Genomic DNA, 112,998 nt, shown 5'->3' on the forward strand with positions numbered 1-112,998 from the left:
TTCATACTGGCCGGGGTGCCGCCGACGCCATAGGCGTGAATGCCGACGACGATCGGCCGGCTCGTCTCGTCCGGGTAGATGTAGGCCGGTCCGCCGCTTTGGCCGCCGGACGTGTCGACATCGTAGTAGATCCGCCGCAGCTCGACCGCACGGATGCGGTTCTTTGCCCAGTACAATTCGGTTCCGCCGCCGGGCGAGGCCGGATAGCCGCTGACATTGATGAGATAGTCGCGCAATTCCGCATCGGGCAGCGCACCGACCCGGAACACCTCCTCGGCCGCGAAGACGTCCCGGTCCAGGTGAATCGCGGCGACGTCGTAGTCCGGATCTTGACGCTCGATCCACGCGTTGATGCTGGAGAAGCGTTCGGACGTAAAGCTGTTAAAGGGCTTGCGCTCGCGGTCACGTCCGGGCGTAAGCGTGATCTTGTCTGCCCATCCGCCCATCTGCTTCTTGTCAAACACGCAATGGCCGGCGGTGATGACCGTGCGCGGTCCGGCAAACCAGCCGGTGCCGACGAACTGGCCCCAGGGCGCGTCGATCTCTAGCGCGCAGATCAGCTTCCAGGGCTGCTGATCGGTCGACACGATGCGCGTGCGCTCGTCGGCAAACAGCACCGTCTCGAGTCCAGAATCAGGTGGAGGAACGATCGGGGTCTGGCTCTTGCCGATTACCAGCCGGCGCTTGGCGGCGTCCGACAGCGTAGCGCCTTTGGCATCGCCCTCGTCCGCTAGTACCCGCTCGGTGACAGCAGGTGCCGGCTTGCTGGCCACGGCGACAGCGCCAGTTTCCGTGTTCTTGGGGGCGACAGGCTTTGATACGGATGCAATCTGCACGTAAACATCCTCCTGCTGAAATCGACTTCTCATTATGCGTGCATTTGATCACGAGATCGCGTTGGCAACAACGAGAAGTTTTCGCAATTGCGTCGCAGCATCGCGCATCGGTGTCCGCGGTTGACTAGATCACCGGCCGCAAATGTCCGATTCGGCGCCCCACAACTTCAGCTTGCATATCGATCCGCATTGAGGTTTACTGACTTGCGAAGCTGTCCGCGTACCGATTGCTGCGGATCCGGCATCTCGATCAGACGCACGTTCGACGCGGCGGCTGACTTTGCGTACTGCCTGTTTGTTTTTACGGAGTAATTTCTCAGAGCTGACTGATACAGGCTCAAGATTGTTACGAGCTTGCGACAACCTAAAGACAACTGGAAGTTCAACTGCGGCCCGAGCGGTGGGCAGGCGAGCATGGTGATGTTCGCCTGGCGATTTGCCGGCGCCAGGATCGCAGACCTAACGAAGCGAACGGCATTTGAAGTCGTTTGCACGTGAAGTCGTTGGGACTTCAGGTGAGTGGCACTTTGCGACAAGCGTAGGGGCTGAAGGAGGACGGTCATGGCTCGTTGTCCCTTTGCGGTCTGGATGGAGATCAGCGGGAGCTCAGGCTCTTACACATCTGGTCCATTCAAAATCGTTCACCACACCACGGAGGGCAGTTCGGCAGAGGGAGCGTTTGGGGCATTCCGCGCCAACCGTTCCGATCCGCATTTTACCGTCGACAGCAGCAAGATCTATCAGCACATCAATACCGGCAAGGCGGCCCGTGCCTTGCGCAACGCGGCCGGCGGCGTCCAGACCAACCGCGATTCCGCCATCCAGATCGAGGTCGTCGGCTTCGCCCATCGGCCGAAAGTGATGGCTACGCTGAAGAACGTGCAGAAGCTGTGCAACTGGCTCGAAGCCGAGCACGGCATTCCCAAGGTTTGGCCGAACGGTCTGCCGAAACCGGCGGTGAATGGCCGCGATCCAGGCGGCCACAATCGCAACGCCGCGAACTGGGACAACAAAGGCGGCCATTACGGCCACAGCCAGGTGCCGGAAAACACGCATTGGGATCCCGGCTACACTGCGACCGAAGCGGCGTTTGTAATCGCCGATGCCGCCACCGAATCCATCGACATCGAAGCGCTTGAAACGATTCCGCTGGAAGAGGGCCCGGGCTTCGCGACAGAAGTCTCGACCATGCCAGACCATTGCGGCGGACACGGCGCAGCCCCGGCCGCAGGCGAGGCCGGGCCCCGCGCGAAGTCGAAAGTCTCAGCCAGACGGACCTCTACGCCGGCGCGAGGCAGCGGAAGGACCGCAGCAAAGGCCGGCCGATCATTCGCGCGCAAATCGTCGGCGTCCAAATCCAAGTCCGGATCCAAGTCCAACTCGACTAGGTCCCAATCGTCTGCCGGCAACTCGTCTGGCCGCAAGCAGTCAGCAGTCAAGAGGCCGGCGACAAAGACATCGAAGAAGACGCGCAAGATAGCTGTACGCAAGAGCGGCGCAAAGGGCGCGACGAAGCGCGCGGCGGCGCGAGCGTCCAACACGACCAAATCGTCACGGAGAAAATCGCAACGCAGATAGCACGCCGTAATTGTTCTCGAATTGGATTGAACGTCGTTCTGTCCTGGACGGACACATTGCATGGCTCGCGGCCGACCGATCAGGCGTGGTGCCGCGCGCCCGATCAATCATGTTGGTATCGGCAAGCCGTTCGCTGCTTGCATAATTCGTTGTGGGGAGAACGCGCATGGCGGACAAGCTCGATCATTCCGCATTTCTGCGTCATCTGGCGCGCGGGCAGGATCTTACCGGTCTCATCGATGACAGGATGCTGGAGCGCGAGGAAGGTGTTCGCGCCGCGACCGCCGACACCGAGTCAGCCGCGACGCCGCCGGACGTGCGCGGCGCCTTCGAGGCCGCGGCCAGGGGCGAGCCGCTGTCACCAGCCCAGCAATTTGCGACCGAGGCGATCATCCTGCCGGAGCTGAGGCCCGCGATTGACGTCATCAACGACAGTTACGGCCAGGTCACGCATCCGCTCTGGACCAAGCTCAGTAACAATGCCGGGATCAAGGCGCGACTCGAGACCGCGATCAAATCGGTGGGGCGCATCGAGCTGCCCAACGGGCCGTTGCCCTACGCCGGCACCGGCTTCGTTGTCGGTCAGCGCCAGATCATGACTAATCGCCACGTGGCCGAGATCTTCACCCGCGGCCTCGGCGACAGGTCGCTGGTGTTCAAGCCTGGACTGAGCGCCGGCTTCGACCTGAAACGCGAGCGCGGCGGCGGCCAGGGTGTCATGCTGACGGCGACGCGGGTGCTGATGATTCATCCCTTCTGGGATTGTGCGGTGATCGAGGTCGACGGGCTGCCGGCGACGGCCCAGCCGCTGACGCTGTCCGCCATTCCCGCACCGGAGCTCAGCGACCGCGAGGTCGCCGTGATCGGCTATCCTGCGTTCGATCCGCGCAATCCTGCGGCCGTGCAGGACGATCTGTTCGGCGGCGTCTTTCGCGTCAAGCGCCTGCAGCCGGGGTTGCTGAGCAGGGTTTCCGACACCGCGAGCTTCGGCAAGATGGTGCCGGCGGTTGTGCACGACGCCTCCACGCTTGGCGGCAATTCCGGTTCGTGCCTGGTCGAGCTGACGACCGGCCAAGTGCTCGGCCTGCATTTCGGCGGCGCCTATCGCGATCGCAACTACGCCGTGCCGGCCTCGGCGCTCGGCGCGGACCCGCGGGTGCGCGCGTTCGGGCTGAAGTTCGACGGGCCACCGCCAACCACCGATCCGGCCTGGGCGTCCTGGTGGCAGCGCGCCGAAGACAGCGAGGCGATTGCGCCCGATCGGCTGGCGCCCGCGCCCCAGGCGAAGCCGAAGCCAGTCACCGTGGCGGTGAGCAACAATCAAGGCCGCCAGGGCGGCGCCGTCGTCTCCACGGCGGCCGACGGCAGCGTCAACCTGACCATCCCGCTGCACGTCACGGTCCGGCTCGGCGGCTCGCCGCCGATCGCGGCCGAAACGGTGAGCACCGAAGCTGCGACGGCAGAGATCACCGAGAAGATGGTGATGCCGTTCCGCGACGAGGATTTCTCCCACCGGCCGGGCTATGATGAGACGTTCCTCAAACAGGACGGCGACCGCGACCCCATCCTGGTGCCGATGCCGACGGTCAAGGACGCCTCGGTGGTGGCCAAGACCAAGCAAGGCAATGACCGGCTGAACTACCAGAATTTCTCAATAAAGATTCATGGGGAGCGGCGGCTGGCGCTGTTCACGGCGAGCAATGTGACGGCCGAAGGCGCGCTCAAGCGGCCGGACAAGCGCAAGAAATACACCCGCGCCGCATTGTCCGGCCTCGGCGAGAACGATCAGGAGCAATGGTTCCTTGACCCGCGGCTCGACGACGAGCTGCAGATCCCCGATTATTTCTACACCCGCGACGACGGCGCCTTCGACAAGGGCCATATCGTGCGGCGCGACGACGTCGCCTGGGGCGAAACCTATGACGACCTGCGGCGCGCCAACGGCGACACCTACCACGTCACCAATTGTTCGCCGCAGGTGGCGCCGTTCAACCGTTCGGCCATGGGCGTCGACAATTGGGGCGATTTCGAAAACACCGTGCTGACGCAGGCGGCGAGCGAACGGCTCTGCGTCTTCGCAGGGCCGGTGCTCGATCCGAACGACGACACGTTTCTGGGTCGCGATGCGCCGCGCTCGCGAATCCGCGTCAAGATTCCGTCCCGGTTCTGGAAAGTGGTGGTCGCGCGTGTCGAGGACGGGCTCGCCGCCTTCGCGGTGATGCTGGAGCAGAACCTGTCGAAGATGCCGAAGGCGCCGCCCGAGGGGGGCGAGGAATTCGTCATGCCGGACGAATTCCTGAAATCGGTGGTGCCGCTGAAGGACATCGAGGACTGGACCGGGCTGACCTTCGCACCGGCGCTCCATCAGGTAGATCAATACGACACCATCCGCGGCGGCGAGGCCGCCGCCCGCTCAGGCGCACGCCGCGGCCGCGTGCGCAAGCTTTAGCGAAAACGGCGCGCACAGTGGGCGATCTGATGCTGTGACGCCGAACGGGCCGTCGGTACGGCAGAAAGAGACGCGACTCCGCGCACCTCGCCCGGAGGCGCCGGGAAGAGTGAAATGTCAAGCCAAGCTGCAGCAGGAGAAGCAAATGAACGATACCACCAACACCCAAGGACAGACTTTCGATTTGAACAGCCGGCCATCGGAAGAACTCGCGCAAGAGATCGTAAAGGACGCCGGTGATCTTCATGTCGATCCAGACGCCCCGCCGGAGGTGACGCTGGAAGCGGCCGTCCGACAGTGGCGGGTGGCGAAGTCTCTCGAACATCTGCGTGCGCAAATCAATGCCGCATTCCCACAGCGCAGCAAAGGAAGCGACGGCACGATCGGCGACGCCAGGCATGCCAGCCGCTCGTCGGATCACAATCCCTGGGTCGTGGACAACGGGACGGGCGTCGTTACCGCCTTCGACGTCACACATGACCCCGGCCACGGCTGCGACGCCGGTCGGATCGCCGAAGCAATCCGCGCCAGCGACGACCGCCGTGTGAAATACATCATCTGGAACCGCAAGATTGCCAACTCGCAGCCAATCGGCGCCGCGCCGGCATGGGCATGGCGCGCCTACACAGGTCAAAATCCGCACAATCATCACTGCCACATCTCGGTTCGGTCGGAAAAAGCCGCTTATGACGACCCTCGCGACTGGAGTTTCCGAACGCAGGGCGACCCCGAAGCTGCCGCGGCCGTGATAGACACGGAAGCAGCTCAGAGCGCGCTTGGCGCCGCACTCGATGCGCTCCCGGGCAACGCCGACCGACCCCTTCTGCAACGGCTGGTCGATGCACAGGACGAGATTTCCGCGCTATTGGCAACGTATGCGCGTGAGGCGCGACCGGTGCGGGCCGAGGACGCTGATGGCGTAGAGGCAACGCGCCCGAGCTTTGAGGAGCTCAAGGCGGAATACAAACAGCTGTGGGAACGCTGCGAGATACGTCCCGAGCGCGCCAACAGCGTCGCATGGCACCGCGCAAAGCTATTGCAGAACAAATCCCGCTACGAACAGGTGAGCGCCGCCACTGGAGCAAAGTGGTGGTTCGTTGGCATCGTCCATGCGTTGGAGGCAAGTTTCAATTTTCAGGGCCATCTGCACAATGGCGATCCGCTCGGCAGGCGTACGGTAAACGTTCCAGCCAACCGGCCGCCGCGCTGGGATCCGCCGAACGACTGGCTCTCCAGCGCCATCGATGCCATCACCTTCGAAGGCTTTGCCGGACAGAGTGATTGGAGCCTTGCTCGCACGCTGTACCGGTTTGAGAGCTACAACGGCTTCAGCTATCACGCCAAGGGCATTAACTCGCCATACCTGTGGAGCTTCTCCACAAATTACACGCGAGGAAAATTCATTCGGGACCACGTCTACGATCCCAACGCGGTATCCGCTCAATGCGGCGCAGCCGTGATGCTGAAGGCGCTTCAGATGGCGGGAGAAGCATTGAGTTGATGTTCGATTGTTGCCCACCGGCACGCGCCGGCCACGGTCAGCGAGCCTCATCGATAAACGCCAATGCTACGAGCCGCGGCTCACGAGCGAAGGGCAAGTCGACGTAGAGATTGCCCTTGTGCTCGTGGAGCGCGAGGACGTTCTTCAAGCCATTCTCGAGCTTGAGGTCGCTGATCTCGGAGGCGATCGATCCGCCATCCTTCTTCGTCCGACCTCTCTTGTTGAGCTGCGAATGGTCTCGCTGACCGATCTCGCGTGTCGTTTTGGCTGGATGCGCTTGTCGCCTCTGGGAGCACCCTGTGAAGCTTGGCGCAACCTGGGCAACGTGTCCCCAGTGCTCGTTCTCGGGGAAAAAGGAAACAACGCGCCTCGTCGACTCTCGTCCCATGCTCCGGGCGTGCGACGACGGCTAGCGCGCTCTCATATAATGCTGTGATATATATTGCGGTTTTGGTGAGCGCGCTGGGGCTCAAACCCAGGACCCCCTTGATTAAAGGTCATGTTTCACCCCTGACATGTTAATCTTGGCTCGCCCAATCATCACTAATGGGTCCAACTTGGGTTCAAGTTCGCGTTGCGGTCGCTCTCAACCTCGGCTAAGTGGCTGATCTCCATGCAAGGGAAGGGTGGCCGAGTGGTTTAAGGCACCGGTCTTGAAATACAGTAAGCCTCCTTCGCGGGGTCCCGTTGAATACCTGAACGTCCTGTTTCATGGGGCGGTTCGACCGCCATGCGATCAAGCAGTCCTCGGTCATCCTAATCAGTTTGAGCGAGTTGGGTGCCAATCTCGGTGCCAAACGCTAGGAGCCTTTTCGGGATCGGCCTGGATCGTGCGTAACTGCGAGCAGGTTTTTCCAGGCCGAGTGGATCCCAGGCCGAATGACAGACCGACGAACATAAAGAAGCAAAGCCATGAAGCGTCTCGTGGTTGCAACGAACTGCACCAGCAAGAAGTGCTATCTGACGGGGATGCCGGTGATCCGGCCTAGACTCGACATTATCTTGGCGGCTGCGACCACCCTGGTCCATGTGAAGCCGTCCGCCTCGATCTCTGGCCTGCGGTACCGGAAGGAAATCATGATGACGGGCACTCGGCGGCTGCTTCGCCTTGGCGCGGGACCTCGAGGGTAGGATCGGGTGGCCGAAGCAAAGGTCCGACGGCAAGCGAAGGCCGGCCGAGATCCTCCAGGCCGAGCCACTGCTATCCATGCTCCGGGAACGAGAGGACGACCTAGAGAACGATGCCGTGTTCGATGCTGATCCCACCGCGCTGGTTGGCGCCCTCGAACAATACGGGGCTTGCGTGCGAGCGAGTTTCGGTCGGTACTCGCGGCCAGCGATCGCTGTAGTCACGCAGCGCTCAGCAACACGAATTGCGAGCCCAGCGAACCGCCGAGCCAACTGCACCTGCTGCGGAAGCCCGTCGCCGATCTAGCTGGCCGTACAGGCTCTCGCTCCCGAACGGCTATTCCCCCGGATTGTTTTGATTTCTTTGATTTGTTGCGCCCTGCATTAGATCGTGCGCCGCCGCGCTTTACCTCTAGTTTTTCGATGTTTTCGCCACTTTGCTCTTCGTCACTTTTGATTTCCTCAGTGGAATTCAAGTTTTCATACACCAAAAAAAATCTCCGCGAATGCGACCCCGAGCGGTAGGCGGCCCTTATTTCTCGGGAAATTGGGGGGGGTGCCGCAGGGATGCCGGGGCTAGACGCGGCGGGCGATGAGGGTACGGTTTAGCCGCTTGGCCGAGGCATGGGTGGCCATGCCAAAGGCTGTGGGCGTCCGGATGTCCCGGCAGGCCTGGGCTCCCCTCGAACAAACCGGCCATGCACTCCGGACCTTAAGCCATGAACGGGGGTCGAGTAGGGGCGCCGGCGGACCGGACCTGGCCGTATCGCAGTAAGGTCGAGGGTGACAGACGTGGCGAAGAAGCGATGGGGCGGACAGGCGTTAGGAGCTCTGTTTGCTTGCTGTAAGCGGCGCGATTGGAAAGGGGGTGGTAGCACTCGGAAGGCAGTTGGAAGCTGGGTCGGCATGGGGTTGGAAAGGTCCCAATTGAGTGCGAAGGGCGTTGGTAGGTCATTCGGCCATCTCTTCGCGAGGTACTGCCGACGCCTGCTGTTGGATCCCGTCTCGACGACTTCGATCTTCCGAACTGACAGAGGCGCTCCATCGAGGCCCGGAAACGATCGGCTTGACGCCGCCGGTGTCTGGGTCCAACTCGAATTCGGTCGGCGCACTTCCCTTGGCGTTCTGGCGTGTACTGGCCAGCCTTGGGCAATGCGCTGGTCGAGTAACCGCCGGAGCAGGTCATCGATATCGCGATCAGCCGCGGCGCGGTTCGGCGAGGACTCGCGGGCCATCGAAGTGGTGAAAGTCAGGCCTCCCCAGCGGAGCGTTCACCTTCGCGCCCACGCGGCCATCGTTCGTTTGGTGACGGTCAGTATCCTCGCATCCGGATCATCTTTCTCGGGGTCTGATAGGTGCATGCAGATGATGTCGGTCGGACCGATCATGGCGTCGGTGGTGCCTGACCTTGGTGGTGCCGGTGGCGATGACCTCGCTGAGTGGAGTAGGCGTTCACGCGGGGTTACGCGCCAGAACTCACGCGCAGCAGATCGCGAAGTGGGAAACTAGGCCGCGATCCGATCGACTTCACAGCTCGATCCCGAGCAGACATAGTTCGCCTTTCCGCTAGTTTCTCCCTCCCTCAAGAGGCACGCTACGGCAAGAGGAACCGTAGCTCGAGAAAGCCATCTTCCTTACTCGATATAACCGCCCTGCCGGTTACGCCGGCCAGTCGTCTCCCTTCGCGGATGTCTCGCGAGGCAAAAATAGTCTGGGCATTACCGGGCAGTGCCCGGTGGGGCGGTTTCCGCTTCGGCATGGCGTCCTAAGCGCGGTCGGAAAGTCCGTTTTCTTTCGATGCGACCTGCACCGAAATCCCGGCGAAAAATCCCGTCGAGTAATATCGCCTCGGTATCCTCGCCCCGAGGCCAGACTATTCGGAGAAAAGGGCTCCGACTCCCGCGGTCATTCATCAGCGGCGATTGCCGGCAACGGGATCATGGCCGATCTCGACCCGTTGCTGGCGTTCGATCGATTGAAAGCGGAGATATGGCGGGACCACCGAGCACCACATCAAGCGCGCGCAGCCGACCGAACGCGTGGGTTCGATCAGCCGTGCGCCAGTTTGAGGTGCGTTTGCTGAGGTTGAGGCGTCTCCGTTTCCGGCGTGACGCCGTGACTGTCACGGTCCGTCAGTTGATGTCACGCTTTGGGGCGAGACTGTCACGGGCCCTGTCGCAGTGTCACGGTTGGCTCGCCGGTGCCGGCGCTGGCGTTCGGCAGCACCGGGATCCTTCGGCGCTTTGGCGGCGGGACGCGCCGGTCGTGTAAAGACCTTCGAGCCTTCCTCGTCCCGCGCCTCCTCGGTGATACGATCGAGTTTCGCGAGATCTTCCTCCAGAATCATCATCTCGTTCCCGTCACGCCCGACGATGACCATCCGGGATGCATGAACGATGTCGTAGGAATGCAGGCCGGCCTCGGCCAGCAGCTTTCGACAGAGTGCCAGGACGTGTTCTGGCTGGACCTCAATGTATTGATCTTCGCTGATGTAGAGCTGGCCCTCTTGGCGAATCAGCACTGCGCCGTCCTCGGTGCGACAGATCGCGATCGCTGCCTGCGGCTTGATTGCCACCGAGGAGTCAGTGTTCCAGTCGAAGTGCTCGCTCATGCGTGCACCTCGTTGATAATCGCGGCCCAGGTCCTTGTGTGCAATTCACCAGGGTAGTATTTTGAATGTTCAGACGCCGCTAAGCTCTGAACAATGCGATTGGCCCTGCCATCTTGCCCGGTGGCGGGGCTTCGCGTTTTAGACGGGTCTGGAAGGTTGTCCAGAACGGCCAGCGCGGCGGCGCATTCTCGCGTTGGGATTGGGCCGGCACCAGTTGGGGAGGCGGTTTTCCTTGCTGCATTCATCTGCTCCTCGCAAAGCTTGTGTGCGGCGTCACGGGATGACGCGTCGCTGTTGTCGTCGTGAGCGCCGCCAGATCCGCTGTCCGGTGCCATGACGCGGTACATCGCCATCGCGGCGCGGACGATCTCGGCCTCAAGCTCGAGGTCGGAGAAGATCGCGGGGCGCTTGGACCCTCGACTATCATCCTGGATCTTCGATGTAGAGATTTTGAAGACGCCCGTGCGAGCCTGCAAAAGCGCCAGGCGATTCACGCGAATCCCCCTCACTTCAAGATCCAAAAATCCGAGTACGAAGTGATCGCCTTGGGGCGGTTCTTTCCGCTCCATCAAAGCGGAGACGATACGAAAATCCGCCATTACGCCACCACCGTGCGTGCATTCCGGGCGGCGACCAGCGCTTCGACGTGCGCGTCGATCTCAGATTCAAGATAAGCATAACGTCCCGGTCCGACCGGAACACGTTTTGGAAATTTTCCTGCCTTCTCCAGGCGCCACAAATGCGGCTTTGAGTACGCGATACCTTTCGAACGAAGGTCATCATGATGAATGAGGCGAGTAGCCATGTGGCGATCTCCGGTTGCGGGATCGCTGGAGCCCAAAAATAGGCATGCCAAGGCAAATCCCATGGTTTCCATGAAATCTGCCCGGGCTCCCTGAGGATGTTCCGGCTCGCTTCCATCAATCGGGCGGTGGGCGCTCACCCCGGAGGGCAAAGGGGGAATCACCCCCGAGCCCGGGATCCAGTCCCGGTGACCGCAGGCTTCCCCAGTCCGAAGACAACTGGGACCCCTCTGCGGTATTGGCCTTCGCGTTCTCACCGAACGCGCCGAAAACAGGTCGCTACATTGCAAACGAATCTAGTGTGCGCGGCTCTGCCTCGTCAAGCCCTCACAAGAAGTCTCACGACGTTGTCCCGACTAGGCCGTACGATCTGACTAAGGCGCACGTGCCAGAGCTCTAACGCCTCGCGCTTCTCCTCGAAATAGTCGTGCAAGTCATACGTGCCCTTGATGCCGGGTCGGGCATGCGCCAGCACGGCCTCACGGGCTTCTTCGGTCACCCTGAGCCGCGACAACTGGGAGCGCACGGTCCGGCGGATATCGTGATTTACGAACGGCGGCAACGTGACCACCGTGGGATCTTCGCCCCGATGACGAGCGAGCGCGCGGAGCGTGCGCAACATGCGGCGATCGAGACGCTGCTTGATCTTCGAGCCTATCCACGTCGGGCCTTCGCCTTCGCTGGTCGAGAACAGGAAGCGGCCGGTGTGCCGCGGCAGGCTGTCCAATACCGCGAGGATTTCGGGCGTCAGCGGTACCGCATGAGCGCGCGCCTGCTTCTTGCCGGAGTCCTTGCCCTTCATCCGCTCGGCAGGAATAATCCAGATCTTTTCCCGCATGTTGAACTCGCTCCATGATGCATCAACGGCTTCGTTGAGGCGCAGAGCGGTCAGGCAGAGCAGCTGATAGGCCGGCCCGACGGGGTAGGGCATTCGCTTTGCGGCGCGCCATAAGGCGAACAATTCGTCGTTGGTGAGGATCCTCGCCGCCGACCGCGGCATCTCGCCCAGGATATCAGTGGCCCGGATGTTGGCACAAGGTGACGCCGACAAACCGAACTCCGGCTGTGCCGTTACCCATCGGAAAAACCGCTTGATCAGGGCGAGCAGGTTTCTGGCACCGACCTTGCCGTCCCGGCCCTTGGTCTTGATCAGGGTTGTTACGTGTAAGTCAGTCACCTCGGTAATGGCCAAGTCACACCATTTCGGCAGAAGATCCCGGCGGATTTCCCGCTCGGCGTCCTTGCCCTTGCGCTCGCCGGGCAATTTGTCGCGGATGAAGACCTCGGCCACGGCTCCGAACGTGGTCTGGCGCCTCTGTAGAGCCGCTGTGCGCGCTCGCTGGGCCTCTTCGACCGGATCGATGCCTTGCCGTACCAGATCGCGCCACAGGCGCGCCCTGTCGCGCGCTTCCGTCAGCGTCATGTCGGCGCATTTTCCGATCTCCCGGCGGCTGGGACTGTTGGCGCCTGGAAAACGGGTCCTGAGAATGTAGGTTCGGTTCCCGCTATCGGTGACCCGCACACCAAATCCCGGCACGAGCGCGTCCATGACCTGGTAGCGCTGGCCGGCCGCCGCAGGTTTGAGTCCGCTGACCTTGGTGGCCGTCAGCATTACGCGGTGATCAGTCTTTGGCATCCGGGGCCTCTTGGGAGCCACAAGAACGCGTAATGCGGTGTGAAGCCACGAAAGGCAGTGTTTGGTTCGGATCAAAGAAAGTCAATGAAATTGGGCACTTGCCGAGCAAATGAGAGGCGGCGAAATGGTATGAAAAGATTGGTCAATCATCTGTTAATCGGATGGTCGCTGGTTCGAATCCAGCCCGGGGAGCCAAATTCAGCTTCATCTTCAATAGCTTGCGTCAAGACTCTGATCTGGCGTGCGATCTCGTTGCGGCAAATTCTCAATTAGATGTGTACCGTGGCGAGCTCGTGTTCTCCGCGGCGACGCCAAAACGACTCAATTGAAATCGAGCTTCCAGGCGCCGGTCCTTTACGGAGCTGATTCCCATGCGAGACATCCAGGTCGACCGTTCCCCGCTGGCTCCCTCCATTCTGCCGGCGGACATCCCCGAACTCAGCGACGACGAATGCCTCGCCTGTCTGGCGCGCGCGGTCGAGACCCACGATTCGGCACGGCTGGATGAAGTCGCCGCATTGATCGGCCGCCTCGCCGTCACGATCGAATAGGCCGGCTCACCCTGGACGTTGCGAGTTGCGGAAAGGCCCGGTTCGCTGGGCCAAAGCCATGTTGCGTTTTTGCAGGGCCTGCTCCAAAGATGCCGCCAACTTTCGTCCGCGGCATCGTCCGCCTTGCAGGGTCCGCAAATGTCCGTTTTCTCGACGGCGCGCCTAAAAATGGTCGATGGCCAGGTGCGCACCAGTGACGTCACCGACCGTCGTGTTCTCGACGCCATGCTCACGGTTCCGCGCGAGGCCTTTGTGCCGGCCAGCCGGCAGGCAGTGGCGTATCTCGACCTCGATCTCGACGTCAGCGAGGGCGGCGTCAAGCGGTTCCTGATCAAGCCGCAGCTGACCGGCAAGCTGCTCCAGGCTGCCGAGATGGGCGAGGACGACAACGTGCTGGTCGTCGGCTGCGCCACCGGTTATCTCGCTGCGCTGGCCGCCAAGCTCGCACGCCAGGTCACCGCGACGGAATGCGATTCGGCGCTGGCCAAGAAGGCCAATGACGCCTTCGCCGCCCTCGGGCTTGCCAACGTGGCCTGCAAGGCCGCGGCCTGCACCGAGGGTGATACTGCTGCTGCTCCCTATGATGTGATCGTCCTCAACGGCGCCACCGAGGTGACGCCGGCAGGGCTGCTCGGGCAGCTCAAGGAGGGTGGGCGCCTGTTGGGGGTTTCGGCCGAATCCAGGCCGCCGCGCGCCATGATCGTGACCCATACCCACGGCGAATTCGGCCATCGGGCGCTGTTCGATGCCGCGGCCCCGGTCCTTCCCGGGCTGGAACGGGCCGCCGCCTTCGTATTCTGACGGCCCGATAGCGGCTTTAGCCCGTTAAAATCCCGTTCTGAATCAGAAGTGTGGCCGGGATGCTGCACGTGAAGAGTTTCCACTGAGAACCACCCTCAGGTAGTTCCGTCGCGCTTGACCGCGTCCTATGTTGCGGCGGGGCAACGACTCCACTCGTAGACGGTAACCCAGCTCGCGGGCACGAGCCGGGCGTTAGAATGAACGGAATTTTTGGATGCATGGGGTGAAGCTCTTCACCGGAGCAGCGGTTTCGGTCCTGCTGCTGGCGCTTGTCGCGCCGACGCCTGCCTTGGCGGATACGATCGAGGCTGCGCTGGTGCGCGCCTATCAGAACAATCCGCAGCTTAACGCGCAGCGCGCCCAGGTGCGCTCGACTGACGAAAACGTGCCACAGGCGCTGTCGGGCTATCGCCCCAAGGTCGGAGTCAACCTCAGCACCGGCTATCAATATCAGGACATTCAGCAGCAGCAGAAGGGTCTGCCGATCCATAGCGACCCGCCCCTTCAGCCCAATAGCGCCAGCCTGACCATCAACCAGACGCTCTACAACGGCAATCAGACCGCCAACAGGACGCGCGCGGCGGAGAGCCAGGTCTCGGGATCCCGCGAGGCGTTGCGCGTGCTCGAGCAGACGGTCCTGTTGCAGGCTGCCACCAGCTACATGGATTATCTTCGTGACTCCGCCACCCTCGAAGTTCAGCGCAGCAACGTGCGCGTGCTCGAACAGACGCTCAAGCAGACCCGCGATCGCTTCAATGTCGGCGAAGTGACGCGCACGGACGTGGCGCAATCCGAAGCGCAGCTCGCGGCCGGCAGGACCCAGGCACTGACTGCCGAATCGAATCTCACGACGACGCGCGCGAATTTCCGCCGCATCATCGGCAATGAGCCGACGAACCTTGCGCCGGGCTCGCCCGTCGATCGTTTCCTGCCCGGGACGCTCGCCTCCGCCGTCGGTCTCAGCCTGGTGGAGAACCCCAACGTCACGGCCTCGATGTTCGGCATCGATGTCAATTATCTTCAGGTCAAGATCAACGAAGGCGCGCTGCTGCCGACCCTCACGGTTCAGGCTGGCATCACCCAGTCGTACCAGCAGACCCTGACGGTCTTCCGAACGACGACCGCTTCCGCCATCGCGACCGCCTCCGTGCCGATCTATCAGGGCGGCGCTGAATATGCGCTCATCCGCCAATCGAAAGAGAACCTGGCGCAGCAGCGCCTGAATCTCGAAACCACCCGCGACCAGACCCGTGCCAACGTCGTGCAGGCCTGGGGGCAGTTGGAAGCCGGCAAGGCGCAGGTACAATCTGCGCAGGCGCAGGTCACGGCTTCCGAGATCGCGCTGAACGGCGTGCGCGAAGAAGCCAAGGCTGGCCAGCGTACCACGCTGGACGTGCTCAACGCGCAGCAGGCGCTGGTGAACGCACGCGTTGCGCTCGTCACTGCCCAGCATGACCGCGTGGTGGCGTCCTATTCGGTGCTCAATGCGGTCGGCCGTCTCGCGCCGCAAGTCCTCGGCCTCAACACCACGGTCTACGATCCCAGCGTTCACTACCAACAGGTTCGCGACAGCTGGGCCGGCGTGCGCACGCCTGACGGACGCTAGAGTCCCGTAATCGTCCGGTCGGCCTCGCGAATAGTCGAAGCCGACCGGTGCTTTGCTTGCAATCAGCAAAATCCCTGACATAGCCTTGCCAAGAAGATGCGGGCCGATTCGCTCTGCATCCGATGCCGTGTGCGTAAAGCATGAGTGCCGAGGGCAGGGGCGCACCGCTGCACGTTGAGCCGTCATCTGGGGACAAGTCGGGCTGCCGTGACGAAAATGTCGGGCCACCCATCCGGAACCGGCCAATCCTGTCGTGCTTGGTGTAAAACAACGCATGCGAGGGCGTTGATGATGTGGAGTCGGAGATGACGCAGCCTGCAAAGGTCACAGAACCCTCGATGGAGGAGATTCTGGCCTCGATCCGGCGCATCATTGCCGACGATGAGGCCAAGCCGCCGCCGGCGGATGCTGCCAAGCCCGAGAAAGCTGCCGCCCCCGCCGCGCCACCGAAGCCGCAGGTGATCAACGATATTCCGCCATCCAAGGTCGCGCCGCCCAAAGCAGCCGCCGAGAAGCCCGCACCGGCTCCGGCTGCAAAGCCGGCAGCGCCGCCAGCCCCGGCACCCGAGGCGGATGCATCCAACAATCAGGACGATATCGACGCACTGCTAGCGGGCCTCGACACGGCCACCGCTGCGCCGGAAATCCGTGCTCCCGAGCCGGAGCCCGAACCTGAGCCCGACGTGCTGGAATTGACCGACGATATGGCGCTGGCGATGGAGCCAACGCCGTCTCCGCCGCCGCCGAGCTTCCGCAAGGTCGAGCCGCGCGACGATCTCGAATTCGCCGAATCGCCGCCGCCGCGCCCGACGCCGGCATCCTATGCGCCGGTGGACTTCGATGCGCCGCCACTGCCGCCCCAACAGCCGATCCTGGCGCAATCGACGGTCTCCGCGGTCGAATCCGCCTTCAATTCCCTGGCCCACACGGTGCTCAGCAGCAATGCGCGAACGCTGGAGGATCTGGTCAAGGAGATGCTGCGTCCAATGCTGAAATCCTGGCTGGACGACAATTTGCCGGGCCTCGTTGAACGCATCGTGAAGGCGGAAATCGAGCGGGTATCGCGCGGCGGCAGGTAGATCGGGCCGCAGAGCCCTCAAAAACCCTGCTTGTGCGATATATTTTGTCCCCTGACCGGACCGGAAAGCCCTGTTGCCGCCTGGCTTTCCGTTGACTTGTCCGTTGACTTGGACCCCGTGCGCGGCTTTCTAACAGCGCCATGATCGAGAAAAATTACCAACCCGCCGATATAGAAGCCCGCATGTCCGTCGTGTGGGAGGACAGCCTTGCCTTCAAGGCCGGCCGCCCGGACCGTCGCGACGCAGTGCCCTTTACCATCGTGATCCCGCCGCCGAACGTGACGGGCTCGCTCCACATGGGCCACGCCCTCAACAACACGCTCCAGGACATCCTGTGCCGGTTCGAGCGCATGCGCGGCCGCGACGTGCTGTGGCAGCCCGGCACCGACCATGCCGGCATCGCCACCCAGATGGTGGTGGAGCGGCAGCTGATGGAGCGCCAGCAGCCCAGCCGTCGCGAGATGGGCCGCGAGAAGTTTCTGGAACGGGTCTGGCAGTGGAAGGCCGAGAGCGGCGACACCATCATCAACCAGCTCAAGCGGCTCGGCGCCTCCTGCGACTGGTCGCGCGAACGCTTCACCATGGACGAGGGCCTGTCCAAGGCCGTGGTCAAGGTCTTCGTCGAGCTGCACCGCGACGGCCTGATCTACAAGGACAAGCGGCTGGTGAACTGGGACACCAAGTTGCTCACCGCGATCTCCGATCTCGAAGTGCAGCAGGCCGAGGTCAAGGGCAGCCTCTGGTACCTGCGCTATCCGATCGAGGGCAAGACTTTCAGCCCCGAGGATCCCTCGAGCTTCATCGTCGTTGCCACCACGCGCCCGGAGACCATGCTCGGCGATACCGGCGTCGCCGTGCATCCCGATGACGAGCGCTATCAGAAGCTGGTCGGCAAGAACGTGATTCTGCCGCTGGTCGGCCGCAAGATCCGGATCGTCGCCGACGATTATTCCGATCCGGAGAAGGGCTCGGGCGCGGTCAAGGTGACACCGGCGCACGACTTCAACGACTTCGAGGTCGGCAATCGCCATGGCCTCGCCCGGATCAGCGTCATCGACAAGGAGGGTTGCCTCGATCTCCTCGACAACGAAGATTATCTGCGCGACCTGCCGGCAGGTGCCGCGCAGTTCGCCGAGGAGTTCAACAAGCTCGATCGCTTTGCAGCGCGCAAGCGCATCGTCGAGCGGCTGGAATCGTTCGGCTTCGTCGAGCGGATCGAGCCCCATACCCACATGGTGCCGCATGGCGACCGCTCCGGCACGGTGATCGAGCCCTATCTTACCGACCAATGGTATGTCGACGCCAAGACGCTGGCGAAGCCGGCGATGGCCGCCGTGCGTTCGGGCGAAACCACCTTCGTGCCGAAGAATTGGGAAAAAACCTATTTCGAGTGGATGGAGAACATCCAGCCCTGGTGCATCTCGCGCCAGCTCTGGTGGGGCCACCAGATTCCAGCCTGGTACGGTCCCGACGGCAAGGTGTTCGTCGCCGAGACCGAGGAGGAGGCCGTCAGCCACGCCCTCGGCTATTACGTCGAGCAGGAGGTCATCACGGTCGAGCAGGGCCGCGAGATGGCGCTCGACCGCAACAAGCGTGACGGCTTCATCACGCGCGACGAGGACGTGCTCGACACCTGGTTCTCCTCGGCGCTGTGGCCGTTCTCGACCCTCGGCTGGCCCGCGGACGCGCCGGAAGTGCAGCGCTACTACCCGACCAATGCGCTGGTGACCGGATTCGACATCATCTTCTTCTGGGTCGCCCGCATGATGATGATGGGCCTTCACTTCATGAAGGAGGTGCCGTTCTCGACGATCTACATCCACGCCCTCGTCCGCGACGAGAAGGGCGCCAAGATGTCGAAGTCGAAGGGCAACGTCATCGATCCGCTCAGCCTGATCGACCAATATGGCGCCGATGCGCTGCGCTTCACGCTGGCTGCGATGGCCGCGCAGGGCCGCGACATCAAGCTTGCCACCAGCCGTGTCGAGGGCTACCGCAATTTCGCGACCAAGCTCTGGAATGCGTCGCGCTTTGCAGAGATGAACCACTGCGCCGTGCCCGAGGGCTTCGAGCCGGCGAAGGTCAAGGAGACGCTGAACCGCTGGATCGCGCATGAGAGCGCACACACCACGCGTGAGGTGACCGAGGCGATCGAGGCCTACCGCTTCAACGACGCCGCCGGCAGCATCTACCGCTTCGTCTGGAACGTCTATTGCGACTGGTATCTCGAGCTCGCAAAACCCGTGCTGCTCGGTCCCGACAGCCCTGCCAAGGCGGAAACCCGCGCCATGGTGGCATGGGCGCGCGACGAGATCCTGAAACTGCTGCACCCCTTCATGCCCTTCATCACCGAGGAGCTGTGGGAGGTGACGGCCAAGCGCGACGGTCTGCTCGCGCTGGCACCGTGGCCGCTGAAGCCGGCCGGGCCGACGCCGGAGCAGCTTGCGATGCTCGCAGCGACGACGGGGCCGACCGACGCGCTCGTCTCACCGGTTTGGGTGCTGCCGATCTTCGACCATGCCGACTTCACCGATCCCGCGGCCGAGGCCGAGATCGGCTGGGTGATCGACCTCGTCACGCAGATCCGTTCGGTGCGCGCCGAGATGAACATTCCGCCGGCGACCCTGACGGCGCTGGTGGTCGCAGGCGCCTCGTCCGAGACGAAGGAGCGCGCGCCGCGCTGGAGCGACGTCATCAAGCGCATGGCGCGGCTGTCGGACATCTCCTTCGCCGACCGTGCGCCCGACGGCGCGGTCCAGCTCCTGGTGCGCGGCGAGGTGGCTGCGCTGCCGCTGAAGGGCGTGATCGACGTCGCCGCCGAGCGCACGCGTCTCGACAAGGAGATCGGGAAGGCCGATTCCGACATCAAGCGCGCGGAGTCCAAGCTGGCGAACGAGAAATTCGTCGCCAACGCGGCCGAGGAGGTCGTCGAGGAGGAGCGCGAAAAGCGTGAGGCTGCGCTCGCCCGCAAGGCCAAGCTCCTCGAGGCGCTGGAGCGGCTGAAGCAGGCCTCGTAGGCTTATTTCGGAAACGGCTTGCTGAGGAATTTCGAGCCCCTGACGCCATAGCGCCAGGGCAGCTCGACGGCCTTGGTGATGCCGATCCGGATTCCGGCCACGACCTCCAGATCCTCCGTCCGCGCATGCAGCGCGATCGGCGGGCGGTCCAGCGGCAAGGCATTGTGCGCGATGGTGATGCCGAGCGCTTCGGTCAGCTTGCCCGGGCCCGAGCACAACGCGTGCAAATCCTGGAGATGGCGCCGCCGACGCATCGCGGCGATTCCGTGGGTCGGCTCCAGCGCGCGGATCAGCACGGCGCTCGCCGAGCCTTCTTCCTCGCAGACGAAGTTCACGCACCAATGGATGCCGTAGGAGCGGTAAACATAGGCAAAGCCGGGCGGGCCGAACATCACCTGGTTCCGCGGCGTGGAGCCATTGTAGGAGTGCGCCGCCGGCTCGGTATGATGATAGGCCTCGACCTCGACGATGATCCCGCCGACGCCGTCGACAAGCATGGTCGCGCCGATCAAGTCGGGCGCGACTTCGTGGACGCTGCGCGCGAAAAAGGCACGCTTCAGGGCTTTGCCGAGCCGGGGTGTGGAAGGTTTCGAGACTGGAGCCATTCGAGGTGAGAATCGCCAGAGAACAGAGCAGGATATTGCCCATATCTGCCATGTTCCCTGAAGCGGGGCGAGCCGGGTTGCGATGCCCGGCCAGACCGACTAGGTAGGACTTGGTCAGACCGGACACCCCATGGTCGTTATTGTCGATACCATCTCGAACCCGCTGCGCCCACGTCACCCCGAAAAGGTGAATCGGCCCGATTCCGCTTCGCCGCCGAAGCCGGACTGGATCCGCGTACGCGCCCCCAACACCCGCGGCTATGCCGACACCCGCAACATCGTGCGCGCCAACGGCCTGCACACGGTGTGCGAGGAGGCGGGCTGCCCGAATATCGGCGAGTGCTGGGACAAGAAGCACGCGACCTTCATGATCATGGGCGACACCTGCACCCGCGCCTGTGCTTTCTGCAACGTCAAGACCGGCATGCCGAACGCGCTCGACGCGGCCGAGCCGCACAACGTCGGCGAGGCCGTAGCCAAGCTCGGGCTTGCCCATGTCGTCATCACCTCCGTCGACCGCGACGATCTCACTGACGGCGGCGCCGAGCATTTCGCCCAGACCATCCGCGCGATCCGCGCCGCGTGCCCCTCGACCACGATCGAGATCCTGACGCCCGACTTCCTGCGCAAGGAGGGGGCGCTGGAGGTCGTCGTCGCCGCGAAGCCCGACGTGTTCAACCACAATCTCGAGACCGTGCCGTCGTGCTATCTCACGGTGCGGCCGGGCGCGCGCTATTTCCATTCGATCCGGCTGCTGCAGCGGGTCAAGGAGCTCGATCCCACCATCTTCACCAAGTCCGGCATCATGGTCGGCCTCGGGGAAGAGCGCCACGAGGTGCAGCAGGTGATGGACGATCTGCGTTCCGCCGACGTCGATTTCCTGACCATCGGGCAATATCTCCAGCCGACCCGCAAGCATCACGCCGTGATGCGTTACGTGCCGCCGGACGAGTTTTCGTCCTACGAGAAGGTCGCCTACACCAAGGGCTTCCTGATGGTGTCGGCGAGCCCGCTCACCCGTTCGTCGCATCATGCCGGCGAGGATTTTGCGAAAGTGAAGGCCGCGCGGGCAGCAAACGCCCGCTGAATCGCCATGCCCAATTTTTCGAGCAAGCGCCGTGTCGATCACAGCGCGTCCGAGATGTTTGATCTGGTGGCCGACGTCGAGCGCTACCCGGAATTCGTGCCGCTGTGCAGCGCGCTGAAGGTCCGTCAGCGCATGGCGAAACCCGACGGCACCGAGGTGCTGGTCGCGGACATGACGGTGTCGTTCAAGCTGGTCAGGGAATCCTTTACCAGCCGCGTGACGCTCGACCGCGCCAATTTGAAGATCCTGGTCGAATATCTGCAAGGTCCCTTCAGCAATCTGGAAAACCGCTGGACGTTCGAACCCAAAGGCGAGAGCGTCTGCGACGTCGGTTTCTTCCTCGCCTACGAGTTCAAGAGCCGCATGCTGGCGCTGCTGATGGGCTCGATGTTCGACGCCGCGTTCGCGCGATTTTCCATCGCGTTCGAGAAACGGGCGGATGCGATCTACGGACGGCGGAAGCTGGCGTCGTCGTAGTGGTTGCGGACGGGCACGCTCCCTCCGGCATCGTTGCGAAGAGCCCTTGCGACGAAGCAATCCAGAATCCCTCCGCAGAGAGACTTTGGATTGCTTCGCTGCGCTCGCAATGACGATGGGGAAGGCAGGCGTGCCAAGATTTCAATCCACCGCCTTCACCACATCCGGCGGCTGCGAAGCATAATACGCTGCGGCCTGCTCGATTTCCTGCGGGGTCATCGCACGCGCGATGTTACGCATCTGCTGGCTGATGTCATTGCGGCGCTCGCCGGAGGCAAAGGCCTGCAGCTGCGCCTTCATGTAGGCCTCGGACTGGCCTTCGAGCCACGGGCTGCCGGTCTTGTTGTCGAGGCTACCGTGGCAGGCGCCGCAGGGCGCGATGCCGCGCATCGGTGCGCCATAGATCACGATGCTTGGCTTCGGCAGTTGCGGCGTCGGGTGATAGGCCGGCAGCCGCGGCAGGTAAGCGTAATAGTTCGAGAGATCTGCGATCTCCTGGTCCGTCAAATTCACGGCGAACGGCGACATCACGGCGTTGGCGCGCGCGCCGGTGCGGAAATCATGCAGCTCCTTGTAGATCACGGCCGCGTACTGGCCGGCGAGATTGGGCGAGTCCGCGCGGCTGACACCGGTCGGGCCATGACAGATCGCGCAACGCTGCGCCAGCGTGGCGCCGCGTCCGATCGCCTCCTGGTTCGGGCGTGCCAGCGTGTTCGACGTCAGCACGACCCCCGAGAGGCGCCTGGTCTGCTCCGGCGTAGTCACGCTCGCTGCGCGTTGCGGCACACCGGCAGCGCTGCAGATCGCGTCCCAGACGTCGGCGAACTGAACCCAGGGCTGTGCGAAGGGCAGCACGAGGAAGCCCGCAATCGCCGTGACGATCAGGATCGCGGCGGTGATGATCACACTCGCCTTGAAATGACGATTGGTGAAGGTGAAGAGGTCGCGCGTGCTCATCACTGCGCTCCCACATAAACGGCTGGCACAGAGGTGCCCTCGGTCAGCGCCAGATTCAGGATCGGATAGCCGTAATTGGTGAGGGTGAGCGCGATCATCAGCGCCACCCACAGCGCATGAGTGTTGAGCGCGACGGGGACCGTTGTGGGCTGGTGCACCGCCAGCGCGTAGCGATAGGGGCCGGCGTCGACCTGCGGCGCGCGCATGCCGCGAGCAAGGATAACGATGAACATGATGCCCGACACCAGCAGGATGAAGCCGCCAATGGCCGAGAGGGTGACCGAGAGGGCCTGCGGCGCGATCGCGGGGTCTCCGAAGTCGAAATAGGCCATGCGGCGCGGCATGCCGAGAATGCCGACCCAGTGCCAGGGAAAGGTCGTGACGATCATGCCGATGAACCACAGCCAGAGCTGGCTGCGGATCAGGCGGACGTCGATCAGCTCGCGCCCGGTCAGATGCGGCCACAGATCATAGGCGATCGCAAAATACATGATCACGATGGCGCCGCCGAAGATCAGGTGGAAATGGCCGGTGATCCACTGCGTGTTGTGGATCGACGCATCGAGCTGATAGCTCATGTTGATGAGGCCGCCGGCGCCACCGAAGCCGAGCATGACGAATGAAAAGGCGAGGGCCAGCATCATCGGATTGTCCCAGGGCAGGGCCCTGATCCAGCCGAACATGCCGCGGCCGCCGCGCAGGCGCGCCGCGATCTCGACGGAGGCGCAGATCGTGAACACGGTCAGCAGCGTCGGCAGCGCGACCAGCGCCGTGAAAGCCGAATGGATGAACTTGAAGCCGGCGCCGACCTGCGGATCCGCGAAGGTGTGGTGCATGCCGATCGGCATCGCCACCACCAGGAACAGGATGAAGGAAATCCGCGCCATGCTGTCGGAATAGACGCGGCCGCCGATCGCACGCGGCACGATGGTGTAATAGGCGATGTAGGTCGGCATCAGCCAGAAATAGACGATGGCGTGCAGCGTCCAGGAGAAGAACACGCGCGCAAGGCCGGCGTCGATGGTGGCCTTCAGCCCCGCCGCGACCGGAATGATCTGCAGCAGCAGCTCGAGCGCGGCACCGACCGCAGTCCAGGCCCACAGATACGAGCCCGCGACATTGGCGAACATCGCCAGCGGCACCGGCGCGCCGGGATGGGCCTTGCGCCAGACGCGCAGATTGATCGACATCAGCGCGACCCAGATCCAGGAGCCGACCACGACCAGCACGACGCCAAGATAGTAGAACACGTTGCCGATCAGCGGCGGGTAGAACGTGTAGAGCACCGAAGCGCGGCCGAGCCCGACCGGGACCATCGCCATGATCGCGCCGACCACAATCAGCCAGAATCCCGCCCAAGCCCAGCGCACACCGACCAGCCGCTGCTCCAGCGCGGACTCGCTAATGGCATAGCCAAAGCCCATCGCGACCAGCGTCGGGAAGACATAGCCCATCACCGTGCCGTGCGCGGTCAGCGAGCGGTAATAGAGTTCGGGATTGGACAGCCAAGTGCCGATCGGGCTGCGGATGAACATCTGCCAGGCGCCGAGCGTGAGCGCGATGCCGAACACGGCGAAGGCCAGCCAGAAATGGGCGAGGATGAGCTTTCTATTGACCAACACAGCTCAGCCTCCCGCCACCCTTCGCGCGGTTCGCGAAGTCCGTCTTGTCGATCACTTTGACCTTGCCCCACATGCCCTCGTGGCCGAAGGAGCAAAACTCCTGGCAGGGCATCAGATAGTCGCCGCTCTTCGTAAAGCGCATGAGCTGCTCGGAGATGTAGCCCGGCACCAGCATGGTGTTGACGTTGGTGCCCTGGATCAGGATGCCGTGGACGACATCGGCGCTGGTGGCGCGCAGCGTGATCGGCGTGTCGACGGGCACCACGATGCAGGCCGGCGTGAAGGAATATTGCTGGCCAATCGCGCGCACGGTGACATTGCCGTTGGCCTCCAGCACGCTGCCGAGATTGCTTTCGACGAATTCACCGCTCAGATGCAGCCGCGAGGGATCGGTGGTTTCGACGCGCGGCTGCGGCATGGTCGCGCGATGGATACCGGCGAATGCCGCCAGCAGCGCCATCATCACGACGATGATCACGGCGATGGTGGCCCAGCGCCGCTCGACGCGGGCTGCGACCTCGGCGCTGGCGCTACCGTTGCTGTGGGCTCCCTCGACGCTCATTGCAGCGAGCCGCGCGGCAGGAACACGAACAGATAGAAGGCGAACCACATCGCGACCACGCAGGCCGTGGCGATGCCGGCGACCACTATCGCGCCGGATGGGCCCTGCGCCACGACTTCCTCGATGGCCTGGTCGGCGACGGCTGGGCTGGTTGGCGGGTCGGAATTGAACATGGGGCCCTCAGTTCAGCGGTGCCGAGCGCAGCTCGTTGGCCTCGCGCGCCGAGACCGGCGTGCCGCGATTGCCCCAGGCGGTGCGGATGTAGGAGACGACGGCGGCGACCTCGTTGTCGGAGAGGAGGCCGGCGAAGGGCGGCATGCCGTAGGGCATCGGATTGCCCTTGGTGCCCGGCGGATAGCCGCCATTGAGCACCATGCGGATCGGGTTGACCGCCGACTGCATCTCGATGGACTGGTTGTTGGCGAGCGGCGGCCAGTGCGGCGGCTTGCCCTCGCCCTGGGTGCCATGACAGCTCGCGCAGTTCTTGTCGTAGACGGTCTTGCCGAGGCTGATCAGAAGGCTGCTCTCGCTGGTCGGCAGCGCCGAGCTCGCGGCCGGCGGAGGCGAGGGCTCCGCGATGCCCTTGAGGTAGACCGCCATCGCCCTGGTGTCCGCGTCATCGAGATATTGCAGACTGTTGTGCACGACCTCGGCCATCGGGCCGTAAACCACGCCGCGCATGGAAACGCCGGTCTGGAGCAGATCCGTGATGTCTTTGATGCTCCAGTCACCGAGCCCGGCCTCACGGTTCGACGTCAGCGAGGGCGCGTACCAGTTCTGCATCGGGATCAGGCCGCCTTTGAACGCGTCCGATTGCGAGGTGCCGCCGAGCGCGTTGATCGGCGAATGGCACATGCCACAATGGCCGAGGCCCTCGACCAGATAGGCGCCGCGATTCCATTCCGCCGATTTTTTCGGATCCGGCTTGAACTCGCCCTCGCTGAAGAACAGCGTGCGCCAGCCGAGGATGAGCTGGCGGTTGTCGTAAGGGAAACGCAATTCGTGCGGCTTGTTCTTCTGGTTCACCGGCGCAATCGAGCGCAGATAGGCGAAGATGGCGTCGCTGTCGGCGCGCGTGACCTTGGTGTAGGACGCAAACGGCATCGCCGGGTAGATCAGCCCGCCGTCGGGAAAGCGGCCGCTGTGCATGGTCTTGTAGAAGTCGTCGGCTCTCCACTTGCCGATGCCTGTCTCCGGATCGGGCGTGATGTTGGAGGTGTACAGCGTGCCGAACGGTGTCGGCATGGCACGGCCGCCGGCAAACAGACGTCCCTCCGGCGCGGTGTGGCAGGCAGTGCAGTCGCCGGCACGGGCCAGATATTCCCCGCGCGCGATGATGTCGCCGGTCTTGTCTTTGTCCTGCGCGGCTGCTGCCGTGGTGAACGCGGCGATGGTGAGCAACTTGATGGACAGGAGCTTGATCGACAATTTGAAGCCCATCATCCGCCTCGTCAGTTGGGCTGGCTACCGCAGCTGAATGGCAGCGCATAGGTGCCTTTCGGCACGGGGGCTGGGTTCGCGGGGGCAGGCCGCGTCGCAAGCCAGGCTGCGATGGCGGTGACGTCCGTCTCGGTCAAGTGACCGGCGACGAGCTGCATGCAATCAGGGGATTTCGCGGTGCGAGTGCCATAACGCCAGCCGCCGAGCTGGGCGCTGATGTAATTGGCGCGCAAGCCGAGCAGGCCGGGGATGCCGGGCTGCATACCCGTCAGTCCAGGGCCATGACAGCTCACGCAAGCCGGAATGTTGCGGCCGGCATCGCCGCTGGTGGCGAGCAGCTCACCGTGCGCGAGGACGTCCTTGCTGACTTCGCTCGGCGCCGGCGGTGGCAGCGGCGGGTGCTCGCTGGCAAAATATTCCGCCATCGCCTCCAGGTAGGGATCGGGCAGGAATTCCAGCAGATAGTTCATCGGTGGGTATTTGCGCCGGCCGCTACGGAAAGCGAGGAGCTGGTTGTAGAGATAACCGGCCGGCTTGCCTGCGAGACGCGGGAAGTAGACATCGCGGGTGCCTTCGCCCTTGTTGCCATGACAGGGCGTGCAGGCCTCCACCCGCGCCGCCATCGTATCCGGCGGCTGGTTAGCGGTTTGTGCGGCCGCACCATCAAAGGCGCTCAGGATGGCAATGGCGATTGCCGGAGCAGTGAAGCGAGCGAACACGCCGTCGCCCTCCAGAAAACAGGACCGGGTTGATTCCCGGCCGCAACGTAGCGGATCATTATTGCGCCAATAATTTTCCCACGCCAAGTTCAGACAGAAGCCATGACGTTTGGCCGCGGTCGATATCTGCGATCCCGATCGGATTCGACAAAGTTTGCGTGCTTTTTGAAAACTGGACATAACGCGGCGACCTCGCGACAGTTCCTGCCCGAGTCGGCGTGTGCGTACGCCCTCTGTCAGAGGGCGCAGGGAAGGCCGGGTGCCGGCTGGCACCCACGGTCCACTGTGCGAAGGTTGCGCTACAAGAGGCTGCACAGCGGCATACAGGTGAAGCCCAACACACGGCCTTCCCTGCGCAGTGGTTTGACGGCTTATGCCGAGCTCTCCCCGGGGAGCGATGCACTATTGCCCCCGTCGCCTTGCGGATGGCTGATGCAAATGCCCGGTCGGGCCGCCACATCACCACAAGACTTGACGCACAGACCCCGGGCGTCAGGACGACACGGTCTTGCCGTACGCTAATAGCATCGGTCGTGTGCGCGATGCCTTCGCTCACGGTTTCCCGCCCGGCGAACCCTTCGCGCCGATGTGACTAGCGTCCACCGCAGCTCATCCCACGTTTCGTGACGATCGCGATACGCCCCTCTGACAGGGATGAGGTGCGGGATGAATACGCCAAAGCCGAATTTCGGTAAAGTGGAATATCTTTGCCCGAGCGACCCGTTGTTTGTGTGTTTTGCCCGTCGGGGAACGCAAGGTCTTGTGGCCCGGATGCGCTTCGCGCCATCCGGGCTGCGGGACCGTTCGCGTGGAATGCTGCTCGGCCGCGTGACGGGCTTGGTTTCCCGATCTGGGATAACGTACAAGCGACAGCAACGGGAGACGGCAACATGATGGGCGACACGAACGTTCGGGCCGGCCAGTGCCATTGCGGCACGGTGCGTTTCGAGGCGACGCTCAGCGACGGCTTCAATTCTATCCGCCGCTGCACCTGCTCCTACTGCCGCATGCGCGGCGCCGTCGTCGTCATGGCGGCAATGGGCGGGATCAAGTTCCTCCAGGGCGAGGATGCGCTCACAAGCTACCGCTTCCATACCGGATCAGCGCAGCACTTCTTCTGTTCCCGTTGCGGAATCTACACGCACCATCAGCGACGATCCGACCAATCTCTCTATGCCGTCAACGTCGCCTGCCTGGATGGGGTAAGCCCGTTCGATTTCACTGAGGTGCCGGTCATGGACGGCATCAACCACACCAACGACACCGGCCAGCCGACGCGGCGGGCCGGCACGCTCCGCTTCATTTCGGCCGACTGACGGTGGTGGTTGCCTGGCTCAGCCGCGCGGCGACCGCGGCGGCCTGCGCTTCGCCACATGTCGGCGCGGCGAGCGTGTCACGCGGGGGCGAAGGCGGGTTACCGCGGCTTCACGACGAGGCTTGGTCTGGGCTGGACCGCGGGCGAGATCCATCAGCATGCGCAGCGCCTCGACCACCGAGCGCTGGCGCACGGCGGTGCGGCCGATAGCACCAAAACGATGCTCGCGGTGAACGATGCGTCCATCGCGCGCGGCGGCGGCGAAATGCACGAGGCCAACCGGCTTGCCGGGCGTGGCGCCGCCGGGGCCGGCAATGCCGGTGATAGCGACTGCAAGATCGACGCCGGCACGCTCCAGCGCGCCGACCGCCATGGCCGTTGCGGTCTCCCTGCTGACGGCGCCGAAATTCGCAAGCGTGCCGGCCTCGACGCCGAGCATCGCGCGCTTGGCGTCGTTGGAATAGGTGACGAAGCCCCGATCGATCACGTCGGAGGAGCCGGGAATGTCGGTCAGCGCGCCGGCAACCAGGCCGCCGGTGCAGGATTCGGCGGTCGCGATCGTCAGCTTGCGCATCCGGCACAGATCGAGCAGCGAGCGGGAGAGGGCGCGTGCGTCGCTGCCGGCCATGGCCTAGACACTCCAGGGCAGGCGGACGGTAGCGCTCGCGGTGGCCGCGATGCCTTCCTCGCGGCCGGTGAAGCCGAGCCGCTCACTGGTGGTCGCCTTGACCGCGACCCGGGAGATGTCGACGCCGGAGATCTCGGCGATGCGCGCGCGCATGGTGTCGCGCAAGGGGCCGATCTTCGGCCGCTCGCAGATCATGGTGACCTCGAGATTGGCGATGCGGCCGCCGCGCTGGGTGACGCGCTCGATGGCGTATTGCAAAAACTGGTCGGAGGAGGCGCCCTTCCACTTCGCGTCGCTGGGCGGGAAGTGCGATCCGATATCGCCGTCGGCGAGCGCGCCGAGGATGGCGTCGACCAGCGCATGCAGGCCGACATCGCCGTCAGAATGGGCCAGGAATCCCTTGGTGTGCGGTACGCGCACGCCGCAGATCATGAGATGGTCGCCCTCGCCGAAGGCGTGGACGTCGTAGCCCGTGCCGGTCCTGATGTCGCCGAGCAGGCTGGCCAGCCGCGCTTCCTCGCGCACGAAATCCTCGGGAGTGGTGAGCTTCATATTGGCAACATCGCCTTCAAAGGTTGCAACCGTCAATCCCGCCCATTCGGCAATCGCGGCATCGTCGGTGAAATCGCTGCGTCCATCCTGGGCCGCGCGACGATGGGCTTCGAGGATGACGTCGAAGCGAAAGGATTGCGGCGTCTGTGCGATCCGCAATCGCGCCCGATCCGGCGTGTCCTCGACATTACCGTTCTCGCCGGTGACCTTGATGGTGTCGGTGACGGGAACGGCGGGGATCGCGGCGCCGGTGCGGCTGGCCGCATCGATCGCGCGGGTGATCACGCCTTCCGAAACGAAGGGGCGCGCGGCGTCGTGGATCAGGACGATGTCGGGCTTGTGTCTGGCGAGCGCTTCGAGACCCGCGAGCACCGAGGCCTGCCGGGTCGCGCCGCCCTTGACCGGCGCCTCGTGGCTGAGCCCTGCGACCGCCGCCGTGAACATGGCGCCGTCGTCGGGGTTCACGACCGGCTGAACCGCGAACACGTCCGCATGACGGCTGAAGGCCTCCATGGCGCGATAGATCACCGGCACGCCGCCGATCTCGCGATATTGTTTGGGGCCGCCGGCGCCTGCGCGCAGGCCGCGTCCGGCCGCGACGAGGACGACTGCGGTGCGCTGTGATTTCGCCATAGGACTCAAATACTCATTTGGTGATGAAGAGAGTCGGGGGTGGGGTGATTGCCGCATGCCTCTAGCACGGCAGGCCCGCAAAAAAAGGGGGTTTCCCCGGATTGTGGGAAACAGCATTTTGCTGCACCGCACTTGAAAGATTGTCAGAACTGTCTAAACTGTAGGCATGACGCTTGACTGCACAAGAATTGTGCGCAAGATAGGTCATGGCAGGCGCGATGAGGCGCTGCCAACGCAACGAGACCCCTGTGACCGGCTCGGCAGTATCAGGCTCTAAGCCATTGAAGATAGGCGATATTGATGTCGCCACCCCGGTCTTCCTGGCGCCGATGTCGGGGGTGACTGACTCGCCCGTCCGCCGGCTGGCCGCCGAGTTGGGAGCCGGTCTGGTGGTGTCCGAAATGACGGCCAGCGACGAACTCGCCAATGGCCATCGGATGTCCCGGTTGCGCTGCGAAGCCACCGGGATCGGTCCGCACGTGGTCCAACTCGCCGGTTGCGAGACGCACTGGATGGCAGAGGGCGCCCGGATTGCCGAAGCCGACGGCGCCGACATTATCGACATCAACATGGGCTGTCCGGCCCGTCACGTCACCGGCGGCCAGTCCGGTTCCGCCTTGATGCGCGACCTCGACCACGCCGTCAGCCTGATCGAAGCGACGATCGCGGCGGTGAAGGTACCGGTGACGCTGAAGATGCGGCTCGGCTGGGACGACCGCACCCGCAATGCGCCGGAACTGGCGCGTCGCGCGCAGGCGTCAGGCATCAAGCTCGTCACCGTGCACGGCCGCACCCGCTGCCAGTTCTACAAGGGCGAGGCCGATTGGGACGCGATCCGCGCCGTACGCGAGGCCATCTCCATTCCGCTCGTCGTCAATGGCGACATCACCACTTTCGAGAAGGCGCTCGCGGCGTTAGAGGCCTCCGGCGCCGATGCCGTGATGATCGGCCGCGGTGCGCAGGGCCAGCCCTGGCTGCCCGGCCAGATCGGCCGGCGCCTGAGGGGCGGGGCGGCGGAAGCCACGCCGTCGCTCGAGACGCAGCTGCATTACGTCCGCACGCTTTATGAGGGCGTCTGCGCGCTCTACGGCCTGCGCATCGGTCTGCGGCACGCGCGAAAACATCTGGGCTGGGCGCTCGACGTCGCGGCCGATGTGAGCCGCGCGCCGGCCGAGAAACTGAAATCCTGGCGCCAGAAAATCCTCACCTCGGAGGATCCGCGCCTCGTCCACCGGTCACTGCAAGATGCCTTCGACGACTTCGCATGGAGCGCCGCTGCATGAGCTCAGCCGCTGAACATCGTCGGCCGTTTCCGTCCGACAGCGATGCCATCCTGGATGCACTGCCCAATCCCGTGCTCATGATCGGACCGGACGGCAAGATCGTCGCCGCCAACATCGCAACCGAAGCCTTCTTCGATATCTCGACGCAGTTTTTGAAGCGGCAGTCGCTGAAAGAGCTGGTGCCGTTCGGCAGCCCCTTGCTGGCGCTGATCGATCAGGTGCGTTCGTCGAACGCGCCGGTCAACGAATACAAGGTCGATCTGGGCACGCCACGCATGGGCGGAGACCGCCAGGTCGATCTGCATGTTGCCCCCGTCACGGAACGGCCCGGCCATATCGTGGTGATGCTCCAGGAGCGCTCCATCGCCGACAAGATGGACCGCCAGCTCACCCATCGCAGCGCCGCGCGCTCGGTGATCGCGCTCGCCGCGATGCTGGCGCATGAAATCAAGAACCCGCTCTCCGGCATCCGCGGCGCGGCGCAGCTCCTGGAGCAGCAGGCCTCCTCGGAAGACCGCATGCTGACGCGGCTGATCTGCGATGAGGCCGACCGCATCGTGACGCTGGTCGACCGCATGGAGGTGTTCGGCGACGAGCGCCCCGTGGTGCGCGGCCCCGTCAACATCCATTCGGTGCTCGATCACGTCAAACGGCTGGCGCAGTCCGGCTTTGCCCGCAACATCCGCTTCGTCGAGGACTACGATCCCTCGCTGCCGCCGGTACTGGCGAACCAGGACCAGCTCATCCAGGTGTTCCTCAACCTGGTGAAGAACGCCGCCGAAGCGCTGATCGACGTTCCCGACGGTGAAATCCAGCTCACCACCGCGTTTCGCCCAGGCGTGCGGCTGTCAGTCCCCGGTCAAAAATCCCGTGTATCCCTGCCGCTCGAATTCTGCGTGAAGGACAACGGACCAGGCGTGCCTGACGATCTTCTGCCAAACCTGTTCGATCCCTTCGTCACCACCAAGCAGACCGGCTCGGGTCTGGGCCTCGCGCTGGTCGCGAAGATCATCGGGGATCACGGGGGCATCATCGAATGCGAATCTCAGCCGCGGAAGACCACCTTCCGCGTGCTGATGCCGATGTATTCCACATCGGTGAAACATGCCGATCAAAGCAGTCGCGACGGCTCTGCCGGGAAGTCGTCGTCTGCGTCACAGGGGGCAAAATGAGGATTAACGATGCCCGCAGGTAGCATTCTCGTTGCTGATGACGACACCGCCATCCGCACGGTTCTCAACCAGGCACTATCGCGCGCCGGCTACGAGGTGCGGCTGACCGGCAATGCCGCGACGCTGTGGCGATGGGTAAGCCAGGGGGAGGGCGATCTCGTCATCACCGACGTGGTGATGCCCGACGAGAACGCGTTCGACCTGTTGCCGCGGATCAAGAAGATGCGGCCGAATTTGCCGGTCATCGTCATGAGCGCACAAAACACCTTCATGACGGCGATCCGGGCTTCCGAGCGCGGCGCCTATGAATATCTGCCGAAGCCCTTCGACCTGAAGGAGCTGATCGCCATCGTCGGCCGCGCGCTGGCCGAGCCGAAGGAGCGGGTCTCGACGCCGAACGAGGACGCCGAGATGGAGGCGATCCCGCTGGTCGGCCGCTCGCCGGCGATGCAGGAAATCTATCGTGTGCTGGCGCGCCTGATGCAGACCGACCTCACCGTGATGATCACGGGCGAGTCAGGTACCGGCAAGGAGCTGGTGGCGCGCGCGCTGCACGACTACGGCAAGCGCCGCAACGGCCCGTTCGTCGCGGTCAACATGGCGGCAATCCCGCGCGACCTGATCGAATCCGAACTGTTCGGCCACGAGCGCGGCGCCTTCACCGGCGCCAACACCCGCGCCTCCGGCCGTTTCGAGCAGGCCGAGGGCGGCACGCTGTTCCTGGACGAGATCGGCGACATGCCGATGGAGGCGCAGACGCGCCTGCTGCGCGTGCTTCAGCAGGGCGAATACACCACGGTCGGCGGCCGCACCCCGATCAAGACCGACGTGCGCATCGTCGCGGCCTCCAACAAGGATCTGCGCGTCCTGATCCAGCAGGGCCTGTTCCGCGAAGATCTGTTCTTCCGTCTCAACGTCGTGCCGCTGCGGCTGCCGCCGTTGCGCGAGCGCATCGAGGATCTGCCCGATCTCATCCGTCATTTCTTCGCGCTGGCCGAGAAGGACGGACTGCCGCCGAAGAAGCTGGACGCGCTGGCGCTGGAGCGGATGAAGCAGCACCGCTGGCCGGGCAACGTACGCGAGCTCGAGAACCTCGCCCGTCGCCTCGCGGCGCTTTATCCGCAGGACGTGATCACGGGCTCCGTCATCGACGGCGAGTTGGCGCCACCTACGGTCAGCCCGGGTGCCGCAGTCCAGCATGGCGTCGACAATCTCGGCGGCGCAGTGGAAGCGTATCTCTCCTCGCACTTTCAGGGCTTCCCGAACGGCGTGCCGCCGCCGGGCCTCTATCACCGCATCTTGAAAGAGATCGAGGTGCCGCTACTCACGGCCGCGCTCGCGGCGACCCGCGGCAACCAGATCCGCGCGGCCGATCTGCTCGGCCTCAACCGCAACACGCTGCGGAAGAAGATCCGGGATCTCGATATCCAGGTGTATCGGAGCGGGGGCTAGCCTTCCCGCAACGGACGGTGGCTCAGCTCCCCCTACCAAGCGGAGCTGAGCCTGTCCGGATCGCGCTGGCCGTTGTGGCTGACGCGGTGAGCAGAAGTCCGGACCGGACTGAAATGTTCCGCAGGAACATTCAAATGATGATTTCAGCCGCGGGACGCGTCCCCGCACTTATCTGAGAAATCGGCCTGACACCGGCATCGCGCTGGCGACATTCGCCGTGGGCTCCTGCACCCCGACACCGTTGACCAGGAGGTCGGCCGCCACGATCAGCAGCAGCACGGCCGACACCATCATTGCGAGAAAGAACCTGTGCATGCTGGTCAAGCCGTGAGGGCCGGAATGCGTTCCCGCCCTCCGGCATGTCGCTGTGGATGCGCGGGTCGGTCGCGGCGAGGGCGCCGCGGAATTGTCGCAATTCGGCAACAATGTGGTACGAATGCATCAGTATCCGCCCGCCGCGGACCCCGTTTTTCAGCACCCATTGCCGGAATGACCAGCGCAGACACCTCGGCCGCATCCTTTGACACGGCCCCAGCTGAAGAGCCCCGGCGTTGGTCGGCGCGACGCTGGCTGGCGCCGTTCGCCGTGGCGCTGGCCCTGCTGTCGGCCTGCCTGACATTCCTGGTCCTGACCGGCCTCACGTCAATCGAGCCGACCCCTGCGGTTGTCCGCTCGTTCTACCTGATCAATGCGGGCACCATCCTGCTGCTGGTCGGCATCATCATCCGCGAGCTCTGGCAGCTGATCCTGGCGCGACGCCGCGGCAGGGCGGCCGCGCGCCTCCATGTCCAGATCGTCAGCCTGTTCTCGATCGTGGCGGTGCTGCCGGCGGTGCTGGTCGCCGTCGTCGCCAACGTCACCATCGAGCGCGGCCTCGACCGCCTGTTCTCCGGCCCGACCAAGGAGGTGATCCAGAATTCGCTGACGATCGCGCGCGCCTACATGCAGGACCACGCGCAGCTGATCCGAGGCGACATTCTCGGCATGGCCAACGACATCGCCCACGCCCGGCCGCTCTACGACCAGGATCGCCGCTCTTTTCGCGAATTGCTGACGTCCAGCGCCGCCTCGCGCAATTTGCCGGGCGCGATGATCATCGACAAGAACACCAACATTCTCGAATCCGCCGATACCGGCATGCGGCTGGCCTATTCGCCGCCGGCGCCGGACTTCCTCAGCAACGTCAACGAATCCGAACCCGAGATCGCGGTGCTGCCCGATGCGAGCTTCGTCGCCGCGGTGGTCCGCTTGCGCGCCTTCAGCGACACTTTCCTCTACGTCGCGAGGCCGCTCGATCCGAACGTCGTCAACCAACTCAAGCAGACCGAGGTCAGCGTCGCCGAATACGCCCAGATCGAGTCGCGCCGGCTCGGCATCCAGGTCGCGTTCGCGCTGATGTTCGCGGTGATCGCGCTGACCATCCTGATGGCCTCGGTGCTGATCGGCCTCAACTTCGCCAACTCGCTGGTCTCGCCGATCCGGCGACTGATGAACGCGGCCCAGACGGTCTCGACAGGCGATCTCCATGTGAAAGTGCCGGTGCACCAGTCGGAAGGCGACCTCGCCCAGCTGGGTGAGACCTTCAACAAGATGACGGAGGAGTTGCGCAGCCAGCGCGACGAGCTCGTCAACGCCAGCGACCTCATCGACAGCCGCCGCCGCTTCATCGAGGCGGTGCTGTCGTCCGCGAGCGCCGGCATCATCGGCGTGGATAATTCAGGCAGCGTCGGCATTCTCAACCGTTCCGCCGAAAAGCTGATCGGGCACTCCGAAGCCGAGACGCTCGGCCATCCGCTCTCCGACGTGCTGCCCGAGCTCGAGGAGATGATGAAGACGGCGCGGGAAGGGACCCAGCGCCTGGTGCAGGGGCAGATCACGATCACGCGGGACGGGCAGGAACGCAATCTGTCGGTCCGCGTCAGCGCCGAGAAGACCAGCCAGCCGCACGACAGCTACATCATCACGCTCGACGACATCACCGAACTGGTCTCGGCGCAGCGTACCTCGGCCTGGGGCGACGTCGCGCGCCGCATCGCGCATGAGATCAAGAACCCGCTGACCCCGATCCAGCTCTCCGCCGAGCGCATTCGCCGCAAATTCGGCAAGGACATCACCGACGGCAAGGACAAGCAGATCTTCGAACAGTGCACCGACACCATCGTGCGCCAGGTCGACGATATCCGCCGCATGGTCGACGAGTTCTCGCGCTTCGCGCGGATGCCGAAGCCGGTGATGGAGGGTGAGGACGTCGCCGACGCAGTGCGGCAGGCGGTGTTCCTGATGAAGGTCGCCCATCCCGAGATCGATATCGAGGCCGAATTCAAGGAAGACCCGCTGCGCGCCCAATTCGACCGGCGGCTGATCTCGCAGGCGGTCACCAACATCGTCAAGAACGCCACCGAGGCGATCGAGCAGGTCCCCCTGGAGGAGCTCGGCAAAGGCCGGATCGACGTCGTGGTCTCGCGCGAGGGCGAGGACGTGCTGATCGACGTCGTCGACAACGGCATCGGCCTGCCCAAGGTGGCGCGCTCGCGCCTGCTCGAGCCCTATGTGACGACACGCGCCAAGGGCACCGGCCTTGGGCTCGCGATCGTCGGTCGCGTGCTGGAAGACCATGGCGGGCGCATCGAGCTGAAGGATGCCTCGGACTTCCGCGAGGGCCAGCGTGGCGCCTGGATGCGGATGCGTTTTGCGATCTCCGGCGCTCCCGCGAAGAGCGAGGGGGCCGAACCGGCGGGCGGGGCAACGACCAAGCCGGAAATCGGCGAAACGGCCACGCAATCCGTCAAGGATCCGGAAACAAAGCAAGCGGCCGTCGAAACCAAAGAGCCGGCTGAAAAGACCAATGATTCAACGAAGATCGAAGCCTCAACAGGCAGCTGAGAAAACAGGCGACCCATGGCAAGTGAAATTCTGATTGTCGATGATGAGGCCGATATTCGGGATCTCGTTGCGGGCATCCTCGAAGACGAGGGCTTCGTGACCCGGACCGCGCGCGACAGCGATACGGCGCTCGCCGAGATCGCCAACCGCAGGCCGCATCTGGTGTTCCTCGACATCTGGCTGCAAGGCTCCAAGCTCGACGGCTTGCAGCTCCTGGAGCAGGTCAAGAAGGACAACCCCGATCTCCCGGTCGTGATGATCTCCGGCCACGGCAACATCGAGACCGCGGTCGCCGCGATCAAGCGTGGGGCTTACGACTTCATCGAGAAGCCGTTCAAGACCGACCGGTTGATCCTGGTCGCCAACCGTGCACTGGAGAACTCGCGGCTCAAGCGCGAGGTCAAGGAGCTGAAGCAGCTCGCGCCGAGCGCAAGCTCGCTGGTCGGCCGCTCGCCCAGCATGAACCAGCTGCGCCAGACCATCGAGCGTGCGGCCAAGGCCAACAGCCGCATCCTGATTGTCGGTCCCGCTGGCGCCGGCAAGGAACTGACCGCCCGCACGTTGCACACGGCCTCGGGCCGCGCCGACGGCCCCTTCGTCGTCATCAACGCCGCTGCGATCACGCCCGAGCGGATGGAGCACGAGCTGTTCGGCATCGAGCAGTCCAACGGCGAGCACGCGCGCAAGCCCGGCGCGCTCGAAGAGGCCCACGGCGGCACGCTGTTCATCGACGAAATCGCGGACATGCCGCGCGAGACCCAGAACAAGATCTTGCGCGTGCTGGTCGAGCAGTCGTTCCAGCGCGTCGGCGGCAACGGCAAGGTCCAGGTCGACGTCCGCATCATCTCCTCCACCGCGCGCAATCTGGAAGAGGAGATCGCGGCCGGCCATTTCCGCGAGGATCTCTATCATCGGCTCTCGGTGGTGCCGATCCGCGTGCCCGCATTGTCGGAGCGGCGTGAGGACATTCCGGAATTGATCGACTATTTTATGGAGCAGATCTCCGCGGGCAGCGGCCTGCCCAAGCGGCAGATCGGCCAGGACGCGATGGCGGTGCTGCAGTCGCATGTCTGGCCGGGCAATGTGCGCCAGCTCCGCAACAACGTTGAGAGAGTCATGATTCTGGCCGCGGGCGGGCCTGAGGTCATCATCACTGCCGACATGCTGCCGCAGGATGTCGGCTCCATGGTGCCGGCGATGCCGACCAGCAACAATGGCGAGCACATCATGGGCCTGCCGCTGCGCGAAGCGCGCGAAGTGTTCGAGCGCGACTATTTGATTGCACAGATCAGCCGTTTCTCAGGAAATATTTCTCGCACGGCCGAGTTTGTTGGCATGGAACGCTCGGCACTGCACCGGAAGTTGAAGGCGCTCGGCGTCGGCTGACGCTGCGACGTCGTTGGAATAGGCGAGGAAAATCATCGATTTCCGTAGTTTTTCGGGGCAATACGGCGTGGGCTGCCGCGTCAAGCGGCTTGCCTAATAAGCCTACCTGTCCTCTAATCGAACCGCTGTCCCTCCGAGGGGGATCTCATGAGGGACGGCACCGGACGAGGACCCCGGATTTTCAAAAGAGGGCCGCAACCGGCGCAATAAAAAGAAACTCAAAGCGAGAAAAAAACAATGGCGGCAGACCGCGCACAAAACCTGCAGGACACCTTCCTTAATCACGTTCGCAAAACCAAAACGCCACTGACGATCTTTCTGGTCAACGGAGTGAAGCTCCAGGGCATCGTGACCTGGTTCGACAATTTCTGTTTGCTGCTTCGGCGCGACGGTCACTCGCAGCTCGTCTACAAGCATGCGATCTCGACCATCATGCCGGGCGCTCCGATCCAGTTGTTCGAAGGCGGCGAGGACCAGCCGGCTTGAGAGTGATCTGATTGGAACCCCGGAATTTCGACGGGGATGCCGACCGTCCGCGGTCGGCAGGGGGTACGCAGACGGGGCGGGTGCTTGTCATCGGTCCCTATTTGCGGGTGCGCGCAGGCAATGCCGACGCGCAATCGGAAGCTCATGTCCTGCGTGACGCGGAAGCCCGGCTCGACGAAGCTGCCGGCCTCGCGCGCGCGATCGATCTCGTCGTTGCCGATGCCATCATCGCGCCGATCAACCAGATCCGCCCTGCGACCTATATCGGCAAGGGCAAGGTCGAGGAGATCGCTGCGCTCGCCAAGAGCCTCGACGTCGAGCTCGTGGTGATGGATTGCGCGCTTGCGCCGATCCAGCAGCGCAATCTCGAGAAGGAGCTGCAGGCAAAGGTGCTCGACCGCACCGGGCTCATTTTGGAAATCTTCGGCCGCCGCGCCAAGACCAAGGAAGGCTCGCTCCAGGTCGAGCTCGCGCATCTCAACTATCAACGTTCGCGCCTGGTGCGCTCATGGACCCATCTCGAACGCCAGCGCGGCGGCTTTGGATTCATGGGCGGTCCCGGCGAGACCCAGATCGAAGCCGACCGCCGCCTGATCCAGGAGCGCATCTCCAAGCTCGAGGGCGAGCTGAAGAAGGTGCAGGCCACACGCCGCCTGCATCGCGCAGGACGCCAGCGCGTGCCGTACCGCGTCGTGGCGCTGGTCGGCTACACCAATGCCGGCAAGTCGACGCTGTTCAACCGCCTGACCCGCGCCGACGTGCAGGCCGCCGACATGCTGTTCGCCACGCTGGATCCGACCCTGCGTGCGCTCACCCTGCCGCATGGCGGCAAGGCGATGCTGTCGGACACCGTCGGTTTCATCTCCAATTTGCCGACGCAGCTCGTCGCCGCCTTCCGCGCCACGCTGGAAGAGGTGCTGGAGGCCGACGTCATCCTGCATGTGCGCGACATCTCGCACGACGACGCCGAGGCGCAGCAGAGCGACGTCGACGCCGTGCTGCGCCAGCTCGGCATCAATCCCGATGACTCAGGCCGCATCATCGAGGTCTGGAACAAGATCGACCGTTATGGTCCCGAACAGCGCGAAGAGCTTTTGAACATCGCGGCGCGCAGGCCGGAGGATCATCCGGCGATGCTGGTGTCGGCCGTGTCGGGCGAGGGGGTCGACGCACTGCTCGCCGCGATCGAGGAGCGCTTGGCTGCCAAGCGCATCACGCTCGACCTCTCCATCGATGCCTCCGACGGCGCCGGCATCAGCTGGCTGCATCGGAATTCCGAAGTGCTGGCGAAAGAGCTGCACGACGGCCGCTTCGACATGACGGTGCGGGTGGACGAGACCAAGCGGGACATCGTGGTGAACCGGTTTGACGCCGTGCCGCGACTGTCGGCATAACAGGTTTGGTCCCGGCGAAGGCCGGGACCATACCGCGTGATCCATCGAGGCAGGGCGGTCTTCATACCGACGAACATTTTCACTCCAAGCCTTCGCCCAACTCCTCCCTGTGGTTATGGGTCCCGGCATTCGCCGGGACGACGACGGAGTTAGCCGCGCGCCTGGTTGCTTTTCTCGGCCGGTGCGGCGCTTTTCTCCTCGCTCTTCGCCGCGTTCCACAACGCGTCCATCTCGGCGAGCGACGCCTGCTCCAGCGTGCGGCCCTGCGCCTCCAGCGCCCGCTCGATGAACCCAAACCGGCGTTCGAACTTCGCGTTGGTCGCGCGAAGCGCGGCTTCCGGATCGGCATTGACATGGCGGGCGAGATTGACCAGCGCGAACATCAGGTCGCCGGTCTCTTCCGCGAGGCCCTCGCTGTCGTCGCGATCAAGCGCGGCCTCGATCTCGTCGGCCTCCTCGCGGATTTTTGCCAGCACCGCGCGCGGATCGTTCCAGTCAAAGCCGACAGTGGAGGCCTTGCGCTGCAGCTCCATGGCGCGCGTCAGCGCGGGCTGGCCGGCCTTCACACCTGACAGCAGCGATTTGTGCGACGACGCTTCCTGCGGCGGCCGGCGCGCAGCGCGCTCGGCTTTCTCCTCCGCCTTGATGCGGTCCCAGACCTCCCTGACGTGGGAGGAGGCGAGGTTGCCCTCCTTGTCGGCGAAAACGTGAGGATGGCGCCGGATCATTTTTCGCGTGATGGCCTCGACGACATCTCCAAACGCGAACGCGTTCTGCTCAGACGCCATCTGGGCGTGGAAGACGACCTGCAGCAGAAGGTCGCCGAGCTCCTCGCAGAGATCGTCGAGGTCGCCGCGGCTGATGGCCTCGACCACCTCATAGGCTTCCTCGATCGTATAGGGCGCGATGGTCGCAAAATTCTGCTCGAGGTCCCAGGGGCAGCCTGTCACCGGTGTGCGCAGCGCCGCCATGATCTCGATCAGGCGGGAAATGTCGCGGGAAGGGGTCATTGCGGGGCAGTCTCCTGGCTCCCAAGCCTTATGCCAAAAGCGAGCTCCCGTTCCCAGCGCAGCGCGGCGGAACAGGGTGATTTCCACCGGTTGGCGGGCCGGATTGGCGAGCAGCGTGCGCAATGCTAAAGCGCGGGCCATGAGCGACGTATTTTCATCCGAAACCGCATTGGTGCTGTTCTCCGGCGGCCAGGATTCCACCACCTGCCTTGCCTGGGCGCTGAACCGGTTTGCGCGCGTGGAGACGCTGGGGTTCGATTACGGCCAGCGCCACGCCATCGAGCTTGCCTGCCGTGACCGACTGTACGACGGCATCAAGGATCTGCGCGCGGATTGGGCTTCCAGGCTTGGCGAGAGCCACACGCTGTCGATCCCAACGCTCGCGACCGTATCCGAGACGGCGCTGACGCGCGACGTCGCGATCGAGATGGGCGCCGACGGCCTGCCGAACACGTTCGTGCCCGGCCGCAATCTGGTGTTCTTGACATTCGCCGCGGCACTGGCCTACCGACGCGGCATCAGTCACATCGTCGGCGGCATGTGCGAGACCGACTATTCCGGTTATCCCGATTGCCGCGACGACACCATTCGCGCGATGCAGGCCGCGCTGTCGCTCGGCATGGCCCGCAAGTTCGAGCTGCACACACCGCTGATGTGGATCGACAAGGCCGCGACGTGGAAGCTCGCCCATGAGCTCGGCGGCGACGGGCTGGTCGATCTCATCCGCGAGCAGTCGCACACCTGCTATCTCGGCGAACGCGGCGCGCAGCACGATTGGGGATACGGCTGCGGCGAGTGCCCGGCGTGCAGCCTGCGGGCGAAGGGGTGGCGGGAGTATGTGGCGGGACGGTGAGGCCACACATTCGGTGTCATCACCCGCGAAAGCGGGTGATCCAGTATTCCCGAGACCGTGCTTGAGCCGAGAAGCCGCGGCGTACTGGATTCCCGCCTTCGCGGGGAATGACAGCGTTAGGCTTGGCGCAAGTACGCCTCTTACTGCTTTACCGAAAATCCTCCGGCCGCAGCTCGATCGGCTTGCCGTGCGGCGTGCGATCGGCCGCATGGTCCCAGGCCTCGCGGTAGCGATGTAGCGTCTCCGCCGAGGCGACGCCCTTGCGCGCGACGAGACCTTCCAGCGTGGCGAGCCAATGGAGATAGTAGGTCTCGCCAGTATCGGGATCGCCGGCCGCCTGCGCGCGCTTGATCTCGGAGGCCAGGGCTGCCGCCCATTCGGGCCAGGTGAACACGCCGCGCTCGTGCAGCGTCAGCGCCATCGCGAAGGCGTGCGCTTCCCAGGGCGCGCGGAACACGGGGCCGTCATCGTCGCGCGGAATGCTCGGGATGGCTGCCGTCGCGGCAGCAGCAGCCGTGCTGCTCATCACGCCGGGTCCAGATACGGCTCGAACGCATCGATCGAGACTTTCGAGGTCGGATCGCCGTCCGCGCCCCAGAGATCGCGGCCCTCGAATACCACCGTGTAGAGCCATTGCGGATTCTCGCCGAGCTCCATCGCCGCCGAGTCCGGAAATACGTGGCAGCCATGGTTGAGCTCGACGACGCCGACATGGCCGCGCACGTAGCGCGGCAGCCGCGTGTGGGTCGCCGGATGGATGTTCTTTGCGCGGACCTTGTCACCGATCTTGTATTTCGCCAGTGCCCGGGCAGGGCGGGCGAACTTGCCGCGCACCATGATGCGCTCGATCTGGCCGAGATCGAACTTGCCGTGCTTGAGCGCCTTGGACGGCTGCATCGCATGGCCGGCGGCGACTTCCTCCCGGGTGAGATAGCCTTTCTCGATCAGCATCTCCTCGAGCCCGAGGAACCATTTCTTGTAATAGGAGCTCGAGAGATAGACGTGGGGCGGGATCGTCTCGCGATAGAAGCGCGAGGTGTCGATGTTGAAGGCGCCGGCGGCACCCATCGCGCGCACCATGGCGAGAACACGCGACTCCCATTCCTCGTGGAACACCGGCTCGTTCCGCTCCGGCTCGACCTTGCCGAAGCCGTCCATGCCGCCCATGTCGTGCACGCCGTTCATGACGGCGCCCCGGGTGCCTTGGGAAAGCCGGTGCCGATCATGGAATCGCGCGTGACCAGCTCGGCGAGCTGCTCCTCGCTCCAGCCTTCGGTGCCCGCGGGGCGCATCGGCAGCACGAGAAAGCGCGTTTCGGCGGTCGAATCCCATACCCGGATTTCAACGTCCTTTGCGACCTCCACACCGAAATCGGCGAGCACGCCGCGCGGGTCCTTGACCGCGCGGGAGCGATAGGGCGCGGCCTTGTACCAGACCGGCGGCAGCCCCAGCATTTCCCAGGGATAGCAGGAGCACAGCGTGCACACGACCATGTTGTGACGCTGCGGCGTGTTCTCGATCACCACGAGGTGGTCGCCGACGCGGCTGACATGGCCGAGCGTGCCGATCGCCTTCGAGCCGTCCTCCACCAGTGCCTTCTTGAACGCGGGATCGCTCCAGGCCTTGGCGACGACGCGCGCGCCGTTATGGGGGCCGATCCGGGTCTCATAGGCCTGGATGATGGCGTCGAGCGCGGCCGGCTCGACATAGCCTTTTTCGGTCAGGATCGTCTCAAGCGCGCGCACGCGCAGCTCGGTCTCCGACAGCTCGGAATGGTCGTGATCGTGGTGATGATGATGCTCGCTCATGAGGCGAAGATAGTCCCAGAATCCGGGCGTTGTCGAGGCGAAGACTCTGCTAACGTCGCACCATGGGCTGGGCTGTACGAACCGGAATAACCGCCGCAATCGCGGCTCTGGGCGCATTCGCGGGGCAGGATGCGCGCGCCGCGAATGGCGCCTATGCGGTCGATGCCGCCGACATTTCCGAGGTCGGCTCCTGCAAGGTGGAAAGCTGGCTGTCGACCGCGACCAACGCGGATTTTTCGGCGGTCGCCAATCCCTCCTGTGTCGTCGATCCCTTCAGGCCGATCGAGCTGAGCCTGCAGACCATCCGGGCCCGGAGCGACGGCGACTGGAGCACGACGGTCGCTCCAAAGGCCAAGACGAATTTCATCCCGACCGGAATAGGCCGGTGGGGATTGTCGGCATATGGCGGCGGATCGTTCGATGCGGCGACCGGCGAGGCGCTGACCGCCTTCGCCGTCATCCCCGTGACCTTCCGCCTGTCGGAGACCATGCGCATCAACGTCAATGGCGGCTGGCTCTGGGATCGCACGGTGGATCGCCATTACCTGACCTACGGCATCGGCTTCGATTGGAAATTCACCGACACCCTGCAATGGACGATCGAGGCGTACGGGCAGGCGGGCGCCGCCGAAATCGCAAGCGTCGTGCAGCCGCGTTTCCAGACCGGCGTCCGCTACCGGCCGAACGAGATCTTTTCCGTCGACGTGATCTACGGCCACAACATCACCGGCGAAAATGCCAACTGGATCACCATCGGGACCACGATCCGGTTTCCGGTCCATGGAAGCGAACCCGAACATCGGCGTACCGGGCATCTGTGAGCACCAGGAAGACCAAGACCAGGGGAGATTGCGTTGCCTGACTATGTGAAGATCGAGAAGGGCCTCGGCCCGGAGGGACGGATCGCGGTGGTGCGGTTCGACCGCGGCGACGGCATCAACGCGTTGTCGCCGGAGGCGCTGCGCCAGCTCACCGCGGCCGCGCGCAGTTTTGAGGATGATTCCGCAACCTCTGTCGTGGTGCTGACAGGCAGCGCGGCTGCGTTCAGCGCCGGCTTCGATCTCAAGGATGCCGAAGGGCGCTCGCGCAAGGACATCGATCTCGGCACGCTGCGGCGGCATCTCAAGCTCGGACCGCGCCTGACCCACGCCTGGCAGGAGATGGAGCAGATCACGATCGCCGCCATCGAGGGCTTTTGCGTCGGCGGCGGCGTCGCGCTGGCCGTCGCGCTCGACTTCCGCGTCATGGGACGCGATGCCCATCTGCGCGTGCCCGAGATCGGGCTCGGCATGAACATGAGCTGGCAGAGCATTCCGCGCATGCTGCATCTGATCGGCCCGGCTCGGACCAAGCAGGCGGTGATCCTGGCCGATCAGCGCATCAGCGCGGATGAGGCCTATGAGTGGGGCCTGGTCGAGCAGGTGGTCGATCCCGGTCATGCGTTCGATGCGGCGATGGAGCTTGCGCGCAAGGTGGCAGCGCAGCCGCCGCTCTCCGTTGCCATGACGAAACTCACGGTCAACCGGCTGGCGCATGCGCTGGATAATCTCGCCAGCCATATGGACGTCGACCAGTTCGCCCTGGCAAGCCTCAGCGAGGACCACAAGGAGGGCGTCGAGGCATTCCTGACGCGACGCAAACCGAAGTTCAGAGGGCGGTAGAAGCCGGCTCGGACCATTGATTGCGCCGCGGACAGTCCGTATACGCCGCGCTGGGACAAAATAGGCCCGATCAACGGGCCGGCAGACTATAACGACGATCGAGGGGAGGGCCCATGACCACTAGCTCGCAGGCGCCTGAGGCGAAAGGGTTTCGCTGGAAGCTGATCGCGCCGCTCGCGGTGTGGCTGGTGATCTATCTGTGGCCGGTGCCGGCAGGGCTCAACGTCAATCAGTGGCACTATTTTGCCGTCTTCGCGGCCGTCATCACCGGGCTCATCCTGGAATCGATGCCGGTCGGCGCGGTCGGCCTGATCGGGCTGACGGTTGCCGGCGTCGGCGGTTATATCGATCCCGATCCGACCAAGTCGCTGCGCTGGATGCTGGCGGGCTTTGCCGAGAGCACGGTGTGGCTGATCGTCGGCGCCTTCGTGTTCTCGATCGGTTATCGCAAGAGCCAGCTCGGCCGCCGCATTGCGCTCGTTCTGGTGCATAAGCTCGGCCGCAACACGCTCGGCCTCGGCTATGCGGTGGCGATGTCGGACTTCCTGCTGGCGCCGGCGACACCGTCCAACACCGCCCGCAGCGGCGGCATCGTCTATCCCATCATCAGCAACATCCCGCGCATCTACGGCTCCGAGCCTGGACCGACCGCCGGCAAGATCGGCACCTACGTGATGTGGACCGCGTTCGCGTCGACCGCCGTCACCAGCTCATTGTTTTTCACCGCGCTCGCGCCCAATGCGGCAGCACTCGCCATCGCCAAGAAGACCGTCGGAATCGACGTCAGCTGGGCGCAGTGGTTCATGGGCTTTGCGCCGCTCGGCCTCCTCCTGATGGTGCTTGTTCCGCTGCTCAGCTACGCGGTCTGCCGTCCCGAGGTGAAGAGCAGCCCGGAAATTTCCGAATGGGCATCGAAGGAGCTCGCGGAGATGGGCCCGATGTCGCGCAACGAGTGGATCATGCTTGCCCTGATCTTGCTCGCGATGTTCCTGTGGATCGCGGGCTCGAGCCCGGACATCCGCGTTCCGCTCCTGGGCTCGAATTTCGTCAACGCCACCACCGTCGTGTTCATCGTGATCTCGCTGATGCTGGTGACGGGCGTGATCGAGTTTGCCGATATCGTGGCCGAGAAGGGCGCCTGGGAAGTGTTCTTTTATTTCACCTCGCTGCTGACTCTGGCCTCGGGCCTCAACGAGATCGGCTTCATCAAATGGTTCGCGACCGAATATGCAAAGCCGCTCGCCGGGCTGTCGCCGTCCACCGCGATGCTTCTGCTGGTCGCGCTGTTCTTCTGGATCCACTATTTCTTCTCGAGCATCACCTCGCATGCCGCCGCCGTGCTGCCCGTGGTGCTCGCGGTCGGATCCGGCATCCCCGACCTGCCGGTCACGACGCTCGCCATGCTCTGCATGTATTCGCTCGGCCTGATGGGGGTGATCTCGCCCTACGCGACGGGACCGGCGCCGATGTATTTCGGCAGCGGCTATATCGGAAAAGGTCAGTTCTGGGGTTTTGGCCTGATCTTCGGGGTGCTCTATTTCGCGGGGCTCCTGCTGATCGTATGGCCCTGGTTGCAGGTCCACTGAGCCGGGCGGGAGGCCCATACGACGGCAGATGATTTTTCTTCAGCGAGGAGAAATTTGGAAAACTTCGTCCAACCCACCGCAGATATCTGACATTGCCAGAGAGAGCTGAAAGGGCGATGGTGCGTGCTGCGGTGCAGCGCGCTCCAGCCGAGTCCTCATCGCGATTTCACTCTCCGTCGCTTGATGCGACCGGTTCCCGGATGCCCCAGGGGGCAGGCGGAACTATTGTGCATGAAGGCCGCCTCCATGAACGTCCACCCGTCGCTCGCGATCGGACAGCCGGTCGAAAAGCTTGACGCGATCTCACGTCCCGCGATTTCACTTGCCGCGACTGCGCCTGACGCGATGGTCCGCTTCGAAGGCATCTCGAAAACCTATCCGGCTTATCGCGGCAAGCCCGGCGTCAATGCCCTGCAAAACATCGACTTCGCGATCCCGCACGGTTCGATCACCGGCGTCATCGGTCGCTCCGGCGCCGGCAAATCGAGCCTGGTCCGGCTCATCAACGGCCTGGAGAGGCCGACCACGGGCCGCGTCATCGTCGATAAGAGAGATATCTCGGCGCTCGCAGGGCGCGAACTGCGATTGGCGCAGCGCTCGATCGGCATGATCTTCCAGCACTTCAACCTGCTGTCCTCGCGCACCGCAGCCGCCAATATCGCGCTGCCGCTCGAGATTGCCGGCTGGGCCAAAGCGGACATCAAAACCCGGGTCGCCGAGCTGCTTGCGCTGGTGGACATCGCCGACAAACACGACCGCTACCCGTCCGAACTCTCCGGCGGCCAGAAGCAGCGCGTCGGCATCGCGCGAGCGTTGGCGACGCGACCCAGCGTGCTGCTGTCGGACGAGGCGACCTCGGCGCTCGATCCGCAGACCACGCGGGCGATCCTCGATCTGCTCGCGAACATCAACCGCGAACTCGGCGTGACCATCGTGCTGATCACCCACGAGATGTCCGTGGTGCGCCAGCTCGCCAAGGACGTCGTGGTGCTCGACGCCGGCCGCGTCGTCGAGAGCGGCCATGTCGCCGACATCTTCACCCACCCCAAGCATCCGATCACGCAATCCTTCCTGGCCGAGGTCATCGGAGACAGCCTGCCGGTGTCGCTGGCGAGCCGGATCGTTTCGGAGCCGCCTGCGGGCGGACAGGCGGTGATCCGCGTCCAAGTGCGCGGGGCAGGGGCCGGCGACACGCTGGTGGCGCGGCTCGCACGCGAACTCGGCCTCGACGTGTCGCTGCTGTCGGCCCGCATCGACGAGATCGGCGGCCAGCATGTGGGCTCACTGACGCTTGGTATCCCTCTCGGCATGTCCAGCGGCCAGGACGCGACGACGCGCACGCTGGCCTGGCTGTCACAATATCAATTCCCCGCGGAGCGTCTCGGCTATGTCGCCTGAACTCATCAACCTGATCGTCCAGGCGACCGGCGAGAGCCTGTACATGGTCGGGCTCGCCGCTCTGGTCGGCACCGCCTTCGGCCTGCCGCTCGGCGTCTTTCTCGCGACCAGCCGGAAAGGCGAGCTGTTCGCGGCGCCTCTCGTCAATCGCGTGCTCGGCATCGTCGTCAACGCGACACGGTCTACGCCCTTCATCATCCTGGTCGTCGCCATCATCCCGTTCACGCGGCTGGTGGCCGGCACCTCGATCGGATCGACGGCCGCGATCGTGCCGTTGACGATCGCATCGGCGCCGTTCATCGCGCGCCTGGTTGAGGCCGCAATCCGCGAGGTCGATGGCGGCCTGATCGAGACCGCATCCTCGTTCGGGGCATCGCCGATGCAGATCGTGCTCAAGGTGCTGATCCCCGAAGCGTTGCCGGGTCTTCTGCTGGCGCTGACGCTCGCGGTGGTCAGCCTGCTCGGCTACTCCGCCATGGTCGGTGCCGTCGGAGGCGGGGGCCTGGGCGATCTCGGTATCCGCTACGGCTATCAGCGCTTCATGCCGGAGATGATGCTCGCCGTCGTCGTGGTGCTGATCGCGCTGGTGCAGCTGGTGCAGAGCGCTGGCGATTATTTCGCGCGTCGGGTCAACCGCCGGCTGCGACATCGCTGACGCCGTTTCAGACATTTCGAACAAGCAGGTTCTTGTCGGTCTGGAAACATTCCAAACTTCGAGACACGACTGAGCGCATTCGTCGCACGCGTTGCGCACGCGTCTGGAGAAATTCTAACGCAGTTCCTATCGCACTCCGAAATCGCCTGCGTTAGGGCGAGGCATCAAAAACGATACCGGCGAAGCCGGCAGTGCGTGGGGCCTCGACGTGACCGACTTCCAACTTGCTTCGCGTTCCGACACGCGTCGTCGACAGATACAGACTCTCTTCCTCGGAGCGGCCAGCACATTTGCTCTCGTCGTACCCTTCTGTGCCGTGGAGGCGCAGACGCAGATTCCCGCCGTCACCGTCGAAGCCCCCGGCCCAGCGCGCCCGGCCTGCGGCGGTCGCATCAACGCGACGCTCAGGGGCGACACGCACCGCACGCGCCAATCGTCGCTCTCCGGCGCAGCAAGTCGCGCCAACCCAATCGGCATCCTCGAACGGTGCCACGGGTGAACGCGCCAATGGTCCGGTGCGCGGTTTCGTTGCGACGCGCAGCGGCACCGCGACCAAGACGGATACGCCGCTGATCGAAACCCCGCAGTCCGTCTCGGTCGTCACGACCGACCAGGTCAGGAACCAGGGTGCGGTCTCGATCGGCGAGGCGTTGCGCTACACCGCGGGTGTCAGCGGCGACGTCAACGGCGGCTCGGATACCCGTTTCGGCGCCCTCCAGATCCGCGGCTTCGATACCACCATGTCGGGCCTCTACGTCGACGGATTGCGGATTCCCTCCAGCAATTACGTGCACTTCAACGGCCTCGATCCCTACGGCGCAGAGCGCCTCGAGGTCCTGAAGGGCCCATCCTCGGCCATGTATGGCGGCAGCGGCACCGGCGGCATCCTCAACTACGTGACCAAGCTGCCGACGGCGCAGCAATTCGGCGAGGTCTCGATCTCCGGCGGTAGCTTCAACCGTTATCAGGGCCAGTTCGACATGGGCGGTCCCGCCAACAGGGACGGCACCGTGCTGTGGCGCCTGACGGGCGTGGTGCGCGACGGCGAGACCCAGGTCGACTTCACCAAGGACAACCGCGTCTTCATCGCGCCCGCCGTCACGTTCAAGCCGAACGAGGACACCACCATCACGATTCTCGCGAACTACCAGCGCGACCGGGCAGGGTGGGGCCTTCAGTTCCTGCCGGCCTCGGGCACGGTGTGGCCGAACAACGGCCGCACCATACCGGTCTCGTTCTTCGCGGGCGTGCCGAGCTTCAACGCGTTCAACACCGAGATCGCGACCGCCGGTTACCAGCTCTCGCACAATTTCACCGACAACATCACGTTCCGTCAGAATTTGCGCTATGCCTATCAGCACAACGAGGAGAAGGTGTTTTTCGGCGGAGGCTATACCGACGAGGCCGCGGGACAGCTCGCGCGTTTCGGCAGCTATAGCAACTCCTACATCAACTCCTTCGCGGTGGACAATCAGCTCCAGGGCAAGTTCACGACCGGCTTCCTCAGCCACACCACGCTGGTCGGGATCGACTATCGCAACACCACATTCCGCGACACAGCCTTTGGCGTCACCACGTCCGCGCCCGAGATCAACGTCTTCAACCCGGTCTACAGCTACGACTGGACCATGGGCGCCATGAGCGACGACACCGGCGTCAAGCAGTCGCAAGTCGGCCTCTACGCGCAGGACCAGATCAAGCTCGGCCGGTTCTCGTTCCAGCTCAGTGGCCGCCAGGATTTCGTGACGACGCAGGTAGACAGCGGAATCTTCAATACGACCGTCGCGAAGGATGCATCGGCTTTCACCGGCCGCGCCGCATTGATGTACAATTTCGACAACGGCATCGCGCCTTATTTCAGCTATTCGGAATCGTTCCTGCCAGTGCTCGCCACCGGTCCGAGCGGACAGCTGCTCAATCCCGAGACCGGCGTGCAGTACGAGGTGGGCGTCAAGTATCAGCCGATCGGCTGGAACGCGCTGTTCACCTTCGCCGCCTTCGACCTGACGCGCGACAACGTCGTCACCTTTGCGCCTCCGCTCAACATTGCCGAACAGACCGGGCAAGTGAAATCGCGCGGCCTTGAGCTCGAAGGCACGATGTCGCTCGCCGACGGCTGGAACCTGCGCGCGGCCTACGCCTATGTCGATGCAATGGTCACGCAGGATCCCGTCAATGTCGGCAAGGCGCCGGTCACCGTGCCGCTCAACCGCGCCTCGCTGTGGAACGACTACACGCTTCAGACCGGGCCGCTCGCGGGGCTGCAGTTCGGTGGCGGCCTCCGCTATGTCGGCGCGACCTGGGGCGATGACGCCAACACGTTCAAGGTCGGATCCGCGACCGTGCTGGACGCTCTGCTCGCCTACACCAGGGACAATTGGCGGCTGTCGCTGAACGTCACCAACCTCGCCGACACCCGCTATGTCGCCGCCTGCTACAGCCTGTCGGGCTGCTTCTATGCGGAGGGACGCAAGGCCATCGGCAAGCTGACGTATCGGTGGTGAGTTCGAATGAGGACAGGCCGTGATGGCGGCCGGGCCCGCTTGATGAGAGAAGACGATGAGAGCGATATTCGGCAAGCTGCATCGCTGGGCGGGACTGCTGACGGCCGGCTTCCTGTTCTTCTCCGGCATCACCGGGGCGATCATCTCCTGGGATCACGAGATCGACGAGGTCCTGAACAGCCATCTGTTCGACGTCAGCAGCAAAGGCCCGGCCATTCCCTCGATCGATCTCGCCAAGATGATCGAGCAGCGCGATCCCCGCGCGCGCGTGGTCTACCTGTTCATGACGCCGGAGGCGGGCCACTCGCTGTGGTTCTTCGTCATGCCCAGGATCGATCCCGCGACCGGCAAGCGTTACGCGCTCGACTACAATCAGATCTTCCTCGATCCCAACACCGGCGCGGAGCTCGGCCGGCGCTATTGGGGCGCGGTGTGGCCGGTGACGCGAGAGAACTTCGTCTCGTTTCTCTACAAGCTGCACTACACCATGCACATCCCGGAATTCTGGGGCAGCGACCGCTGGGGCATGCGCCTGCTCGGAATCATCGCCATCATCTGGACCATCGATTGCTTCGTCGGCTTCTACCTGACGCTGCCCTCGCGCCGGCGCGCCAAGGCTGCACGGGCGCCCCAGGTCAAGCGCCAGCTCGAACGCGGCTTCTGGGCGCGCTGGGCGCCGGCGTGGACCATCAAAACCTCGGGCAGCGCCTACCGGATCAATTTCGACCTCCATCGCGCTTTCAGCCTGTGGACCTGGGGCCTCCTGTTCATCATCGCCTTCACGGCGTTCTCGCTGAACCTCTATTTCGAGGTGTTCTCGCCGCTGATGAAGATGGTGTCGAATTACACGCCGACACCCTATGAGCAGCGGCCATATCGCGATCTCGACGATCCCATCGAGCCCAAGGTCGGCTTCGCCGACATCGCCGCGCGCGCGGCGGCCGACGGCAAGGGGCGAGGGTGGACCGTCCCGGTCGGCTCGGTCAATTACGGCCCGGCCCATGGTGTCTATGCCGCCGCCTTCTTCCATCCGGGCGACGATCACGGCGCCGGCGGCGTCGGCCCGGCGCAGCTCTATTACGACAGCGAGGACGGTCGTCCGATCGGCGAACGGCTGCCCTGGGTCGGCACCGCCGCCGACATCTTCGTGCAGGCGCAATTCCCATTGCATTCGGGCCGCATCGTGGGACTATTCGGCCGCATCCTGATCTCGATCATGGGGCTGGTGGTGGCGGCACTCTCGGTTACCGGAATCGTGATCTGGTGGCGCAAACGCCGCGCCCGTATCCGCGTCCGCGAGACGGCGGCGATGCGCCCGAGCCGGCAGCAACTGACGCCGGCGGAGTAGGGCTCCTGGCCGCTCGCGGATGAACCTTCCCGCACGGCACCGGCACAAAGACTGGAGATCAGACCCAGCCCTGTCGGAAATCACATGAGATCGCTCGCCTTGCTCTGCCTGCTCGCTTTCGCCACGCCCGCACATGCGGCTGGCCCGGAGCAGCATTATCTCGATTTGCGCGATCGCTACATCGCAAAGTTCTCGAAAGCCACGGAGAACGACGAGACCTATAAGCAGCACGATGCGGCGCTCAAGGAATTGACGGGCGTCCTGCGCGGCATGGTGGGCGCCGTCGCGATCAAGGGACTGCCGGCCGACGGCAAGACGAACGCGGACACGCTTTTCAAGGGCGATTCCGGCTTCGGTCATCTCGACGGGCTCGGCTTCGCCTCCGAGGGCGACAAGATGCAGGCGGTGGTGACCACGACTGGCCTGCTCAAGCACTGGCTGCGCGAGCACCGCGACGACGGCATGCCGCAGGAGATCGGCGCGGCATTCAAGTCGGACCGCTTCTACTATCAAGCCATCCAGGACTCCGCCTTCGCCAAATATGCCGAGCTGCCGATCACGAAGCCCGCGGGAGCAAGCGCTGCGGTCGCCGTACTGGGCGTGCGCGGCAATGGCGATTTGAAGGGACCGCCGCATGAAATCGACGTCGTGGCGATCCAGGGCGACAAGGTCTTCTTTCTCGCCGCAAGCGACGCCGTGAAGCCGGCTGAGATCCCGGCCTGCGAAAAGGTCTGGAAGCAGATGATGGCCAAACCCATCGACAAGAAAGACCCCCGCGGCGACATCACCCGCGAAGACAACGCGATGACCGCGTACACGGCGTGCTTCGCCAGGGAAGCGCCAAGCCAGAGTTGGTATGCGACGGCGGTCAAGAAAGCGCAGAGCCAGCTGGAGTTGCTGCCGCTGCGCTAAGGCGATCATCCAGTTGCCTGCGGGGGCTGCAGCGTTGTGCGGCGCCATGGCTCGAGAATGCTCAATCGGAAATTGCAGCTCGTTCTGCAGGCGCAACCGAGGCGGATCAGCGCGATGTTGCCAAGTCCGCATCGACGAGCTCGTCGGCAACAGGGTGCTCGGATTCGGCCGCGCTCATGGAACTCGTTCGCGACGAGGGGGTTGCACTGCGGTTGGAACCGAACGGGTAGCACAGTTGAATCGCCGACAATTCCTGGAAGCCTCGGCATTGACGCCCTTGGCAACACTACTGCCCGGCGCACTCTCTGCGGCATCGGCGGCGGAGTTGCCGTTTGGCCCCTCTTATGTCCGCGAGCTTGCCCGCAATTTGGCGAGTAAGCCCTTTGAGCCACCAGACGAAAAGGTCCCGGACGCGCTCAAGGATCTCACCTACGATCAGTACCGGTCAATTCGCTTTCTGCCGGAGCGCGCGGTTTGGCGCAGCGAGAAGCTGCCTTTCGAGGTCCAGTTTTTCCACCGCGGCTTTTTCTACAAGAACAAGGTCGACATTTACGAGGTCTCCGGCGGACGAGCCGTACCGATCAGGTACCGGCGCGACGATTTTGCATTCGGCGACAATATCGGCCAGGTAGCGGACGCCGATCTCGGATTTGCCGGGTTTCGCATTCACACTCCGATCAATCGCCCCGACTATTACGACGAGGTTTGCGCGTTTCTCGGCGCCAGCTACTTCCGTGCCGTTGCCAAAGGCGAGACCTACGGCCTTTCCGCGCGCGGTCTGTCGATCGATACCGGCGAGAGCAAGGGGGAGGAATTTCCCTTCTTCAAGGCCTTCTGGCTGGAGAAGCCCGCGCCGGGTGCCACATCTGTCGTGGTACACGCGCTGCTTGACAGCAAGAGCGCTACGGCAAGCTATCGTTTCACGATCAGGCCCGGCGCTCCGACGGTCTTCGACGTGGAGATGTCGCTCTATCCGCGAATCGAGCTGCAGCATGCCGGCCTGGCGCCCATGACGAGCATGTTCTTTTTCGGTCCGAACGACCGACACGATGTCGACGATTTCCGCCCTGCGGTGCACGACTCCGATGGGCTCGCCGTGTTCAACGGAAAGGGCGAGCAACTCTGGCGTCCTCTCAACAATCCGCGCGATCTGCAGGCCAGCACATTCAATGACCTCAATCCTCGCGGCTTCGGCCTGATGCAGCGGGAGAGAAACTTCTTTGCCTACGAGGACATCGAATCGCGCTTTGAGCGTCGCCCGAGCCTCTGGGTCGAACCGATCGGAGATTGGGGAGAGGGCAGTGTGGTCCTCTTTGAGATCCCGACCAAGGAGGAAGTTCACGACAACATCGCCGCCTTCTGGCGCCCGAAAACAGCTCTCCAGGCCAAGAGCGAAAACAACTACACCTATCGTCTGCACTGGGGTCCGGACGCGCCGAAGCCCAATTCACTGGCCCGGTTCACCCGCACAGGCGTTGGCGCCCGGGGCGACGACAGCAAATTGTTCGTGCTCGAGCTGCTCGGTGACAAGCTGAAGGAGGTCGATCCTGACAAGGTGAGGGGCGCCGTCAGCGCCGACAAATCCGAGATCAAGAACGTCGTCACACAGCCAAACCCGGAAACCGGCGGCTGGCGCCTGAGCTTTCAATGCGCCGTGAAGGACGCGCCTATCGAGTTGAGGGCGGTCTTGATGCAGGGCGACCAACCGATCTCCGAAGTCTGGGTTTACCGATGGGCGCCCTGACGCCGTCGCCCGCGCTTTCGCCTGAGCTTGGCATTCGGTATCTTCCCGACGAAACGCCTCTCCCGATGCTGCCCTGCCGATTGGACGGGACAAATCGTGCCTATCCGGCGCGACTGCGGACCGCCCCTGCCGTTGCAGCGCGGCGCCTGTTCATTCTTGGCGGAACGGTCGCGATTACCGCTGCGGGCGCTGTTGAGATGTACGACGTTCTCAAGGTTGGTGGCGTCACGGTCCTCGAAGGCATGGTGTTCGGGCTATTTCTCGTGCTGCTCGCCTGGATCGCGTTTTCGTTCGTGTCTTCAGTCGCCGGTTTTTTTGTGCTCCTGCGGGGCCGACCGGATGTGCTGCCAATTAACAGCCACGGTCCGCTGCCCGGGATCACCGGCCGAACGGCGATGCTGTTGCCGACCTATAACGAGGACCAGCACCATCTCATGGCGCGACTCCGCGCCATGTACGAGTCGGTCGGCGAAACCGGACAGGCCCCGTTGTTCGATTGGTTTCTGCTCAGTGACACCACAGATCCGGACATCTGGATTGCCGAGGAGCTTGCGTTTCTGGAACTGCAGCGCAACTGCGGTTCGGGCCATCTCTACTATCGTCACCGATCCGACAACACCGCCCGAAAGTCCGGCAACATCGCCGAATGGGTGAGGCGGTTCGGTGGTGCCTACGACTACATGATCATTCTCGACGCGGACAGCCTGATGAGCGGAGAGACCATCGTTCGGCTGGTGGGCGCGATGGAAGCAAACCCGCAGGCCGCGCTGATTCAAACGCTTCCGATCGTCGTCAATGCGCGAACCCTGATTAGCCGGCTTCAGCAGTTCTCGGGTCGTTTGTACGGTCCGCTGATCGCGGCCGGGAACGCCTGGTGGCACGCCTCAGAAGGCAACTACTGGGGACATAATGCCGTCATCCGGGTGCAGGCTTTTGCGCAAGAGGCGGGTTTGCCCGAATTGCGCGGGAGGAAACCTTTCGGCGGCCACATCCTCAGCCACGATTTTGTCGAAGCCGCTCTGATGCGGCGGGCGGGGTGGGGGATTTTCATGGCTCCAGGCCTCGGTGGAAGTTTCGAGGAGGTGCCACCGTCGCTGCTGGATTTCGCGGCGCGGGACCGCCGCTGGTGTCAGGGCAATCTCCAGCATCTTGCCGTTCTGCCTGCTCGAGGCCTGCACTGGGTCTCCAGGCTTCACCTGTTGACCGGCATCGGCTCCTATCTCACCGCGCCCCTATGGCTGCTGTTTCTATTGCTCGGAATCCTGATCTCCTTGCAGGCCTATTTCGTCAAGCCGGAGTACTTTCCCAAGGGCTTTTCGTTGTTTCCAACCTGGCCCGCACAGGATCCCGTGCTTGCCGCCTGGGTCTTTGCCGCGACAATGGGGCTGCTCATCCTGCCCAAATTGCTGGCCTACCTCGTTTTGCTCACCAGGCGTGCGGAACGGCAGGCATTCGGCGGCGGATTTCGCGTGCTGCTGGCGGTAGTCGCCGAGAGCCTGCTTGCCGCCTTGATCGCCCCATCCATGATGATCTTTCAATCCACCGCCGTTGCGGAGATCCTGCTGGGCCGTGACGCGGGCTGGCAAGTTCAACGGCGAAGCGATGGCAGGATCACGCGCGATGAAATCTATCGCAAGTTCACGGTGCCGACCCTATGCGGTCTGGCAATGGCGGCAAGCGCCTACGCCGTGTCGCTTCCGCTGCTGCTCTGGATGTCGCCAGTGATCATCGGCCTCGTTTGCGCCATTCCGATCGGTCTCGTCACGTCGACGGCGCCGCGAATGGCGCACCTGTTTGCGACCCCCGAGGACAATCGCGCGCCGGCGCTGTTGCAGAGGGCGAGAGACCTTGCCAGCCAGGCTCGGATCCAGGCACATGGAGCTCTGCTCGAACTTCGACAGAACCCCGCGTTGCTGGGACCGCACATGCAGTCCCTCGAAACGCCGCCTCGCAAATCGGGCCAAATCGACATAGATCTCGCGATCGGCCGGGCCAAGATCGAGCAGAGCGACGACTTCGAGGAAGTCGTCAGCAGCCTCAGCGCACGCGAGACCCTTGCCGTGCTGAAGCACCGAAATGCCCTCGAGCAAGTCATGCGAATGCCGAGAGCTACTGCTTCCGCGGAAGTCTAGGTCATGGCAGTGTAGGTGAGGGCGCTGACCACCCAGTGGTGCTCGGGCAGAGGGCGAATGTCTGCCGTAAGCGCCGTGTGTGGTGCCGGCCTACAGCGCACTGCCCCCCAGATTCCAGCCGCGGCCACCCTCGCCAAAGATCTCGTAGCCCGTCGCCGTCACCGCGACCGTGTCCTCGAGCTTGATGAACCCGCGCTTCGGATGCTTCATCGTGGTCTCGATCGACACCACCATGCCTGTTTCGAGCGGCAGGCGAGCGTCGGTGTCATCGTAGGGGATTGGGCCTTTGGCGGTCAGGCGAGGGGCCTCATGGCTGACGAGGCCCATGCCGTGGGCCAAAAACTCCGTGCAGTCACGCTGGCTGATCTTCGCGAGCTGCCGCTCGGCCGCGACGTAGATGTCACCGCCCATGGCGCCGGGCCGCACCGCCGCGAAGGCGGCGCGCTGGACGGCTTCGATCTCGGCCAGGCACTCCTTCAGCTCGGTATCGGGATCGCCGAGCACGGCCATGCGCGCGAGATCGCCGATATAGCCGTGATAATTGCCGCCGGAATCGAGCGACAGCACGTCACCTTGCTCCCAGCGCTGCGTCGACGGCGCCCGGTTATGGCTGTTGCCGCAGGCGAGCAGGCAGTATTCGAAGGTCAGCCCGCGATTGGCTTCGGCGATCCGCAAAGCGTCCGACAATTGCTGCTTGGTCGTTCCAGGCCCGTGCCCGGCGATCACCTCCAGCATCGAGGCGATGACGAGCTCGGAGGCCGTCTTGAGTTTCGCCAGCTCGTCGGCCGATTTCACCGCGCGCAGCCGCTCCAGCACCAGCAGTGCGTCCTTGAGTTCGGCGCCGGGCAGGGCGTCGGCGAGCGCCCGGCCCGCATCCATCGGCAGGAACGCCATCTCGACCCCGACCCGCTTCAGAGGCATGCCGGCATCCCGGATCAGGCTTACGGCCCGCGTGATGGCATCGACCGAGCCGTTGGACTCAGTCCGGACCTGCGCAATCCATGGCGGCGCGACAGCGCGCTGATGGGTCTCCAGCCGGTGGCCGACATAGACCGCGTGCTCCGGCGCGCCCTTGGGATAGATCAGGACCGGCAGATAGCGGCTGACGCCCAGCGCATCCATGTAGTCGAAGAAGATCGCGCGCTCGGCACCGAGCATGTACTGCACATTGTGCTTGGAGGTCGCGACCAGAACGTCGAGGCCGGCGGCCTCCATCAGACGGTCGAGCTTGGCCGCATCGAATGGAATGGCGCGCGAGCGATCTGTGCGGGCGACGTTCTCCTGCATGACGAACCTCCAATGCTGCCGTGGACATCAACCGCTGCGTCGGTTTGCCCGGGGCTTGTTTGGCGCCAAGTGTGAGCCGAGAGAGGGGTTCTGGGTAGCTGTGGATTTATCTGGCCTGATCTGCACGGCCATATCCATGATTCGCATAAGGTATATTATGGAATATATTTATATACAATCAGATCAGTTATTTAGCCAGAATTCCTCTCATCGGACCTTCGTTCCTCGTTCTCTTCCGGGCCGGCCCGTCGCACGTCGCCCGACTTTCGACGGCTACTGTGCATGGGGTTGTTTTTCGGTTTTTGAATCCGGCCCATGCCTCCGAAAGCCGATATTGCCGTGAGGATGTCCGGCTGCAATAAGCGAAGCTTCGCGAGATCGCAGATGACCTTCTGACCTTCCGTCCGTATAGGTTTGCATCTCAGAACAACAACAAACTTTCCGAGGAAGCAGACCCATGAGCTTTTCCCGCCGCACGCTTCTCAAGGCCTCCGCCGCCACCGCGGTCCTGGGCGGCCTCAGTGCGCCCCATGTGGCCCGCGCCCAGAGCGCCGAGTTCACCTACAAATACGCCAACAACCTGCCGGACACCCATCCGCTGAACGTGCGCGCCAAGGAGATGGCGGCGGCGATCAAGGCCGAGACCAACGGCAAGTTCGACCTCCAGATCTTCCCGAACAACCAGCTCGGGTCCGACACCGACATGCTGAGCCAGATTCGGTCCGGCGGCGTCGAGTTCTTCACGCTGTCGGGACTGATCCTGTCGACCCTGGTACCGGCGGCCTCCATCAACGGCATCGGATTCGCGTTCCCGGACTATGGCACGGTCTGGAAGGCAATAGACGGCGATCTCGGCGCCTTTGTCCGCGGCGAGATCAAGAAGGCCGGTCTCGAGGTCATGGACAAGATCTGGGACAACGGCTTCCGCCAGACCACGTCGTCGAGCAAGCCGATCACCGGTCCGGACGATCTCAAGGGCTTCAAGATCCGCGTGCCGGTGTCGCCGCTGTGGACCTCGATGTTCAAGGCGTTCGATGCGGCGCCCGCCTCGATCAATTTCGCCGAGGTCTATTCCGCGCTGCAGACCAGAATCGTCGAGGGACAGGAGAACCCGCTGGCGATCATCTCGACCGCCAAGCTCTACGAAGTGCAGAAATACTGCTCGCTGACCAACCACATGTGGGACGGCTTCTGGTTCCTGGCCAACCGCAAGGCCTGGAGCAGCCTGCCCGAGGATGTGCGCACCATCGTCGCCAAGAACATCAATGCCGCAGCGCTCAAGGAACGTGAGGATACCGCCAAGCTCAATGCCAACCTGCAGCAGGAGCTCGCGGGCAAGGGCCTGACCTTCAACCAGCCCGCAGTCGCGCCGTTCCGCGACAAGCTGCGGTCCGCCGGCTTCTATGCCGAGTGGAAAGGTAAATACGGCGATCAGGCCTGGGACCTGCTGGAAAAGGCGGTCGGCAAGCTGTCGTAACGCGTTGGAGCCGTCATGGCTCATATCGAGGTCGAAGTGAACGGAGTGGCGGGCGAGGCGACTGTTCGGTCCCCTCGCCGACCTTCGTTGCTGGCCTCGACGGAGCGCGCACTCGGGCTCCTCGTCGAAATCCCGGCGGCCATTTTGGTGGTCACCGAGATCGCAATCCTGTTTGCCGGCGTGGTCGCGCGCTACGGGCTGCACAGGCCGCTGATCTGGTCGGACGAGCTTGCCTCGATCCTGTTCCTGTGGCTCGCCATGCTGGGCGCGGCGGTCGCGTTCCGCCGCTCCGAGCACATGCGCATGACCGCGGTTGTCGCCAGCACCAGGCCGGCCACGCGGGCCTGGCTCGATCTGGTCGCGACCTGCGCGGCGCTGGCCTTCCTGGCGCTGATCGTCTGGCCGTCCTGGGACTACGCCTACGAGGAAAGCTTCATCACCACGCCGGCGCTGCAGATCTCCAATATGTGGCGCGCCGCGGCGCTGCCGGCCGGAATCTGCCTGATGGCGGTGTTCGCGCTGTTGCGGCTGCTGCGCGCAGCCGATTACCGCATGGTGCTGACGGCCGCGGTCACCGTTGCCGTCATCGTCGGCTTGTTCTGGCTGGCGCAGCCTTATCTGCGGCCGCTCGGCAATCTCAACCTCGTCATCTTCTTCGTCGGCGTCGCCGGCTTCTGCGTCTTTGCCGGCGTTCCCATCGCGTTCGGCTTCGGGCTCGCGATCTTCGGCTATCTGGCGCTGACCACGCGCACGCCGGTGATGGTGCTGGTCGGGCGGATGGACGAGGGCATGAGCCACCTCATCTTGCTCTCGGTGCCGCTGTTCGTATTTTTGGGGCTCCTGATCGAAATGACCGGCATGGCACGGGCCATGGTGGCGTTCCTTGCGAGCCTGCTTGGCCATGTCCGCGGCGGGCTGCATTACGTCCTGGTCGGCGCGATGTATCTGGTCTCCGGCATCTCCGGCGCCAAGGCGGCCGACATGGCGGCGGTCGCGCCCGTGCTGTTCCCGGAGATGAAGCAGCGCGGCGCCAAGCCCGGCGACCTCGTCGCGCTTCTTGCCGCCACCGGCGCGCAGACCGAAACCATTCCGCCGAGCCTCGTGCTGATCACGATCGGATCGGTCACGGGCGTCTCGATCGCCGCTTTGTTCACCGGCGGCCTGCTGCCCGGGGTGGTGTTGGCGATCACGCTGTGCATGCTGGTGTGGTGGCGCTACCGCCACGAGGACATGAGCCATGTCCGACGCGCCACAGGTGGCGAGATCGGCAAGACCTTCATCATCGCCCTGCCCGCGCTCGCGCTGCCCTTCGTGATCCGCTACGCTGTGGTCGAAGGCATCGCGACCGCCACCGAAGTCTCCACCATCGGCATCGTCTATGGCGCCCTGGTCGGCCTCCTGGTCTACCGCCGCTTCGACTGGCGGCGGCTGTTTCCCATGCTGGTCGAAACCGCCGCGCTGTCGGGCGCGATCCTGCTGATCATCGGCACGGCCACCGGCATGGCCTGGGGCCTGACGCAATCAGGCTTCTCGCGCGCGCTGGCGTCGGCCATGACCGGACTGCCGGGCGGCGCGGCGACCTTCATCGCCGTCTCGATCCTGGCCTTCACCATCCTTGGCAGCGTGCTGGAGGGCATCCCGGCGATCGTGCTGTTCGGGCCGCTGTTGTTTCCGATTGCGCGTGCGGTCGGCGTGCACGAGGTGCACTATGCCATGGTGATCATTCTCGCCATGGGTATCGGGCTATTCGCCCCGCCCTTCGGGGTCGGCTATTATGCCGCCTGCGCCATCGGACGCGTCGATCCGGCCGAAGGCATCAGGCCGATCTGGGGTTATCTGCTGGCACTGCTGGTAGGATTGATCGTCGTCGCCGTGTTTCCGTGGATCTCCATCGGATTCCTGTAAGCCGGCGCGTGAGGGAGGTGTCGATGAGCGAGCGGCAGAACCAGTACAATATCGGTCTCGACAAGACGCCCGCCAACTACGTGCCGCTGAGCCCGTTGAGCTTCCTTGCGCGCAGCGCCGCGGTCTATCCCGATCACGTTAGCACGGTCTACGAGGGGCGCAGCTTCACCTGGCGCGAGACCCATGAGCGCTGCAAGCGCTTTGCTTCGTATCTTGCCGGCAAGGGCATCGGCGTCGGCGACACCGTCGCGGCGATGCTGCCGAACATTCCGGCGATGAACGAGGTGCATTTCGCCGTACCCATGACGGGTGCCGTGCTCAACGCCCTGAACATCCGGCTCGATGCGCCTTCGATCGCATTTCAGCTCGACCATGGCGGCGCAAGGATCATTCTGGTCGACCCGGAGTTTTCCGGCGTGATCACCGATGCGCTCACGCAGATGAGTGGTCCAAAACCGTTCGTGATCGACGTCGACGACGCCGCATTCAAGGGCGGCAGGCGCATCGGCGAGATCGACTACGAGTCTGCCGTCGCGCAAGGCGATCCCGATTTCACCGCCATCCCGCCGAAGGACGAATGGGACGCGATCGCGCTGAGCTACACTTCTGGCACCACGGGAAATCCCAAGGGCGTCGTGACCCATCATCGCGGCGCCTATCTGAATGCCGTCAGCAACATCCTCGCGGGCCAACTCGGCCAGCATCCGGTCTATCTCTGGACGCTGCCGATGTTCCACTGCAACGGCTGGTGCTTCCCCTGGACCATTGCGGCGGCCGCCGGCATCAATGTCTGCCTGCGCAAGGTCGAGCCGACCAAGATCTTCGAGCTGATCAAGCAGCACGGCGTCACCCACATGTGCGGCGCGCCGATCGTCTACAACACGCTGATCAACGCACCCGATGCGCCGAAGGGTGGTGCCGCGCGCCGGGTCGTCGGGCTCATCGCCGGTGCCGCGCCGCCGGTCGCGGTGCTCGAGGGCGCCGAGAGCATCGGGATCAAGCTGACGCACGTCTACGGCCTGACCGAGGTCTACGGCCCCGCCTCCGTCTGCGCCGAGCAGCCAGGCTGGGATGATCTGCCCGCAGCCGAGCGCGCCAGCTTGAAGCGGCGGCAGGGCGTGCCCTACCCGCTCGAGGAAGGCGTCACCGTCATCGATCCCCAGACCATGAGGCAGGTGCCGCGCGACGGCGAGACCATCGGCGAAGTCATGTTCCGCGGCAACATCGTGATGAAGGGCTACCTCAAGAACGACAAGGCGACGAAGGAAGCTTTCGAAGGCGGCTGGTTTCACACCGGAGACCTCGGCGTGCTCGACGCGCACGGCTACGTCATCATCAAGGATCGCTCCAAGGACATCATCATCTCCGGCGGCGAGAACATTTCCTCTGTCGAGGTCGAGGACATCCTTTACAAGCACCCCGCCGTGCTGTTCGCCGCCGTGGTCGCAAAGCCCGATCCGAAATGGGGCGAAGTGCCCTGCGCCTTCGTCGAGCTGAAGGACGGCGCCAGCGCGAGCGAAGCCGACATCATCGCCTTCTGCCGCTCGCATATGAGCGGCTTCAAGACGCCGAAGGCCGTCGTGTTCGGGCCGATCCCGAAAACGTCGACGGGAAAGATCCAGAAATTCCTGCTGCGCAACGAAGCGGGATCGGCGAAGGCGATCTCGGCCTGAGCTTGTCTCGACCTCCGCGGCGGTTGCGTGTCGCCGCGAAGTCGTTTCGCAGTTTCGACGAGGTCGGGTTCGCCGAGCCTCCCGCCCTCACATCTTCTTATAGGCGTCAACCAGGGCCTGGCCGTCGGCTCCCGCCTTCTTGAGCCAGTCGGCGGTGAGCTGTTCGCCGATCTTCTGGAATCCGGCCTTCAGGGCCGGGCTCGGCGGCTCGACCGTCATGCCCTTGGCCTTGAGCTGATCGATGTACCAGGTGCTCTTGTCCTGCCAGGCCTTCCAGCCGCGGGTTTCGGCGGTCGCTGCGGCCTTGAGGATGGCCTCCTGGGTCGGCTTGTCGAGCGCCTCGAACGCAGCCTTATTGACGAAAGTGTAGTCCTTCGGGATCCAGGCCTGCACGTCATAGAAGTATTTCAGCGACTCCCATGCCTTCGCATCATAGCCCGTGCCGCCGGACGACATGAAGGAGTTCACGACGCCGGTGGCAAGCGCCTGCGGCAACTCCGCAGCCTGAATGGTGACCGATTGCGCGCCGACGAGCTCGCCAATACGCGCGGTCCCAACGTTATAGGCCCGCCATTTCAGGCCCTTCATGTCTTCGATGGTCGCAAGCGGCTTGCTGACATAGACGCCCTGCGGCGCCCACGGCACGACGAACAGCAGCTTGAGCCCCTGCGCATCGAGCTTCTTCGTAATCAGCGGCTTCGACGCCTGATAGAGCTTCATGGCGTCCGGAAAGCTGGTCGCCAGAAACGGCACCACATCGACCCCGTACACCGGATCCTCGTTCTCGTGGATCGACAGCAAGACTTCGCCCATCTGCGCCTGCCCGGTCATCACCGCGCGCTTGATATCGGGCGCCTTGAACAGCGAGGCGCCGGGATGAACCGTGATCTGGAGCTTGCCGGAAGTGGCAGCTTCGACGTCCTTGGCGAAAGCAACGAGGTTCTCGGAGTGCGGATTGTCGGCCGGATACGCTGCCGGCAGATTCCATTTGGTCTGAGCCAAAGCGGGTGTCGCGGCCAGCACGGCGCCGGCGATCAGGGATGCGCGGAATAAACGAGACATCATCGGGCTTCTCCTCACAGTCAATTTCAAAACGGTACGCTCAGTCTGGGAAGGCGAGCTTGGGCAAGAACATCACGATCTGCGGATATTCCGTGATGATGAACACGGCCGCGAGCAGCAGGACAAAGAACGGGAACGCCGCCCGCGCAACGGTGAAAGTGTCGCGCCCGCTCATGTTCTGGAGCACGAACAGATTGAAACCGACCGGCGGCGTGATCTGCGCCATCTCGACGTGGATGATGAGATAGACCCCGAACCAGACCAGGTCGAGACCGGCCTGCCTGACCATCGGCAGCACGATCACGGCGGTCAGGACGATCATTGAGATGCCGTCGATCAGGCATCCCAGGATGATGTACATGATACTCAGATACAGCGCGAGCATGCCCGGCGTGAGCTGCTGGCCCTGGACCCAGGTGGCAAGCGCCGCCGGAATGCCCGTATAGGCCATCGCTGCGGTCGTGTAGGCTGCGCCCGCCAGGATCAGCATGATCATGCAGGTCAGGCGCGTCGCGCTCATGATGCTTTCGAGGAAGTTCTTGCGCGTGAGCGTGCGGCTCCACCACGCCAGCAGCAGCGCGCCCGAAACGCCCCAGGCGGCGCATTCCGTCGCCGTCGCAAAGCCGAGCACGAGCGAGAGGAAGACCGCCAGGATCAGCAACAGGCAGGGCGCAAGCCTGGCCGACTCCCGCAGCTTCTGGCGGAACGGCATCGGGGGATCGCGCGGCGGAATCTTCTTCGGGTTCAGCAGCGACCAGATGATGATGTAGCCGGAATAGAGCACCATCACGAGCACGCCGGGCAGGAAGCCGCCGAGGAACACCTGAAGCACGGAGACATTCGCCGTGACCGCATAGACCACCATCGGGATCGACGGCGGGATCAGCAGGCCGAGCGTACCGGAGCCCGCGAGCGAGCCGAGGCTAAGGCTCTTGTCGTAACCACGCTTGTCCAGTTCGGGCAGCGCGATCTTCCCGATGGTCGCACAGGTCGCCGCCGACGAGCCCGACACCGCCGCGAAGATGCCGCAGCCGATCACGTTGACATGAGTGAGACGCCCCGGCAGCCACTGAACCCAGGGCGACAGGCCTCGAAACATTTCCTCGGATAATTTGGTGCGGAAGAGGATCTCGCCCATCCAGATGAACAGCGGCAGCGCGGCCAGCGTCCATGACGAGCTTGCGCTCCATGTCGTGGTCGCAAGCACCGAGCCGAGCGGCAGGCTGGTGGTCAGCGCCATCGCCACGAAGCCGACGAGCCCCAGCGAAACCGCGATCCAGATGCCACTTCCCAGCAGCACGATCATGACGCCGAGCAGAATGAACGACAGTTCAATCATGCCGAGATTGGCCATCGTCAACCTCCGCCGCCCTGTGAGATCCGCTCGATGAATTCGTCCGGGGTCTCGTCCGGTGAGCCCTTCTCGTAGCTCGGCCGGTTGCCGCTGACGACACTGACCATTTCATCAATGAGCGCGATCGAGAGGATCACGAGTCCGCCGGAAAACCCGAGCTGCGGAATCCAGAGCGGAAGCGCGACGACGCCCTGCGCCACGTCGTTGAAGCGCCAGGAATCGTAGGTCATCTGCACGGCATGCCGGGTGAAATAGAGGATGAAAGCGGCGGCAATACCGAGGGCCACGACCTCCGCTACCTGCTTGGAGCGCCCATGCAGACGCTCCAGCAGCAGGCCGACCCGGATCATCTCGCCGCGCTTGAAGGTGTGAGCGAGGCCGAGGAATGCCATCGCCGCCATGCACCAGGAGGCGAAATCATCGCCGGCGGGAATGTTGACCGCAAACTGGCGCCCGATCGACATGATCATCATGATTGCAAAGATCGCAACCATGAAGGCGCCGGCGGCGTAGCCCGCACCGAGATAAAGGAGATCCAGCGCGCGTCGCACCGGTCCCCGGCTCGTGACATCGTCCCCTGCCAACGCGATCCCCATCCTCACACGAGGCGATTCAGAAGTCCCGGCGATCGTACGTCGCACGCCGGTCCTGCATGGATATCGCCTCTGCCCAGCGCCCTGTCTTTCAGACGTTAGATCAACATGATGGGGCTAGCGCAAGCAAGCAGTATGCCGGCTCTCGCCGAAATTTCCACCGCAGGTTCAGCGGGTCTCCAGCCGCAGCCCATCATACGCGGGCACCACGCCCGCCGGCAGCGACTGCCGGATCACCTCATAATCGACGTCGGCCGTCATATTGGTGATGACGGCGCGCTTCGGCTTGAAGCGCTCGATCCAGGACAACGCGTCGTTGATGCTGAAATGACTGACATGGCTGGTGTAGCGGAGGCCATCGACGATCCAGAGATCCAGATTTTCCAGTGCGCCCCAGCTCTCGCGCGGGATGTCGTTGAGGTCGGGTGTGTAGGCGGCATCGCCGATGCGATAGCCCAGCGCGGGAATGTTGCCGTGCTGCACCAGGAAGGCGGTCATCGTCACCGCGCCACCCTTTCCCTGGATGGTCTGGCTTTCGCCGGCCTCGATCGACTGCGCCGTCAGGATCGGCGGATAGTCGCTGCCCGCCGGCGAGACGAAGCAATAGGAAAACCGCGACATGATGTCGTTCGCGGTCGTCTGATTGAGATAGGTCGGAATCCGCCGGCGCATGTGCATCACGACCGAACGCAGATCGTCCATGCCGTGGGTCTGATCGGCGTGCTCGTGGGTCAGGAACACTGCATCGATGTGGTCGACATTGGTCGAGAGCAATTGCTCGCGCAGGTCCGGCGAGGTGTCGATCACGATACGCGTGGTGCCCTCGTCCGATGTCTGCTCGACCAGCAGCGAACAGCGGCGACGGCGGTTCTTGGGATTGGTGGGATCGCAGGCACCCCAGCCGAGTGCCGGGCGCGGCACGCCGGCGGAGGAGCCGCAGCCCAGGATCGTCAGCGTCAGCGTCATGCGGCTCCCAGTTCTAAGCTTTCACCCTGGAGAACAGGCGAAAGAAGTTTTCGCTTGTCTGGCGCGAGATCTCGTCAAACGACACGCCGCGTGTTTCGGCGAGCACTTTTGCGACCTCGACCACATAGGCCGGTTCGTTGCGCTTGCCCCGGAACTTGCCGGGCGCAAGGTAGGGCGAGTCTGTTTCAACCAAAATGCGGTCGGACGGCAGTTCGGCCGCAAGCGCGCGCAGGGCCTCGGACTTCTTGAAGGTCAGGATGCCCGTGAAGCCGATATAGAGCCCGAGCGAGACCGCCTTCAGCGCCAGCTCGCGCCCGCCGGTGTAACAATGCAACACGGCGCGAAACGATCCTTTTGCCGTCTCCTCTTCTAGGATACGGCCGCAATCCTGGTCCGCCTCGCGGGTGTGGATTACCAGCGGCAAGCCGGTGGCGCGGGCGGCAGCGATGTGGGCACGAAAGCCCCTCGCCTGCGCCTCCGGCGAGCCGTTGTCGTAGAAATAGTCGAGCCCGGCTTCGCCGAGCGCGACGACCTTGGGGTGCTGCGTCAGCGCAATCAGCTCGTCCGGCGCGATGCCGTCTTCCTCATCGGCGTTATGCGGATGGGTGCCGACCGAGCAATAGACGTCGTCATAGCGCTCGGCGATAGACAAAAGCTGGTTCAGCTTTTTCACCCGAGTCGAAATGGTGACCATGCGGCCGATGCCGGCCGCTCGCGCCCGCGACACGATCCCGTCGAGATCCTCCGCAAAATCCGGAAAATCCAGGTGGCAGTGGCTGTCGACCAGCATGGTGCGAACGCCTTTAGGCTGCCGGCTCGATGTAGCGCGGGAAGGCCGGCGTCGGCGCGGGCAGCGTCGTACCGGGCGCGATGCGCGTTGCACCGCCGAGCGCGGCGAAGTTGCGCTCCCCTTCGGGGATCCCGAGGCTGTTCAGCAGCAATCCCGAGGCCGTCGGCATCGCCGGCTGGGCCAGGATCGCGATCTGGCGCACGACTTCGGCGGTGACGTAGAGCACCGTCCTCTGCCTGACTGGATCGGTCTTGGCGAGCGCCCACGGCGCTTCGCCCGCGAAATAGCGGTTGGCTTCCGCGACCACGGCCCATACGGCGTTGAGCCAGTGATGGATTTGCTGCGTCGCCATCGCTTCGCGGGACGCCGCGAGCATGCCGTCAGCCTGTGACAGGATCGCCTTGTCGTTGTCGCTGAATTCGCCGGGCTCCGGGAGTACGCCGCCGAGCTGCTTAGCGATCATCGACAGCGAGCGCTGCGCGAGGTTGCCGAGATCGTTGGCGAGATCGGCATTGATGCGCGCGACGATGGCCTCGTGATTGTAGTTGCCGTCCTGGCCGAACGGCACTTCGCGCAGAAAGAAATAGCGCATCTGGTCGACGCCGTACTGGTCGGCGAGGTTGAAGGGATCGACCACGTTGCCGACCGACTTCGACATCTTCTCGCCCCTGCTGAACAGGAAGCCGTGGGCATAGACCCGCTTCGGTAGTGGGATCCCGGCCGACAGCAGGAACGCCGGCCAGTACACCGCATGGAAGCGGATGATGTCCTTGCCGATGATGTGCACGTCGGCAGGCCAATAACGCCAGTTTTTGTCGCTCTCGTCGGGGAAGCCGACGCCGGTAATGTAGTTGGTGAGCGCGTCGACCCAGACATACATCACGTGCTCTTCGTCACCGGGCACCTTGACGCCCCAATCGAACGTCGTGCGCGAGATCGAGAGATCGCGCAGGCCGCCCTTGACGAAGCTCACCACCTCGTTCTTGCGGGAGTCGGGGCCGATGAAATTGGGCTGCGTCTCGTAGAGCTTGAGCAGCCTGTCCTGATAGGCCGACAGGCGGAAGAAATAGCTCTTCTCCTCGACCCATTCGACCGGCGTTCCCTGCGGCCCGAGCCGCACCCCGTCGTCGTTCAGGCGCGTCTCGTCCTCGGCGTAATAGGCTTCGTCACGCACGGAGTACCAGCCGGCATAAATGTCGGCATAGATGTCCCCGTTCGCTTCCATGCGTCGCCAGATCTCTTGGCTGGAGCGATGATGCTGCTCCTCGGTGGTGCGGATGAAACGGTCGAACGACACGTTGAGGCGCTCGTCCATCTGCTTGAAACGGCCGGCATTGCGGGCCGCGAGCTCCGAGACGGACATTTTTTCGCTGGCCGCGGTCTGAACCATCTTCTGGCCGTGCTCGTCGGTGCCGGTCAGGAAGAACACGTCCTTGCCGTCGAGTCGTGCGAACCGCGCCAACGTATCGGTCGCGATTGCCTCATAGGCGTGGCCGATGTGAGGACTGCCATTGGGATAGGCGATCGCAGTCGTGATGTAGAAGACGTTGTCGCGCGCGGGGACGGTCACCGGCGTGGTGGCCTGCGGCGTGGCGACGGACTTCGGTGCGCGCGGAGCCTTGGGCTTCGATACATCGGGCTTCACAACTTTCGGCGGCGTGGGGACTGGAGCGGGTCCGGCGGCCACGGCGGGCGCAGCCACCCTCGTCGTCTTGGCTATCATCTTCGCCGGGGCCTTGTTTTTCGCCGAAGCCTTATTTTTTGCCGAAGTCTCGTTCTTCGCCGAAGCCTTGGCTGGCTTTTTGGTCGCTGTCTTCACCGTCTTCTTGGCAACGACCTGCTTCTTCGCTGCCTTCTTTGCCGTCTTCGCGGCGCTCTTCTTCCCGGTTTTTTTGGCAGCCGTCTTTTTGGTCTTCGTGGCTTTCTTGACCTTCTTGGCAGCTTTGCGCGCGAGCGCCTTCACGGGCTTCTTCGCGGATTTCTTGACGGCCTTCGTGGCGGCCTTCTTGCTGCTCTTGCCCTTAGCGGTTTTCTTAGCTCGCGCTGCCACGACGAATTCCTTTACCGGCTTCTCGAAATTTGGAAACGAACCTGCGTTAGTTTATTGTCTTGAGCATGATCCCATTGGAAAACCGCTGCACAGTTTTCCGGATCATGCTCTAGCGCGTTGCGTCCGCCAGCCAGCCGAACACCGAGAAAACCAAGGGCTTTCGCTCCAGATTGTAGGTTTCGGTGTCGCGCGCGGCGCGGACGATCTTTTCCCATACCTCAGCTAGGCGCGCAAGGCGCGGCAGGTTCTGGTTGGCATTGGCCTCGTCGGCGTGCAGGCGTTCCGCGATCCAGCGATCGATGCCGTCGATGAAGGCGGCAAGCGCAACGCGGTCGCTCGTGCCGAGCGATTCGCCGAGCGTGTGCAATTCGCGCGGATCGACCTGCGGCAGTCGCGCCAGCAGCGCGGCCGTACGTTGCTGGAGCTTCAGGGCGTCACCGCCGAGCAGCGTCAGCCCCCGCGCGACGCTGCCCTCGGACGCCTCCGCCGCCTCGCGCAACGCCGGATCATTCGGGTCGAGATCGGCCGCGGTGGCGGCTGCTCCAATCACGTCGTCAATTGCGAGCGCGCGCAGGCGCAGCTTGCGGCAGCGCGACTGAATTGTGGCGAGCACGCGCGCCGGCGCGTGGCTCACCAGCAGGAACAGCGATTGCTGCGGCGGCTCCTCGAGAATTTTCAGCAGCGCGTTGGCGGCATTTGGATTGAGCTCGTCGACGGTATCGACGATGCAGACGCGCCAGCCTTCGGCCGCCGCGGTCGAGCCGAAGAAACCGATCGTCTCGCGCGTCTCGTCCACGGTGATTACCGTGCGCATCACGCCGCGATCGTTGGCGGTGCGCTCCAGCGTCAACAGGCCCCCATGCGAGCTCGCCGCAACCTGCCGCGCCACGGCGTCATCAGGATTGATGGCGAGATCCTCGGCGCGCTGCACCGAAAGCGCCAGCGGCTGGCCGTGAGCGAGCACGAAGCGAGCCATCCGATAGGCCAGCGTCGCCTTGCCGATGCCTTGCGGCCCGCCAATCAGCCAGGCATGCGGGATGCGCCCGCTGCGATAGGCGGCGAGCAGCGCGGTCTCGGCCTCGCGATGGCCGAACAGAACGCTCGTCTCGCGCGGATGAGAAATGGCGGTTTCGCGCTCGGTCTGACGCGGGCTCATATGGACACCACCGATGCCGGCGTCGGAAGCAGGCGATCACGCAACGCGGTCCAGATGCGTCCGGCAACCGTATCAGGGTCGGAATTGGCGTCGATCAGCACGCAGCGCGCAGGATCGTCCGCTGCGATCTTGCGATAGGCCTCGCGCAGACCTTGATGGAAACCGAGCTTCTCGGCCTCGAACCTGTCCGGCGTGCCGCTGCCGCGGCGTGCGGCCGCGCGCTGCAAGCCGATCTCGACCGGCAGATCAAGGATGATGGTGAGGTCCGGCTTGAGATCTCCGATCGTGACCCGCTCCATCGCGTTGATCAGCGCCGCCGGTACCCGGCCGAGGCTGCCCTGATAGGCCCGCGTCGAGTCGGCGAAGCGGTCGCACAGCACCCAGGTGCCCTGGTTGAGCGCGGGCTGGATCACGGTGCGGACATGGTCGTCGCGCGCGGCCGCGAACAGCAACGTCTCGGCCTCGGGTCCGAGCAGTTTGCCCATGCCTGACAGCACCAGATGCCGCATGATCTCGGCGCCCGGCGAGCCGCCCGGCTCGCGCGTGACGAGGATGCGCATCCTGGCTGCCTTGAGACGATCGGCGAGCTTCTTGATCTGGGTCGACTTGCCAGTGCCCTCGCCGCCTTCAAAGGTGACGAAACGCCCGCGTCCGGACGGCCACTTTACCGCACTTTCACTCATGATCAGAGCTTCTCGGCGCCCGCACGGAACATGCCGATCACGAGCTCGCTGGCGCCGTCGATCGCGCGGCGCACGGTCGAGCCAGTGCCGATCGCGTCTGCAGCATAGACCGGCGTCTCCACCGCGATGTTGCCGCTGCGCCAGACCCTGACCAGCCCGACCTTCTGCCCGGCCTCGACCGGCGCGCGCACCGGGCCGCTATAGACGACGCGCGCGATCAGCTTGTCGCTGCCGTTCTTGTGCACCATCACTTTCACGGGCGTCTTGGCGACCAGTTTCACCGAACGGCTCTCGCCGCCGAACACCTTGGCGTAGCCGACGGGCTGATCGGCCGCGATCAGGGTGCGGGTCTCGAAATTGCGAAAACCCCATTCCAGCATCTTCTTGGCTTCGGTGGCGCGATCTTCGGGGTCTTCCAGCCCGTTGACGACGACGATCAGCCGCGTGCCGTTCTGCACGGCCGAGCCGACCATGCCGTAGCCGCCTTCCTTGGTGTAGCCGGTCTTCAGACCGTCGGCGCCTTCCATGGAATTGAGCAACGGATTGCGGTTGGGCTGGCGGATCTTGTTCCAGGTGTATTCCTTCTCGCCGAACAGTTTATAGAATTCGGGGAAATCGAGAATGATGTGCCGGGCGAGGATGCCGAGCTCGCGCACCGTCATCTTGTTGGCGGGGTCGGGCAAGCCGTTGGAATTGCCGAAGGTCGACTTCGTCAGGCCAAGCTCGCGGGCGCGCTTGGTCATGAAGTCGGCGGCGAAAATCCGCTCGTTGCCCGCCATGGCTTCGGCGAGCGCAATGCAGGCGTCGTTGCCGCTCTGGATGATCGCCCCGTGCAGGAGATCGTCGACGGTGACCTTGCTGTTGATCGCGGCGAACATGGTCGAGCCGCCGGAGGGCGCGCCGCCCCGGCGCCAGGCGTTCTCACTGATCCGGTATTCGTCGGTCAGCTTGATGTCGCCCTTCTTGATGGCGTTGAAGACGACCTCGGCGGTCATCAGCTTCATCATGCTCGAGGGCGCACGCAGTTCGTCGGCGTTCTTCTCGAACAGCACGCTGCCGCTGGACGCCTCGATCAGGATCGCGGTCGGGGCGTCGCCGTCGAAGCCGGCATCATCTGTTTTCTTGGCGCCCTGAACGCTCTGGTTGGCGGCGTAGAGCGCCCCGCCCCAGCCGATGGCCGCCACCACAGCCGTCGCGATCAGCCCGCGCGCCAGCGCTCCGGCGATGAACCGGGTGCGCCCCAACGAGGAAAGATGAAATTCCATGGCCAAGCCCTGAGAGCGGCGTTCTAACAGTTGGAGCGGGTGCGAACAACACGGGGTGGCCGCTTGTCCCGAGATTGCACGATTCTCGTCCCGCCCCTATCGTGGCACCTCAGATTTTCTGACCAAACCCCTGAAACAAGGCGGAAAAGCGATGTCATCCACCCGCGTAATCAAGGCCAATGGCATCGACCTGTTCATCCGCGAAGCCGGTCAGGGGCCGCTGGTGGTGCTATGCCACGGCTGGCCGGAACTCTCCTACTCCTGGCGCCACCAGATCCCGGCGCTGGCGCAGGCCGGGTTTCGCGTCGTCGCCCCCGACATGCGCGGCTATGGCCAAAGCTCAGCGCCGCCCGAGGCGACGGCCTATTCGATCTTCGACACGGTCGGCGACGTCGTCGGCCTCGTGCAGGCACTTGGCGAGACCAAGGCGATGGTGGTCGGCCACGATTGGGGTGCTCCGGTGGCCTGGCACGCGGCGCTGTTCCGGCCCGACATCTTCACGGCTGTCGCTGGCCTGAGCGTGCCGCCGCCCTTCCGCGGCCGCGGCAAGCCGCTCGACCTCCTGCGCCAGGGCGGCATCAGCAATTTCTATTGGCAGTATTTCCAGGCGCCCGGCGTTGCCGAGGCCGAGTTCGAGCACGACGTCGCGCGCACCATGCGCATCGTGCTCGGCGGGCGGGGCCTTGCCGATCCCTCCGCGGCAATGTTCGTGCAGGAGGGCAAGGGCTTCCTCGGCCACGGCAACCCGGAGGAGCCTCTGCCGGCCTGGCTCAGCGAGACTGACCTTGCCTATTTCACTGAAGCCTTCCGCAAATCCGGTTTTCGTGGCGGGCTGAACTGGTATCGCAACCTCGACCGCAATTGGGAGCTGACGGCGCCCTGGCAGGATGCGCAGATCCACCAGCCCTCGCTCTTCATTGCCGGCTCGAAAGACGCCGTCATCACCGGCCTGATCGGAGCCAAGCGCGTCAACGAGCTCAAGCGCGTGCTGCCCAATCTGGAGCGAAAGCTGATCATCGAGGGCGCCGGCCATTGGGTCCAGCAGGAGCGGCCCGACGAGGTGAATGCGGCGCTGGTGAGGTTCTTGAAGGAAAGCGCGGCTCAGTAGAGGCCGCGGCCGCTCAGGATGCCGCGGGCCTCAGCAGCCCCGTCCGAGGCGTAGGCGCCGGACGGCGCGCTCTCGGTCGCATAGCGTCCGTCCCCATCATAGGACACGGCGCGGGCGTTCTGGAGCGCCCGGCCCCGGTTACGGCTCGAGGCCGACATTTCCGAGGTCGCACTGAGTGAAGCCATGTCGGGGGAGGTGTTGCCAAGATTGTAGGGCCGTCCCTCCGGCGTCGGAACGTCGCCGCGCATGGCGCCGCGGTTCGACGACGGCAACTCCGGCACGAACGGCCTCGCCGAGGCGACACGGACCATCGAGGGCGACGGCGCCGGGGTCCCGGTGCGCAAGGTCGCCATCAGCTGGCGGTCGTCGGAGCCTTCCAGCGGCGCCCGCCCGACATATTCGACACGGACCTTGGCGATGCCATTGCCTTTGAATTCAAGCAGTTCGGCGGCCTTGTTCGAGACGTCGATGAGCCGGTTGCCGTGGTAGGGCCCGCGGTCATTGACGCGGACGATCAGCGACTTGCCGTTCGAGACGTTGGTCACTCGCGCATAGGACGGCATCGGCAGGGTCGGATGCGCCGCGGTCAGCGAGCCCATGTCGAACACTTCGCCATTGGCAGTCAGGCGGCCGTGGAAATCGTCGCCGTACCAGGAGGCCATGCCCTCGGCGCGGTAGTTGACGTCCTCTTCGGGCACATAGGTCCGGCCACCCACCACATAGGGCTTGCCGACGCGGTAGGCGCCGCCGCCCTTCGGGACCGGATCGCCCAAAGCCACCACCCGGGGGCTCGAGGACACGCCGTATTTCGGATCGACGCGGCTGGCGAATTTGTTGGAGGAGGCGCAATTGGCGAGCGCAAGGCAGGTCGCGGCCGCCGCAGCAGCGCGCGCGACCCGCAAAACCGAATCTGACTGACGGATCCCCATTCGCCCCAAATACCATTTCGCCGGAGGCGTACCTAACCCGCTTTGGCTACGGGGCAGCGCTATCCGGTCCTTTGCTCCGAGGCGGCCCACCACCGCGTCGGAAGTGGTAACGATAACGCAACCCGAACACGGCGGAAATGGGGAGCCCACAGCGTTCACGCCGGGATGGTAAACGGGGCGTATGCGTTCGCCCCGTTGAACTACGGGGCGCGGGCGCCCTGCTCTGTGCCGTGGCCGGACATTCTGTTGCGCCAAATCCTCACTCCACCCCCATTGTCGCGCCGCTCACTGGAATTCTTTTGACTGTGCAAGGCCGCCCGCGTTTTCTCGCGTGCAGGGCGGAATGGAATAAGACGATGATCGAGACGGTTTCGGCACTGATGGGTTTGGTAAGCGCGGGGATCTTCCTGGCCCATGCGTTTGAAGGTTACCGCACGAGGGCCTGAGGCACTCGCGCGGGCGGCAAGCATCACCCTTTCAAGACGGCGCGTTCGGACATTTTTAAGCGATCCGATCGAGCATCGAAGACGAGAGCGGCAGGTGTCCCATGCGCAACCATGACCTCGTATCCGATGGCTTCCTGGCATTGACCGCCGGTGGTTTGGTCCTGCTGTGCTCCAGCCTCGTGGCCTTGGCCTTCGCCTGAGCACCCGGCACTTCCCGAAAAATACGCTTACCGCAGTCCAAGCAGCGAACGCCGATACAGGCTGTCACGGGCTTCGCTCAGGCAGACGAAGCTGCCGTCAAATCCCTGGGCGTACCGCTTCTGGCCTTTGCCGTAGTAGACGCCTTTGCTGAAATCGAGCCAGACGACCCGGTCGTGCGGGCAATGACGCTGCGCCTGCGCCTCGTAGCGAAATGGCGTCAGCGGCGTGGCCGATACCTCAGCGCCGCTGCAGCCGACCAGGATCGCAGCAGCGAGCGTGATCGCGCCGGGCGATGTGCCGAAGCTGCTCCAAAATACTCCTCCGCAAGACACCACCCGCCTCCCGATCCCAGCCGTCGAGGGCCGGCTTGCTTTCACTTGTCCGCTTCGAGTTGCTGCAAGGCCTGGTGCATGCATTCCTGAAGCTTGGCTGCCACCTGGTCGCGCGCGACGCCCTTGGCGGCAAGATCGCCTGACACCTTGTCGAGGATCTCGTCCATCGTCTGCCTCTCCAGATGGTCCGTCACCAACGCCGTCGCGTAGCCGGCTGCGACATCGCCGCTGAGGCCGAGCTGGGTTGCGGCCCAGAGCCCGAGCAGCTTGTTGGACCGGGCCGTGGCCTTGAACATGAGCTCCTCGTCGTGGACGAATTTGGCCTCGAAGCCCTGCTCGCGCTTGTCGAACGTGGTCATGGTCAGCTCCATTGTCGTTTTCGCTGATCGGGATCGGACTGGCTGGAAGCGAACGTCTCCGTGGTTCACGTCAGGGTCATCTGAAGCTTCCGGCGGAAGCCAAGCGCCGTCAAGCCCGCTCGGCTGCGCCCACCGGGCGTCTGCAGGGCACCGACCAGCTCTACGCCAGCCAGCTCAGCTAGGGAGGGATGTTTACCATTCGTTAAGCAGACTCAGCGCCGCATGGCCCGGGGACATCGAGAGCTGACGCATGAACAAAGAACTGCGGGAGTTTCGACGGCTTGAACGGGTCTGCCTGGAGCAGGCAGCCCTCTCCACCATGGACCTCGCGCGAGGCGGGTTGCTCAAGGTCGCTGATGATTGTCGCGTCGCAGCCGAAGCGATCGAGGCACAATCGCCTCGCAGACCTTTCGCAAGTGCCGTTCAGGCGCTGAAGCAGGCGTTGAGCGTGACGCGCGTCCCGCACCGGCACTGAGGCCAGCGCTCTCGGGCAAGGACATCTTTGACGGGGCGACCGCGTGCGGTCAGCCCTTCGCCTCCGTCTGTTCACGTGCCAACCGTTCGGCCCTCAGCCGCTCCTTGTTGGCATAGAACGCCTTCTGCGCGGCTTCGTGTTCGCGCATGGCTTTTTCGGCTTCGATACGGCGTGTCGCATCGCGCGCCTGCCGCTGCTCGGGGGTCAAGGGCTTGCGCCGGTAGGAAATGTCTTCCGTCATGGCCAGATAACGCGGGGGTGAGGAAAGAGTTCCTCATGGTCACGCTGAGCGGCACTGCGGGCCGACTGCATAATGTGCGAAAACAACCCCATGCACAGTAGCCAAGTCCTTCTGTAGACAGCACTTTTTTATCGCGCTGACGGTGCGTTTGAGCCGATGGAGATCTCGATGTCTGCGATAACAGGCAAATGGTCCGAATAGGCCCTCGCCCCTTCGTCGGTCCAGACTTTCCCGATCCGGCTGTCGGACGTTGCATAGATCCGGTCGAGCCGTAGAAGGGGCAAATGCGACGGGAAAGTTCGCAGCCGCGTCCGGTTTGGGCAGGTCTGCGCGAGCACGCGCCGCACCGATTTGATCCAGAACCAATCGTTGAAATCCCCGAGGACGACGGTCCTTCCAGGCTTCACCAGGCTCACCAGCGCCTGAGCCTGCGCATGGCGCTCGTAGATACTCAGGCCGAGATGCGTGGCCACCACGCGGACATCGCCAACCGGCGTCAGCAGTCCCGCTGCAATCGCCCTGCGCGGCTCGCGCTCACGATACGACACGTCGACGATCTCGGGCGGGCCGGAGAATGGAAACCGGCTCAGGAGCGTTTGGCCGTATTCGCCATCCGCCGTGACGATCGACTTGGCGTGAACACCGTGATCGCCGACGACACTCGCCAGCTTCGCAAACGGATCGTCTGATCGCGATCGCGAATCCACCTCCTGAAGCGCGACGACATCGGGAGCCCATTTGCGAATGATGGAACAGATTCCCTCGAGATCGAACTTCGGATTGAGATTGAAGGTGCCGTGCACATTCCACGTCATGAAGCGCATCGGCGCCATCAACGCCTCCCGGCGAGCCACGTCGCGACGAATTGCGCGCCTGCGCAGATCGCGAGCCAGCCCAGGAACGCCAGTGCGAGCAGCAATATGTTGACCCAGGACGCATTCCTGGCGAGATCAGCGATCTGAGCACCCAAAACTGCCATCGCGAGAATGCCGGGCGTCATGCCGAGCAGCGTTCCGATCAGGAAGTCACGCAGAGGCAGCGTGCTCGCGCCAGCCACGACATTCACCACCGAGAACGGTGCGACCGGAATCATCCGGATGACGACGACAGCCAGAATGCCCTTGCCGACGACACGTTCCTGGATGCGCGCGGTACGTCGCCCCAGCAAACGCTGCAGGCGTTCGCGCCCGAGTGCCCGTCCGATCGCAAACAGGACAAAGGCGCTGAGCGAGACGCCGGTCATGGCAGTGACGAAGCCCAGCCACGGCCCCAGTGCGGCAGCAGTTGCCGCAATGAGCACGAGAACCGGAAACACGACCAACCCTCCGACCACGAAAGCTGCAATCGCGAACGGCGGCCCCCAGACGGACTGCGAATAGGCAGACAGAAGCGTCGACATCCGGCCCGCGTCGGCGAAATCGCTCAAGGACGTGTACGACCAGGCCATCGCCAGTCCAAGAAGCGCCACGGCTATCGAGACCATCCCGATGATCGTCTTCGTGCTCCACATGCGCGATGCCGCGCGCTCCAGATGTAGAGGCCGCTCGGGGTCCGCCACGGGCTGAACCATCGTGGCCAGAGCGCTGGTCAGCACCGAGGATTCCACGTCCCGCAACGCCTTCGTCCCACCGGCTCCCGAAACCTCGTCCAGCAGGGCAAAAAGACGATCGTCGTTTTCCGCGACGGCCTGTTCATCGAGACCGCAGAAATGGGCGATCAGGCGACGGCGGACCGAGGCGATGAAGTCCCGGTGCTCGCTTGAGGCGGCTTCAAAGATCAGGTCACATTCGCTGTCGGCGCCCATCGACCGATTGTTCAAATTGGCCGAACCGATCCTCAAGATCCGATCGTCGACGATCATGAGCTTGCTGTGCACCATCACGGCCGATTCCGTATCCCCGTTCCCCGACACCGGGTAGACGAAGCGGATGCGATCGGCGACGCCGGCCGAACTGAAGCAGTCGATGAAGGCGCCCCGGCCGTTCTGCATGGCCTGGGATTCCAGCCACGAGGAATGCAGTTTTGGCGTGACGACCAGAGCCCGAAGCGAAGGCACGCGCAGCATCTGCTCCGTCAATTCGCGCGCGATCCTGGTGGCGCTGGTGAACTGGTTCTCGATGTACACGAAGCTCGTCGCGGACCGGATCGCTGCGATCAACGAGCGTTCCACCTCCCTGATTGTCGAACCTGCCGGACAAACCACCTCGGTCCTGGCGATACCCACCGGCATATGCCGGGCCTCGACCGGCACATTCGCCGGCCAGCGCAAGCTTTTCAGCGGGCGCCGATCATCAATCTGTTGGACCGCCGCGCGCCAGCGTTGCTCCACGAGGTCGAACAGCCACGCCGCCGCATCCCTGTCGACCACGCATTGAACATCATGAAACGGCAAATATGGCTTGCCCTGGGGATCGCAGCGCAAGGCGTGATCGGCGCCATGATCACTTGTGTCCCAGCGCCTGATCGTCAGATCGAGCCCGCCGACGAACGCCAGTGAACCATCGACACAGACGATCTTCTGGTGTTGGGCCGACCCAAATGGAAGTGTGGAATCCAGGTGAAACCGGACGCGGCTGTCGGTGTCGGCGCTGAATTTGGCCGCGGAATTCCATTCCCTCTCGGAAGCGTAGAACGAGACGAAGTCCCAGACGAGAATGTTGATCCGCAAGGTGGGACACCGTTGGACCAGCGCGCGCAGCAATGGGCCGAGCTGTTCCGGCAAACCATCATCCGCTCGCCCGGACTCTCCGACCAGCCTGGTTTCGCTATGGATATCCCACCCGACGATATAGACGAGATCCTGCGCCTGCAGCAGTGCCTCCCGCAGCGCCGCGAAATAAGCGGCAGCATCGTTCAGAACCGCCACACGCCGCGCCTCGCACCGCCGCCAGACGGTGTCGCCGGGGATCAGGGTCGATGAGCTCTGAAGCAGGTCAACCTCGCCATTCGCATTCGCGTCTAAACGCACCGAACGCGCGAGGGGTTCCTTATCGTCATGGCCACGGCGTGCGGCCTGCCCGCATGCTGAGCCACGGCGCCGACCCGCACGATTGCCGCTACTTGGTTCGGACCGCCTTTGCACCTGCGCCCTTCAAGGCGTCCGCGATCTTCTCGGGCGCATCGCCGTGAAAATCCACGGAAACCTCGATCCGGCCTTCCAGTTTCTGATGCCCCTCCGGCGCGGGCGCGGCCTTGGCGTCAGGACCGGCCGGGCGTGTCCCCGACGTGTTCGCGTCGCCGACCGGCTGTACGAAGACGTCCGTTCGCGGCACGCCGCATTCCTGCACGACATGCTCAACCGCAAGCTCGGCGCCGCGGCGCGTGTCGAATTCTCCGATGATCGTACTTTCCAAGGGCGCCCTCCGTGGCTGGACCAGCGTGCGAACAACTGGTCAGCGAGGGCCAGGTTCCTGAACGCGCGGGCGTTTAGAACCGAACGATCCCAAACATGAACAGCAGCGCGAGAGTGATCAACCCGGAGACCAGCAGCGAGCCGAGACATCCCAGCCGGTTCGAGAAAAAGAAGAACATGCCTCGCCCGTCCCATAGCTTCGTGCCTGGCTAAGTTCTCCCATTCGACAGCGTTCCTGGAGACGTTTTTGGACGCGCGAACAAGAACTGATCCAAGAACCAATCATCGAGCGGAACGTTATGTCCGCGATGTCAGACGCTTTTGATTATTTCCGGGCGCATGCGGTCCGAGCCCTTTGCAAGGCCCGGGCGATGCCGCGCGGACGCATGAAACATCTGCAAACCGTCGTGGCCCGGATCTACCACCTGCTGACCAAGGAGGCCGCGTACGGGCCGAACCTGCAGCATATGGACGACTTCCGCGCAGCCAAGAAGCTCGAGAAGTCGATCGACTGAACTGCAATGATGGCGACGCTGCACGCCCTCCCCCGACGCGTTCAGCGTCCTTTGGGAGTGGTCCCCGACTGCGACTTGCCAAGCCCGGGATTGATGGCGAGCGACGCGCCGGCGGCGCCACCGGCTTCATAGGCCGTCATCGACACCATCCGGCTGGCGCTACGCTGGGTCCGCATCTTCAGGTCGAGCTTGTCGAACTCCGCATCGACCACCGACGTCTTGAGAACCACCAGCCCGCGGCCGGTGCTTTCGTTGACCTGATCGCGACCGGCCTTGATCGCGACCAGCTTGTCCGCGATCGACGCCACCATCCCGAGCGCGAAGGAGGCATTGGCCAGATGCCGCTCCTGGTGCCGGAACCTGCCGTAGTCGACCGAGGTCTTGAAGCGGCCAAGGTCAGCGCGCACGGCACCGTCGATCAATTCGGCCAGATAATGCGCGACCTCGACATCCGCGCCGAGACCGAAGAACACATAGCGGTTGTCGCCGGCCGCGTTCTTCTCGCGCCAGACCCGACAATCGCAGAAATGAGCGATCGCGCCGACGCAGTCGTCCAGCGGAATGCGCTTCTTGCGAAAAGTCTCGTAGACCCTCCGCTCGCACGACGACGCGCGCAGTTCGACGTCGGAGAGCGACAGATCATGTCGATCCAGCAGCTCGGCGACCTTGGCGGCCGCAGACAGTGCCTCGTCCTCGGTGCAGCCATTGGCGATCGTCTTGGAACGCAACGCCTGAATGCGGAGCTTCAGCTTGTCGAGGGAGGCCGGAGTGGAGGTCTGATGCACTGATTACCTGCCGGTAAACGCGACGGATAGAACCGGTCGGATAGACCGGCGGGAGGGGTCTCTTGTCAACTGTATTGATCTTCGACTTTTTTCGAACGGACCTCACTCCTTCTACGTGCGGTGCACGACTCGCCGCACTGACTATAAAATGCAGAGACGAGGATTCACTACAATCGACGTTCTCGCTCTATTTCCACCGCAGCTGACAAATCATTGTCGGGAGCAGACCACCACAAGCCCAACGAGGTTGCGTTGGCGCCTTGGCGTTGGCGGCTGCGTCTTGTTCACAGTATCGCGAGCTTGCAGTCAGCCGGCTTTGATCCCTGCGCTTGCTGAGTAGTCGGCAGCAGACTGGTGGATTGAAAGACACACTGATCAAGGCCGTCGATCGGTTTTGTGCCGCGACACATTCCTGAAGGGACTGGACCACTGTTAAGGTTTAGCGGTCAGGTTAACCCCAGCGAACGTTTTGCTGAGAGCGTCGAATTCGATATGACCTCGAAATAGAGGAATATTCGAATGTCCAATAGAACCGCATTTCAAACTGCAGATGCAGACGAGCCCCACAACTTTTTTGATCTCGTCATTCCCCTCACCTTCAGCGCTGTAGCCCTCCTGGCCACAGCTGTTTCGCTGGAGGCGATTGGGTTCATCGCTTGGCAGCCAGCCACCTTTTTGGTTGCCTATATCTTTGGCTGACGCGCGATTGGCTGGCATGAGCGAATTCGAAGGCCTATCTGACGAGTTCATTCTGCGGATGCACGAGTTCATTCGCCAAGAGGTGCAAGCAGATAGGCTAGCCGGCACGCGTTTTATCGGATTGCCAGCGAGGCTGCGCGCGGAAGCTCTTGCAGGGGAAATCAAGCGACGCGGCTTGTTCTGCACGGCAATTGATGGCCTCAGCATCTTGAGCCTGGAGCGGACAAATACGCACCGACCATTGGACACCGGAAGACGATCTAAAACTCATCGTGCTCACGGCGCGACGCGTCCCGGCTGACCGGATTGCTCGCCTGCCAGACCGCAGATCGCAAATATCGATCCGCGATCGATTGCAACTCTCGCGAACCTGCATCGTGAACAAGAGAATGCCAAAGCTCCCGCGTCGCGGCCTCGGTCTAACCAGTCCCCGGCCCCTCCGACCCGGGGCCGCCTCTCCATGAGCCTACCGCCTGGTTGGCGCCTCGCGCAGCTAACTCCCGGTCCAGATCTTTCAGTCGCCCGAGCAGGTTCTCGACGATCTCCATGCAATCGGAATGTCCCAACGATTGCACGCCGCGCGCTGCTAGCTCGCGCTCCAGCATGGCGGCTATAATAATTTGAATGCTCACGAACTCTCCGCCGACTTCGCCCCAGAGACGGTACGGCTCAACTTAGAAATGGGTTTCGCTAAAGCGAAAGGCCGCAGGGTGGTTCCAGCCCCCACTGCGGCCATCCCGGTCAAATTGCAAACTGGTACTTAAATCTCGCCGGTGTTCTCACAGTAGAACACCGTGTTCCGAAAAAGGATTCCGTAAGACTACCGGAATCCCAAGCGGCCCGGATAGTCACTCGGATGTAGAAATGGCACCGCTTCCTTACCAGCCCCCATGCTCCCGGCTGCCGATCAATTGCGGATCAGAGCGCCGGGAGCGACGCTAGGACTTCCCAGATTCCGGGGGGCGCTATCGCCACAGCCGGCGCGTGATGTTGAACAACGCCGCAAGCGGGACGCCCGCCAAGACACCCAGCATGCCGTACGACGTGACCAGCAGCGCAGCGCTAAGCGGCCCCGCGCTTGTCGCAAATCCATAGGCTGCGCCTAAGCCTCCCAGCGTTCCGGCAAAGACGACCATGTTGCGGTCGTTGCGCGCCTCGACGTTATAGATCGGGGGCCTTTTGCGGTGAAGAATGGGAGGACCGAACGGCACCTTCGAGCCGCAATTTGGGCAGGCCGACGCACTCGGTGAAACCGGGTGGTCGCAGTCGTGGCAATCGATCAGCTTTTTGGTCCGTCCCATGCCGCAAATCGTAGCGGCGGGGCGGCCAGTCCACAAGTTCGGCAGCTACTCCCAGCACACCGTCGCATGACCACAGCAGGGCCGCTCTGATCCCCGCATTCCCCGCGTTTGACTGGCGTTGAAAACCTGCGCGCCGTGCGGAAAGTTGACCAGCTCGGGACCTTTCTCGCCGACCATGGAGAGTCCACCCGGCGCCGAAGGGGTGCCGCTTGCGAACATGGGAATGGAGAGGCCGTCCGTTCCGGCGCCGAGCGGCACCAGACCACGTGGGCACGCTGCCGGACCCCGCGCTGCCACCAAGCCCAACCAACGAACCCGGCCGATTTAGATCAAGCGCCTCTTCGACAGAGAAAGACGGATTAGGACGCCATCGGACTAGAAGATGGCGGAAGGGGTGGGATCATTTATCGAGTCCTGCCATGTCCAGTAGAGTCTAAGAAAGCCCTATAAAAATAGAGGTTACCACGTCTTTGGTGTCTAGACACGTCCCAATTAGTCCGATAGGTTCCACGTCTGGTTTGTACGTAGAGACATACGTAGGGGCACAATATGGGACGCGCAGTCAATCAGCTCTCGGACAAATGGATCAAGAAAACCGACATCCCGCCGGGCCTCTACGGTGACGGAAACGGGCTCTATTTGCAGGTGTCGAGCTTCAACACGAAGAGCTGGATTTTCCGGTTCATGCTGTCCGGCCGCGCTCGCAAGATGGGGCTCGGGGACCTGGACCAAGTAAGCCTCAAGGATGCTCGCAAGCTGGCACAGGCGCAGCGACTGATCGTCGTCGATGGCCGCGACCCTATCGAGGAGCGGAACGTCCGTAAGCTCGCGCTGGTGGCCGACAGAGAGACCCAAAAGGCCAAGGCAACGACCTTCCGGCAGTGCGCCGAAGCCTACATCAAGGCCAACCAAGCGGGCTGGAAGAGCGCCAAGCACGGCGCGCAGTGGGCCGCGACGCTGGAGACTTATGCTTATCCGACCATCGGCAACCTCCCGGTGGCTTTGGTTGATCGCCCGCACGTCATGAAAATACTGGAGCCGATCTGGACCACAAAGACCGAGACCGCTAGCCGTGTCCGCGGGCGCATTGAGAAGATACTAGACCGAGCCAAGGCCATGGGCCTGCGGGATGGTGAGAACCCCGCTCGGTGGGTGGGGCATCTAGATCAACTCTTGCCCGCAAAATCGCAGGTTGCCCCGGTGGAGCACTTCACTGCCCTGCCCTATAAGAAGTTGCCGGCCTTCATGACGAAGCTGCGCAAGCGCGACGGAATCAGCGCACGGGCTCTTGAATTTACCGTGCTCAACATCACCCGCACCGCAAACACGATCGGCGCGAAGTGGGATCAGATTGACGAGACAGAGCGGACCTGGACGATTCCGGGCGAGCTGATGAAGGGCAAAAAGGGCAAGCGCCGGTCCGCCCATGTCATTCCGCTCTCGGATCGGGCAATGGCGATCTTGCAGGATCTTCCCCGCGAAAGCGATTTCATCTTCCCGGGCGGCAAGGCAGGCAGCGGCCTGAGCAACATGGCGATGGCCGAAACGCTCAAGGAAATGGGTTACGACGGCGACACCGCCACCGTTCACGGCTTCCGCTCTACGTTCAAGGATTGGGCTTCCGAGCAGACAGCTTACGCCAACGAGCTGACCGAAATGGCAATGGCTCACATTGTTAGCGACAAGACAGAGCGGGCCTACCGTCGCGGCGATCAACGGGAGAAGCGCGTTCGGCTGATGCAAGATTGGGCTGGCTACTGCGAAGCAAAGGCGCCGGCCGGCGACAACGTTGTGCAAATCAATCAGGTTCGGGAGCGCGCTTAATGGACGGGAAAACGATCGATCAGAACCCGATGCAGATGCCAACTTGGTCCCTTGGCATGGCGATGGCGTGGATTGCGTGCCGCGACATCGCAAGCGCGGATGAGCTTTGGCGTGATGGCCTGGAGGCCGCGTGGTTCTCGGACGAGGAGCTAACCCCAAATCGCGCCTTTAAGGATGCTGAAACGACGCTTAAGAACGCCCTTGAAGGCGGTAGCATCGCAGCAACCGGCCTGCACAATGGCGAGCGCGCGGAACTGACCAAGCTGCAATGGCAGGACGCGAAAATCACCTTCGATTGGGAAGAACGGCATACTCACCGGACGAACGGAGAGCCCGGCCTAGAGCATCGGGCGACCGTTGCAAGTGGCGCAAGGTTTACCGGGCTTCGCGTCAACCGAGCAGACGTTCTGGCGCTCTGGCCGACGAAGCAAGCGGAGGAGACCCCAGGCAAGCGTCGTCGCGGCCCCAAGTCAAACAAGCTGGGAGAGGTAGAAACGGCAATGATCGCCTATAACGCCGCGCACGGCGACTTGGTGAGGATGGGCGAGGAAGAGATGAAAACTGAGTTCGGCGCCAGTCGCGACACCTGCCGCAAGGCCCGCGCTCGGGTGTTGGGCTCTGTCGGCAATTAAACTCCGACAAATTCCGACACGCGACAAATAGCGGCGGATACCGAAGCCTGCGATTCTAGCCACGTCCAAATCACTCCGGTTGGACGTGCTAGGAGAAATCAAAATGGCGGCGCGCAGAGTCCTTCGGATGCCGAAGGTGCTGGAATGCACGGGTTGGGCCCGTTCAACCCTTTACGCGAAGATCAAGGACAGCAAGTTTCCAAGCGGTCAGAAACTGGACCCGGACGGGCATACCCGGATTTGGTTTGAAGATGAAGTGGAGGCGTATCAGCGCGGCGAGTGGAAGGCCCCCCAAGTGGAGGCCGCTGCCTGATGAAACCCCATATGGAAAACCCCGCGCTGGCGGCACGGGGGGTTCCGAAATCTGATCTGGCTGGCGCTTCGATCTGTTCGGAATCTATCTCTTCTCTCCCCCCAATTCAAGCTGATCCTACCGCAGAGCGTCGTTTCGCGCTTGCCCTCGCTGCGCGCGTGTTCGGTGCGCCGATCGTGGTTGTCCGGCGTCGTCGGAGGATCCCGGCATGATACACGTGAGCCCCGACGAATTCCGCCCGCTGATCGTCACCGATCCGAAAATCCGCAAGCTGCTTCAGCTCGCCGGCCTGCGCTTCATGTGCAGCCGCGCCCGTTGGCTCGACAGTGAGGCTACCAGGATCGGCATCGCATTGAAGGCCGGCAGCATGACCTCAGATGAGGTTGACGCCAAGCTGGAGGACATGGGCGCGCTTGACTTGGTGTACCCGGAATTGATGGGTGGCGAATGATTGAGCCCGAATTTCCGGAACCCGAGCCGATCAATATGAGCCGGTCGGATGCAGGCTATTTGCTGGCTGCCGAGGAAAAAGCTCGCCTTAAGGCACTAGCCCGCGATCGAGCGGGCCTTCCTCCGATCGAGGATAACAGCGCCCTCGACGCCAAAACGATCGAGCATGACGAGCGGCGCTCTCGCCTCTCTGCGCTGAAAGTCCCCAACAGGACGGCTTTGCGGCTTGAACCCCTTGAGGATATTTTTCTCGAGGACGATTGCGCAAAGACTCATATCGTCAAAGGCATCTTTGCTTGGGGCGAAACCTCGGCGTGGATTGCGCCGCCTGGCGGGATGAAGTCGGCACTTCTGGCGTCGGCGGCAATAAGCATCGCGCTTAAGCAATCGTGGTTTGGCCGAAGGGCGGCTGAAAACCCTATTGGCGTGATCTACTTCGCTCTAGAGCGGGCCGATCTGGTGAAGCGACGACTTATCGCCCATCGCCGCAAGCTGGGATTGCCTGATAACCATCCCCTCCCAATCCTCGTGCAAAGCGGAATGCTTGACATGATGAACCCGGCAACCGTGCCGTTGGTGGTGGAGGCGGTGCGGCGTGCAGAGGTGTATTTCGGTCATCTCCCTGAGTGCCATTGCGCGGGACTGTTGATATTCGACACCTTCGCCAAGATGATCGCTGCCGGCGGCGGTGACGAAAACAGCGCTAAAGACCAAGGCAGAGTGTTCGCCAATCTCCAGCGCATCAAGGACGAGCTGGGGCAACCGCACATCGCATTGATTGGGCATACGGGGAAGGACGAAGCCAGAGGCGCCCGAGGCTCCAATGCCCTCTACGGTGACGTTGACGTTCTGGTGACAATCAACGGTGACGCCATCAAGACGGCGACCGTTGCAAAGGCGAACGACATACCGGACGGCCCGCTTTTCTCTTTCGCATCTGAGGTTGTTGATTTTGGTCCCGATCGCGACGGCGACCCGCAAACAGTCAACATCATCAGCGCCGAGGAGGTTTCGGCGCAAGTTGCGGCAAAACCCCGAGAGGCCAAGCTGACCGAGACGCAGGAAGCCATGTATCGGCTTCTGCGGGACGCTGGAGCGGCCGGACTAAGCACCGAGGACTGGAACGCCAAGGCCCGCGATATCGGCATAGGCATTGCCCGCAAGGCCACCCTGCACAACGTCAAAGCCCAACTCCGCGACAAGGGGCTTGTCCGCGAATACGCCGCCATCTGGAAGGTGAACAATGGCTAGACCCTCAGAATACAGTCCCGAGGTCGTGGACGCGATCTGCGACAGCATGGTGAACGGCCAAGGTCTCCTGAAGATCTGCGCCAATGAAGGGATGCCCGGCCGCGTCACCGTGTATCGGTGGCTGGCATCAAACCCCGAGTTTCGGAAGCGGTTCGCGGAAGCCCGTGAAGCCCTGATGGACTTCTACGCCGAGCAGATCCTGACTATCGCCTTCGATGAGTCCGGTGACGTGATCCTCGACCAGGGCAAGGACGGCAAGACCTCTGCCGTTGCCAACCACGCCAAGGTGCAGCGCGACCGGCTCAAGGTGGACACTCTGAAGTGGACCGCCAGCCGGCTCTTCCCCAAGCGCTACGGGGACAAGATGGAGCTGTTGGGCCAGAACGTCCAGGAAGGCGAGGCCATTAACAAGATCGAGCTGATTGGCGTCGCGGCCGACAACACGATCCGATGGAAAGACCCTGTCCGCGTAATTGTCCATCCGATGCTCAGGGAGGACGGCTCGCTCATTCCCAGGGATACCCCAGAGTATGACGCAGCTATCGAAAGGGCAGCTCAGGACGCCCGCGCCAAGGGGGCCAAGAGTGTCCGGATTGGATACGACATCCGTGACGGTGCCGACGCCTCGGTGGCCGACCTGATGCGCTCGGTGGATGGCCGAACGAGGACCGTTGATGGCCGGGAGCCAGCCCCAGAACGTCCGGCTGGTCCTCCTCCGCAACTCACCTATCAGCCCGTTCCGCCGCCGGCAGACCTGACGCCGGAAGCGTGGGCGCGCATTACCCGTGTGTCTGAGCTTATCGAGCAGATCGCGCCATCTGACGTGATGCCGGAAGCCGTGTTTGGGATCGTCGAGGCCGCGCTGAGGAAGCACTACCTGGGGACACACCATGCTGTCTGAAGCCGATGTCGGTGAGCTTGCACGAATGCTCCAGCATCACACTCCGCTGTGCCAGCTCTCGGACATGCAGGTACGGGCTGCGCTGGAGTTGATGCAGCAACGGGGTTGGAAGGTTACGCCACCCGATCAAAGTCCCAGATTGGGAGATTGAAGGAAATGTGGCTCTCTCGCCGAGTCAAACGAAACAACTACGCGCGCGCGAGGGTACGGTTACGGGTTACGGTTACATCCACCCCTATAGGGTGGTGGAATGTAACGTAACCACGTAACCACCTGGACCCTGCGGTTACCGTAACCGAGATGTAACCGTAACCGTAACCACGTAACCAACCCGGCAGATGCTGGCGAAGCCAGCCGCCGAAGGCGGAATGTCTCCTCTCGTTCGGTGCGCTCCGCGACGAGATGCTGATGGCTCGAACAGCCTCCTAGGCGGAAACGTCTTCTGCTTGAACGCTCGATATCTCGCGGCAAATCAAAGAAAAAGTCTACAGGCGTCCAACAGCGTACAATCCTACGTACAAATTACATGGCGATTGTCGGACGCGAGGCTTACATTCTCGGTAACTGATTTGGAGATTCCGTTGCCTGAGTTTCGATACGCCCGCGAGGAGCTTCTGAAGGCCGCTGCCGAGCGCAAGGGCCTAACTGTGTCGGCTTATCTCCGCTCACTAGCGGACGCCGCACTGGCGCTGGAAGGATTCCCCGTTGGCGAGCAGCAGTATTGCCTGGTCCGGGGCGGCGAGTTGATCGCGACCGGCTTCAACCCATCCAAAGATCAAGACGGCGGCGAATGGCTTCCGATCGAGAATGAGGACAACCGGCCCTTTGACCCTGCGCTGCACTGGCGATTGAAGCCGCTGCCGTTGCGCCTAGATGGCGACCGCGTGGTGCGCACCTATCCCGTGGTGCCCAAGTCGATGGAGCACGCCTAATGGCCCAAACCGGCGTGCCGGCATGGTCACAGACTGCCGCAGCGAACGCGAACGCTGATCCCGCGGTGAATTGGCAGGAGGGAATGGCGCCCTCGGCCGTCAACGACTCCGCTCGTGCCTCCATGGCAAGCGTTGCAAAATACCGCGACGACACCGCGGGCTTGCTTATCACTGGCGGCACCTCGACAGCTTACACGTTGACGAGCAACACCGGCTTCTTTTCCAAGTCTACGATGAACGGCGCCGAGATTGCCGTCACCATCCACACTACGAATGGTGCCAGCCCGACGCTGAACGTCGATGGTCTTGGTGCCGACCCCATCATCATTGATACCGTTTCATCGACCACCCCGGTCCCAAGTGCCACGCTGCTGACTGGCGGTGTCTATACGCTGGTGTATTACAGCTCCGGCAATACCTGGCGCCTCAAGGACTTCTACCAGCTCCCGTTCACCGTGCCGATTGGTGGGTTAGTTGATTTTATCGGGCCCGCCGTGCCGAGCAGCAATTTTGTTTTCCCGGTCGGACAGGCGATTTCGCGCGCGACTTACGTGACCCTATTCGGGCTCGTAGGCACCACATACGGGACCGGCGATGGGTCAACCACATTCAACGTCCCCGATCTTCGCGGCCGTGTGATTGCAGGCAAGGATGACATGGGCGGAAGCGCAGCAAGTCGTCTCACCTCGACTTATTTTGGCACTGGCGCGACGACACTTGGCGGCGTGGGCTCAAGTGGCGAGAGCACGACACTGGTGACGGGAAACCTGCCGCCATATACGCCGACGGGCACGGTGGCCGGCACCGTAAATATACTTTATCGGCAAAGTAACGCCCTCGACGGTCTAAACAACAACTACCTAAACGATATCGGGCCAACAGGCAGCGTCAACCGCAACCTATCTGCTACCTTCACCGGCACCGCGCAGGGTGGCACCAGCACTCCCATCCGCGTAGTCCAGCCAACCATGATTTTGAACAAGCTTCTGAGGGTCATCTGATCTCGATGGCGGGCTGGGCCGATAAAATCAGGGCGCATAGCGCCAGCAAGCAGCCGAAGCCGCGCAAGCGGCGGCCGATTGTCTATTCCACTTCGGCACAGACGCGCGCTCCGAACGAGGAGACCGGTGATCCGGGCGCCGTGATGCAAGTCCATTACACCGCCGAGGACAACGAAGTGAAGTTGACCGACGCGAAGGGAGTCCCGCTCGCGGGCAAAACGGATTCGTACGTGCTGCAGCCTGGAGAGACGGCGCTGCGCATTGCGACGCGTCTAGCTTTAGCTGGGATAGAGAGATCGGTTTACGCATCTCCTGATGCAGCATGGGTTGTCTAGAAATTCAAGGCTTGGCTGGGATCTCCGTCCTGGTCGAGGTCCAAGACTGGCGACAAGGGGTTTGTTTCCTTCCCCTTGTCGCTTTTTTGGACCGTTAAGAGGATAGGTTGAATGGAAGCCGACGCCCGCGCCGATGCGCCCGTCAGTTCTGAATCTACCGAGCTAACCGTCGCTTCCGCGGCGGAAGTCTTGTCGTCTGAACTCCACGATGATGGCCCGGCCGAACGCCGCACGCCTGCCATTGTGGAGAAGGAAGTCGATCCGCCTGCACCGAGCGATGACACGAAGATCAAGCTCAAGGATGGCGCCGAACTTTCGCTAACCGAACTGAAGCGCGGCTATATCAGCCGCAAAACGTTTACCGCGAAAACCCAGGCCCTCGCTGAAGAGCGGGCTCGCTTTGAGGAGGTTCGCGTCCACATCCAACACCATGCCGGCCTGGTCGCAGAATTGCGCCAAGCGCTGGACGTGGTTGCCGCCGCCCTGCTGCCTCAACAACCCGACGCCTCCCTGGTCGATGTTGACCCCCAGCAATGGAAAGACCAACAGGCGGAATACGAATTTAAGATGGGCGTCATAGCGCACGCCCAACAAGCCGCTCGGAATGAAGTCGAGGCTGCCCAAACAGCACGCGACGCCGAAGGGCGTGACTTTGCGCACCGTCAAGTGATGGCACGGCAACAGCAGCAGGAAAAGTTGCTGGAGACCATGCCGGAATTGACGAACGCGAAGGAAGCCCGACGATTCCAGGAAGACGCGATCGATACAATGGCTGAATACGGCTGCTCAGTTGAGGAGCTTAACGCCATGCTGAACGATTGGCGGAATTTCAGGATCGTCCGCGATCTATCCCGATACCAGAAGGCCATGAAATCGGTCTCCAAGGTCAAGGGCAAGATTGCAGGCGCTCCCGTGCTGACAAGCAACCGGCGCATGGACAGGGCCGCAAGGTCCACCCGCGCGACACGGACGGAGTTCGAGCAATTCGCAAACACCGGGCGATTGGATGACGCAGCAGCGATCATCGCCCAACGCATGAAAGACTAAACTCAATGACTGTCGTTTCCGGAACGTTGCAGACCTACGATCGTGTAGGCAACCGCGAAGACCTGGAGGATGTTGTCTACAACATCTCACCGAAGGATACGCCCTTTGTGTCTCTGATCGGCTCCACTCTGGTCTCCTCAACTCGTCATGACTGGCAGACGGACACTCTCCGCGCGCCAGCCACCAACGCTCAAGTCGAAGGCGACGATTTCGCCTTCCAGACCAAGGCGCCCACGGTTCGCGTGCAGAACTTCACCCAGATTGCGAGCGATACGCTCATCGTTTCGCAGTCCCAGGAGAAGGCGGACAAGGCCGGCCGCAAGTCGGAACTTGGCTACCAGCTCGCTAAAATGGGCGCGGAGATCAAGAAGGACGTGGAGCTTTCTCTCGTCTCCAACGCCGCCTCTTCCGCCGGCACCTCGACAACCGGCCGCGTCTCGGCGGGCTTCCCTGCATGGATCTCGTCCGCAACCTCAACGAACGGTTTGCGAGGCGCAACCGGTACGTCGGGCGGCTTTAACAGTGGCACCGGCCTTGTGACGGCGGCCACCAACGGCACCCAGCGCGCTTTCACCAAGACCTTGCTCGATACCGCGATTTCCACTTGCTACAACGCAGGCGGTAACCCGACCACGGTGATGGTCTCCCCGTACAACAAGCGCATCTTTTCGACCTTCATGGCGGATGCGAACGTTGCTCAGCAGCGCACGCCTGCGAACGGCAAGAAGCAGGCAACCATCGTTGCTGCTGCGGACATGTACCTGTCCGACTTCGGTGAACTGGCCGTGGTGCCGAACCGCGTGATGCTGAACGCTTCGGCTTCGCGCAACGTCCTTGTTATTGACCCGGACTACGTCGCTCGCGGCGTCTTCCGCGCGATGGGGACGGAAAAGCTTGCCAAGACGGGCGACGCCGAGAAGCGGGCTGTCGTGACCGAGTTCTGTCTGGTCATGAAGAACGAGCAGGCCTGCACCGCCATCGCCGACACCTTCGGCCTCACCGCCAGCACCTAAAGGGAAAACGAATATGCCTGTTACTCACTTTCCGATCTCGGTCCCGGACGCGGCGACTTACACCGTGGACCCGGACAACGCTGGCCTGGTCCACTACATGCCGGACCTGACCGCGACCTGCACGATTACCTTGCCGACGCCTCAGACCGGCTTGTGGTTCGAGTTCGCGTATGTTGGTGCTGCTGCTGATGCCCAGAACTGGATCATCAGCACCGGTTCAAACACGAACTACTACAAGGGCGGTGTGATCCACATGGATTCCGACGCAGGCGCCGGCACGGACGAGTTGGTGCCAGTTCGCAGCAACGGAAGCTCCAACGGCAAGTTCACGGTCGTGACGCCGGACGTTGGAACTCGCGTGCGTATCGAATGCGCTGATGGCACCCGCTGGAATCTCGTCGGCCACGTCGTCAGCACGACCGTTCCAACCATTGCGGATCTGCCCTAACGGGCCTGGGGCGGCCCTTCGGGGCCGCTTCTCCTCTACGGAGCAAGCGACCATGGAAGATTGGAAGATCCTCTCGCGCGACGACGACGGCACCATGACTTACTTCATGGACATCGGAAACGCGTGGGTGGTCAAGACCGAAACGCCGGTTGATGACCTCCTCGCTGCCAACAGTGAGGACTTCAACAACTCTCTTGGACAGAGATTCGGGGATGGCAAGGTGGTTGCGCGTCTGCCGCTCAATCTGTTTTTCGACAAGCTGGCAGAGCCGATGAAGCAGCGCGACCGAAAATTCATCAAACGGTTTCTGAATGACTCCAGCCACGCTGCGTTCCGCACCTTCAAAGGAAACATCTAAATGAGCACTGCTCTAACCCTGACAGAAGCGGCAGAGCGGCTTGCTCCCGTCTTCGCCGAAGAGACAGGAACGTCTTCCGCCCTAGTATCCAGCCCCAAGGGCAAGTGGTTGTCTCTCGACGACGCGGCGGCCGTTCTTTCCGGGCGGGTTGCTGGGCAGCGTGCCGCGCCTCGCAAGAAACGGGCGGAGGTCACAGTCCACCAGGCGGCGGGCCAGATCGACAGGCCTTACGCTGATCTCGCGGAGGTCAGGCAAACCCGATATGCCGCGACCGGCAAGCAATTGCGTTGCCTGTCCGAGATGAACGACTTCATTGATCGAGCCGTTCAGCAGTTTCAGGGAGTGGACGACATGACCGTGCTGCACAGTCCTGAGTTTCAAGCGAGCTATGCCTACGCTCAGGGATTGAAGACCATCTACGAAGCTGCATGCGGGGAAGAGCTTCAGGCGTGGAAACGACAGTGCGATGCCGAGAATGACGCCTTTAGCATCGATCGCCCGGATTGGGGCCGGGAAGAAACGGCCAAGGTCGTCGCCATGTTGAAGAGCATGGGCTCCAACGAGCACGAGCTTCAACAGCTTTGGTCGTCGCCTACTCCGATCAATCTCTCTAGCCCGGCTTGCCTCGCGATCGCACAGAAGGCCACCGGCATTGATGGGTGGGAAGCAATTCCCGCCGCTCTGGCCGCTGTTGGATTCAGCGACAACGAGATACAGGCGGCTTTGTCAGGGGCGCCCGTTCTCTTGCGGGATCATCGGATTCAGGAATTGGTAGCGAGGGCAGCAGATGCAGACACGCCGGCAGAAGATCGCGAAGCTGCTTGACAGCCCTAACGAGGGCGAACGACTTGCGGCGCAAGCTGCGCTGGAGCGCACAGAGATTACGCCCCCTGCCCTCGGCTCGCCTGAGTGGTGCACGGCCATGATCGAGCACAAGAACATGGTTTCTGAGTGCGCTGTACGCATTGACGACCCAGGACTGAGCCCGGCGGAAGTTGCCACTATCCGACGGTGGGCTCGGTTCACCGGAAAGCCATGGGAAGACGGCGCCGAGGATCTACGGCGCATCCATCAGCAACTGACGAGAGAGGACCAGAATCAATGTCTGCTAAGACCCCCGACCTAGGTGAAATGGCGTTGCGACTTGAGCATGAACTGGTCAGGCGGGTTTCGGCCGGCCCGGTGGACAAGAGGTTCGGTGCAGAGATCGCACAAATGCTGGTGGATGCTAAAGACATGGAGCTTGCGGGCTTGCTGGCCTGTGGCCGCGCCCTCCACGCCGCGGCTGCCGTCTGCTTCGCCCGCAACGACAAGGACGCCGAGCTGCTGCACGACATGGCGCAACGGCTGATCGGGATGGCCTATGACAGGGTTGCCCTCAGCACCCCGCCGGAGCCGGACGGGGCGACGATGCACTAATCGTCACCTGCCCAGGCGGGTTCTGAGTAATCGAGTGCAACCGTTCTGCCTTCGAACAAGCCCCAATCGCGCGCCTTCGATTCGAACGGACACGGCTCATTGTCCATCGCAGCATTTCGCCACCGGGATGCCATGCCCAGATACTCATCGATCGACATCATGTTGCCTTCCTCAAGAGGAACGGCAGCCGCCTGGATAAGCAGAAGACCAAAGGGGGAAACCCAGAGCGCCGGACAGAGCATCGCTCGACGCGCGTCGTTTGATCTGCGGTATAAATTCGCTTCGTACAAGTTGCTAGCGCGCCCCCGCTGATTCTTGGCGAATTTTAAAGCGAATGGCCCAGCGCGCACGACTGGCGCTCGGGTGCTGCCGTCCCATGAAATCTCCAACATGTTACGCTTTCTGATGGGCTTTCATGTATGGCGCGAATATGGGCGGCGCTTCCTTGTAGAAATCGACAACTGCTTCAAAATGCCTCCGCCGCACTTCGGCCCAAATGGGACGTTCGACATGCGTTTCCAGCATAGAGTTTGCATGTTCAAGTTTGATAAGAGACTGCCTTAGTCGTTCAATATACGCCTCCACTTCCGGTCCGAAGAAGTATGAGACCCGATCCGTTGCTCTAAGCCAGCGATAGTAGTGCTCGTCAGGGGCTCTGCCGTTCCGCACCACTTCTCCGATGAGCGACCGCACATCTTCGATTATCGACAGCCTCTTGTCGAAGAGGTCCAGCACGATTTTTTCGTTAGAGGTTTGCCAAGCTCGCTCAGCAACAGCAACCTGAGCGCGCCCCAACGTAAACGCTACCCAACCAGCAACGCTGGCGGCGAATACCGTGGCAATCGGCCCAGCGAAATCCTTCAGCGCCTGTATAGTTGGCGCGCCCGCCGTAATCGCCACAACGATCCAGAGTGCGGACGCGAGAAGTGCGCCAAGCGCAATTTCGTACTTCATTCCCCCGGCCTCCGGAGCGAATTCAACCGGAACGGGCGCGGAAAGACAAGTCCCGCCACTCTCCCGCCGCGACTCAGGCGCGCCCTTCCACAGCGCAATTCTGCGCATGTGGAGGCGAGCATGCGGGCGAAGCTGTACAGCATCAGAGAGCCGTTGGCGGGGCGGTTGATGGCCGGTCTTCGAGCCGGACAAACGCCTCGGGCATTCGGAGTGTCGGCAGCGCGCCTTGAGATCTATTTCAAAGATCATCCGGAGTATGCGGCGACGGCGCGGCCTCTCATTGAGGCAAATGCGGTTGCCGCACAACGCAGAAAGGGCAACTACAACCGGAGCAAAACCCACTGCAAATTTGGGCATCCCTTTGTGGTGCACCAGCGGCTGAACTTTGACAAAGGGAGTGTGATCCGGAAGTGCAATATGTGCCACTTCCTTCGGTACAAGACTGGCGGCTCAGTTAAGCCAGAGGTTTTGGTGAAAGTGAAAGCTGCGCTCGAACGAGGAATCGCGATCAGTTCTCTGACCTCGTCCGGTAGATCAACCCGGTTGCTAGCGCACCATGCGCTCAGGCGTGCGAGGCGAGAGAACCCTGAGATTGACAGGCTCGCTGCAGCGGTCATTGAAGGCTCGCGATCGCGAGCCCTTCACACAAGATGGATGCGCGTCCGCAACGAGATTAAGCGCGCGCAAAATAATGATTACTATTCGATCCGCTCGATGCTGCCGGCGAGCTTCCCCGACCGCGACGACGTAGTCAGCGCGATCTTCGAAGACATTCTGACAGGGGCGTTGAAGCGAGAAGATGTAAAAGGCCGGGTTCGCGCCTACGTCACCGCCCACAATCAGATGTTTGCCACCAAGTACCGCAAATTCGGCGACAGCCCCCTGGTCTCCCTGGATGAAGCAGTATTTGATGACGGGCCAACGACCAGGGGCGACACCGTGAGCCGCGGGCTATGGGACTAGGCCGCCCTACCCTGGGACATTCCCAGGTGCAGGCGCGCCGAGGCGCCCCGAAGGGGATGGATTTTTAAGCAAATCAGGTGCAGCGTGTCCGTGGGCTTAAGAACCCGGACTAGAATAGGCGGGCTACCGATTGGCGTCGGAAGCTGCCGAATGCATGGACCCTTGGCGGGGTCTGATGCGGGATGCACCTTGGCGGGTGCACCGAACCTGGCGAATATGCCGGGAGGGGTGCGCTATGTCCAGAGCGAAAGCTTAAAGGCCGCCCGCCTGTTTCTAGCAGGTTCTTAACTCCCGGCTGCCCGTCCGACACGGGCAACGGCCTTAAGAAGCCATCTAGAAAGCCACCACCATGAAAACGCCCCTAGGAAGCCCAGCGGACTCCGCTGGTGAGCTTTACGTTCGCACCGACATATCCCCCGACCAAATCTTCCATGCCATCGGCAGACTCCGAAAGGACGCCAGAGACGAGATTGACCGGCTGATCCGGTTTCTGGACGCGACCGACAATCACATGGAGCGGGAGCCGGATGATGACGAGCCGGAGGAAACCGAGCCGTCCTTAGGGTCGCTCGATCGGGCGGCCGACCAAACCCGCTGGGGCGCCGGGTGCAAGGACGACACCGAACACGAGCACGACGGCGGCGAGCCGGACGACACCGGCGTCGGCGACCACGACGGGTTGCTGGAGCAGACCGGCTGGCAAGACTGGCAGCATACGGTGATGGCATGACCCAGGCGCCCCTAGATCTCCTCAGGGAGACACAGGCCCTCGTCGGCTTGCTTGTTGTCGTACTCGCCGGGCCTGATGCCGACACATGCGTGGACGGGATGCATCAGGTAGCGCTTGAGATCGGAGCACGACTCGACCTGATGAAGGACGGGCTGAAATGCGACTGATCCAGCTCCTCACCTGGACGCTCAAGCTCAAGGTGTACCGATATCTGCTCAGGGCAAGCATGTGTCTCGCCATGCTCGCTAAGCGGTTTGCCCCCTAAACATTGAAGGGCGCTGCCGGACTCAAAATGACAGTCCCTCCGGCAGCGCCTTGTCTCAAACTGGGCACTGAAATCCCAGTCCGTGTTCAATCTAGCAATGATCATGCCACAGGTTGATGACAGCGCTTTGCTCGACCGTCGGTTCACGCTGGCGGGCGTATTCCATTGCCGCGGACACGCAGTTCGGGGCGGTATTTTGGTAGTCGGGAACAAGTGGCAATCTGGGGGCGTTTTCTTCCCGCTCCGGGCTGTCTCGGAGCTGCTTAGCGTAGACTCCGGCCTCAAGGGATTCATCCTCCTGAGGGGCCGGCTTTTTGGGCGCCGCCACGGCACCCGCGCGGTTCACGCTGGCGGTTTTCTCTCGTCTAGTGGGTCGCAACCAGCGCTGCCATGCTGAATGCGACTACGCAGGCAGCAGCCAAGGACCAGAGCGCTATAGCGATCTCTTTGGGCATGTTGGCCTCCTGAGGAAAGCATCCTTCCCTTACTGGCGCACGAGCTTAGAGCGCATACCGATCAGCATTGTGTAGGCAAGCCGCCGCCATATCAGGTTCATTAGGACTAGCATGTCGCACCTCGTATTTGATGCCGCCAGCTTCGACCTGCATTGTTTCAAGAAGATTTCGCCAACGTGCGAAATGGCTTCACTTGCCGAGACACGGCCCCGGCTGCTGGGGACCACTGGAGGTTAGGCCGGGGCCGCTCCGCCGGCTCGGGCTGGTTGCCGGCAGCCATTCAAATCACCGCCCGCGGTTGTCGTTCCTATTTGTTCAGTTCGTCTTCCCATAGCGAGCGAGCTCCGCTCTCGCGAGTGCACGTGCCTTGTCTAGCGCTTCTGCCCCGGTCAACAGGTTCGGCGCGAGCCGCCTTCCCGCGATATCATCCCAATAGAAGTAGACGCTCGGCCGACCATCGGCGAAGCAGACTTCGTAGCTGCCGGTCTGGGGCACAGCTTCGTGCTTACGGATGCGGACGGGGGCGGCTGTCATCGGTATGAAGGATTGTTGTCTCTGGCCATTTCGTCATGGATCGATTGCGCCTGCCCTGCCCTCTCCGTCCATCTTTATCGCGCTCTGAGCGGTGCTCGCTATGTCGAGAAGCGCCAGTCGAAACGGCCCCTCCTCTAGAGCAGCCCACGCTAGGAAGGTTCGCTCTACGCGCCTCAGCTCGGATATTTCTCGGCGCCGGCCCATCGCAACCATTGTACGTTCGATTGTACGTTGGAGCCAGATGACCCAAGTAAGCGGCTGATTTTGTTGATGTTTTGGCGGAAGGGGTGGGATTCGAACCCACGGTACCCTTGCGGGCACGCCGGTTTTCAAGACCGGTGCCTTAAACCACTCGGCCACCCTTCCAAGACTTGAAATCGCTAGCCTTTTCGTCGCTTCGCAGAGAACGTTTCGTGGACTCTGCTACCGCTTTGCTACCCACCGTCGTCGGTTCGCTTCTTTATTGCGGCTCGCATGGCGTCGTCAACCGCGGCGGCGGCCCCACCCTGCATGTTCGGCATCAGGTGGCTGTAGATATCCATGGTGATCGCGATCGAGGAATGGCCAAGCCTCTCCTGAACGATCTTCGGATGAACATTGGCCGCCAGCATGTGGCTGGCGTGGGTGTGACGCATCTTGTGCAGCGTCATGCCCCACTCTTTCAGGAAGTCCGACATGACGTGCGTCAGGCTCCGCGGCTGGAGCGGCTCGCCGTCCGCCTGAGTGATGACGTGCCGGCTATCATCCGCCCTCACCCCCAGCTTGAGAAGTTCCTCGGCTTGCTGGAGCCGCCAGCGGCGCAACTCTTCGATGGCCAGCGACGGCAGCGCCACGGTGCGGGAACGGCCGGACTTGGCTTCTTTCTCGCGGATGCTGCCGGCGTCCGTCTGCTCGGTGCTGGCGACGACCGCCAACTGGCCATTGTCCAGATCAATCGAGCGCCAGCGAAGCGCCGTAATCTCGCCCCTGCGCAGGCCGCACAAGGTTGCCAGCACGAGGGGGATAAACAGCCGCCGCTGCCGGGCGGCATCGAAAACGGTTGCTGTGGTGGACGCGTCGATCGTCGCAACGGGCTTGCGTTCGATCTTCGGCCGGTCCCGCTTCTCCAGCAACGCTGCTGGATTACGGACAATGAGTTTCCACCGCTCCGCCTGATCAAGGGCGGAGAACAAGACACGATGCATGTGATGGACAGTACGGGGCGATAAACCGCCCTTTCCGTCTCGCCGGCCGTTCTCCAGAGCCTGGGCGTAAGCTTCGCTGATTTCGATCGGCTGGAGTTTAGAAAGGATCTTCCCGCCGATCAGCGGTGCGATGTTCTTGGTGGCGATCTGCTGATACCGCTCGTAAGTGCGGGGCGAGACGTTCGGCTTAATATGCTTCAGCCAGCGATCGAAAAACTGCGCCAGCGTTGTCTTGGATGGCTCGACATAAGAGCCACCGTTTAGCTCGGTTATCAGTTTGCCGCAGGCTGTCTGAGCATCCCGCTTGCCCTTGGCGTCGGGCAACGAGACCCACTTGCGCTTGCGTTGGCCTGCGCCGTCGCGGGTTTCAATGACTGCATACCAGCGCCCCTTGCCGCGCTCACGAACGTGGCCCTTCATTTTTTCCCCCATTCATCTGAGCTAAGCCAATCAACCGCCGCGTCCGGATCTGACGGCGCCGAGAGCAACGCCTCGTCGGCCGCAAGGAGCGCGTTGGCCAGATCTTTCACGAATTTTGATCGAGCAGTTTTGTCTGACTTCCATGCAGGGTTGCCGGCCTGAAGAAGCTGCATCTTCAGTGCGACCAGCCGGAGAAAGTCGGCATTGAATTCCCCCCCCACCAGCGTCTCGATCAGCGCTTGTTGCTCGTGCTTTGAGTACGAGCTTTCGAGCCTGGCAACGGCCTCGTTGTTTGCCGATCGATTGTTCTTCTCAGCATCCCGCTCGATCCGCCGCCGCAGACCCTCACGGATTCTCAGTTTGAACTGTACGTATTCGGCGGGCTTCCGCGGCATTGCCTTACTCCGTGGGACTACACGGCACTCAATAGCACCAAATACGGGGTACCACAAGTGGTACTTGACACCTTTCGTGGGCGGGCCTACCTACAAGTCGCACGGTACCAGATTTGGTACCTGGTTTGAACCCGCGGGGCCTTTATGTTGTGTACCCCGCCCCTTTCCAAGGAGCGATGCATGAACAAAGAACTGCACGAGTTGCTGAGCAACCCCACCGCGGACGTCCCCGACGTTGGGCGCATCATCTACGGCCTGAGCCGCAATGCGTCGTACGACGCAGCCAAGCGAGGTGACTTTCCGACGATCAAGATTGGAAGGCTGTTGAAGGTGCCGACTGCACCGCTCCGGCGCCAGCTTGGGCTGGAGGTCGCCTGAACTCATGCGCAAAAACATGCTCACAACGAAAGGGGCCGCCGAAGCGACCCCAAAATTTCCGTGTGTCCTGGCAGACCCGGAATCAATAGCACCATCCCTGGTCAGACTGCAAGCTTCGCGTCTTGCCCGGCTCTACGCCGTCAACGCAGCAATGGCTGAGACGATCGCGCCTCTCGTATTTCTGGAGGCGCTTAGGTGATAGCTCCATTCCTCAACAACTACCTGGGCTGTCAGATGCGTGCGATCCGTGCGCATGCCACGCGGTCCCTGTCGAACGACGACCTGCTGGCCCTCCTGGAGGAGCTGAACGCAACCCGCACCGCCATCGAGAACGAATTGCAGTGGCGCAAGATCCACAAGGACGGTGCTGCATGAACGCACACACGTTCAACTTCACTCTTCGGGAAATCGCGACTGCACTGGGCGGCGAGGTTTCCGGCAAGCAAGTGGTGGCGCCCGGACCTGGCCACAGTGCTGACGACCGCTCTCTCAGTGTGAAGCCTGATGGAGCGGCTCCCGGCGGTTTCATTGTGCACAGCCACGCCAGCGACGATCCGTTGAAGTGCAAGGACTACGTCCGCGACAAGATGGGGGTTCGCTGGGAACCAACAACCCCGCCGCGGGATAGTTTGGCTCGCATGGCCGACCGTGTGAGTAAGCCGGTGGCGAAGGCCGACAGCCCGCCGGCAACCTACATCTACAAGCAAGATGACGGCACGCCTTATCTGCGCGTCGTCCGGCCCGGCTTCTACCAGTCGCACTGGATTGGCGGGGCCTGGGTCAGCGGCGCGCCCAAGGGGCCGAAAATTCCCTACAGGCTGCCGGAGCTGCGAACTTCACGGCACGACGACGTCGTGATCGTCGAGGGTGAGAAGGACGCGGACAATGTGGCCGCGCTCGGCTTCACAGTGACGACCAACCCCGGAGGCGCCGGCAAGTTTCCGGCCGAACTCGCTGAGTACTTCAAGGGCAAGAACGTCTATATCTTGCCCGACAACGACCCGGCCGGCGAAGATCATGCCAAGCTGGTCACGGAAACGCTGCACGGTATCGCCCGCACGGTGCGCGTCGTGCATCTTCCGGGGCTTGCTGCAAAAGGTGACGTGTCGGACTGGATCGAAGCCGGAGGGACGGTGGACGATCTCGCGGACCTGATGAGGCATGCTCCAGAGATCAAGCCAGAGGAGCCTCTTTCTCGCTTCAAGTTCGAGACGTTTTCAGATTTGAAGTCGCTGCCGCCCGCAGAATATCTGATGGATGGCTGGATTCCGGAACGCAGTGTCGGGTTGCTCTATGGCAAGTGGGGCAGCGGCAAGTCATTTCTCGGCTTTGATTGGTGCCTGCATCTCGCATTCGGTCTCCCGGACTGGCACGGCGTAAAGCTGCCCGGAGAGCCAACCGATGTTCTGATCATCGCCAGAGAAGGCCACGCGGGCTTTGTGAAGCGCGTTGCCGCATTCATGCAGCATCGAGGCATCACGGACGAACCAAGCCGGCTTGTCTTCATGCGATCGTCTATCTCGTTCCTTGACGATACCGCCTTCGCGGCGCTCAAGGACGACATCAAAGCCTTGGGACGGACGTTCCGGTTTGTCCTGGTCGATACAGTCGGTCGCGTTCTGCCCGGCGCCGACATGGCCAAGGAAGCCCCAATTACGCTGTTCATGGAAAGGCTTCAGCAGGTCGGCGAGATCACTGGCGGGACTGCCGTTGGCGTGCATCACGAGAACAAAGCGGGTGACGCGAACGGCTCGATGTTCTTTCAGAACAACTCCGACTTCATGTTCAGTATCTCCCGTGAAGGCGATGGACCGCTCAAGGCCGGCAAGATCACGTGTGCCAAGCAGAAGGAGGGCGATGATATGTGGTCGCGCGACATCACCTTCGCCAAGATCGATCTGCCCGACTTCAAGACAAGCCTCGTGGTGGAGAGCGTATCTGAGGAGGCGTCGTCCCCTTCCGCTCGGAAAAGATCAACGTGGCCCAAGGGCCTTCGACTGGTGAGGGACTGCATCAACGCCGCCATTCTGGAGGCCTCTTTAAATCATCGGGTTGGCGGCGACGGGCCGGTGGTCAGAGCTGCGGTGGTCAGCGATGCCCGGAAGATCCATGAGCAGCGCTATGTCAGCAGCGGAGAAGGCAACCGCGCCGAGGCAGAGCGTAAGGCGTGGCGCCGTGGGCTGAACGAGGCCCGGAACAGCGAACTCATTGGAGGGGAGACGGTGAACGGTCGGGAGCTGGTGTGGATGGTTCATAGCCCCGATAGCAACTAAGCCGGGACAGCGGGACAAGGGACACCCCTTATAGGGGTGTGTCCCGTCCCGTCCCACTCATGTCCTGGGACAATGTCCCACAGATGTCCCGTCGCGTCCCAATGTCCCATCCTCACAAACCTAAACATCGGGGATGCTTCAGCGTGAAAATGCGCCTGCGAGAACCACAATGCCGCCGGCTCCGAAATTGAGCAAAAACTGCGCGGTGCGGCCCGCCAACTTGCGAGCCTGATCTATTTTTGTGCGAAACGGTACAAAACAAAGAGCTGATGGCCAAGCGGCCGGTGAGCTGGCCTTTGCTGTCGCCCGCGATGCCCTCTCATCGTCGGTCCGGTAGCAAAGCGGTAGCAATGGCGCGTAGGCGCGCGACCACAACATTGAAAAGACTCGCCTTCTTTCGACCCTGGCACCGGTTCTGTAGTTCGGGAGCACTCACTACGCTCCTGCGGTGTGAGTCAAATCGTCGCACTTGCCCAACGTCTTGATACGAGAGAGGACGACACATCACGCAACAGGAAACCCCTATTTTTATAGTGTTTGCGCGCTGAACCAAATCAACTATCTCCGATGCAGATCAACCGCTGCAACGTGCAGCGAAGGAAACGAGATGAGCATCGAAGAGAACGAACGCGAGGAGCAGACCGGCAAGCCCATCAGCTTCCGCGCCACCCCAGGCCTTGCGGAAGCCATTGAGCGCTGTGCAGGCAAAGAGCTGCTGAGCACTGCCTCGTTCTGCCGCCGCGCTGTGTGGCGTGCTGTGCAGGCGGAGGCGGCAACTCAGTGACAGTCGAGCTATCCCCCAAGCGTCGGGCCTTCGCCCGCGAATACATCATCGACAGCAACGGCACGCAGGCTGCGATCCGGTCGGGCTACAGCGAACGCTCGGCTACGTCACAGGCAGCCCAGCTGCTCGCCATGCCCTGCGTCCAGGCTGAGATAGAGCTGCTCCGCAAGGATGCGGCAGAGGCCCAGAACGTCACGCTCAGCCGCATGTACCTGTTGCTCAACGAGGCCTGCCAGATCGCTCGGCGCAAGGAGAGCGCTAGCGGCATGGTTGCAGCAGTCACAGCTATAGCCAAGCTCGCTGGCCTCTGGGTTGAGAAGCACGAAGACCTGGCAGCCCGCGACAAGCTGACGGCAGACGCACAGAAGACCGAGCTTAAGACGGCAGCCAAGCTGCTTGGCGAGGCCGCTGAGAGCGTGGGCCTGCCGCGGTCGGCAACGCCTGCTCAAATCGTTGGGGCGCTTGCTGAGCGTCCTGTGGCGACTCCAGAGGCCTACCGGCTGTTGCGTGCTTGCGTGACCGAGGAGTCGGCCGATGTCTCTTGAAGCCTCACTCTCTCCGGACGTGATGGCAGCCCGGCGAATTGCCTACACTCTCGCGAAGGCAGAAGCCGCTCTCGGCATCCATCACACCATCAACGTTCCCTTTAGCTACCGCATGGAAACCATCCTGAGCGGAGCCATGGAGAATCCCGGCGCGGTCGATGAGGCTACCTACAGCCTCGCCTACCGCTTCTTGCAGAGTGATACCGCGAACGTCGGTCATCCCGATCTCAAGCAGCAGCCCGGCGGTCCTCTGCACAAACCCAAGCCGGAGCCGCAGAAGCAATGAACCTTCACAAGATCCTTTCCACAGTGCCGCCGCAGTGGCGCTCGGTCGCTACGCATTATGCGCGCACCTTCGACAGGGCCGGTGTGCCAGCCGACAAGATCGATCACCTGATCCAGTGGGGGCTGCAGTACGAGGGCAGCGGGGACGAGGCGGAGTTGCTTGGCGCGTTTCGTCAGCAGGCAACCCGCCTCGGGCTGGATGAGCCCACCACGGCCCTTGCGGCTGATTGGGGCCTTGAGGCTCGCGAGGAGATCAACTCCGGCATGTGGCAGCCTGAAGCGCCCGCCCAGCAGGACGAAAACGGGAAGCTGCTGGCTGACATCAGAGCTTTCCGCGCGCAGTGGCCGGACGATTATTCCCAAGACCATGACATGCAAGCGCTCGAACTTCGATTGATCGACAACGAGCTTGGTAACGCTCCGGCGCCGGCCAGCGCAGCAAAACCCGAGCCCGGCAAATTCGCCGTGTCGCGTGGATCGAGGATGGACGAGATCCGCCAGATCATGCGCGACGACCCCGATTCTTATAACAGCAATAAGGCCCTCCAAGCCGAGCAACTTAGCTTGATCGAGGCTCAGATTGCGAGCCGGCCGGCTGAAGCGCCTGCGGCGGCACCTCCCGCCCAAGCATCCGAAGGAAACGTCTGATGGCCTACTCGAAAGACAACCTTTTCATTCTTGGCGGCGGCGTCGGCGGTGCTCCGCGTGTCTGGATCTATTCCGAGGCTTCGCTGCCGGCGTCATCGCTCGACGCCTCCGGCTACATCAGCGACGGCGGTAAACTCGGCATGCGAGCCAAGGATCTCGTCCTGGGCCTCAACACTTCCACCGGCATTTGGTCAGGTCATAGCGTCGTTACCGTCAACGCCTCGACCGGCGCCATCGATCTCTCCAACGGCACGACCATTGCCGATGGTTCATCCAACACCGACTAACAGGAGAACTAAATGACTGACGGATCCAATGTACTCACCGCCGATTTGGCTGACGGTTTGCGACCTGGAAAAAACGATGCCGGCCCCTTTGATTCGGCCGTCGAATACGTCACGGCCCTTGAGGAAGAGGTCAAGGAAAGCCCCAAGGCCTTCTACGGCAACGCCAACCTGCCGGCGGACGGCCATGAACGCGTTGCCTCTGCGCTGCGCGCTGCCAGCTCGTTGAAGCTGCGCCTTGAAGCTCTCGTGCGGGGTAAGTGACATGACCGCAGCAGAAACCAACTTCCGGGCTGAGCAGAACGCGTCGGCAAAAGAACGGCTCCACGCCGATATTGCAGCGCTGAAAGCAGGAGACAAGCCGGCGGCCCTTAAGAAGCCGCTCGCCGATCCCAAGCGCTTCCTCGGTGCCTCATTCGCTCGCAACGAGTGGAGCTATACGATGCGCCCTGAGGAGACAATTGCGGACGTGAAATCCGAGGGTTTCTTCAAGCAGATCGCAGCCAAGTTCACCATGGGCGATCTCATCGAGGTCCGCTCGGCTGATCTCACCTTCTGGTCGCTCCTGATGGTGGTCGCTTCCGATCACATCGCCGCGCATGTCGAGTTGCGGACCCTGATCGAAACCGAGATGGAGGCCGCGGAGCGCAAGGACTTCGAGGCGGACGGCTACAAGGTCGAGGACACGGGTGACGTGCTGCGGCGATTGGCTGTGGTGCGGAAGGCTGATGGTAAGCTGATGCGTGACGGCTTCAAGACCAAGCCTGAGGCTGCGCACTACATCACCACTGAGCTGATGTCGAGGCCGGTTTCCTGATGGCGATTATCGATCGGATGGGGCGCGTTGTCGGTTCGGTGCTCCCTAACGCCGGAGAAACGAACCCTCAAGCAGCCTTTGCAATCAAGACGCCTGTGCGCGTCTGCACGAGCGCGAACATTGTACTCAACGGCTTGCTCACGATCGACGGTGTGACCGTCGCCGCTGGCGACCGGGTGCTAGTCCGCAACCAATCGGACTCGACGCAGAACGGCATTTACGCGGTCAGTTCTGGTAACTGGACTCGCACCACCGACTTTGACGACCTCGGTGAGATGGTAAAGGGGACGCAAGTCTACATCAACGAAGGCACCGCCAACGGCGCCAAGACCTCGTATGTCACGGCTAGCGATCCGATCACGCCGGACACTACGTCTTTGACGTTTGCGCCGCCGACCGCGGGAATCATCGCGTCTAACGGCCTCACGCTGACGGGTAATACACTGACCGCTCATCTCGGCGCGGGACTTGATTTCTCTGCCGGCGCGATAGAGGTCGATATCGGCGCGGGCCTTGAAATCGTGGGTGGACAGGTAAAGGTCATTGATCCAATCCTTGCTCTTGCCACAGGTGCAAATTTCGACACGCGCACCACGGCGATTGCGGCCACGATTCCTTCCCCCGTGAACTACATCACCACGGCCGGCTACACCACGATTGGCGATGGCGGCGGCAGCATAGCCACCAATGCCGTCTACAAGCGAGTTGGCGGCCTTCCCGCTCATTCCGGCTACATTCATTCGGCAGATGGAGCCTATTGGGAGCTAACCGGATCGTGGGTCAGCGTCATGCAGTTCGGCGCGGTGCCGGTTGTGTCGTCCCTCGATACGGATCCAGACGCCGCTGCGGCCATCAATCTTTGCATGGCCTACTGCAATCTGAAGCACAGCAATATGCTGATCCCATCAGGTCAATGGGCTCTCGACAATACAATTACGGAGCCCACCTTCATTATCCAGATTAGCGGCGCTCAGGGTGGCGGCCAGCCCACGATTATCTACAAACGCTTCTTTGATCCCGACACGTTTCGAGGCGTTTTTGCGCTGGGCGCCTGGGGCGCCACTATCACGGACCTTCAGTTCGCCGCTAAATCTGGCACGTTCGGTGGATCTGCGATTTCGGCCATCTTGCCTGGCAACGCCGCCAACATTGGAATTTTGCGCCTACAAAATATCTATGTGTCCGGCGGCAACGGATACAACATTGACTTCTACATCGATGGCACAGCAAACACCAACGCGGCTGGAGCAAGCTACCGCAGCGTGTTCATGACCAACTGCCACTTCTTCGGAAGCGCTGTTACTCCGGTCTATCTGGTTGGCGTGCAGCATGTGTTTGCAACTGGCTTCTTCATCGCGACCACGGGCGGGAGTGTTTCGTCTGGCTACGTGATGATCCTCGACGGGACCACGGCAGCATACAGCGATGACATCCATTTCCATGCCGGACTGATCTCCGGTAGCGTCAACGTCAACAATCTTCATCGTTCAACTATCATGGCGACCATCGACAACAACGTTATTGTCGCGGCCAATTCCGACAAGGTGACATTCCTCGACGTGTGGGGGACGCCTACTCTGAGTGGCACGAATTGCAGAGTGCTGACTTGAGCGACGTGGCCGTCGCGAGGTGCCTCGACCGCCTGGGCAGTCCTACCATCGTGGATGACTACTGGCTTCGTTTGCAGCTTGAGCACCTGTGGAATGCCGACAGGTGCCCGGCGCTGAGCCGTGAGCGGCGGGTGGAGATGATCAGGGAGTTGGGGTGGATGCTGGAGAACGTGTAGTGACCGAGGCCTGGGAGCCGCTTGAGCGTATAGAGGCGCCGCCTCTTGCTGAGGCTGATGTCGCACTTTTGATGCGAGAGCACCGCTGCTCGCGTGAGGAGGCGATCAAAGTGCTCACGGCCAACATGGGTGTGGCCGAGTATTGGCAAAACTCCGCCTTCGTGGTCGTCAAATATCGCCTTGGTAGCGGCTGGTTTCGACTTCGGATCGAAGGCCGCGACGGTCAGCCGGTCCATAGGGACTGGCGGCTGTTTCAGCAGGTGAAGAACCAGCTTCTCGGGCCTGAGTGCGAGGCGCTGGAGTTATACCCGGCGGACTCCCGCAAGGTGGACGAAGCCAACCTGTACCACATTTACGGCGTCGCAGATCCGAAGGTCAGGTTCAGCTTCGGCATGACGCCGACCGATATCGGCGGGAGGGCTATCGACGTCTCAAAAGGTCGATCGAAGCCGGCGAGCTACAAGTGAGGTGCAAATGGGGAAGCTTCTTACGGCCGAGCAACACGCGGAGTTGGATCTGATAGCGCAGTGCCGATTTGGGTGTGCAGGAGAGCTAATGTGTCCCGGCTCAATCGCAGGCCGAGATCTATTGAACCGTTTGTATCAATCAGGACAATTGCCGACTGACGATCCTCAGACAGCGTTACGTCTGTTCCGACGACTTCGAAGTCTTGGCGCGGCTTGATCATGGTCAGCAACCCGCTGGGTTCGTTAATTTAAGTTGCGCTTCTCGTTTGCATTGGAGAACACGACCCTCAGGGCTCCTGTCTCATCGTAAGCGTCATGAAATTTCTTCAACAGTGCGAGTTGCATTTCGCTGGGCCCCGGCCCCGCATTTTCGATCTTCAGCGGACTGGAGCCGTCAAGAAGTCTCTGAGCCCCTGTAAGCACTGCGAGTTGTGCTTGCTCAACATCGAAGCGGCCCTTCGGATAATAGATGCCGCGCCGTATCTCTTCCTCGGAAAATGATCGACCGAGCGCCTTGCTCATTTCTTCGAGTAGCTTGACTAGACGATCGTTGCAACGAGCTATCCATGCGGCAACGAGCGGCTGCGGCGCACCATCCTGCTCAGGATGGTCCAACTCTCCAAATAACGCGCGCCATGCGTCTCTCACCGGCTTGTCGGCCTTTTCGTGGAACTCCAAGTCGATTTGGTTCAAGGCTTGAACATAGTAGTCTGACAGGCGGGTGGCTCGATTTGTCATAAGAGCCTCGAAGATGCGCTCTCTCCGCCGCTTCTTTTCCGCTGAACGCTCTAACATTTTTTGAGCTTGGATCGCGAGTATCGGTCCGAGAATTGTGGCAAAAACAACAGCCCAATCAATATTCATTTGCAATTCCTCCCCGCATCCATCCAATCGCAACCATCGGTGGAGAGCAATGGCAGACGCGCCGAAGCGCCCCGAAAGGGGTGGATTTTTAACCAAATCAGTGATGGACTGTCCGTGGGCTTGATAACCCGGACGAAGCTATAGACCGCATTCCCTGGCAGGAATTGCCCGTTCGCCTGGCAGCGAAGGGGCGGCGGTTTGAATTAGGTGGCGCATTGGCGTGCGTCCCAACCTGGCCATTATGGCCGGGAGGGCCGCGCCATGTCCAGAGGGGAAACCCTTAAAAGCGCCGCCGCCTGTCGCTTCGCAGGTTATCAACTCCCGGCTGCCGGTCTGACACCGGCGACGGCCTTGATAAGCCGACGACGGGGTACCCCCATGACGAAGCAAAGCATCAGCGCCCCAGGCGCCGATCGATTCTCCTCACCTCCATTGATTCTAACCAGTCCGCCTGCCGCATGTCAGTCCAGACCTGTGGATGGCGAACCTTCCCATGCCCCAGCGATTCAATCGAACGGGGCACAGATCAGCAGGAGAACCCTCATGAACGTTTTCGTTGCTACGCTCGCAGGTGCCGCCATTCCCGCCCGCTCTGAGGCACTCCCAGCGCCCAACGTGAGGGAGGGGTCTCTCTCCTCCTTGGATGATCCGGACGCATCGCTCACTGAGCTCGGGAGGGAATATGAGAGTCTTCTCAGACAAGAAGTGCCCCTGCGTCGCAAGAGCCACCGCCTCTACGTGGCGACCGAGACGCGGCGGCGCGAGATATTGGGGTTAGAGCCCTCAGATGAAACAGAGCAACAGCGCACGCTGACCCAAATCGAATTTCGCAAGTGGAATGACGCTTGGAATACGGCGGGTGACGAGACGGGCTACCGGAAGGCTTGGGAAGCTTGGTGTCAGGCATGCAAGCGCACCAGGAAGGTCGGGCGCAAGATCCTCCGCATCAAGGCGCAAACACTTCCTGGCCTCCTTATAAGAAGCAGGGTCATCACGACCAACGGCGAACTGCTTTGCAAAGGCGAGCCAATCGACGAGCTGGGTCGCGAGATTCGCGCCTTCACTCTGGCTTACCAAGCCGCCTGATCGCGCGAGGCCCGCCGGTTCACGCTGGCGGGCCTTCGATCTCGCGGCGGTAGTTATCGGCCATCTCCAGGAGAGCGTCCCGAACGTCTGCGC

General features: G+C 62.8%; 112 protein-coding genes and 1 tRNA gene (1 of these 113 running past the window's edge). 68 read left to right on the plus strand and 45 right to left on the minus strand.

The genetic code is table 11. The features are described 5' to 3' along the window. Together IVB45_RS18280 and IVB45_RS18285 are read right to left on the minus strand one after the other, a co-directional pair. Positions 1-773 carry the 5' portion of a trypsin-like peptidase domain-containing protein gene (locus IVB45_RS18280; protein ID WP_247359251.1) on the minus strand. It extends 82 nt beyond the left edge of the window, so the window shows 773 of its 855 coding nt (coding positions 1-773); the start codon lies at positions 771-773; its stop codon lies off the left edge, out of view. A 230-nt stretch (positions 774-1,003) separates the two neighbouring features. Then, on the minus strand, positions 1,004-1,399 hold the full coding sequence (locus IVB45_RS18285; RefSeq protein ID WP_247359253.1) for a hypothetical protein: 396 nt from the start codon (positions 1,397-1,399) through the stop codon (positions 1,004-1,006). Between IVB45_RS18285 and IVB45_RS18290 the strand changes: the two genes are divergently transcribed. From IVB45_RS18290 to IVB45_RS18300, 3 genes are all read left to right on the plus strand, one after another. Continuing rightward, positions 1,398-2,414, plus strand: coding sequence for an N-acetylmuramoyl-L-alanine amidase (locus IVB45_RS18290; protein ID WP_247359255.1), 1,017 nt, complete (start codon positions 1,398-1,400; stop codon positions 2,412-2,414). The two genes, IVB45_RS18285 and IVB45_RS18290, sit on opposite strands and share 2 nt — an antisense overlap. A 166-nt stretch (positions 2,415-2,580) precedes the next feature. Then, the gene (locus IVB45_RS18295; RefSeq protein WP_247359257.1) at positions 2,581-4,863 is read left to right on the plus strand and encodes a DNA/RNA non-specific endonuclease; all 2,283 of its coding nucleotides are present in this window, start codon (positions 2,581-2,583) and stop codon (positions 4,861-4,863) included. A 145-nt stretch (positions 4,864-5,008) separates the two neighbouring features. Then, positions 5,009-6,364, plus strand: coding sequence for a hypothetical protein (locus tag IVB45_RS18300; RefSeq protein ID WP_247359258.1), 1,356 nt, complete (start codon positions 5,009-5,011; stop codon positions 6,362-6,364). Positions 6,365-9,614: 3,250 nt separating this feature from the next. Here IVB45_RS18300 and IVB45_RS18305 read toward each other — a convergent pair. The 4 genes from IVB45_RS18305 to IVB45_RS18320 form a co-directional block, all read right to left on the minus strand. After that, positions 9,615-10,103 carry a hypothetical protein gene (locus IVB45_RS18305; RefSeq protein WP_247359260.1) on the minus strand — a complete coding sequence of 163 codons (489 nt, stop codon included), beginning with the start codon at positions 10,101-10,103 and terminating at the stop codon, positions 9,615-9,617. Further along, entirely contained in the window at positions 10,100-10,702 is a 603-nt protein-coding gene (locus IVB45_RS18310; protein ID WP_247359262.1) for a hypothetical protein, read from the minus strand. The genes IVB45_RS18305 and IVB45_RS18310 overlap by 4 nt, the downstream gene beginning before the upstream one ends. Further along, entirely contained in the window at positions 10,702-10,980 is a 279-nt protein-coding gene (locus tag IVB45_RS18315; RefSeq protein ID WP_247359263.1) for an AlpA family phage regulatory protein, read from the minus strand. Before IVB45_RS18315 ends, IVB45_RS18310 begins: the two co-directional genes overlap by 1 nt. Before the next feature lie 245 nt (positions 10,981-11,225). After that, positions 11,226-12,542 carry a site-specific integrase gene (locus tag IVB45_RS18320; RefSeq protein ID WP_247359265.1) on the minus strand — a complete coding sequence of 439 codons (1,317 nt, stop codon included), beginning with the start codon at positions 12,540-12,542 and terminating at the stop codon, positions 11,226-11,228. Positions 12,543-12,913: 371 nt separating this feature from the next. Here IVB45_RS18320 and IVB45_RS18325 point away from each other — a divergent pair, with 371 nt between their 5' ends. The 5 genes from IVB45_RS18325 to IVB45_RS18345 all read left to right on the plus strand — a co-directional run bounded on the left by IVB45_RS18325 (position 12,914) and on the right by IVB45_RS18345 (position 19,596). Further along, positions 12,914-13,093 carry a hypothetical protein gene (locus IVB45_RS18325; RefSeq protein ID WP_007591158.1) on the plus strand — a complete coding sequence of 60 codons (180 nt, stop codon included), beginning with the start codon at positions 12,914-12,916 and terminating at the stop codon, positions 13,091-13,093. Between the two features lie 138 nt (positions 13,094-13,231). After that, positions 13,232-13,894 (plus strand): protein-L-isoaspartate O-methyltransferase, encoded by a 663-nt coding sequence (locus IVB45_RS18330; protein ID WP_247359267.1) that lies wholly within the window; start codon positions 13,232-13,234, stop codon positions 13,892-13,894. A gap of 214 nt (positions 13,895-14,108) precedes the next feature. After that, complete coding sequence (locus tag IVB45_RS18335; RefSeq protein ID WP_027566905.1) at positions 14,109-15,500, plus strand: TolC family outer membrane protein; 1,392 nt, start codon at positions 14,109-14,111, stop codon at positions 15,498-15,500. 305 nt (positions 15,501-15,805) lie between these two features. Continuing rightward, complete coding sequence (locus tag IVB45_RS18340) at positions 15,806-16,579, plus strand: DUF2497 domain-containing protein (RefSeq protein ID WP_247359269.1); 774 nt, start codon at positions 15,806-15,808, stop codon at positions 16,577-16,579. 140 nt (positions 16,580-16,719) lie between these two features. Beyond that, positions 16,720-19,596, plus strand: coding sequence for a valine--tRNA ligase (locus IVB45_RS18345; RefSeq protein WP_247359271.1), 2,877 nt, complete (start codon positions 16,720-16,722; stop codon positions 19,594-19,596). A 2-nt stretch (positions 19,597-19,598) separates the two neighbouring features. Here IVB45_RS18345 and IVB45_RS18350 read toward each other — a convergent pair whose 3' ends face one another. Beyond that, entirely contained in the window at positions 19,599-20,201 is a 603-nt protein-coding gene (locus IVB45_RS18350) for a DNA-3-methyladenine glycosylase (protein ID WP_247359273.1), read from the minus strand. Between the two features lie 130 nt (positions 20,202-20,331). Between IVB45_RS18350 and lipA the strand changes: the two genes are divergently transcribed. Beyond that, entirely contained in the window at positions 20,332-21,288 is a 957-nt protein-coding gene (gene lipA, locus IVB45_RS18355; protein WP_247359275.1) for a lipoyl synthase, read from the plus strand. Between the two features lie 6 nt (positions 21,289-21,294). Further along, positions 21,295-21,765, plus strand: a complete 471-nt coding sequence (locus IVB45_RS18360; RefSeq protein WP_007591145.1) for a type II toxin-antitoxin system RatA family toxin — start codon at positions 21,295-21,297, stop codon at positions 21,763-21,765. A gap of 141 nt (positions 21,766-21,906) precedes the next feature. On the opposite strand, the gene IVB45_RS18365 is transcribed toward IVB45_RS18360, so the two are convergent. The 6 genes from IVB45_RS18365 to IVB45_RS18390 are packed head-to-tail and all read right to left on the minus strand — an operon-like array spanning position 21,907 to position 27,065. Next, complete coding sequence (locus IVB45_RS18365; protein ID WP_027566910.1) at positions 21,907-22,722, minus strand: c-type cytochrome; 816 nt, start codon at positions 22,720-22,722, stop codon at positions 21,907-21,909. Beyond that, the gene (locus IVB45_RS18370) at positions 22,722-24,344 is read right to left on the minus strand and encodes a b(o/a)3-type cytochrome-c oxidase subunit 1 (protein ID WP_247359277.1); all 1,623 of its coding nucleotides are present in this window, start codon (positions 24,342-24,344) and stop codon (positions 22,722-22,724) included. Before IVB45_RS18370 ends, IVB45_RS18365 begins: the two co-directional genes overlap by 1 nt. Then, on the minus strand, positions 24,331-24,906 hold the full coding sequence (locus IVB45_RS18375) for a cytochrome C oxidase subunit II (RefSeq protein WP_247286087.1): 576 nt from the start codon (positions 24,904-24,906) through the stop codon (positions 24,331-24,333). Before IVB45_RS18375 ends, IVB45_RS18370 begins: the two co-directional genes overlap by 14 nt. Beyond that, positions 24,903-25,079, minus strand: a complete 177-nt coding sequence (locus IVB45_RS18380; protein ID WP_027566913.1) for a hypothetical protein — start codon at positions 25,077-25,079, stop codon at positions 24,903-24,905. The genes IVB45_RS18375 and IVB45_RS18380 overlap by 4 nt, the downstream gene beginning before the upstream one ends. Positions 25,080-25,086: 7 nt before the next feature. After that, positions 25,087-26,349, minus strand: coding sequence for a cytochrome c (locus tag IVB45_RS18385; RefSeq protein ID WP_247359278.1), 1,263 nt, complete (start codon positions 26,347-26,349; stop codon positions 25,087-25,089). Between the two features lie 8 nt (positions 26,350-26,357). Next, entirely contained in the window at positions 26,358-27,065 is a 708-nt protein-coding gene (locus IVB45_RS18390) for a c-type cytochrome (RefSeq protein WP_247359446.1), read from the minus strand. A gap of 890 nt (positions 27,066-27,955) precedes the next feature. Here IVB45_RS18390 and IVB45_RS18395 point away from each other — a divergent pair. Continuing rightward, a complete protein-coding gene (locus tag IVB45_RS18395; RefSeq protein ID WP_027566916.1) occupies positions 27,956-28,381 on the plus strand; it encodes a GFA family protein in 426 nt (141 codons plus the stop codon). 18 nt (positions 28,382-28,399) lie between these two features. Here the strand turns inward: IVB45_RS18395 and IVB45_RS18400 are convergent, their stop codons facing one another. Beyond that, positions 28,400-29,008 (minus strand): CinA family protein, encoded by a 609-nt coding sequence (locus IVB45_RS18400; RefSeq protein WP_027566917.1) that lies wholly within the window; start codon positions 29,006-29,008, stop codon positions 28,400-28,402. 3 nt (positions 29,009-29,011) lie between these two features. After that, positions 29,012-30,193, minus strand: coding sequence for a bifunctional 2-C-methyl-D-erythritol 4-phosphate cytidylyltransferase/2-C-methyl-D-erythritol 2,4-cyclodiphosphate synthase (locus IVB45_RS18405; RefSeq protein WP_247359280.1), 1,182 nt, complete (start codon positions 30,191-30,193; stop codon positions 29,012-29,014). 281 nt (positions 30,194-30,474) lie between these two features. On the opposite strand from IVB45_RS18405, the gene dusB reads away from it, so the two are divergent. Genes dusB through ntrC form a run of 3 tightly spaced genes read left to right on the plus strand, consistent with a single transcriptional unit; the run spans position 30,475 to position 34,100 of the window. Beyond that, positions 30,475-31,476 (plus strand): tRNA dihydrouridine synthase DusB, encoded by a 1,002-nt coding sequence (gene dusB, locus IVB45_RS18410; protein ID WP_247359282.1) that lies wholly within the window; start codon positions 30,475-30,477, stop codon positions 31,474-31,476. Further along, positions 31,473-32,648 carry a nitrogen regulation protein NR(II) gene (locus IVB45_RS18415; protein ID WP_027566920.1) on the plus strand — a complete coding sequence of 392 codons (1,176 nt, stop codon included), beginning with the start codon at positions 31,473-31,475 and terminating at the stop codon, positions 32,646-32,648. Before dusB ends, IVB45_RS18415 begins: the two co-directional genes overlap by 4 nt. Before the next feature lie 9 nt (positions 32,649-32,657). Beyond that, a complete protein-coding gene (gene ntrC / locus IVB45_RS18420; protein WP_027566921.1) occupies positions 32,658-34,100 on the plus strand; it encodes a nitrogen regulation protein NR(I) in 1,443 nt (480 codons plus the stop codon). A 168-nt stretch (positions 34,101-34,268) separates the two neighbouring features. Here the strand turns inward: ntrC and IVB45_RS18425 are convergent, their stop codons facing one another. Next, positions 34,269-34,415 carry a hypothetical protein gene (locus IVB45_RS18425; RefSeq protein ID WP_247359284.1) on the minus strand — a complete coding sequence of 49 codons (147 nt, stop codon included), beginning with the start codon at positions 34,413-34,415 and terminating at the stop codon, positions 34,269-34,271. A 174-nt stretch (positions 34,416-34,589) separates the two neighbouring features. Here IVB45_RS18425 and IVB45_RS18430 point away from each other — a divergent pair, with 174 nt between their 5' ends. From IVB45_RS18430 to hflX, 4 genes are all read left to right on the plus strand, one after another. Continuing rightward, entirely contained in the window at positions 34,590-36,983 is a 2,394-nt protein-coding gene (locus IVB45_RS18430) for a PAS domain-containing sensor histidine kinase (RefSeq protein ID WP_247359285.1), read from the plus strand. Between the two features lie 15 nt (positions 36,984-36,998). Then, entirely contained in the window at positions 36,999-38,369 is a 1,371-nt protein-coding gene (locus tag IVB45_RS18435) for a sigma-54 dependent transcriptional regulator (RefSeq protein ID WP_007591127.1), read from the plus strand. Positions 38,370-38,606: 237 nt separating this feature from the next. Further along, positions 38,607-38,855: an RNA chaperone Hfq gene (gene hfq / locus IVB45_RS18440; protein WP_007591126.1), complete on the plus strand. Its 249-nt coding sequence runs from the start codon at positions 38,607-38,609 to the stop codon at positions 38,853-38,855. 11 nt (positions 38,856-38,866) lie between these two features. Beyond that, entirely contained in the window at positions 38,867-40,249 is a 1,383-nt protein-coding gene (gene hflX / locus IVB45_RS18445; protein ID WP_247286079.1) for a GTPase HflX, read from the plus strand. 149 nt (positions 40,250-40,398) lie between these two features. Here the strand turns inward: hflX and mazG are convergent, their stop codons facing one another. After that, a complete protein-coding gene (mazG, locus tag IVB45_RS18450; RefSeq protein WP_247359286.1) occupies positions 40,399-41,259 on the minus strand; it encodes a nucleoside triphosphate pyrophosphohydrolase in 861 nt (286 codons plus the stop codon). Between the two features lie 139 nt (positions 41,260-41,398). Between mazG and queC the strand changes: the two genes are divergently transcribed. Continuing rightward, the gene (gene queC, locus IVB45_RS18455; RefSeq protein ID WP_247359287.1) at positions 41,399-42,112 is read left to right on the plus strand and encodes a 7-cyano-7-deazaguanine synthase QueC; all 714 of its coding nucleotides are present in this window, start codon (positions 41,399-41,401) and stop codon (positions 42,110-42,112) included. A gap of 148 nt (positions 42,113-42,260) precedes the next feature. Here the strand turns inward: queC and IVB45_RS18460 are convergent, their stop codons facing one another. From IVB45_RS18460 to nthA, 3 genes are read right to left on the minus strand one after another with little or no spacing between them, the layout of a single operon-like run. Then, positions 42,261-42,638 carry a nitrile hydratase accessory protein gene (locus IVB45_RS18460; RefSeq protein WP_247359288.1) on the minus strand — a complete coding sequence of 126 codons (378 nt, stop codon included), beginning with the start codon at positions 42,636-42,638 and terminating at the stop codon, positions 42,261-42,263. Beyond that, positions 42,638-43,297: a nitrile hydratase subunit beta gene (gene nthB / locus IVB45_RS18465; RefSeq protein WP_247359289.1), complete on the minus strand. Its 660-nt coding sequence runs from the start codon at positions 43,295-43,297 to the stop codon at positions 42,638-42,640. Before nthB ends, IVB45_RS18460 begins: the two co-directional genes overlap by 1 nt. Beyond that, positions 43,294-43,920: a nitrile hydratase subunit alpha gene (gene nthA, locus IVB45_RS18470; RefSeq protein ID WP_247359290.1), complete on the minus strand. Its 627-nt coding sequence runs from the start codon at positions 43,918-43,920 to the stop codon at positions 43,294-43,296. The genes nthB and nthA overlap by 4 nt, the downstream gene beginning before the upstream one ends. A gap of 62 nt (positions 43,921-43,982) precedes the next feature. Here nthA and IVB45_RS18475 point away from each other — a divergent pair, with 62 nt between their 5' ends. The 10 genes from IVB45_RS18475 to mdoH all read left to right on the plus strand — a co-directional run bounded on the left by IVB45_RS18475 (position 43,983) and on the right by mdoH (position 57,860). Further along, positions 43,983-44,741, plus strand: a complete 759-nt coding sequence (locus IVB45_RS18475) for a hypothetical protein (RefSeq protein ID WP_247359291.1) — start codon at positions 43,983-43,985, stop codon at positions 44,739-44,741. A 33-nt stretch (positions 44,742-44,774) separates the two neighbouring features. Next, a complete protein-coding gene (locus tag IVB45_RS18480) occupies positions 44,775-45,581 on the plus strand; it encodes an enoyl-CoA hydratase/isomerase family protein (protein ID WP_247359292.1) in 807 nt (268 codons plus the stop codon). Between the two features lie 113 nt (positions 45,582-45,694). Next, positions 45,695-47,167, plus strand: a complete 1,473-nt coding sequence (locus IVB45_RS18485; RefSeq protein WP_247359293.1) for a DASS family sodium-coupled anion symporter — start codon at positions 45,695-45,697, stop codon at positions 47,165-47,167. Between the two features lie 231 nt (positions 47,168-47,398). Next, the gene (locus IVB45_RS18490; protein ID WP_247359294.1) at positions 47,399-48,565 is read left to right on the plus strand and encodes a methionine ABC transporter ATP-binding protein; all 1,167 of its coding nucleotides are present in this window, start codon (positions 47,399-47,401) and stop codon (positions 48,563-48,565) included. Then, complete coding sequence (locus IVB45_RS18495) at positions 48,555-49,220, plus strand: methionine ABC transporter permease (RefSeq protein ID WP_247359295.1); 666 nt, start codon at positions 48,555-48,557, stop codon at positions 49,218-49,220. The genes IVB45_RS18490 and IVB45_RS18495 overlap by 11 nt, the downstream gene beginning before the upstream one ends. A 515-nt stretch (positions 49,221-49,735) precedes the next feature. Further along, positions 49,736-51,724 carry a TonB-dependent siderophore receptor gene (locus IVB45_RS18500; protein ID WP_247359296.1) on the plus strand — a complete coding sequence of 663 codons (1,989 nt, stop codon included), beginning with the start codon at positions 49,736-49,738 and terminating at the stop codon, positions 51,722-51,724. Positions 51,725-51,779: 55 nt separating this feature from the next. Beyond that, on the plus strand, positions 51,780-53,072 hold the full coding sequence (gene fsrB / locus IVB45_RS18505) for a siderophore utilization protein FsrB (protein WP_247359297.1): 1,293 nt from the start codon (positions 51,780-51,782) through the stop codon (positions 53,070-53,072). 84 nt (positions 53,073-53,156) lie between these two features. Then, the gene (locus IVB45_RS18510) at positions 53,157-53,984 is read left to right on the plus strand and encodes a hypothetical protein (RefSeq protein WP_247359298.1); all 828 of its coding nucleotides are present in this window, start codon (positions 53,157-53,159) and stop codon (positions 53,982-53,984) included. Between the two features lie 235 nt (positions 53,985-54,219). Continuing rightward, entirely contained in the window at positions 54,220-55,728 is a 1,509-nt protein-coding gene (locus tag IVB45_RS18515; protein ID WP_247286743.1) for a glucan biosynthesis protein G, read from the plus strand. After that, complete coding sequence (mdoH, locus tag IVB45_RS18520; RefSeq protein WP_247359299.1) at positions 55,716-57,860, plus strand: glucans biosynthesis glucosyltransferase MdoH; 2,145 nt, start codon at positions 55,716-55,718, stop codon at positions 57,858-57,860. The genes IVB45_RS18515 and mdoH overlap by 13 nt, the downstream gene beginning before the upstream one ends. 90 nt (positions 57,861-57,950) lie before the next feature. Here the strand turns inward: mdoH and IVB45_RS18525 are convergent, their stop codons facing one another. Beyond that, on the minus strand, positions 57,951-59,147 hold the full coding sequence (locus tag IVB45_RS18525) for a Xaa-Pro peptidase family protein (RefSeq protein ID WP_247359300.1): 1,197 nt from the start codon (positions 59,145-59,147) through the stop codon (positions 57,951-57,953). Positions 59,148-59,604: 457 nt separating this feature from the next. Here IVB45_RS18525 and IVB45_RS18530 point away from each other — a divergent pair, with 457 nt between their 5' ends. Genes IVB45_RS18530 through IVB45_RS18540 form a run of 3 tightly spaced genes read left to right on the plus strand, consistent with a single transcriptional unit; the run spans position 59,605 to position 64,202 of the window. After that, complete coding sequence (locus IVB45_RS18530) at positions 59,605-60,624, plus strand: TRAP transporter substrate-binding protein (protein WP_247359301.1); 1,020 nt, start codon at positions 59,605-59,607, stop codon at positions 60,622-60,624. A gap of 15 nt (positions 60,625-60,639) precedes the next feature. Further along, positions 60,640-62,529 carry a TRAP transporter large permease subunit gene (locus tag IVB45_RS18535; protein WP_247359302.1) on the plus strand — a complete coding sequence of 630 codons (1,890 nt, stop codon included), beginning with the start codon at positions 60,640-60,642 and terminating at the stop codon, positions 62,527-62,529. Positions 62,530-62,552: 23 nt separating this feature from the next. Next, positions 62,553-64,202, plus strand: coding sequence for an acyl-CoA synthetase (locus IVB45_RS18540; RefSeq protein ID WP_247359303.1), 1,650 nt, complete (start codon positions 62,553-62,555; stop codon positions 64,200-64,202). Between the two features lie 87 nt (positions 64,203-64,289). On the opposite strand, the gene IVB45_RS18545 is transcribed toward IVB45_RS18540, so the two are convergent. The 9 genes from IVB45_RS18545 to IVB45_RS18585 all read right to left on the minus strand — a co-directional run bounded on the left by IVB45_RS18545 (position 64,290) and on the right by IVB45_RS18585 (position 74,121). Continuing rightward, a complete protein-coding gene (locus tag IVB45_RS18545; RefSeq protein ID WP_027566943.1) occupies positions 64,290-65,267 on the minus strand; it encodes a TRAP transporter substrate-binding protein in 978 nt (325 codons plus the stop codon). Between the two features lie 37 nt (positions 65,268-65,304). Next, positions 65,305-66,618, minus strand: a complete 1,314-nt coding sequence (locus IVB45_RS18550; protein ID WP_247359304.1) for a TRAP transporter large permease subunit — start codon at positions 66,616-66,618, stop codon at positions 65,305-65,307. Positions 66,619-66,620: 2 nt separating this feature from the next. Continuing rightward, complete coding sequence (locus IVB45_RS18555) at positions 66,621-67,214, minus strand: TRAP transporter small permease (RefSeq protein ID WP_007591089.1); 594 nt, start codon at positions 67,212-67,214, stop codon at positions 66,621-66,623. A 165-nt stretch (positions 67,215-67,379) separates the two neighbouring features. Then, entirely contained in the window at positions 67,380-68,177 is a 798-nt protein-coding gene (locus IVB45_RS18560; RefSeq protein ID WP_247359305.1) for an MBL fold metallo-hydrolase, read from the minus strand. A gap of 13 nt (positions 68,178-68,190) precedes the next feature. Beyond that, entirely contained in the window at positions 68,191-68,967 is a 777-nt protein-coding gene (locus IVB45_RS18565; protein ID WP_027566946.1) for a TatD family hydrolase, read from the minus strand. A 13-nt stretch (positions 68,968-68,980) separates the two neighbouring features. Continuing rightward, entirely contained in the window at positions 68,981-71,017 is a 2,037-nt protein-coding gene (gene metG / locus IVB45_RS18570; RefSeq protein WP_247359306.1) for a methionine--tRNA ligase, read from the minus strand. Positions 71,018-71,126: 109 nt separating this feature from the next. After that, positions 71,127-72,173, minus strand: coding sequence for a DNA polymerase III subunit delta' (locus IVB45_RS18575; protein WP_027566948.1), 1,047 nt, complete (start codon positions 72,171-72,173; stop codon positions 71,127-71,129). Further along, positions 72,170-72,856, minus strand: a complete 687-nt coding sequence (tmk, locus tag IVB45_RS18580; RefSeq protein WP_027566949.1) for a dTMP kinase — start codon at positions 72,854-72,856, stop codon at positions 72,170-72,172. The genes IVB45_RS18575 and tmk overlap by 4 nt, the downstream gene beginning before the upstream one ends. Before the next feature lie 2 nt (positions 72,857-72,858). Then, positions 72,859-74,121: a D-alanyl-D-alanine carboxypeptidase family protein gene (locus tag IVB45_RS18585; protein WP_027566950.1), complete on the minus strand. Its 1,263-nt coding sequence runs from the start codon at positions 74,119-74,121 to the stop codon at positions 72,859-72,861. Positions 74,122-74,272: 151 nt separating this feature from the next. Between IVB45_RS18585 and IVB45_RS18590 the strand changes: the two genes are divergently transcribed. After that, positions 74,273-75,229 carry an alpha/beta hydrolase gene (locus IVB45_RS18590; RefSeq protein ID WP_247359307.1) on the plus strand — a complete coding sequence of 319 codons (957 nt, stop codon included), beginning with the start codon at positions 74,273-74,275 and terminating at the stop codon, positions 75,227-75,229. On the opposite strand, the gene IVB45_RS18595 is transcribed toward IVB45_RS18590, so the two are convergent. The 3 genes from IVB45_RS18595 to IVB45_RS18605 all read right to left on the minus strand — a co-directional run bounded on the left by IVB45_RS18595 (position 75,223) and on the right by IVB45_RS18605 (position 77,496). Beyond that, a complete protein-coding gene (locus IVB45_RS18595; RefSeq protein WP_247359308.1) occupies positions 75,223-76,158 on the minus strand; it encodes a septal ring lytic transglycosylase RlpA family protein in 936 nt (311 codons plus the stop codon). The genes IVB45_RS18590 and IVB45_RS18595 overlap by 7 nt on opposite strands. A 673-nt stretch (positions 76,159-76,831) precedes the next feature. Beyond that, complete coding sequence (locus tag IVB45_RS18600; protein ID WP_247359309.1) at positions 76,832-77,137, minus strand: hypothetical protein; 306 nt, start codon at positions 77,135-77,137, stop codon at positions 76,832-76,834. Between the two features lie 41 nt (positions 77,138-77,178). Beyond that, the gene (locus tag IVB45_RS18605; protein ID WP_247359310.1) at positions 77,179-77,496 is read right to left on the minus strand and encodes a DUF1476 domain-containing protein; all 318 of its coding nucleotides are present in this window, start codon (positions 77,494-77,496) and stop codon (positions 77,179-77,181) included. 250 nt (positions 77,497-77,746) lie between these two features. Here IVB45_RS18605 and IVB45_RS18610 point away from each other — a divergent pair, with 250 nt between their 5' ends. After that, positions 77,747-77,971: a hypothetical protein gene (locus tag IVB45_RS18610; protein WP_027566955.1), complete on the plus strand. Its 225-nt coding sequence runs from the start codon at positions 77,747-77,749 to the stop codon at positions 77,969-77,971. 49 nt (positions 77,972-78,020) lie between these two features. On the opposite strand, the gene IVB45_RS18615 is transcribed toward IVB45_RS18610, so the two are convergent. The 4 genes from IVB45_RS18615 to IVB45_RS18630 all read right to left on the minus strand — a co-directional run bounded on the left by IVB45_RS18615 (position 78,021) and on the right by IVB45_RS18630 (position 81,565). Beyond that, positions 78,021-78,212: a hypothetical protein gene (locus IVB45_RS18615; protein WP_007610384.1), complete on the minus strand. Its 192-nt coding sequence runs from the start codon at positions 78,210-78,212 to the stop codon at positions 78,021-78,023. Positions 78,213-78,340: 128 nt separating this feature from the next. Beyond that, positions 78,341-79,045: an endonuclease/exonuclease/phosphatase family protein gene (locus IVB45_RS18620; protein ID WP_247359311.1), complete on the minus strand. Its 705-nt coding sequence runs from the start codon at positions 79,043-79,045 to the stop codon at positions 78,341-78,343. Continuing rightward, positions 79,045-81,294, minus strand: a complete 2,250-nt coding sequence (locus IVB45_RS18625; protein WP_247359312.1) for a VTT domain-containing protein — start codon at positions 81,292-81,294, stop codon at positions 79,045-79,047. Before IVB45_RS18625 ends, IVB45_RS18620 begins: the two co-directional genes overlap by 1 nt. Beyond that, entirely contained in the window at positions 81,269-81,565 is a 297-nt protein-coding gene (locus IVB45_RS18630; protein ID WP_247359313.1) for a hypothetical protein, read from the minus strand. Before IVB45_RS18630 ends, IVB45_RS18625 begins: the two co-directional genes overlap by 26 nt. 307 nt (positions 81,566-81,872) lie before the next feature. Here IVB45_RS18630 and IVB45_RS39080 point away from each other — a divergent pair, with 307 nt between their 5' ends. Next, a complete protein-coding gene (locus tag IVB45_RS39080) occupies positions 81,873-82,079 on the plus strand; it encodes a hypothetical protein (protein ID WP_346015300.1) in 207 nt (68 codons plus the stop codon). 41 nt (positions 82,080-82,120) lie between these two features. Here IVB45_RS39080 and IVB45_RS18635 read toward each other — a convergent pair whose 3' ends face one another. Next, entirely contained in the window at positions 82,121-82,864 is a 744-nt protein-coding gene (locus IVB45_RS18635) for a DUF2786 domain-containing protein (RefSeq protein WP_247286035.1), read from the minus strand. 519 nt (positions 82,865-83,383) lie between these two features. Here IVB45_RS18635 and IVB45_RS18640 point away from each other — a divergent pair. Together IVB45_RS18640 and IVB45_RS18645 are read left to right on the plus strand one after the other, a co-directional pair. Further along, positions 83,384-83,563 (plus strand): hypothetical protein, encoded by a 180-nt coding sequence (locus IVB45_RS18640; protein WP_027566961.1) that lies wholly within the window; start codon positions 83,384-83,386, stop codon positions 83,561-83,563. Positions 83,564-83,579: 16 nt separating this feature from the next. Next, a complete protein-coding gene (locus IVB45_RS18645) occupies positions 83,580-83,864 on the plus strand; it encodes a hypothetical protein (RefSeq protein ID WP_247359314.1) in 285 nt (94 codons plus the stop codon). 664 nt (positions 83,865-84,528) lie between these two features. Here IVB45_RS18645 and IVB45_RS18650 read toward each other — a convergent pair. After that, a complete protein-coding gene (locus IVB45_RS18650) occupies positions 84,529-84,864 on the minus strand; it encodes a zinc ribbon domain-containing protein (protein ID WP_027566962.1) in 336 nt (111 codons plus the stop codon). A 549-nt stretch (positions 84,865-85,413) separates the two neighbouring features. Between IVB45_RS18650 and IVB45_RS18655 the strand changes: the two genes are divergently transcribed. From IVB45_RS18655 to IVB45_RS18725, 15 genes are all read left to right on the plus strand, one after another. Beyond that, a complete protein-coding gene (locus tag IVB45_RS18655; protein ID WP_247359315.1) occupies positions 85,414-86,688 on the plus strand; it encodes a site-specific integrase in 1,275 nt (424 codons plus the stop codon). Next, a complete protein-coding gene (locus IVB45_RS18660; protein ID WP_247359316.1) occupies positions 86,688-87,320 on the plus strand; it encodes a hypothetical protein in 633 nt (210 codons plus the stop codon). Before IVB45_RS18655 ends, IVB45_RS18660 begins: the two co-directional genes overlap by 1 nt. A gap of 103 nt (positions 87,321-87,423) precedes the next feature. Next, complete coding sequence (locus IVB45_RS18665) at positions 87,424-87,633, plus strand: AlpA family phage regulatory protein (RefSeq protein WP_247359317.1); 210 nt, start codon at positions 87,424-87,426, stop codon at positions 87,631-87,633. Between the two features lie 217 nt (positions 87,634-87,850). Beyond that, positions 87,851-88,084, plus strand: a complete 234-nt coding sequence (locus IVB45_RS18670; RefSeq protein WP_247359318.1) for a hypothetical protein — start codon at positions 87,851-87,853, stop codon at positions 88,082-88,084. Continuing rightward, the gene (locus IVB45_RS18675; protein WP_247359320.1) at positions 88,081-89,334 is read left to right on the plus strand and encodes an AAA family ATPase; all 1,254 of its coding nucleotides are present in this window, start codon (positions 88,081-88,083) and stop codon (positions 89,332-89,334) included. Before IVB45_RS18670 ends, IVB45_RS18675 begins: the two co-directional genes overlap by 4 nt. Continuing rightward, positions 89,327-90,235: a hypothetical protein gene (locus IVB45_RS18680; protein WP_247359321.1), complete on the plus strand. Its 909-nt coding sequence runs from the start codon at positions 89,327-89,329 to the stop codon at positions 90,233-90,235. Before IVB45_RS18675 ends, IVB45_RS18680 begins: the two co-directional genes overlap by 8 nt. Before the next feature lie 581 nt (positions 90,236-90,816). Continuing rightward, positions 90,817-91,167: a hypothetical protein gene (locus IVB45_RS18685; RefSeq protein WP_247359322.1), complete on the plus strand. Its 351-nt coding sequence runs from the start codon at positions 90,817-90,819 to the stop codon at positions 91,165-91,167. Beyond that, the gene (locus IVB45_RS18690) at positions 91,167-92,168 is read left to right on the plus strand and encodes a tail fiber protein (RefSeq protein ID WP_247359323.1); all 1,002 of its coding nucleotides are present in this window, start codon (positions 91,167-91,169) and stop codon (positions 92,166-92,168) included. The genes IVB45_RS18685 and IVB45_RS18690 overlap by 1 nt, the downstream gene beginning before the upstream one ends. 5 nt (positions 92,169-92,173) lie before the next feature. After that, positions 92,174-92,503, plus strand: coding sequence for a hypothetical protein (locus IVB45_RS18695; protein ID WP_247359324.1), 330 nt, complete (start codon positions 92,174-92,176; stop codon positions 92,501-92,503). Positions 92,504-92,614: 111 nt separating this feature from the next. After that, complete coding sequence (locus tag IVB45_RS18700) at positions 92,615-93,550, plus strand: hypothetical protein (RefSeq protein ID WP_247359325.1); 936 nt, start codon at positions 92,615-92,617, stop codon at positions 93,548-93,550. Positions 93,551-93,555: 5 nt separating this feature from the next. Beyond that, the gene (locus tag IVB45_RS18705) at positions 93,556-94,563 is read left to right on the plus strand and encodes a DUF5309 domain-containing protein (RefSeq protein ID WP_247359326.1); all 1,008 of its coding nucleotides are present in this window, start codon (positions 93,556-93,558) and stop codon (positions 94,561-94,563) included. 13 nt (positions 94,564-94,576) lie between these two features. Beyond that, entirely contained in the window at positions 94,577-95,011 is a 435-nt protein-coding gene (locus IVB45_RS18710) for a hypothetical protein (RefSeq protein WP_247359327.1), read from the plus strand. Between the two features lie 52 nt (positions 95,012-95,063). Next, a complete protein-coding gene (locus IVB45_RS18715; protein WP_247359328.1) occupies positions 95,064-95,369 on the plus strand; it encodes a hypothetical protein in 306 nt (101 codons plus the stop codon). After that, the gene (locus IVB45_RS18720; RefSeq protein ID WP_247359329.1) at positions 95,370-96,194 is read left to right on the plus strand and encodes a hypothetical protein; all 825 of its coding nucleotides are present in this window, start codon (positions 95,370-95,372) and stop codon (positions 96,192-96,194) included. It begins immediately after the preceding gene. Positions 96,195-96,470: 276 nt separating this feature from the next. Continuing rightward, positions 96,471-96,788, plus strand: a complete 318-nt coding sequence (locus IVB45_RS18725; RefSeq protein ID WP_247359330.1) for a hypothetical protein — start codon at positions 96,471-96,473, stop codon at positions 96,786-96,788. Here IVB45_RS18725 and IVB45_RS18730 read toward each other — a convergent pair. Beyond that, complete coding sequence (locus IVB45_RS18730; RefSeq protein ID WP_247359331.1) at positions 96,785-97,180, minus strand: hypothetical protein; 396 nt, start codon at positions 97,178-97,180, stop codon at positions 96,785-96,787. The genes IVB45_RS18725 and IVB45_RS18730 overlap by 4 nt on opposite strands. A 1-nt stretch (position 97,181) precedes the next feature. Beyond that, positions 97,182-97,742 (minus strand): hypothetical protein, encoded by a 561-nt coding sequence (locus tag IVB45_RS18735; protein WP_247359332.1) that lies wholly within the window; start codon positions 97,740-97,742, stop codon positions 97,182-97,184. Between the two features lie 120 nt (positions 97,743-97,862). On the opposite strand from IVB45_RS18735, the gene IVB45_RS18740 reads away from it, so the two are divergent. Next, on the plus strand, positions 97,863-98,705 hold the full coding sequence (locus IVB45_RS18740) for a hypothetical protein (protein ID WP_247359333.1): 843 nt from the start codon (positions 97,863-97,865) through the stop codon (positions 98,703-98,705). A gap of 349 nt (positions 98,706-99,054) precedes the next feature. After that, complete coding sequence (locus tag IVB45_RS18745) at positions 99,055-99,435, plus strand: hypothetical protein (RefSeq protein ID WP_247359334.1); 381 nt, start codon at positions 99,055-99,057, stop codon at positions 99,433-99,435. A gap of 1,530 nt (positions 99,436-100,965) precedes the next feature. On the opposite strand, the gene IVB45_RS18750 is transcribed toward IVB45_RS18745, so the two are convergent. From IVB45_RS18750 to IVB45_RS18760, 3 genes are all read right to left on the minus strand, one after another. Next, positions 100,966-101,055 (minus strand) — tRNA-Ser (locus IVB45_RS18750). A gap of 68 nt (positions 101,056-101,123) precedes the next feature. After that, entirely contained in the window at positions 101,124-102,293 is a 1,170-nt protein-coding gene (locus tag IVB45_RS18755; protein ID WP_247359335.1) for a tyrosine-type recombinase/integrase, read from the minus strand. Continuing rightward, complete coding sequence (locus IVB45_RS18760; RefSeq protein WP_247359336.1) at positions 102,290-102,688, minus strand: Arc family DNA-binding protein; 399 nt, start codon at positions 102,686-102,688, stop codon at positions 102,290-102,292. Before IVB45_RS18760 ends, IVB45_RS18755 begins: the two co-directional genes overlap by 4 nt. Positions 102,689-102,868: 180 nt before the next feature. Here IVB45_RS18760 and IVB45_RS18765 point away from each other — a divergent pair, with 180 nt between their 5' ends. The 13 genes from IVB45_RS18765 to IVB45_RS18825 all read left to right on the plus strand — a co-directional run bounded on the left by IVB45_RS18765 (position 102,869) and on the right by IVB45_RS18825 (position 110,955). Then, complete coding sequence (locus tag IVB45_RS18765; RefSeq protein ID WP_247359338.1) at positions 102,869-103,066, plus strand: DNA-binding protein; 198 nt, start codon at positions 102,869-102,871, stop codon at positions 103,064-103,066. A 195-nt stretch (positions 103,067-103,261) separates the two neighbouring features. Continuing rightward, positions 103,262-103,441 (plus strand): hypothetical protein, encoded by a 180-nt coding sequence (locus IVB45_RS18770; protein ID WP_247359339.1) that lies wholly within the window; start codon positions 103,262-103,264, stop codon positions 103,439-103,441. Further along, positions 103,438-105,339: an AAA family ATPase gene (locus IVB45_RS18775; protein ID WP_247359340.1), complete on the plus strand. Its 1,902-nt coding sequence runs from the start codon at positions 103,438-103,440 to the stop codon at positions 105,337-105,339. Before IVB45_RS18770 ends, IVB45_RS18775 begins: the two co-directional genes overlap by 4 nt. A 607-nt stretch (positions 105,340-105,946) precedes the next feature. Then, positions 105,947-106,123, plus strand: a complete 177-nt coding sequence (locus IVB45_RS18780; protein ID WP_247359341.1) for a hypothetical protein — start codon at positions 105,947-105,949, stop codon at positions 106,121-106,123. Continuing rightward, positions 106,120-106,668 carry a terminase small subunit gene (locus tag IVB45_RS18785; protein ID WP_247359342.1) on the plus strand — a complete coding sequence of 183 codons (549 nt, stop codon included), beginning with the start codon at positions 106,120-106,122 and terminating at the stop codon, positions 106,666-106,668. The genes IVB45_RS18780 and IVB45_RS18785 overlap by 4 nt, the downstream gene beginning before the upstream one ends. Continuing rightward, on the plus strand, positions 106,658-106,954 hold the full coding sequence (locus IVB45_RS18790) for a hypothetical protein (protein WP_247359343.1): 297 nt from the start codon (positions 106,658-106,660) through the stop codon (positions 106,952-106,954). Before IVB45_RS18785 ends, IVB45_RS18790 begins: the two co-directional genes overlap by 11 nt. Continuing rightward, positions 106,951-107,601, plus strand: coding sequence for a hypothetical protein (locus IVB45_RS18795; RefSeq protein WP_247359344.1), 651 nt, complete (start codon positions 106,951-106,953; stop codon positions 107,599-107,601). The genes IVB45_RS18790 and IVB45_RS18795 overlap by 4 nt, the downstream gene beginning before the upstream one ends. Continuing rightward, positions 107,601-107,888, plus strand: coding sequence for a hypothetical protein (locus IVB45_RS18800; protein ID WP_247359345.1), 288 nt, complete (start codon positions 107,601-107,603; stop codon positions 107,886-107,888). Before IVB45_RS18795 ends, IVB45_RS18800 begins: the two co-directional genes overlap by 1 nt. A 12-nt stretch (positions 107,889-107,900) precedes the next feature. Then, a complete protein-coding gene (locus tag IVB45_RS18805; RefSeq protein WP_247359346.1) occupies positions 107,901-108,149 on the plus strand; it encodes a hypothetical protein in 249 nt (82 codons plus the stop codon). 1 nt (position 108,150) lies between these two features. After that, complete coding sequence (locus IVB45_RS18810) at positions 108,151-108,702, plus strand: hypothetical protein (RefSeq protein WP_247359347.1); 552 nt, start codon at positions 108,151-108,153, stop codon at positions 108,700-108,702. Then, entirely contained in the window at positions 108,702-110,312 is a 1,611-nt protein-coding gene (locus IVB45_RS18815) for a hypothetical protein (protein ID WP_247359348.1), read from the plus strand. The genes IVB45_RS18810 and IVB45_RS18815 overlap by 1 nt, the downstream gene beginning before the upstream one ends. Next, on the plus strand, positions 110,309-110,488 hold the full coding sequence (locus tag IVB45_RS18820) for a hypothetical protein (protein ID WP_247359349.1): 180 nt from the start codon (positions 110,309-110,311) through the stop codon (positions 110,486-110,488). The genes IVB45_RS18815 and IVB45_RS18820 overlap by 4 nt, the downstream gene beginning before the upstream one ends. Then, positions 110,488-110,955, plus strand: coding sequence for a hypothetical protein (locus IVB45_RS18825; RefSeq protein WP_247359350.1), 468 nt, complete (start codon positions 110,488-110,490; stop codon positions 110,953-110,955). Before IVB45_RS18820 ends, IVB45_RS18825 begins: the two co-directional genes overlap by 1 nt. Before the next feature lie 243 nt (positions 110,956-111,198). On the opposite strand, the gene IVB45_RS18830 is transcribed toward IVB45_RS18825, so the two are convergent. Further along, complete coding sequence (locus IVB45_RS18830; protein ID WP_247359351.1) at positions 111,199-111,819, minus strand: DUF6680 family protein; 621 nt, start codon at positions 111,817-111,819, stop codon at positions 111,199-111,201. 543 nt (positions 111,820-112,362) lie between these two features. Here IVB45_RS18830 and IVB45_RS18835 point away from each other — a divergent pair. Beyond that, entirely contained in the window at positions 112,363-112,905 is a 543-nt protein-coding gene (locus tag IVB45_RS18835) for a hypothetical protein (protein ID WP_247359352.1), read from the plus strand. Positions 112,906-112,998 lie beyond the last annotated feature (93 nt).

Origin of the sequence: Bradyrhizobium sp. 4, from assembly GCF_023100905.1 — a bacterium.
GTDB lineage: Bacteria > Pseudomonadota > Alphaproteobacteria > Rhizobiales > Xanthobacteraceae > Bradyrhizobium.

Excerpts from the sequence above, each read along its gene's own strand:
- IVB45_RS18385 (WP_247359278.1), bottom strand. The coding sequence starts at position 26,349 with ATGATGGGCTTCAAATTGTCGATCAAGCTCCTGTCCATCAAGTTGCTC.
- IVB45_RS18430 (WP_247359285.1), top strand. The coding sequence starts at position 34,590 with ATGACCAGCGCAGACACCTCGGCCGCATCCTTTGACACGGCCCCAGCT.
- hfq (WP_007591126.1), top strand. The coding sequence starts at position 38,607 with ATGGCGGCAGACCGCGCACAAAACCTGCAGGACACCTTCCTTAATCAC.
- IVB45_RS18615 (WP_007610384.1), bottom strand. The coding sequence starts at position 78,212 with ATGACGGAAGACATTTCCTACCGGCGCAAGCCCTTGACCCCCGAGCAG.
- IVB45_RS18680 (WP_247359321.1), top strand. The coding sequence starts at position 89,327 with ATGGCTAGACCCTCAGAATACAGTCCCGAGGTCGTGGACGCGATCTGC.
- IVB45_RS18325 (WP_007591158.1), top strand. The coding sequence starts at position 12,914 with ATGCGAGACATCCAGGTCGACCGTTCCCCGCTGGCTCCCTCCATTCTG.
- IVB45_RS18745 (WP_247359334.1), top strand. The coding sequence starts at position 99,055 with ATGAAAACGCCCCTAGGAAGCCCAGCGGACTCCGCTGGTGAGCTTTAC.
- IVB45_RS18715 (WP_247359328.1), top strand. The coding sequence starts at position 95,064 with ATGGAAGATTGGAAGATCCTCTCGCGCGACGACGACGGCACCATGACT.
- IVB45_RS18360 (WP_007591145.1), top strand. The coding sequence starts at position 21,295 with ATGCCCAATTTTTCGAGCAAGCGCCGTGTCGATCACAGCGCGTCCGAG.
- IVB45_RS18375 (WP_247286087.1), bottom strand. The coding sequence starts at position 24,906 with ATGAGCGTCGAGGGAGCCCACAGCAACGGTAGCGCCAGCGCCGAGGTC.
- IVB45_RS18675 (WP_247359320.1), top strand. The coding sequence starts at position 88,081 with ATGATTGAGCCCGAATTTCCGGAACCCGAGCCGATCAATATGAGCCGG.
- IVB45_RS18620 (WP_247359311.1), bottom strand. The coding sequence starts at position 79,045 with ATGGCGCCGATGCGCTTCATGACGTGGAATGTGCACGGCACCTTCAAT.
- IVB45_RS18760 (WP_247359336.1), bottom strand. The coding sequence starts at position 102,688 with ATGCCGCGGAAGCCCGCCGAATACGTACAGTTCAAACTGAGAATCCGT.
- IVB45_RS18720 (WP_247359329.1), top strand. The coding sequence starts at position 95,370 with ATGAGCACTGCTCTAACCCTGACAGAAGCGGCAGAGCGGCTTGCTCCC.
- IVB45_RS18300 (WP_247359258.1), top strand. The coding sequence starts at position 5,009 with ATGAACGATACCACCAACACCCAAGGACAGACTTTCGATTTGAACAGC.
- IVB45_RS18340 (WP_247359269.1), top strand. The coding sequence starts at position 15,806 with ATGACGCAGCCTGCAAAGGTCACAGAACCCTCGATGGAGGAGATTCTG.
- IVB45_RS18395 (WP_027566916.1), top strand. The coding sequence starts at position 27,956 with ATGATGGGCGACACGAACGTTCGGGCCGGCCAGTGCCATTGCGGCACG.
- IVB45_RS18640 (WP_027566961.1), top strand. The coding sequence starts at position 83,384 with ATGTCCAATAGAACCGCATTTCAAACTGCAGATGCAGACGAGCCCCAC.
- IVB45_RS18725 (WP_247359330.1), top strand. The coding sequence starts at position 96,471 with ATGTCTGCTAAGACCCCCGACCTAGGTGAAATGGCGTTGCGACTTGAG.
- IVB45_RS18405 (WP_247359280.1), bottom strand. The coding sequence starts at position 30,193 with ATGGCGAAATCACAGCGCACCGCAGTCGTCCTCGTCGCGGCCGGACGC.
- IVB45_RS18645 (WP_247359314.1), top strand. The coding sequence starts at position 83,580 with ATGAGCGAATTCGAAGGCCTATCTGACGAGTTCATTCTGCGGATGCAC.
- IVB45_RS18550 (WP_247359304.1), bottom strand. The coding sequence starts at position 66,618 with ATGGCCAATCTCGGCATGATTGAACTGTCGTTCATTCTGCTCGGCGTC.
- IVB45_RS18380 (WP_027566913.1), bottom strand. The coding sequence starts at position 25,079 with ATGTTCAATTCCGACCCGCCAACCAGCCCAGCCGTCGCCGACCAGGCC.
- fsrB (WP_247359297.1), top strand. The coding sequence starts at position 51,780 with ATGAGAGCGATATTCGGCAAGCTGCATCGCTGGGCGGGACTGCTGACG.
- IVB45_RS18510 (WP_247359298.1), top strand. The coding sequence starts at position 53,157 with ATGAGATCGCTCGCCTTGCTCTGCCTGCTCGCTTTCGCCACGCCCGCA.
- IVB45_RS18780 (WP_247359341.1), top strand. The coding sequence starts at position 105,947 with ATGAGCATCGAAGAGAACGAACGCGAGGAGCAGACCGGCAAGCCCATC.
- IVB45_RS18695 (WP_247359324.1), top strand. The coding sequence starts at position 92,174 with ATGGCGGGCTGGGCCGATAAAATCAGGGCGCATAGCGCCAGCAAGCAG.
- IVB45_RS18335 (WP_027566905.1), top strand. The coding sequence starts at position 14,109 with ATGCATGGGGTGAAGCTCTTCACCGGAGCAGCGGTTTCGGTCCTGCTG.
- IVB45_RS18665 (WP_247359317.1), top strand. The coding sequence starts at position 87,424 with ATGGCGGCGCGCAGAGTCCTTCGGATGCCGAAGGTGCTGGAATGCACG.
- IVB45_RS18610 (WP_027566955.1), top strand. The coding sequence starts at position 77,747 with ATGAACAAAGAACTGCGGGAGTTTCGACGGCTTGAACGGGTCTGCCTG.
- IVB45_RS18735 (WP_247359332.1), bottom strand. The coding sequence starts at position 97,742 with ATGAAGTACGAAATTGCGCTTGGCGCACTTCTCGCGTCCGCACTCTGG.
- IVB45_RS18810 (WP_247359347.1), top strand. The coding sequence starts at position 108,151 with ATGACCGCAGCAGAAACCAACTTCCGGGCTGAGCAGAACGCGTCGGCA.
- IVB45_RS18765 (WP_247359338.1), top strand. The coding sequence starts at position 102,869 with ATGAACAAAGAACTGCACGAGTTGCTGAGCAACCCCACCGCGGACGTC.
- IVB45_RS18805 (WP_247359346.1), top strand. The coding sequence starts at position 107,901 with ATGACTGACGGATCCAATGTACTCACCGCCGATTTGGCTGACGGTTTG.
- IVB45_RS18305 (WP_247359260.1), bottom strand. The coding sequence starts at position 10,103 with ATGAGCGAGCACTTCGACTGGAACACTGACTCCTCGGTGGCAATCAAG.
- IVB45_RS18545 (WP_027566943.1), bottom strand. The coding sequence starts at position 65,267 with ATGATGTCTCGTTTATTCCGCGCATCCCTGATCGCCGGCGCCGTGCTG.
- IVB45_RS18755 (WP_247359335.1), bottom strand. The coding sequence starts at position 102,293 with ATGAAGGGCCACGTTCGTGAGCGCGGCAAGGGGCGCTGGTATGCAGTC.
- IVB45_RS18400 (WP_027566917.1), bottom strand. The coding sequence starts at position 29,008 with ATGGCCGGCAGCGACGCACGCGCCCTCTCCCGCTCGCTGCTCGATCTG.
- IVB45_RS18835 (WP_247359352.1), top strand. The coding sequence starts at position 112,363 with ATGAACGTTTTCGTTGCTACGCTCGCAGGTGCCGCCATTCCCGCCCGC.
- IVB45_RS18285 (WP_247359253.1), bottom strand. The coding sequence starts at position 1,399 with ATGACCGTCCTCCTTCAGCCCCTACGCTTGTCGCAAAGTGCCACTCAC.
- mdoH (WP_247359299.1), top strand. The coding sequence starts at position 55,716 with ATGGGCGCCCTGACGCCGTCGCCCGCGCTTTCGCCTGAGCTTGGCATT.
- IVB45_RS39080 (WP_346015300.1), top strand. The coding sequence starts at position 81,873 with ATGTCAGACGCTTTTGATTATTTCCGGGCGCATGCGGTCCGAGCCCTT.
- IVB45_RS18790 (WP_247359343.1), top strand. The coding sequence starts at position 106,658 with ATGTCTCTTGAAGCCTCACTCTCTCCGGACGTGATGGCAGCCCGGCGA.
- lipA (WP_247359275.1), top strand. The coding sequence starts at position 20,332 with ATGGTCGTTATTGTCGATACCATCTCGAACCCGCTGCGCCCACGTCAC.
- IVB45_RS18710 (WP_247359327.1), top strand. The coding sequence starts at position 94,577 with ATGCCTGTTACTCACTTTCCGATCTCGGTCCCGGACGCGGCGACTTAC.
- IVB45_RS18475 (WP_247359291.1), top strand. The coding sequence starts at position 43,983 with ATGGGCTGGGCTGTACGAACCGGAATAACCGCCGCAATCGCGGCTCTG.
- queC (WP_247359287.1), top strand. The coding sequence starts at position 41,399 with ATGAGCGACGTATTTTCATCCGAAACCGCATTGGTGCTGTTCTCCGGC.
- IVB45_RS18775 (WP_247359340.1), top strand. The coding sequence starts at position 103,438 with ATGAACGCACACACGTTCAACTTCACTCTTCGGGAAATCGCGACTGCA.
- nthA (WP_247359290.1), bottom strand. The coding sequence starts at position 43,920 with ATGAGCGAGCATCATCATCACCACGATCACGACCATTCCGAGCTGTCG.
- IVB45_RS18740 (WP_247359333.1), top strand. The coding sequence starts at position 97,863 with ATGCGGGCGAAGCTGTACAGCATCAGAGAGCCGTTGGCGGGGCGGTTG.
- IVB45_RS18595 (WP_247359308.1), bottom strand. The coding sequence starts at position 76,158 with ATGGGGATCCGTCAGTCAGATTCGGTTTTGCGGGTCGCGCGCGCTGCT.
- IVB45_RS18795 (WP_247359344.1), top strand. The coding sequence starts at position 106,951 with ATGAACCTTCACAAGATCCTTTCCACAGTGCCGCCGCAGTGGCGCTCG.
- IVB45_RS18650 (WP_027566962.1), bottom strand. The coding sequence starts at position 84,864 with ATGGGACGGACCAAAAAGCTGATCGATTGCCACGACTGCGACCACCCG.
- IVB45_RS18565 (WP_027566946.1), bottom strand. The coding sequence starts at position 68,967 with ATGCTGGTCGACAGCCACTGCCACCTGGATTTTCCGGATTTTGCGGAG.
- IVB45_RS18690 (WP_247359323.1), top strand. The coding sequence starts at position 91,167 with ATGGCCCAAACCGGCGTGCCGGCATGGTCACAGACTGCCGCAGCGAAC.
- IVB45_RS18485 (WP_247359293.1), top strand. The coding sequence starts at position 45,695 with ATGACCACTAGCTCGCAGGCGCCTGAGGCGAAAGGGTTTCGCTGGAAG.
- IVB45_RS18575 (WP_027566948.1), bottom strand. The coding sequence starts at position 72,173 with ATGAGCCCGCGTCAGACCGAGCGCGAAACCGCCATTTCTCATCCGCGC.
- IVB45_RS18590 (WP_247359307.1), top strand. The coding sequence starts at position 74,273 with ATGTCATCCACCCGCGTAATCAAGGCCAATGGCATCGACCTGTTCATC.
- IVB45_RS18310 (WP_247359262.1), bottom strand. The coding sequence starts at position 10,702 with ATGGCGGATTTTCGTATCGTCTCCGCTTTGATGGAGCGGAAAGAACCG.
- IVB45_RS18295 (WP_247359257.1), top strand. The coding sequence starts at position 2,581 with ATGGCGGACAAGCTCGATCATTCCGCATTTCTGCGTCATCTGGCGCGC.
- IVB45_RS18320 (WP_247359265.1), bottom strand. The coding sequence starts at position 12,542 with ATGCCAAAGACTGATCACCGCGTAATGCTGACGGCCACCAAGGTCAGC.
- IVB45_RS18435 (WP_007591127.1), top strand. The coding sequence starts at position 36,999 with ATGGCAAGTGAAATTCTGATTGTCGATGATGAGGCCGATATTCGGGAT.
- IVB45_RS18655 (WP_247359315.1), top strand. The coding sequence starts at position 85,414 with ATGGGACGCGCAGTCAATCAGCTCTCGGACAAATGGATCAAGAAAACC.
- IVB45_RS18495 (WP_247359295.1), top strand. The coding sequence starts at position 48,555 with ATGTCGCCTGAACTCATCAACCTGATCGTCCAGGCGACCGGCGAGAGC.
- tmk (WP_027566949.1), bottom strand. The coding sequence starts at position 72,856 with ATGAGTGAAAGTGCGGTAAAGTGGCCGTCCGGACGCGGGCGTTTCGTC.
- IVB45_RS18345 (WP_247359271.1), top strand. The coding sequence starts at position 16,720 with ATGATCGAGAAAAATTACCAACCCGCCGATATAGAAGCCCGCATGTCC.
- IVB45_RS18350 (WP_247359273.1), bottom strand. The coding sequence starts at position 20,201 with ATGGCTCCAGTCTCGAAACCTTCCACACCCCGGCTCGGCAAAGCCCTG.
- IVB45_RS18830 (WP_247359351.1), bottom strand. The coding sequence starts at position 111,819 with ATGAATATTGATTGGGCTGTTGTTTTTGCCACAATTCTCGGACCGATA.
- mazG (WP_247359286.1), bottom strand. The coding sequence starts at position 41,259 with ATGACCCCTTCCCGCGACATTTCCCGCCTGATCGAGATCATGGCGGCG.
- IVB45_RS18330 (WP_247359267.1), top strand. The coding sequence starts at position 13,232 with ATGTCCGTTTTCTCGACGGCGCGCCTAAAAATGGTCGATGGCCAGGTG.
- IVB45_RS18585 (WP_027566950.1), bottom strand. The coding sequence starts at position 74,121 with ATGGAATTTCATCTTTCCTCGTTGGGGCGCACCCGGTTCATCGCCGGA.
- IVB45_RS18415 (WP_027566920.1), top strand. The coding sequence starts at position 31,473 with ATGAGCTCAGCCGCTGAACATCGTCGGCCGTTTCCGTCCGACAGCGAT.
- IVB45_RS18705 (WP_247359326.1), top strand. The coding sequence starts at position 93,556 with ATGACTGTCGTTTCCGGAACGTTGCAGACCTACGATCGTGTAGGCAAC.
- IVB45_RS18315 (WP_247359263.1), bottom strand. The coding sequence starts at position 10,980 with ATGGAAACCATGGGATTTGCCTTGGCATGCCTATTTTTGGGCTCCAGC.
- IVB45_RS18560 (WP_247359305.1), bottom strand. The coding sequence starts at position 68,177 with ATGACGCTGACGCTGACGATCCTGGGCTGCGGCTCCTCCGCCGGCGTG.
- IVB45_RS18425 (WP_247359284.1), bottom strand. The coding sequence starts at position 34,415 with ATGCACAGGTTCTTTCTCGCAATGATGGTGTCGGCCGTGCTGCTGCTG.
- IVB45_RS18530 (WP_247359301.1), top strand. The coding sequence starts at position 59,605 with ATGAGCTTTTCCCGCCGCACGCTTCTCAAGGCCTCCGCCGCCACCGCG.
- IVB45_RS18555 (WP_007591089.1), bottom strand. The coding sequence starts at position 67,214 with ATGGGGATCGCGTTGGCAGGGGACGATGTCACGAGCCGGGGACCGGTG.
- nthB (WP_247359289.1), bottom strand. The coding sequence starts at position 43,297 with ATGAACGGCGTGCACGACATGGGCGGCATGGACGGCTTCGGCAAGGTC.
- IVB45_RS18540 (WP_247359303.1), top strand. The coding sequence starts at position 62,553 with ATGAGCGAGCGGCAGAACCAGTACAATATCGGTCTCGACAAGACGCCC.
- IVB45_RS18535 (WP_247359302.1), top strand. The coding sequence starts at position 60,640 with ATGGCTCATATCGAGGTCGAAGTGAACGGAGTGGCGGGCGAGGCGACT.
- IVB45_RS18700 (WP_247359325.1), top strand. The coding sequence starts at position 92,615 with ATGGAAGCCGACGCCCGCGCCGATGCGCCCGTCAGTTCTGAATCTACC.
- IVB45_RS18460 (WP_247359288.1), bottom strand. The coding sequence starts at position 42,638 with ATGAGCAGCACGGCTGCTGCTGCCGCGACGGCAGCCATCCCGAGCATT.
- ntrC (WP_027566921.1), top strand. The coding sequence starts at position 32,658 with ATGCCCGCAGGTAGCATTCTCGTTGCTGATGACGACACCGCCATCCGC.
- IVB45_RS18800 (WP_247359345.1), top strand. The coding sequence starts at position 107,601 with ATGGCCTACTCGAAAGACAACCTTTTCATTCTTGGCGGCGGCGTCGGC.
- IVB45_RS18490 (WP_247359294.1), top strand. The coding sequence starts at position 47,399 with ATGAAGGCCGCCTCCATGAACGTCCACCCGTCGCTCGCGATCGGACAG.
- IVB45_RS18815 (WP_247359348.1), top strand. The coding sequence starts at position 108,702 with ATGGCGATTATCGATCGGATGGGGCGCGTTGTCGGTTCGGTGCTCCCT.
- IVB45_RS18365 (WP_027566910.1), bottom strand. The coding sequence starts at position 22,722 with ATGAGCACGCGCGACCTCTTCACCTTCACCAATCGTCATTTCAAGGCG.
- IVB45_RS18525 (WP_247359300.1), bottom strand. The coding sequence starts at position 59,147 with ATGCAGGAGAACGTCGCCCGCACAGATCGCTCGCGCGCCATTCCATTC.
- IVB45_RS18290 (WP_247359255.1), top strand. The coding sequence starts at position 1,398 with ATGGCTCGTTGTCCCTTTGCGGTCTGGATGGAGATCAGCGGGAGCTCA.
- IVB45_RS18730 (WP_247359331.1), bottom strand. The coding sequence starts at position 97,180 with ATGTTGGAGATTTCATGGGACGGCAGCACCCGAGCGCCAGTCGTGCGC.
- IVB45_RS18660 (WP_247359316.1), top strand. The coding sequence starts at position 86,688 with ATGGACGGGAAAACGATCGATCAGAACCCGATGCAGATGCCAACTTGG.
- IVB45_RS18605 (WP_247359310.1), bottom strand. The coding sequence starts at position 77,496 with ATGACCACGTTCGACAAGCGCGAGCAGGGCTTCGAGGCCAAATTCGTC.